Source organism: Mesorhizobium sp. LEGMi-168a, from assembly GCF_058312955.1.
The window spans coordinates 1-84,043 of sequence record NZ_JBZEGV010000027.1; the positions used below are offsets into that span (position 1 = coordinate 1).

80 protein-coding genes, 1 tRNA gene, 3 pseudogenes and 1 riboswitch are annotated in these 84,043 nt (G+C 63.0%); of the genes and pseudogenes, 50 read left to right on the forward strand and 34 right to left on the reverse strand.

Annotated elements, in window-relative coordinates; genetic code table 11:
- Positions 1–72: 72 nt before the first annotated feature.
- From AC4FWB_RS26820 to AC4FWB_RS26905, 18 genes are all read left to right on the forward strand, one after another.
- Positions 73–1,008 carry a carbohydrate ABC transporter permease gene (locus tag AC4FWB_RS26820; protein WP_491029252.1) on the forward strand — a complete coding sequence of 312 codons (936 nt, stop codon included), beginning with the start codon at positions 73–75 and terminating at the stop codon, positions 1,006–1,008.
- The gene (locus AC4FWB_RS26825) at positions 1,001–1,903 is read left to right on the forward strand and encodes a carbohydrate ABC transporter permease (RefSeq protein WP_491029253.1); all 903 of its coding nucleotides are present in this window, start codon (positions 1,001–1,003) and stop codon (positions 1,901–1,903) included. The genes AC4FWB_RS26820 and AC4FWB_RS26825 overlap by 8 nt, the downstream gene beginning before the upstream one ends.
- Positions 1,900–3,021 (forward strand): ABC transporter ATP-binding protein, encoded by a 1,122-nt coding sequence (locus AC4FWB_RS26830; RefSeq protein WP_491029254.1) that lies wholly within the window; start codon positions 1,900–1,902, stop codon positions 3,019–3,021. Before AC4FWB_RS26825 ends, AC4FWB_RS26830 begins: the two co-directional genes overlap by 4 nt.
- Before the next feature lie 11 nt (positions 3,022–3,032).
- Positions 3,033–3,800 (forward strand): SDR family NAD(P)-dependent oxidoreductase, encoded by a 768-nt coding sequence (locus AC4FWB_RS26835; RefSeq protein WP_491029255.1) that lies wholly within the window; start codon positions 3,033–3,035, stop codon positions 3,798–3,800.
- Positions 3,801–3,840: 40 nt separating this feature from the next.
- Positions 3,841–4,842 carry a sugar phosphate isomerase/epimerase family protein gene (locus tag AC4FWB_RS26840; RefSeq protein ID WP_491029256.1) on the forward strand — a complete coding sequence of 334 codons (1,002 nt, stop codon included), beginning with the start codon at positions 3,841–3,843 and terminating at the stop codon, positions 4,840–4,842.
- Positions 4,839–5,651, forward strand: coding sequence for an SDR family NAD(P)-dependent oxidoreductase (locus AC4FWB_RS26845; RefSeq protein WP_491029257.1), 813 nt, complete (start codon positions 4,839–4,841; stop codon positions 5,649–5,651). Before AC4FWB_RS26840 ends, AC4FWB_RS26845 begins: the two co-directional genes overlap by 4 nt.
- An 11-nt stretch (positions 5,652–5,662) precedes the next feature.
- Entirely contained in the window at positions 5,663–6,439 is a 777-nt protein-coding gene (locus tag AC4FWB_RS26850) for an SDR family oxidoreductase (protein ID WP_491029258.1), read from the forward strand.
- Between the two features lie 141 nt (positions 6,440–6,580).
- Entirely contained in the window at positions 6,581–7,399 is an 819-nt protein-coding gene (locus AC4FWB_RS26855; RefSeq protein WP_491029259.1) for a chromate resistance protein ChrB domain-containing protein, read from the forward strand.
- Positions 7,396–8,784: a chromate efflux transporter gene (chrA, locus tag AC4FWB_RS26860; protein ID WP_491029260.1), complete on the forward strand. Its 1,389-nt coding sequence runs from the start codon at positions 7,396–7,398 to the stop codon at positions 8,782–8,784. Before AC4FWB_RS26855 ends, chrA begins: the two co-directional genes overlap by 4 nt.
- A 101-nt stretch (positions 8,785–8,885) precedes the next feature.
- A complete protein-coding gene (locus AC4FWB_RS26865; protein WP_491029261.1) occupies positions 8,886–9,770 on the forward strand; it encodes a dihydrodipicolinate synthase family protein in 885 nt (294 codons plus the stop codon).
- Positions 9,771–9,792: 22 nt separating this feature from the next.
- Positions 9,793–10,452, forward strand: coding sequence for a GntR family transcriptional regulator (locus tag AC4FWB_RS26870; protein ID WP_491029262.1), 660 nt, complete (start codon positions 9,793–9,795; stop codon positions 10,450–10,452).
- Between the two features lie 58 nt (positions 10,453–10,510).
- The gene (locus tag AC4FWB_RS26875; RefSeq protein WP_491029263.1) at positions 10,511–11,848 is read left to right on the forward strand and encodes an ABC transporter substrate-binding protein; all 1,338 of its coding nucleotides are present in this window, start codon (positions 10,511–10,513) and stop codon (positions 11,846–11,848) included.
- On the forward strand, positions 11,848–12,786 hold the full coding sequence (locus tag AC4FWB_RS26880; protein ID WP_491029264.1) for a carbohydrate ABC transporter permease: 939 nt from the start codon (positions 11,848–11,850) through the stop codon (positions 12,784–12,786). The genes AC4FWB_RS26875 and AC4FWB_RS26880 overlap by 1 nt, the downstream gene beginning before the upstream one ends.
- A complete protein-coding gene (locus AC4FWB_RS26885; RefSeq protein ID WP_491029265.1) occupies positions 12,787–13,608 on the forward strand; it encodes a carbohydrate ABC transporter permease in 822 nt (273 codons plus the stop codon). It abuts the gene before it with no gap.
- 36 nt (positions 13,609–13,644) lie between these two features.
- A complete protein-coding gene (locus AC4FWB_RS26890; RefSeq protein WP_491029266.1) occupies positions 13,645–14,703 on the forward strand; it encodes an ABC transporter ATP-binding protein in 1,059 nt (352 codons plus the stop codon).
- A gap of 252 nt (positions 14,704–14,955) precedes the next feature.
- On the forward strand, positions 14,956–15,177 hold the full coding sequence (locus tag AC4FWB_RS26895) for a hypothetical protein (RefSeq protein WP_491029267.1): 222 nt from the start codon (positions 14,956–14,958) through the stop codon (positions 15,175–15,177).
- Positions 15,178–15,223: 46 nt separating this feature from the next.
- Positions 15,224–15,763, forward strand: coding sequence for a sigma-70 family RNA polymerase sigma factor (locus AC4FWB_RS26900; protein WP_491029268.1), 540 nt, complete (start codon positions 15,224–15,226; stop codon positions 15,761–15,763).
- Positions 15,750–16,682 (forward strand): anti-sigma factor family protein, encoded by a 933-nt coding sequence (locus tag AC4FWB_RS26905; RefSeq protein ID WP_491029269.1) that lies wholly within the window; start codon positions 15,750–15,752, stop codon positions 16,680–16,682. Before AC4FWB_RS26900 ends, AC4FWB_RS26905 begins: the two co-directional genes overlap by 14 nt.
- A 15-nt stretch (positions 16,683–16,697) precedes the next feature.
- Here AC4FWB_RS26905 and AC4FWB_RS26910 read toward each other — a convergent pair whose 3' ends face one another.
- From AC4FWB_RS26910 to AC4FWB_RS26935, 6 genes are all read right to left on the reverse strand, one after another.
- Positions 16,698–17,426, reverse strand: coding sequence for an SDR family oxidoreductase (locus AC4FWB_RS26910; RefSeq protein WP_491029270.1), 729 nt, complete (start codon positions 17,424–17,426; stop codon positions 16,698–16,700).
- A gap of 31 nt (positions 17,427–17,457) precedes the next feature.
- Complete coding sequence (locus tag AC4FWB_RS26915) at positions 17,458–18,564, reverse strand: ABC transporter ATP-binding protein (protein WP_491029271.1); 1,107 nt, start codon at positions 18,562–18,564, stop codon at positions 17,458–17,460.
- Between the two features lie 4 nt (positions 18,565–18,568).
- Entirely contained in the window at positions 18,569–19,405 is an 837-nt protein-coding gene (locus AC4FWB_RS26920) for a carbohydrate ABC transporter permease (protein ID WP_491029272.1), read from the reverse strand.
- Positions 19,402–20,343 carry a carbohydrate ABC transporter permease gene (locus AC4FWB_RS26925; RefSeq protein WP_491029273.1) on the reverse strand — a complete coding sequence of 314 codons (942 nt, stop codon included), beginning with the start codon at positions 20,341–20,343 and terminating at the stop codon, positions 19,402–19,404. The genes AC4FWB_RS26920 and AC4FWB_RS26925 overlap by 4 nt, the downstream gene beginning before the upstream one ends.
- Positions 20,344–20,441: 98 nt before the next feature.
- Positions 20,442–21,728 (reverse strand): ABC transporter substrate-binding protein, encoded by a 1,287-nt coding sequence (locus tag AC4FWB_RS26930; protein ID WP_491029274.1) that lies wholly within the window; start codon positions 21,726–21,728, stop codon positions 20,442–20,444.
- Between the two features lie 143 nt (positions 21,729–21,871).
- Positions 21,872–22,888: a hypothetical protein gene (locus AC4FWB_RS26935; RefSeq protein WP_491029275.1), complete on the reverse strand. Its 1,017-nt coding sequence runs from the start codon at positions 22,886–22,888 to the stop codon at positions 21,872–21,874.
- Between the two features lie 411 nt (positions 22,889–23,299).
- Between AC4FWB_RS26935 and AC4FWB_RS26940 the strand changes: the two genes are divergently transcribed.
- From AC4FWB_RS26940 to AC4FWB_RS26950, 3 genes are read left to right on the forward strand one after another with little or no spacing between them, the layout of a single operon-like run.
- Positions 23,300–24,568, forward strand: a complete 1,269-nt coding sequence (locus AC4FWB_RS26940) for an ADP-dependent glucokinase/phosphofructokinase (protein ID WP_491029276.1) — start codon at positions 23,300–23,302, stop codon at positions 24,566–24,568.
- An 11-nt stretch (positions 24,569–24,579) separates the two neighbouring features.
- Complete coding sequence (locus AC4FWB_RS26945; protein WP_491029277.1) at positions 24,580–25,353, forward strand: SDR family NAD(P)-dependent oxidoreductase; 774 nt, start codon at positions 24,580–24,582, stop codon at positions 25,351–25,353.
- A gap of 44 nt (positions 25,354–25,397) precedes the next feature.
- On the forward strand, positions 25,398–26,234 hold the full coding sequence (locus AC4FWB_RS26950; RefSeq protein WP_491029278.1) for a DeoR/GlpR family DNA-binding transcription regulator: 837 nt from the start codon (positions 25,398–25,400) through the stop codon (positions 26,232–26,234).
- Positions 26,235–26,295: 61 nt separating this feature from the next.
- Here the strand turns inward: AC4FWB_RS26950 and AC4FWB_RS26955 are convergent, their stop codons facing one another.
- The 5 genes and pseudogenes from AC4FWB_RS26955 to AC4FWB_RS26975 all read right to left on the reverse strand — a co-directional run bounded on the left by AC4FWB_RS26955 (position 26,296) and on the right by AC4FWB_RS26975 (position 31,417).
- A complete protein-coding gene (locus AC4FWB_RS26955; protein WP_491029279.1) occupies positions 26,296–28,140 on the reverse strand; it encodes a caspase family protein in 1,845 nt (614 codons plus the stop codon).
- A gap of 41 nt (positions 28,141–28,181) precedes the next feature.
- Positions 28,182–28,739: a DUF1353 domain-containing protein gene (locus tag AC4FWB_RS26960; protein ID WP_491029280.1), complete on the reverse strand. Its 558-nt coding sequence runs from the start codon at positions 28,737–28,739 to the stop codon at positions 28,182–28,184.
- Positions 28,736–29,704 carry a hypothetical protein gene (locus tag AC4FWB_RS26965; RefSeq protein WP_491029281.1) on the reverse strand — a complete coding sequence of 323 codons (969 nt, stop codon included), beginning with the start codon at positions 29,702–29,704 and terminating at the stop codon, positions 28,736–28,738. Before AC4FWB_RS26965 ends, AC4FWB_RS26960 begins: the two co-directional genes overlap by 4 nt.
- Positions 29,705–30,090: 386 nt before the next feature.
- Positions 30,091–30,267 (reverse strand): annotated as a pseudogene (locus AC4FWB_RS26970) (transposase); the annotation flags it as partial.
- Between the two features lie 337 nt (positions 30,268–30,604).
- Positions 30,605–31,417: a PP2C family protein-serine/threonine phosphatase gene (locus AC4FWB_RS26975; RefSeq protein WP_491029282.1), complete on the reverse strand. Its 813-nt coding sequence runs from the start codon at positions 31,415–31,417 to the stop codon at positions 30,605–30,607.
- A 351-nt stretch (positions 31,418–31,768) separates the two neighbouring features.
- Here AC4FWB_RS26975 and AC4FWB_RS26980 point away from each other — a divergent pair, with 351 nt between their 5' ends.
- Genes AC4FWB_RS26980 through AC4FWB_RS27010 form a run of 7 tightly spaced genes read left to right on the forward strand, consistent with a single transcriptional unit; the run spans position 31,769 to position 37,567 of the window.
- Positions 31,769–32,287 carry a ubiquinone biosynthesis methyltransferase UbiE gene (locus AC4FWB_RS26980; RefSeq protein WP_491029283.1) on the forward strand — a complete coding sequence of 173 codons (519 nt, stop codon included), beginning with the start codon at positions 31,769–31,771 and terminating at the stop codon, positions 32,285–32,287.
- Entirely contained in the window at positions 32,287–33,462 is a 1,176-nt protein-coding gene (locus tag AC4FWB_RS26985) for a methyltransferase domain-containing protein (protein WP_491029284.1), read from the forward strand. Before AC4FWB_RS26980 ends, AC4FWB_RS26985 begins: the two co-directional genes overlap by 1 nt.
- The gene (locus AC4FWB_RS26990) at positions 33,459–35,822 is read left to right on the forward strand and encodes a SpoIIE family protein phosphatase (RefSeq protein ID WP_491029285.1); all 2,364 of its coding nucleotides are present in this window, start codon (positions 33,459–33,461) and stop codon (positions 35,820–35,822) included. The genes AC4FWB_RS26985 and AC4FWB_RS26990 overlap by 4 nt, the downstream gene beginning before the upstream one ends.
- A gap of 4 nt (positions 35,823–35,826) precedes the next feature.
- Positions 35,827–36,375, forward strand: coding sequence for a slr1658 superfamily regulator (locus AC4FWB_RS26995; protein ID WP_491029286.1), 549 nt, complete (start codon positions 35,827–35,829; stop codon positions 36,373–36,375).
- 27 nt (positions 36,376–36,402) lie between these two features.
- Positions 36,403–36,741, forward strand: a complete 339-nt coding sequence (locus tag AC4FWB_RS27000) for a slr1659 superfamily regulator (RefSeq protein WP_059188002.1) — start codon at positions 36,403–36,405, stop codon at positions 36,739–36,741.
- Between the two features lie 34 nt (positions 36,742–36,775).
- On the forward strand, positions 36,776–37,231 hold the full coding sequence (locus AC4FWB_RS27005) for an ATP-binding protein (protein WP_491029287.1): 456 nt from the start codon (positions 36,776–36,778) through the stop codon (positions 37,229–37,231).
- Between the two features lie 33 nt (positions 37,232–37,264).
- Complete coding sequence (locus tag AC4FWB_RS27010; RefSeq protein WP_059188077.1) at positions 37,265–37,567, forward strand: STAS domain-containing protein; 303 nt, start codon at positions 37,265–37,267, stop codon at positions 37,565–37,567.
- Positions 37,568–37,671: 104 nt separating this feature from the next.
- Here the strand turns inward: AC4FWB_RS27010 and AC4FWB_RS27015 are convergent, their stop codons facing one another.
- The 3 genes from AC4FWB_RS27015 to AC4FWB_RS27025 form a co-directional block, all read right to left on the reverse strand.
- Positions 37,672–39,336 carry an MBL fold metallo-hydrolase gene (locus AC4FWB_RS27015; RefSeq protein ID WP_491029288.1) on the reverse strand — a complete coding sequence of 555 codons (1,665 nt, stop codon included), beginning with the start codon at positions 39,334–39,336 and terminating at the stop codon, positions 37,672–37,674.
- 265 nt (positions 39,337–39,601) lie between these two features.
- A tRNA-Arg gene (locus tag AC4FWB_RS27020) sits at positions 39,602–39,678 on the reverse strand.
- 129 nt (positions 39,679–39,807) lie between these two features.
- On the reverse strand, positions 39,808–40,971 hold the full coding sequence (locus AC4FWB_RS27025) for a M20 aminoacylase family protein (RefSeq protein WP_491029289.1): 1,164 nt from the start codon (positions 40,969–40,971) through the stop codon (positions 39,808–39,810).
- 215 nt (positions 40,972–41,186) lie between these two features.
- On the opposite strand from AC4FWB_RS27025, the gene AC4FWB_RS27030 reads away from it, so the two are divergent.
- Entirely contained in the window at positions 41,187–42,353 is a 1,167-nt protein-coding gene (locus tag AC4FWB_RS27030; protein ID WP_491029290.1) for a D-alanyl-D-alanine carboxypeptidase family protein, read from the forward strand.
- 15 nt (positions 42,354–42,368) lie between these two features.
- Positions 42,369–43,472, forward strand: a complete 1,104-nt coding sequence (locus AC4FWB_RS27035) for a CobW family GTP-binding protein (RefSeq protein ID WP_491029291.1) — start codon at positions 42,369–42,371, stop codon at positions 43,470–43,472.
- A gap of 22 nt (positions 43,473–43,494) precedes the next feature.
- On the opposite strand, the gene AC4FWB_RS27040 is transcribed toward AC4FWB_RS27035, so the two are convergent.
- From AC4FWB_RS27040 to AC4FWB_RS27060, 5 genes are all read right to left on the reverse strand, one after another.
- A complete protein-coding gene (locus tag AC4FWB_RS27040) occupies positions 43,495–43,731 on the reverse strand; it encodes a sulfurtransferase TusA family protein (RefSeq protein ID WP_491029292.1) in 237 nt (78 codons plus the stop codon).
- A gap of 10 nt (positions 43,732–43,741) precedes the next feature.
- Positions 43,742–45,037 carry a L,D-transpeptidase family protein gene (locus AC4FWB_RS27045; RefSeq protein ID WP_491029293.1) on the reverse strand — a complete coding sequence of 432 codons (1,296 nt, stop codon included), beginning with the start codon at positions 45,035–45,037 and terminating at the stop codon, positions 43,742–43,744.
- Positions 45,038–45,246: 209 nt separating this feature from the next.
- Entirely contained in the window at positions 45,247–46,197 is a 951-nt protein-coding gene (locus AC4FWB_RS27050) for an acetyl-CoA carboxylase carboxyltransferase subunit alpha (protein WP_491029294.1), read from the reverse strand.
- A gap of 99 nt (positions 46,198–46,296) precedes the next feature.
- Positions 46,297–47,211, reverse strand: a complete 915-nt coding sequence (locus tag AC4FWB_RS27055) for a site-specific tyrosine recombinase XerD (RefSeq protein ID WP_491029295.1) — start codon at positions 47,209–47,211, stop codon at positions 46,297–46,299.
- A gap of 24 nt (positions 47,212–47,235) precedes the next feature.
- On the reverse strand, positions 47,236–47,388 hold the full coding sequence (locus AC4FWB_RS27060) for a hypothetical protein (protein WP_040989318.1): 153 nt from the start codon (positions 47,386–47,388) through the stop codon (positions 47,236–47,238).
- Positions 47,389–47,582: 194 nt separating this feature from the next.
- Here AC4FWB_RS27060 and AC4FWB_RS27065 point away from each other — a divergent pair, with 194 nt between their 5' ends.
- The 3 genes from AC4FWB_RS27065 to AC4FWB_RS27075 are packed head-to-tail and all read left to right on the forward strand — an operon-like array spanning position 47,583 to position 50,199.
- Entirely contained in the window at positions 47,583–48,194 is a 612-nt protein-coding gene (locus tag AC4FWB_RS27065) for a shikimate kinase (protein ID WP_491029296.1), read from the forward strand.
- On the forward strand, positions 48,191–49,312 hold the full coding sequence (gene aroB, locus AC4FWB_RS27070; RefSeq protein WP_491029297.1) for a 3-dehydroquinate synthase: 1,122 nt from the start codon (positions 48,191–48,193) through the stop codon (positions 49,310–49,312). The genes AC4FWB_RS27065 and aroB overlap by 4 nt, the downstream gene beginning before the upstream one ends.
- On the forward strand, positions 49,309–50,199 hold the full coding sequence (locus AC4FWB_RS27075; protein WP_491029298.1) for an HlyC/CorC family transporter: 891 nt from the start codon (positions 49,309–49,311) through the stop codon (positions 50,197–50,199). The genes aroB and AC4FWB_RS27075 overlap by 4 nt, the downstream gene beginning before the upstream one ends.
- Positions 50,200–50,367: 168 nt before the next feature.
- Here the strand turns inward: AC4FWB_RS27075 and AC4FWB_RS27080 are convergent, their stop codons facing one another.
- From AC4FWB_RS27080 to AC4FWB_RS27095, 4 genes are all read right to left on the reverse strand, one after another.
- Positions 50,368–51,912 (reverse strand): SpoVR family protein, encoded by a 1,545-nt coding sequence (locus tag AC4FWB_RS27080; protein ID WP_491029299.1) that lies wholly within the window; start codon positions 51,910–51,912, stop codon positions 50,368–50,370.
- Between the two features lie 20 nt (positions 51,913–51,932).
- Complete coding sequence (locus AC4FWB_RS27085) at positions 51,933–53,243, reverse strand: YeaH/YhbH family protein (RefSeq protein WP_491029300.1); 1,311 nt, start codon at positions 53,241–53,243, stop codon at positions 51,933–51,935.
- Positions 53,244–53,262: 19 nt separating this feature from the next.
- Complete coding sequence (locus AC4FWB_RS27090; RefSeq protein ID WP_491029301.1) at positions 53,263–55,212, reverse strand: PrkA family serine protein kinase; 1,950 nt, start codon at positions 55,210–55,212, stop codon at positions 53,263–53,265.
- 208 nt (positions 55,213–55,420) lie between these two features.
- Positions 55,421–55,786 carry a hypothetical protein gene (locus AC4FWB_RS27095; protein ID WP_491029302.1) on the reverse strand — a complete coding sequence of 122 codons (366 nt, stop codon included), beginning with the start codon at positions 55,784–55,786 and terminating at the stop codon, positions 55,421–55,423.
- 315 nt (positions 55,787–56,101) lie between these two features.
- Here AC4FWB_RS27095 and AC4FWB_RS27100 point away from each other — a divergent pair, with 315 nt between their 5' ends.
- From AC4FWB_RS27100 to AC4FWB_RS27115, 4 genes and pseudogenes are all read left to right on the forward strand, one after another.
- Complete coding sequence (locus AC4FWB_RS27100) at positions 56,102–56,914, forward strand: alpha/beta hydrolase (protein WP_491029303.1); 813 nt, start codon at positions 56,102–56,104, stop codon at positions 56,912–56,914.
- Between the two features lie 43 nt (positions 56,915–56,957).
- Positions 56,958–57,026, forward strand: a pseudogene (locus AC4FWB_RS27105) (thiamine pyrophosphate-dependent enzyme); the annotation flags it as partial.
- 225 nt (positions 57,027–57,251) lie between these two features.
- Positions 57,252–58,286, forward strand: a complete 1,035-nt coding sequence (locus tag AC4FWB_RS27110; protein ID WP_491029304.1) for an SGNH/GDSL hydrolase family protein — start codon at positions 57,252–57,254, stop codon at positions 58,284–58,286.
- A complete protein-coding gene (locus AC4FWB_RS27115) occupies positions 58,283–59,347 on the forward strand; it encodes an acyltransferase family protein (protein WP_491029305.1) in 1,065 nt (354 codons plus the stop codon). The genes AC4FWB_RS27110 and AC4FWB_RS27115 overlap by 4 nt, the downstream gene beginning before the upstream one ends.
- Before the next feature lie 15 nt (positions 59,348–59,362).
- On the opposite strand, the gene AC4FWB_RS27120 is transcribed toward AC4FWB_RS27115, so the two are convergent.
- On the reverse strand, positions 59,363–59,665 hold the full coding sequence (locus AC4FWB_RS27120; protein ID WP_491029306.1) for a BolA family protein: 303 nt from the start codon (positions 59,663–59,665) through the stop codon (positions 59,363–59,365).
- 135 nt (positions 59,666–59,800) lie between these two features.
- Here AC4FWB_RS27120 and AC4FWB_RS27125 point away from each other — a divergent pair, with 135 nt between their 5' ends.
- The 4 genes from AC4FWB_RS27125 to AC4FWB_RS27140 all read left to right on the forward strand — a co-directional run bounded on the left by AC4FWB_RS27125 (position 59,801) and on the right by AC4FWB_RS27140 (position 64,503).
- Complete coding sequence (locus AC4FWB_RS27125) at positions 59,801–60,424, forward strand: J domain-containing protein (protein ID WP_126097644.1); 624 nt, start codon at positions 59,801–59,803, stop codon at positions 60,422–60,424.
- A 123-nt stretch (positions 60,425–60,547) separates the two neighbouring features.
- Positions 60,548–61,534 (forward strand): cobaltochelatase subunit CobS, encoded by a 987-nt coding sequence (gene cobS / locus AC4FWB_RS27130; RefSeq protein WP_491029307.1) that lies wholly within the window; start codon positions 60,548–60,550, stop codon positions 61,532–61,534.
- A 51-nt stretch (positions 61,535–61,585) separates the two neighbouring features.
- Positions 61,586–63,484 (forward strand): cobaltochelatase subunit CobT, encoded by a 1,899-nt coding sequence (gene cobT, locus AC4FWB_RS27135; protein ID WP_491029308.1) that lies wholly within the window; start codon positions 61,586–61,588, stop codon positions 63,482–63,484.
- Positions 63,481–64,503 carry an esterase-like activity of phytase family protein gene (locus AC4FWB_RS27140; protein WP_491029309.1) on the forward strand — a complete coding sequence of 341 codons (1,023 nt, stop codon included), beginning with the start codon at positions 63,481–63,483 and terminating at the stop codon, positions 64,501–64,503. Before cobT ends, AC4FWB_RS27140 begins: the two co-directional genes overlap by 4 nt.
- A gap of 75 nt (positions 64,504–64,578) precedes the next feature.
- Here the strand turns inward: AC4FWB_RS27140 and AC4FWB_RS27145 are convergent, their stop codons facing one another.
- Positions 64,579–66,450, reverse strand: a complete 1,872-nt coding sequence (locus tag AC4FWB_RS27145) for a GtrA family protein (RefSeq protein WP_491029310.1) — start codon at positions 66,448–66,450, stop codon at positions 64,579–64,581.
- A 189-nt stretch (positions 66,451–66,639) separates the two neighbouring features.
- On the opposite strand from AC4FWB_RS27145, the gene AC4FWB_RS27150 reads away from it, so the two are divergent.
- Positions 66,640–68,697 carry an AAA family ATPase gene (locus AC4FWB_RS27150; protein ID WP_491029311.1) on the forward strand — a complete coding sequence of 686 codons (2,058 nt, stop codon included), beginning with the start codon at positions 66,640–66,642 and terminating at the stop codon, positions 68,695–68,697.
- A gap of 42 nt (positions 68,698–68,739) precedes the next feature.
- Here AC4FWB_RS27150 and AC4FWB_RS27155 read toward each other — a convergent pair whose 3' ends face one another.
- Together AC4FWB_RS27155 and rpmB are read right to left on the reverse strand one after the other, a co-directional pair.
- Positions 68,740–69,426, reverse strand: coding sequence for a queuosine precursor transporter (locus tag AC4FWB_RS27155; protein ID WP_491029312.1), 687 nt, complete (start codon positions 69,424–69,426; stop codon positions 68,740–68,742).
- A gap of 91 nt (positions 69,427–69,517) precedes the next feature.
- A complete protein-coding gene (gene rpmB / locus AC4FWB_RS27160) occupies positions 69,518–69,814 on the reverse strand; it encodes a 50S ribosomal protein L28 (protein ID WP_491029313.1) in 297 nt (98 codons plus the stop codon).
- Positions 69,815–70,069: 255 nt separating this feature from the next.
- On the opposite strand from rpmB, the gene AC4FWB_RS27165 reads away from it, so the two are divergent.
- The 3 genes from AC4FWB_RS27165 (at position 70,070) to AC4FWB_RS27175 (ending at position 72,502) form a co-directional block, all read left to right on the forward strand.
- A complete protein-coding gene (locus tag AC4FWB_RS27165; RefSeq protein ID WP_491029314.1) occupies positions 70,070–70,861 on the forward strand; it encodes a DUF3108 domain-containing protein in 792 nt (263 codons plus the stop codon).
- A gap of 85 nt (positions 70,862–70,946) precedes the next feature.
- On the forward strand, positions 70,947–71,834 hold the full coding sequence (gene yddG, locus AC4FWB_RS27170; protein ID WP_491029315.1) for an aromatic amino acid exporter YddG: 888 nt from the start codon (positions 70,947–70,949) through the stop codon (positions 71,832–71,834).
- The gene (locus AC4FWB_RS27175) at positions 71,831–72,502 is read left to right on the forward strand and encodes a lysoplasmalogenase family protein (protein ID WP_491029316.1); all 672 of its coding nucleotides are present in this window, start codon (positions 71,831–71,833) and stop codon (positions 72,500–72,502) included. Before yddG ends, AC4FWB_RS27175 begins: the two co-directional genes overlap by 4 nt.
- On the opposite strand, the gene AC4FWB_RS27180 is transcribed toward AC4FWB_RS27175, so the two are convergent.
- Together AC4FWB_RS27180 and gloB are read right to left on the reverse strand one after the other, a co-directional pair.
- The gene (locus tag AC4FWB_RS27180; protein WP_491029327.1) at positions 72,499–72,930 is read right to left on the reverse strand and encodes a cupin domain-containing protein; all 432 of its coding nucleotides are present in this window, start codon (positions 72,928–72,930) and stop codon (positions 72,499–72,501) included. The genes AC4FWB_RS27175 and AC4FWB_RS27180 overlap by 4 nt on opposite strands.
- Before the next feature lie 63 nt (positions 72,931–72,993).
- Complete coding sequence (gene gloB, locus AC4FWB_RS27185) at positions 72,994–73,761, reverse strand: hydroxyacylglutathione hydrolase (protein WP_491029317.1); 768 nt, start codon at positions 73,759–73,761, stop codon at positions 72,994–72,996.
- Between the two features lie 99 nt (positions 73,762–73,860).
- Between gloB and AC4FWB_RS27190 the strand changes: the two genes are divergently transcribed.
- From AC4FWB_RS27190 to AC4FWB_RS27200, 3 genes are all read left to right on the forward strand, one after another.
- Positions 73,861–74,643 (forward strand): class I SAM-dependent methyltransferase, encoded by a 783-nt coding sequence (locus AC4FWB_RS27190; RefSeq protein ID WP_491029318.1) that lies wholly within the window; start codon positions 73,861–73,863, stop codon positions 74,641–74,643.
- Between the two features lie 107 nt (positions 74,644–74,750).
- Complete coding sequence (locus AC4FWB_RS27195) at positions 74,751–76,574, forward strand: ABC transporter ATP-binding protein/permease (protein WP_491029319.1); 1,824 nt, start codon at positions 74,751–74,753, stop codon at positions 76,572–76,574.
- 53 nt (positions 76,575–76,627) lie between these two features.
- Complete coding sequence (locus tag AC4FWB_RS27200; RefSeq protein WP_491029320.1) at positions 76,628–77,428, forward strand: DUF1194 domain-containing protein; 801 nt, start codon at positions 76,628–76,630, stop codon at positions 77,426–77,428.
- 40 nt (positions 77,429–77,468) lie between these two features.
- Here the strand turns inward: AC4FWB_RS27200 and AC4FWB_RS27205 are convergent, their stop codons facing one another.
- The 5 genes from AC4FWB_RS27205 to metX form a co-directional block, all read right to left on the reverse strand.
- Positions 77,469–78,404, reverse strand: a complete 936-nt coding sequence (locus AC4FWB_RS27205; RefSeq protein ID WP_491029321.1) for a glycosyltransferase family 2 protein — start codon at positions 78,402–78,404, stop codon at positions 77,469–77,471.
- A 202-nt stretch (positions 78,405–78,606) separates the two neighbouring features.
- Positions 78,607–79,596 (reverse strand): glycosyltransferase, encoded by a 990-nt coding sequence (locus AC4FWB_RS27210; protein ID WP_491029322.1) that lies wholly within the window; start codon positions 79,594–79,596, stop codon positions 78,607–78,609.
- A 119-nt stretch (positions 79,597–79,715) separates the two neighbouring features.
- Positions 79,716–80,540 (reverse strand): Stf0 family sulfotransferase, encoded by an 825-nt coding sequence (locus tag AC4FWB_RS27215; RefSeq protein ID WP_491029323.1) that lies wholly within the window; start codon positions 80,538–80,540, stop codon positions 79,716–79,718.
- Entirely contained in the window at positions 80,489–81,103 is a 615-nt protein-coding gene (gene metW, locus AC4FWB_RS27220) for a methionine biosynthesis protein MetW (protein WP_491029324.1), read from the reverse strand. Before metW ends, AC4FWB_RS27215 begins: the two co-directional genes overlap by 52 nt.
- Before the next feature lie 194 nt (positions 81,104–81,297).
- Entirely contained in the window at positions 81,298–82,467 is a 1,170-nt protein-coding gene (metX, locus tag AC4FWB_RS27225; protein ID WP_491029325.1) for a homoserine O-acetyltransferase MetX, read from the reverse strand.
- Between the two features lie 92 nt (positions 82,468–82,559).
- Positions 82,560–82,637: riboswitch (SAM riboswitch) on the reverse strand.
- A gap of 142 nt (positions 82,638–82,779) precedes the next feature.
- Here metX and hisC point away from each other — a divergent pair.
- Both hisC and AC4FWB_RS27235 read left to right on the forward strand, forming a co-directional pair.
- Positions 82,780–83,883: a histidinol-phosphate transaminase gene (gene hisC, locus AC4FWB_RS27230; RefSeq protein WP_491029326.1), complete on the forward strand. Its 1,104-nt coding sequence runs from the start codon at positions 82,780–82,782 to the stop codon at positions 83,881–83,883.
- A gap of 5 nt (positions 83,884–83,888) precedes the next feature.
- Positions 83,889–84,043 (forward strand): annotated as a pseudogene (locus tag AC4FWB_RS27235) (prephenate/arogenate dehydrogenase family protein); the annotation flags it as partial.

An 84,043-nucleotide genomic window follows, 5' to 3' on the forward strand; every position in this document is an offset into this window, starting at 1 on the left:
CCCCCCCCCCCCCCCCCCCCCCCCCCGCCCCCCCCCCCCCCCCCCCCCCCCCCCCGGCCGACAGGAAGCACAATGTCCATCCACGACCTTTCCGTTCCGATAGCCGCGCGCGCCCGCCCCTGGCGGGATCGTCTGGGATCGATCGTGCCGATCCTCGTGCTCGCCCCTTCGCTGGCGGCGAGCTTCGTCTACGTCTTCGTCTTCACGGCCTGGACGCTCTATCTGTCGTTGTCCGATTCGACGCTGTTGCCGAGCTACGGTTTTGCCGGCCTCGACAACTACATATCGCTCTGGTCCAACCGGCGTTGGAACATCGCCTACACGAACCTTTTCCTGTTCAGCGGTTTCTATATCGTCGGCTCCATGGCGGTCGGGCTGCTGCTGGCCATCCTGATCGACCAGCGCGTGCGCGGCGAGGCGGTGTGGCGGACGATTTTCCTCTACCCGCTGGCGGTTTCCTTCATCGTCACCGGTACCGTCTGGAGCTGGCTCTACAATCCGGCCGACGGCATCCAGGCGCTGGTGCGCGAGTTGGGCTGGAGCGATTTCAGCTTCGCGCTCACCAGCGATCGCAACCACGCCATCTATGCGGTGATTATCACCGGCATCTGGCAGTCTTCCGGTTTCGCCATGGCGCTCTTCCTGGCCGGCCTGCGTTCGGTCGATCCGGATCTCGTCAAGGCGGCGCAGATCGACGGCGCGTCGGTCTTCCGGACCTACAGAAAGGTCATCCTGCCTACCATCGCGCCGATCTTCCTCGCGGTCGCCGTCATCCAGATCCAGTTCGCCATCAAGACCTTCGACCTCGTCGCCGCCCTGACGCGCGGCGGGCCGGGCATCTCGACCACCTTCCCCGCCATCTACGTCTACGATCTGATGTTCCAGCGTGGCGAGATCGGCGAGGGCGCGGCCGCCGCGGTCATGATGCTGGCCGCGCTTGCCGTGGTGCTGGTGCCCTATTCGCTGTGGGTGGTGTGGCGCCGCCGAGCGGAGGCGGGAAATGGCTGAACTGGCCGCCGCTCCCTCCGTCGACCTGGAGGCGGCCGCCGCCAGCCGCAGGCACTTCTGGGGCCGGTTCGCGATCTACGGCCTGCTCACGATCTTTGCCGCGATCTATCTGATCCCGCTGCTCGTGGTCGTCTTCAATTCCTTCCGCGAGCAGGCGGAGATCGCGCGCGACGGGCTCATCTCGCTGCCAAAAACCTTCCGGCTGGAGGCATGGGCGCAGGCCTGGAGCACTTATTGCATCGCCGGCACCTGCCAGGGGATGCAACGGAATTTCCTGAACTCGCTGTGGATGACCATTCCGGCGACGATCATTTCCACGCTGCTCGGCGCCGTAAATGGCTACGTGTTGTCCAAGTGGCGCTTCAAGGGCTCCGAAATCCTGTTCACCTCAATGCTGCTCGGTGTCTTCATGCCGGGGCAGATCGCGCTGATGCCCTGGGCATTCGTGCTTGGAAAGCTCGGCCTGACCAACTCGACCTACGGCCTGATCCTGGTGCATGTCGTCCAGGGCATTTCCTTCACCACCCTGTTCTGCCGCAACTACTATGTCGGCATCCCCGACGACCTGATCAAAGCGGCGCGTATCGACGGTGCCGGCTTCTGGCGGATTTTCTGGAAGATCGTAATACCGCTTTCGCCGCCCATCCTGATCGTGACCGTCATCTGGCAGTTCACCGGCATCTGGAACGAATATCTGTTCGGCGTGGTCTTCACGTCCGGCCAGGCGCAGCCGATCACCGCCGCGCTCGTCGCGCTGACGGCAAGCGGCACGACCGCCCGCAGCTACGACGTGATGAGTGCCGCCGTGCTGATCGGCGCGCTGCCGCCGCTCCTGATCTATCTCTTTGGCGGCAAATACTTCGTTCGCGGTCTGACACAGGGCGCCATCAAATGACGAGCCAATCCCTATCCGCCCTGACCATTCGCAATCTCTACAAGAGCTACGGCGCCGTGGACGTGCTGAAGGGCATCAACCTCGAAGCGCAGCCGGGAGAGTTCATCGCTCTGGTCGGACCTTCCGGTTGCGGCAAGTCCACCCTGCTTGCCATGATCGCCGGGCTTGAAAGCGTGACGTCGGGCGAAATCCGTATCGGCAACCGGCTCGTCAATTCCGTGCCGCCAAAGGACCGCGACATCGCCATGGTGTTCCAGTCCTATGCGCTCTACCCGACCATGACCGTGCGCCAGAACATCACTTTCGGCATGGAGAGCCGCGGCGTGCCGAAGGCCGATCAGGCCGAGGCCGTCAAGCACGTCGCGGCGCTGCTGCAGATCGAGGCGCTGCTTGGCCGCAAGCCCGGGCAACTCTCCGGCGGTCAGCGCCAGCGGGTCGCCATGGGCCGGGCGCTGGTGCGGGACCCGAAGCTTTTCCTGTTCGACGAGCCGCTTTCCAACCTAGATGCCAAGCTGCGCGTCGACATGCGCACCGAGATCAAGAAGTTGCACAACCGTGTCGGCAAGACCACGGTCTATGTCACCCACGACCAGGTGGAGGCGATGACGCTCGCTTCGCGCATTGCCGTCATGCATCAGGGGTCGGTGCAGCAGTTCGACGCCGCGCAGATGATCTACAGCCGCCCCGCCAACATGTTCGTCGCGGGCTTCATGGGCTCGCCGGCGATGAATTTCATTCCCGCCGAGCTCGGCGAAGGGGCGGGCCGGCCTTGCGTTACCGTTCGGACCGCGGATGGCGGCACGGCAGCGTTGGAACTTGCCCAGCCGGTGCCGGCCGGCGCGCCGAGGAACGTGGTGCTTGGCGTGCGGCCGGAACATATCTACCGCTTTTCGGACGACTTGAAGCACCGCAAGCGTGCCATTGCGGCGGTGAAGGCCCCCGTCGAGCTGGTCGAGCCCACGGGCGCCGAGACCCTCGCGGTGCTTCGCTTCGGCGATCTCGAAGTCACCGGCCGTTTCGACCCGGACAGCGCGCCGCGCATGGGCGAGACAATGACCCTCGGCATCGACATGGCGCGGGCTTGCCTCTTCGATCCGACGACCCAATCCCTTCTTTGAAAGCTCAGCCTTTGACATTCGCCACCTATCCAAGCCTCGCAGACCGTGTCGTGCTGATCACCGGAGGAGCCTCCGGGATCGGCGCCGAAATGGTTCGCGCCTTCGCGGCCAACGCGGCGCGTGTGGCCTTTCTCGACATTCAGGAAGCGGCCGGCCGGGAACTGACGGCCGAGCTTGCGGGCACCACGCGCCATGCGCCGCTGTTCCTGCCTTGCGATGTGACCGACATCGAGGCCCTGCGCGCAGCGATCGAGACTGTGCGGGAACAGGCCGGGCCGGTTGCTGTCCTGGTGAACAACGCCGCCAATGATGACCGCCACGCAGTCGCCGAAGTGACGCCGGACTACTGGGATCATGCCCAGAACGTCAATCTGAAGCATCAATTCTTCGCCGCCCAGGCGGTCCATCCGCAGATGAAGTCTCTAGGCTTCGGCTCCATCATCAACCTTTCCTCGACCTCCTGGCGCTTCGGCGCCGACCAGATGACCGCCTATGCCACGGCCAAGGCCGCTATCATCGGCATGACCCGGTCGTTGGCCCGCGCCTTCGGTCCCGACAATATCCGCGTCAACGCCATCGAGCCGGGCGCGGTGATCACCGAGCGGCAGCGCCGCCTTTGGTACACGACGCAGGAGTCCGTCGATCAGATGGTCGGGCGCCAGTTGATCAGGCGGGTTCTGCTGGCCGACGAGATCGCCCGCACGGCGCTTTTTCTCGCCGCCGACGACAGCCGCATGATCACCAAGCAATCCATCACCGTCGATGCGGGCCTGCGCTGATGCAGGTTCCCCATCTCCCCTCGTTCGATCGGCTGGCCTGATGCTGCGCGTTGGTTTGAACCCGTATGGACTTACCTATCATCTTGGGCTGCAGGGCCGTGGCACGCCGCGCGCCAACCCCAAGGGCGCGGGGCTCGGAGGCTTCATTGCGCTCGCCGAAGAGCTCGGCGCACGCACGCTCGAGATCTACGATCCGTGGCTGGCGGAAATGTCCGATTCCGGGCTGGCCGCCCTGAAGGAGCGGCTCGAAGGGCTTGGGATGACGCCTGTCATCAGCGCCGGGCTCAACATGATGGGGCCGCTGGAGAGCGCCTTCCGTTCCGCCCGTGCGCTCGGCGCGAAGACCATCCGGCTCGGCTTGACACCGGTTCTGTGCGGCGATCGCAATGCCTGGGGCGACAAATGGGGCGAGCTCAACGCCTCGATCAGGTCGGCGCTTCAGCATTGGGGACCGCGGGCCGAAGCCGAAGACCGTGTGCTCGCGATCGAGAACCATCAGGATTTCGCCAGCGCCGAGCTGGTGGCGTTCTGCGAGACGGGCGGGCGAGGGGTCGGCATCACGTTCGACACCGGCAATACGTTTCCCGTCGCCGAGGCGCCGCTCGACTTCACCCGCCGCATCGCGCCCTATGTGCGACATGTCCACCTGAAGGACTACCGCGTCCAGTTCACGGGCGAAGGATACCGGCTCGTGCGCTGCGCCATCGGCGACGGCGCCGTGCCCTTGCACGACCTCGCGGCCCTGCTCGGCGATCTGCACGACGAACTCACCGCCGTGCTCGAGCCGGGTGCGCTCGAGGCGCGCCATGTGCGCTTTCTGCTCGACGACTGGTGGAACGGCTATCCGCCGCACACCGCGCGCGAATTCGCCGCATGCCTTGCCGCCGCGCAAAAGAATCGCCTGCCCGACGATGCCGATTTCCGCACTCCCTGGGAGCGGGGGGACGACGGCGCCCTGGTTACCTACGAGCTCGACATGATCCGGCGCAGCGCCGCCAACATGAAAGAGCTCGGCCTCATGACTCTGGAGAACCCCTCATGACAACTCGCGAACTCAGCGGCGTCACCGCCTTCGTCACCGGTTCCGGACGCGGCCTCGGCCACGTCATGGCCGACCGGCTGGCGGAACTCGGGGCGGACGTCGCGATCCACGACCTGGACTGGACCCAACCGGCGAAGTATGGCGAGTTCGCCGACCTCGGTGAATCGGTAAGGCACCTGGGACGACACGGCACTCGGGTGACCGCGGTCACCGGCAATATCGGCGACCGTGCCGCCGTTGCCGAGATGAAGCGCAAGATCGAGGCGGAGCTCGGCGATGTGCATGTGCTCGTCAACTGCGCGGGCGGCGACATCGGCGCCAAGGGAACCAAGCCCAGCCCCAACAATGCCCTCGACATCGATTACGAGGACATAAAGGTGCTTACCGAAAACAATCTGATCGGCACCATGCTGGTTTGCCAAGCTCTCGTGCCGCCGATGGTGAAGCGCGGGTCAGGTTCGGTGATCAATATCGCCTCGGCGGCCGCTCACCTCGGCTGCTCGCCGGAGGTCGTCTATTCGACGCTCAAGGCTGCCGTCGTCCACTATACCCGTTGCCTCGCCAAGGAGTTGATCGACGAGGGCGTGCGGGTCAATGCAGTCAGCCCCGGGGCGACGAAAACCGCCCGGTTCCAGGCGACGCGCGTCGTCGATCCGGCCAGGATGGATTCGTCGAAGCGTTCCCTGAACCGCTATGCCGAGCCCGAAGAGATTGCCGAGGCTGTCGCCTTCCTTGCCGGATCGCGCGCCCGCTTCATCAACGGCCAGGTGATCCGCGTGGACGGCGGCTTCACGATCTTTCCGGGGTGATGCACGTGACGATGAGGGAAACTGCCATCAAGCGCTTCGACCTTTCCGGCCGGCTCGCGCTGATAACCGGATCCTCGAAGGGGATAGGCTTCGCGATCGCCCGCGGTCTGGCGGAAGCCGGCGCGGAGCTGGTGCTCAACGCGCGCAACGAAAGCGTGCTGGAGGAGGCGCGGGCAAGGCTGGCCGCCGAAGGCCATAAGGTTCACGCTCGGGCCTTCGACGTGACCGACGCGGCCGCCGTGGCGGCAGCGGTCGATGCCATCGAGAGCGAGATCGGTCCGATCGAGATCCTCTTCAACAATGCCGGCACGCAGTTTCGCGCGCCGCTCGAGGAATTTCCGCTGGACGCCTGGGAAAGGCTCAAGGCGACCAATATCGACAGCGTGTTCCACGTCGGCCAGGCCGTGGCACGCCGCATGATCCCGCGCCGACACGGCAAAATCGTCAACATCGCCTCTGTGCAGAGCGAGCTGGCACGCACCAGCATCGCGCCCTATACGGCGACCAAGGGTGCGGTGAAGATGCTGACCAAGGGCATGGCGACCGACTGGGCGCGATATGGCCTGCAGGTCAATGCGATCGGCCCAGGCTATTTCAACACCGAACTCAATGCCGCCCTGGTCGCCGACGCCAACTTCACCGCCTGGCTGGAGAAACGCACGCCTGCCGGCCGCTGGGCAGAGGTCGAGGAACTGATCGGGGCGGCGGTCTTCCTGGCATCGGATGCGTCAAGCTTTGTCAACGGCCATGTCCTCTATGTCGACGGCGGCATCACGGCATCGCTGTGACGGTGACGAGCTTGGCAGCTCTTTCCTTGACAATCGGCGGGGATCATTCCAGCATCCTGGCAAGGGGTTCCCCGCGACGACCCCGTGAGGCGTCAGCCCAACGATCGCGTCCAAACTCTCTTCGTTCAGGAGGTGGACGCCATGCCGTCAACTACCGCAATTACCGTTCCGCAACTTATCCGTCTTGTCGGCCTGCCGGATGCGCCGGTTCTCATCGACGTGCGCATCGATGACGACTTTCAAGCCGATCCGCGCCTGCTGCCGGCTTCCCGCCGGCGCGATTTCAGAACCGTCTCGGCCTGGGCGGCCGAATTCGCCGGATCAAAAGTCGTCGTCGTCTGCCAGAGGGGGCAGAAGCTCTCGCAAGGCGTCGCCGCATGGCTGCGCCACGAAGGCATTCCGGCGGAATCGCTCGAAGGCGGCTTCGAGGCATGGGCCGCCGCCGCGGCGCCATTGGTCGCGGCCAGCGCGATTCCGCCCCGCGACGAGAAGGGCCGCACGGTATGGGTCACCCGTTCCCGGCCGAAGGTCGACCGCATCGCCTGCCCATGGCTGATCCGCCGCTTCGTCGATCCCGATGCGGTGTTCCTGTTCGTCGACCCGGCCGAGGTGCCGCTGGTGGCCGATCGCTTCGCCGCGGTTCCCTTCGATATCGAAGGCGTGTTCTGGAGCCATCGCGGCGAGCGCTGCACCTTCGACACGATGATCGAGGAGCTTGGCCTGCGCACCGAATCACTCGATCGCCTGGCGCTGATCGTGCGCGGGGCGGACACGGCGCGGCTCGATCTCGTTCCGCAGGCGGCCGGGTTCCTCGCCGCCTCGCTCGGCCTGTCGCGCATGTTCCGCGACGATCTCGAACAACTCGAAGCCGGCATGCTCCTCTACGACGCCTTCTTCCGCTGGTGCCGCGACGCCACCGAAGAGACGCATAACTGGCCGGTCGGGGGCAAGGCGCCATGACCGTGCTTGCCAAAGACGGCGCCGCGCAGCCGGTTGAGCTCCCGGCCGTGCCGACCTTCCGCGAAGCGACGCGGCTGTGGGCAAAGATCGGCCTGCTCTCCTTCGGCGGGCCGGCCGGGCAGATCGCGCTGATGCACAAGGAGCTGGTCGAGGAGCGCCGCTGGATCGGCGAGGAGCGCTTCCTGCACGCGCTCAACTACTGCATGCTTTTGCCCGGCCCCGAAGCGCAGCAGCTTGCCGTCTATGTCGGCTGGCTGCTGCACCGGACAGCCGGTGGCCTCGTCGCCGGCACATTGTTCGTGCTGCCCGGTGCGCTGGTCATGCTCGCCTTGAGCAGCTTCTACATGCTCTACAACGACGCGCCGGTCATCGAGGCGCTTTTCTTCGGCGTCAAGGCGGCGGTGCTGGCCGTCGTCGTCGAGGCGGTCATCCGCATCGGCAAGCGGGCGCTGAAGAACCGGGCCATGGTGACGATCGCGGTGGCGGCCTTCCTCGCCATCTATGTGCTCAAGCTGCCGTTCCCGCTGATCGTGCTTGCGGCAGGTCTCATCGGCTGGATCGGCAACCGCTACGCGCCGGGGCTGTTTTCGGCCTCAGCGCATGGCAAAGGCGGCGGCGCCGCCGACAGTCGCGGCGTGGTCGACTTGATGTTCGAACGCGGCGAACTCGGCCACACCGTGCCGACCAGATGGCATGCGGCCCGCACCATCGCCATCTGGCTGCCGCTCTGGCTCGGACCGGTGGCGCTGATCGCCGCGCTGGCAGGGCCGGGGAGCGTGTGGGCGCAGATCGGCGGCTTCTTCAGTCTGATGGCGGTGGTCACCTTCGGCGGCGCCTATGCGGTTCTCGCCTATGTCGCGCAAGCTGCGGTGACCTCGTTCGGCTGGCTTTCGCCCGGCCAAATGGTCGATGGGCTCGGGCTTGCCGAAACGACGCCCGGGCCGCTCATCCTGGTGCTGCAATTCGTCGGCTTCGCCGCCGCCTATCGCCATGCCGGTACAATCAGCCCGCTGCTTGCCGGATCGCTCGGGTCAGCGCTGACGCTCTGGGCCACCTTCGTGCCCTGCTTCTTCTGGATATTCCTCGGCGCGCCCTACATCGAGCAACTGCGCCAGAACAAGGCGCTGTCGGCGGCGCTCGGCGCGATTACGGCGGCTGTCGTCGGCGTGGTGATGAACCTTGCGCTGTGGTTCGCGCTGCATGTCGTCTTCGCCCAAGTCGAGAGCGTCGGCTGGGGCGTGGAGGTCCCTGTTTTCTCCTCGCTGGACTGGCGCGCAGCGCTGCTGTCGGCAGCGGCAATGGTCGCCATGCTGCGGCTGAAAGCTGGCATGCTGCCGACGCTCGCCGGATCGGCGCTGGCGGGATTGGCTCTACAGGCATTGTGAATTGTTTCCAGCCGCGGCCAAGCGTGATCCACAGGCCTGTTTACAACTAACATGTCAGCATGATACGACTGCCTGCAGATTGATGAAATGGAGACTTTGCAGTGGCGTCGCGCTTTGGTCTATCGGTTGCCCTCACAACGCCCTTCGACGCATCCGGGCGAATTGCAACCCCACTGATGACCGCGCATGCCCGGGCTTGTCTCGATGCCGGCTGCAGCAGCGTGACGCTGTTCGGCACCACCGGCGAAGGCGCTTCCGTCGGGACGGCGGAACGGCAGCCGGTGATCGACGCCATGCTTGCGGCGGGTATTTCGGCCGACCAGCTCGTCGCCGGCGTTCTGGTCGATGCGGCGGAGGATGCCGCGGAGCAATCCCGCCAGGCCCTGCAGCGGGGCGCGCGCAACATCCTGCTGGCGCCGCCGAGCTACTTCAAGAATGTCGGCGACGATGGGCTGTTCGGCTGGTTTGCGGCCGTGTTTGCGGCGCTCGGTCCGCTCGCCCGCGGCATGCTGCTCTACAACATCCCGTCAGTCACGACGGTGCGGCTGTCGCTCGGCCTGATCGGCCGGTTGCGCAAGGCGTATCCAGGCGCGGTCGCGGGGGTCAAGGATTCCGGCGGAGACTGGGCCTACAGCGAAGCGCTGCTCAAAACGCATGGCGATCTGATCATCCTGATCGGCGACGAACGGCATCTGGCGCCGGCGGTGCGGATCGGCGGCCAGGGCGCGATTTCCGGCATGGCCAATTTCGCTGCTCGTGAGCTTCGCGCCATCGTGGAGACCGGGCGTGACGATTCCCGTGTGGAGGGCTTCGTCCTCGAACTGCTCAGGCGCCCGGTTATTCCGGCGGTTAAGGCCATGGTGGCGCGCCAGGCCGGCGACGAACGCTGGCTGACGGTTCGGCCGCCGCTCGAACCGGTGGCATTGCAGGAGCGGCAGCAGCTTGGCGTCGCTTACGACAGGCTGTTCGCGACGCAAGCGGCCTGAACGGCAAAGGACGCGGATCGACATGGACGACACGAGCGAACCGGCAACCCTGAGGGAAAAGGCCTATGCCAGCTTCACGCGGCATCTGTTGGCCCGCGACCTGAGACCCGGCCAGTTCGTGTCGCAGCGCGAGCTGGTCGCCTTCACCGGCCTGCCGCTCGGCGCTATCCGCGAGATCGTGCCGCGGCTCGAGGCCGAGGGGCTGCTGACCACCATTCCGCAGCGCGGCATGCAGATCGCGCATATCGACATCAGCCTGATCCGCGAAGCTTTCCAGTTCCGCCTGTTCATGGAGCGCGAGGCGGTCGCGTTGTTTGCCGTCAATGCTTCCGACGCCGAGATTGCGCGTCTCAGGCGCGAGCATGAGGAGATGCTCGCCCAGGCGCTGGCGCAGACGGCGACGCCGGAAATGGAAGCCAAGGCGCAGAATATCGACTGGGCGATGCATGACACCTTCATCAGCGCGCTGGACAACGAGATCATCGCCAAGGCCTACCTGGTCAATTCGGTGAAGATCCGGCTCATCCACCAGGAGCGGTTCCGCATCGACGGCCGCGTCGTGCCGGTCATGCGCGAGCATCTGGCGGTGATCGATGCGCTGGAGAAACGCGATCCGCAAAAGGCGGTCGAGGCGATCAGCCAGCACATCGACAATGCGCGCCGCCTGGCGCTGCAGATTTGAGGAAGCGCGCCGCAATCGACGCGGCGCAATGACAACGACAGCAACCCGGGAGGAAGAAATGTCGTCCAATCCGTTCAATCCAACCAGGAGGCAGCTGCTCCAGGGAACCGCCGCACTCGCCGCCGCCGGCCTTGCCGGTCTGCGCCCCAGTTTTGCCGCGGGCGTCGACTGGAAGCGCTTTGCCGGCACGACCCTCGACGTCAATCTGGTCAAGAGCCCGCGCAGCGACACCATCCTGAAGAACCTCGCCGAGTTCGAGGAGCTGACCGGCATCAAGGTCAACGCGGAGGCGACGCCCGAGCAGCAGCAGCGCCAGAAGACGGTGATCGAGCTCAGCTCCGGCAAGCCGAGCTTCGATGTCGTGCATCTGAGCTACCATGTGCAGAAGCGGCAGTTTGAGAAGGGTGGCTGGCTGGCCGACATCTCCGGCTACCTTGCGGATCCTGGCCTGACCGATCCGGGGCTGGTCGAAAGCGACTTCGCCGAGGCCGGCATGCAGTTCGCCAAGGACGGCCAGGGCGTGCTGCGCTCGCTGCCGTTCTCGGTCGACTATTGGATCCTCTACTGGAACAAGGAGCTGTTCGACGCCAAGGGGCTGAAATATCCGGAGAGCTTCGAGCAGCTGGTGGCCGCCGCCGAAGCGCTGACCGACCCGTCGAGCAACACGTACGGCTTCGTCGCCCGCGGCCTGAAGAACGCCAACACGCCGGTGTGGACGTCGCTGATGCTCGGCTATGACATGACGCCGCTCGGCAGCGACGGCAAGCTGCACACCACGTCGCCGGAGGCGATCGAAGCAGCCAGCCTCTATCAGCGGCTGATGACCAAGGCGGCACCTCCCGGCGTCACCGGCTTCAACTGGGCCGAGGCGCAGTCCGCCTTCCTGCAGGGCAAGATCGGCATGTGGTTCGATGGCGTGGGCTTCGCGCCGCCGATGGAAAATCCGGAAAAGTCGCGGGTGGTCGGCAAGGTCGGCTACGGCGTCATGCCGAAAGGCCCCAAGGCGCATGCCGCGGGCACTTTCGGCGACGGCATCGGCGTGACGTCGGCCAGCACCAAGAAGGAAGCGGCTTATCTGTTCTGCCAGTGGGCGGTATCGCCGGCGATGGGCGCGCGCCTGCTGCAGGCCGGCGCCGGCGTGCCGTTCCGCAAGTCGGTGCTGGAAGACCCCAAGGTGCGCGAGGGCGTCACCATGCCGCCGAGCTGGCTCGACGCCGTGGTCGGCTCCGGCAACATCAGCCGGCTGGCCCTGCCGGTCATCATCCCGGTCACCGAGTTCCGCGACATCTATGGCGTGGCGCTGACCAACATGATCGCCGGCGCCGATCCGGCCGACGAGCTGAAGAAGGCGACCGAGCAGTTCCAGCCGGTGCTCGACAGGAGCGAGCAGGGCTGATGTCCGCCATCGCCCCGGAACGCGCAGGGGTGACGACGCAAGCCATCGAAGAGAGCCAGCCGGTGAGGCTGGCTCCCAACTACTGGCCTTTCGTCGTCCCGGCGCTGGTCGTCGTCGGCGCCGTGATCGTCTTCCCGTGGGCGTTCACGCTGTGGATGAGCGTCAACAGCTGGACGCTCGGCCAGTCGCGAAGCTTTGCCGGCATAGAGAATTATCTGCGCCTGGCGACCGATCCGCGTTTCTGGGAATCGCTCTGGCACACCTTGACCTACACCTTCCTGTCGGTGGTCGCGCCGATGTTCTTCGGCACCGTCGCCGCCCTGATCTTCGACGCCAGGTTCCCGTTGCGCGGCCTGCTGCGCGGCCTCTTCGTGATGCCGATGATGGCCACACCCGTTGCCGTAGCACTTGTCTGGACGATGATGTTCCATCCGCAGCTCGGCGTGCTCAACTACCTTCTGTCGCTGGTCGGCATTCCAGCGCAGGAGTGGATCTTCAATCCTCGCACCGTCATCCCCTCCCTGGTCGCGGTCGAGACCTGGCAGTGGACGCCGCTGGTGATGCTGATCGTGCTGGGCGGGCTGGCATCGGTGCCGCGCGAGCCGTTCGAGAGCGCCGAGATCGACGGCGCCAATGCCTGGCAGCAGTTCCGCTACCTCACCTTGCCGATGATCGCGCCGTTCCTGATGATCGCCGTCATCATCCGCACGATCGATGCGCTGAAGAGCTTCGACATCATCTACGCCATGACCCAGGGCGGGCCCGGCACCGCCTCTGAGACGATCAACATCTACCTCTACAACACCGCCTTCTCCTACTACGACATGGGCTATGGCTCGGCCATGGCCGTGGTCTTCTTCATCGTCATCGTGGCCCTGTCCTTCATCCTTCTGATGCTGCGCCAGCGCTCGCAGTGGGTCGACGCGGAGGGCAAATAGATGAGCTCACGGCTGCTCAACAAGCTGGGCCTGTTCTTCGCGGCGCTGGTGCTGGTCTCGCCGGCGATCCTGTTCTTCCTCTGGATGATTTCGCTGTCGCTGAAATTCGAGATCGACAACGGCGCCTATCCGCCGATCCTGATCCCCGAGCGCTTCGCCTGGACGAACTACGCGAAGGTGTTCGAGGAGAACAACTTCCTGCTCTACCTTTGGAACTCGGTGCTGGTGACCGGCACGGCGACGCTGCTGGCGCTGCTGATCGGCGTGCCGGCCGGCTATGGCATCGCCCGGCTCAAGGCGGAGCGTTCGGCGGTCGTCATCATGATCGCCCGCATGACGCCGGGGCTTTCCTATCTCATTCCGCTCTTCCTTCTGTTCCAGTGGCTGGGCATCCTCGGCACGCTTTGGCCGCAGATCATCATCCATCTGGTGGTGACGGTGCCGATCGTGGTCTGGGTGATGATCGGCTATTTCGAGACGACGCCGATGGAATTGGAGGAGGCAGCCAATATCGACGGCGCCTCGTCCTGGCAGGTGTTCCGGCTGGTGGCGCTGCCGATCGCCAAGCCGGGCATCGTCGTCGCCTTCATCCTGTCGGTCATCTTCTCGTGGAACAACTTCGTCTTCGGCGTGGTGCTCGCCAGCCGCGAGACGCGGACATTGCCGGTCGCGGTCTACAACATGCTGTCCTACGAGCAGGTGAGTTGGGGACCGCTCGCCGCAGCGGCACTGGTGGTGACGCTGCCGGTGCTGGTTCTGACCATGTTCGCGCAACGGCAGATCGTCGCCGGGCTGACCGCCGGCGCGGTCAAGGGCGGCTGAGCGCCAGACCCGCCCTCACTCTTTTGGAGACACGCAATGGCATCGGTAACCATCAACAATGTGCAGAAGGCCTTCGGCAACGCCAAGATCATCCATGATGTCAGCGTCGATATCGCCGATGGCGAGTTCGTCATCCTGGTCGGCCCGTCGGGCTGCGGGAAGTCGACGCTGCTGCGCATGATCGCGGGGCTGGAAACGATCTCGGCCGGCAAGATCGCGATCGGCGAGCGCACAGTGAACAATCTCAGGGCGCGCGACCGCAACATCGCCATGGTGTTCCAGAACTACGCGCTCTATCCGCATATGACGGTGGCCGACAATATGGGCTTCGCGCTCAGGATCAAGAAAGCCGATCCAGCCGACACCGCGAGCCGGGTCAAGCGGGCAGCGAGCATCCTTGGTCTGGAAAAGCTGCTCGACCGCTATCCGCGTCAGCTCTCCGGCGGCCAGCGCCAGCGGGTCGCCATGGGCCGCGCCATCGTGCGCGATCCGCAGGTGTTCCTGTTCGACGAGCCGCTTTCCAATCTCGACGCCAAATTGCGCGTGCAGATGCGCGGCGAGATCAAGGCGCTGCATCAGCGGCTCGGCACCACGACCATCTACGTCACGCACGACCAGATCGAGGCCATGACCATGGCGGACAAAATCGTCGTGCTGCATGACGGCCTTGTCGAGCAGATCGGCGCGCCGCTCGATCTCTACGACCGCCCGGCCAATCTGTTCGTTGCCGGCTTCATCGGCTCGCCCGCCATGAACTTCATCCACGGGCACGTCGAGGAAGGCATCTTTCGCAGCGCCGGCGGGCTGACGCTGCCGCTGCCGGAAGGCATCCAGCCGAGCGAGGCCGCCGGAAGGGAACTGGTCTACGGCATTCGTCCCGAACATATCCGGGCGACCGGCCGGGGTCTCTCCGGCCCCGTCACGCTCATGGAGGCGACCGGCTCGGAGATCTTCGCCACGGTCGACTGCGGCGGGGAGGCGATCTCCTGCCTCTTCCGCGAACGGCTTGCGTTGAAGCAAGGCGAGAGCGTGCGGATCGAGATCGACCGCGCCTCGGCGCATCTGTTCGACGCCGAGACCGGCCGGCGCATCTGATCGCTGCTGTCCGCGCTCAATTGGCGACGATCGATCACATCAGCGTGATCGAAAAATGCTGATCATCCGGGAATAAACCATCGGATTCGCCGGTCTTCCTGGCATGCGCCCTCACGGCCTGCTGGAGATCGACATGACCTACCATGACAATGAGAATGCGGAGAGGGAAGGCGAGGGCAGAAGCCGTCGCCGGCCCTTGGAGCGTTCGATCTGGACAGGCGTACTCCAGGAACCGCCGTCCCGCCGCCTGTCATGACCGCACGAACCGCAACCATCGAGATCCACGACAATGACGGCGACATCCCGCATCTCGTCGCGGCCGGCGATGCGCCGTTCCCTTCCGAGGCGCCGTTCCCTTCCGAGGCGCTTGACTCAGGTGACCCCTATGCCTTCACCTCCACCAAAGCAGGCGCCTTCGCCTGCAATCGCGATCTTCACCCGCGCGGGCAGGGACAGATCGGCGCCACCCGTTGAAGGTGGCCGCGGAGCCCTGGCGGGAGCGCCTGACGGTGGAACGGTGTTGAGCGAAAGAATGCTGGCCGCGCGTTTTGCCGAAGTGGTGCTGCCGCATCTTGGCGATGCGCTGTCGCTCGCCCGCTGGCTGACCGGCAACGCGGCGGACGCCGAGGATGTCGTGCAGGAAGCCTGCCTCAAGGCGCATGCCGGCATTGCCGGTTTCGCTGGGGGCAACGCCCGCGCGTGGCTGCTCACCATCGTGCGCAACGCCTCCTACACCTGGATAGCCCGCAACCGTCCCCGCGCAGTGGTCGCCGTCGGCGATCTCGCCGATCTCGACGACGTGTCGCCGCCGCCGGATAGCGACTCCGACAGTCCGGAAGCGGCGCTGATCGCCAAGGCGAACGCGGCGGCGGTGGAAGCGGCGATCGCAAGGCTGCCGGACGTGTTTCGCGAAACGCTGGTGCTGCGCGACATAAACGGCCTCAGCTACCGCGAGATCGCGGCGATGTTAGGGGTGCCGCAGGGCACGGTGATGTCGCGCCTGGCGCGTGCCCGCAGCCTGCTGATGACAGACATTGGAGGGCGCCATGAGTCCGCATGAAAACCGCCCGCATGAGGATGGATTGCCGGAAGACCCGCAGGATATGAAGCTGATGATCCACGCCCTTGTCGACGGTGAGCTCGACGCCGCGGCCGCCCTTGCCATCGAGCGACGCATCGCCGCCGATCCTGACCTTGCCGCCGAGCATGCGCGCATCGTCGCGCTGCGCGGCGCTGTTGCGAACGTGCCGCGGCCTGCCGTCAGCGACGATTTCCTGGCGCGTATCGCGGCCATCGCCGAGGTGAAAGCTTCCGACGAAGCCGAGGCCGCGCGGGCCGAAGCTGCGAAGGCGGAGTCGCAGCAGGCCGCTCAGCCGCAACAGCAGCAGGGCAAAGTCATCGCGATGCGGCAGCGCGCTTCGGCACGCCGCTTCAGCTCCTTCGACTGGCGCCAGATGGCGGCCTCGATCGTGCTGACGGCGTTTCTCGCCAGCGGCGCGACGCAATGGCTGATGGTGGAAAATGCGCCCGACAGCTTCGCGGTCGCCGTCGCCAACGGCCACCGCCGCAGCCTGCTTGCGGCAACACCGGTCGACATCGTCTCTTCCGACCGGCACACGGTGAAGCCGTGGCTCGACGGCAGGATCGGCGTGTCGCCGCCGGCGCCCGACATGGCCAAGGACGGCTATGCGCTGCTCGGCGGACGCGTCGAGGTGATCGGCGACAAGCCGATGCCGGCGCTGGTCTATCGCCATCACGAGCACCTGATCACGCTGGTGGCGGCGCCGCGGCAGAACGACGCCAAATCGGTGCCGGTGGCGGACGATCTCTCGGCGGGCGGCTTCCTCTTGGTCCACTGGACCGACGGCGCCTTCTCCTATTGGGCGATCTCGGATGCCGAGCGGCCGGCGCTCGACGATTTCGTCGCCCGCTTCCGGGCTGCAATCATCGCCAATCCGGCGGCGGGCAGCCCGGGCTGAGGGGTCAATCAGGCATCACCGGCAGGTGTAGCCGCCGTCGATGGGCAGATGGATGCCGGTGATCATCGAGGCGGCGTCGCTGAGCAGGAACACGATCGGACCGGCGACTTCGTCCTCGGTCGCCCAGCGGCCGAGCGGCATCTGCTTCAGGAAGGGCTCGGCGACATGCGGCTGGCTCCAGTGGCCGGACGAGATCGGCGTCATCACCACGGTCGGGTTCACGCTGTTGACGCGGATGTTGTATTTGCCGAGCTCGAGCGCCGAGCAGCGCGTGATGTTTTCCAGCGCCGCCTTGGACGAGCCGTAGGAAATGTGGCCTTCGAGCGCGACCAGCGCCGCCTGGCTGGAGACGTTGACGATGGCGCCGCCCTTGCCGATCGCCACCATCTGCCGCGTCGCATATTTGGTGACCAGCAATGCGCCGCGGGCATTGACGGTGATGACCTTGTCGAAAATGGCGATGTCGGTGTCCATCGGCGTCGCGATCTCGCCGCCGAAGCCGCCGCAATTGACGACACCCCAGAGATCGAGGCCTTCGAGGGCATCGCGGACCTCGTCTTCCGAGGACAGATCGAAGGCGACGGTGCGGCAGCCCGTCTCCCTGGCGATCGCGTCAAGCGCTTCTTGCGAACGTCCGGCGGCGATCACATTGGCGTTGGCGCGCACCAGGTGCCGCACGGTGGCGCCGCCAATGCCACCGCTGCCGCCCGTCACCAGAATATTGCGTCCGTGAAAATCCGTCATGGTTCCCTCTTTTGATATCCTTCAAGCTGCGTCAGGCGGGTTCGGCGATTGCCGCCGCATCGGAAATTCTTTGGCCTGCCTGGTTGAAGAGATGGCAGGCGCGGGGCGGCAGGCTGATGGCGATGCGCTCGCCCGTCCGCACGATGCGGCCGCGGCTGTCGCGGATGACCAGGCTTTCCCCGCGCTGGCTCGCATGGATGAAAGTGTCGCTGCCAAGAAGCTCGACCATCGACGCCTGCACGACATAGGCGCCGGCCTGTCCTTCATCCGCCAACGCGACATGTTCCGGCCGGATGCCGAGGGTGACGCTGTCGCCGGGCTCGACGCGCCGCTCGATCGGAATCCGCAGCGTCGGCCCCATGGCGAGCGCAACCGTGGCGACGGCGCCTTGGGCGGCTTCCACCTTGCCATTCAAAAAATTCATCGCCGGCGAACCAATGAAGCCGGCGACAAATAAATTGGCTGGCCGGTGGTAGAGGTCGAGCGGCGCGCCGACCTGCTCGATGCGGCCGCCATCCATGACGACGATGCGGTCGGCCAGCGTCATCGCCTCGACCTGGTCGTGCGTGACATAGACCATAGTGGAGGCGAGTTCCGCCTTCAGCCGCGCGATCTCCACCCGCATGCCGACGCGAAGTGCTGCATCCAGGTTGGAGAGCGGCTCGTCGAGCAGGAAGAGTTTCGGCTTGCGCGTCATGGCACGGCCGATGGCGACGCGCTGGCGCTGCCCGCCGGAAAGCTCGCGCGGCTTGCGCTTCAGGTAGGAGCCGAGCCGCAGTTTCTCGGCGGCGCGGCCGACGCGCTCGGCGATCTCGGCGGCGGGCGTGCGGGCGATCTTGAGGCCAAAGCCGATGTTGCGGCCGACATCCATATGCGGATAGAGCGCATAGGACTGGAACACCATCGCCACGCCCCTTTCCGGCGGCTCGGCATCGCTCATGTCGACGCCGTCGACCAGGATGCGGCCGGAGCTTATCGGCTCCAGACCGGCGATGATCCTGAGCAGCGTGGACTTGCCGCAGCCGGATGGCCCGACCAGCACGCAGAACTCGCCGTCCTCGATGGTCAGCGACAGTTCGGGGATGACCGTGGTGTGGCCGAAGGCCTTGGTGATCTTATCGATCGAGAGCGTCGCCATCGGCCTAGCCTTTCACCGCGCCGGCGAGCAGGCCGCGCACGAAGGCGCGCTGCACCAGCACATAGAGGAGGATCAAGGGAAGCGCGATCAGCGTCAGGATGGCGAAGAGCGCGCCGGGATTGGCCATATAGAGGCCGGAATACTGCATCGGCACGATGGTGAGCGTCTTCATCTCGCTCTTGGTAAGCACGATGAGGGCGAGGAAGAACTCGTTCCAGGTGACGATGAACTGCCAGATGGTGACGAAGACCAGCGCCGGGCGCACCAGCGGCAGGGCCACGTGCCAGTAGGTCTGCCAGGCGTTGCAGCCGTCGACCCGCGCCGCCTCGAACAGCTCGCGCGGGGCGTCCTCCATGAAGGCTTTCAGGATAACCATCGCGAAAGGCACGCCGAGCGCCGCATAGGGCAGGATGAGACCGATATAGGTGTTCACCCAGCCGAAGGTTTTCAGCAGGATGGCCAAAGGCAGGACCATGGAGGCGAGCGGCACCATCAGCGTGGTGAGCAGGGTCGTGTAGAGCAACATCGAGCCCTTCAGCCTTAAGATCGCGCAGGCGAAGGCAAAGAGCGAAGAGACCGCGACCACGATCGCGACCGTCGCTACGGTGATGATCAGGCTGTTCAAGAAAATGCCGCCCAGCGGATTGTCGCGGATCACGGTGACGAAGTTGTCCAAAGTCACCGGCCAGGTGAACAACGCGGCGTCGAAGGCTTGCGCCGGCGTGCGCAGACCGATCGACAGCATGTAGACCTGCGGAATCATCCAGAAGCCGAGCACGATGAAGAGAACCGCATGGATGACCAAGCCGCGGATGCGGTTGCGGGTGAGCGACGCCATCATGGCTGCTCCTTTCCGGCAGGCGACAGGCGCGCGCCGAGCAGGGCGATCTGAACCAGCGAGAGCACCAGCGCGATGACGAGCACGATGACGGAAAGCGCTGCGCCACTGGCGGTGTCGCCCAGCACGAAGCTCTGCTTGAAGATGAAGGTGCCGAAGACCTCGCTTGCCCGGTTCGGGCCGCCGCCGGTCATCAGGTGGACGATCGGGAAGGTCTGCAGCGTGCCGATGACGCCGAGCAGCAGCAGCGACTTCGTCGCCGGCGAAAGCATCGGCACGATGACATGCACGGCAAGCCGCCAACCTCGCGCGCCGTCGATGCGGGCGGCATCGAGCACTTCGCTCGGCAGGTTGGCGATGCCGGCGATGTACATCAGCATCGAGAAGCCGGTCCACTGCCAGATGTTGACGATAATCAGCGCGTAGATCGCGGTCTTCGGGTCGCCGATCGGGGAGGTCATCATGACGATGCCGACATGCTTCAGATATTCCTGGGCAATGCCGTAATAGGGCGCATAGATCTGCACCCAGACCAGGCTGATGACCGAGACAGAGGTCACCACCGGCAGGAAGAACATGGTGCGGAAGAAGCCGCGCAGGGCATGCGTGTGGCGCTCGATGAAATAGGCGAGCAGCCCGCCGATCAGCATCTGCACGGGAATCGTGATGACGCCCCACAGCATCATGTTGCGCACCACGATCCAGAAGGTCGGATCGCCGAGGATGGTCGTGTAGTTGGCGAAGCCGGCAAAGACCGCCCGGCCGTCCGTCGTGCCGGCGTAAAGGCTTTGGCCCGCGACCCAAAGGATCGGATAGGCGATGAAGACGACGAAGAGCAGCGTCGCCGGCAGGGCAAACAGATAGAGCGTCGAAGCTCTCGATGCCGATCGCCGTTTTGCCGCCGCAATGGCGGCTCCGGCTCGCATGGCCTCTGCGCTCATGATGCTCGCCATCTTATACCGAAAAGGACTGGCACTGAAAAAGGGCCGGCACTGAAAAAGAGCCGGGCGCGTCTCCGCGCCCGGCAGTTGGTCTTGGGCTATTTCGCTGCGAGAGCTTTCTCGCTCGCCGCCTGGACGGCGGCCAAAGCCGCTTCCGGCTCGGTGCTGCCGGCGGCGACACCGGCGAGCGCATTGTCGAGCGCCTCGGCGACCGCGGGCGAGGCGAAGCGCTGGTTTTCCGCCTTGGGCAGGTCGGCCATGAAGCGTGCCGACATCTCCTTCACATGGTCGGTGATGTCGCCCTTGGGCGAATTGCCGTCGAAGGCCGGCAGGTCGTTGAGGTCGTTCAGGGCTTCCTGCAGGCCGACGCCGTTGGTGAGCTCGGCAAGGAAGGTCCAGGCTTCGGGGTTCTTGCCGCCGTTCTTGGTCAGGCCGTAGCCGATGTCGATGCCGCCGACCGGCGGGCTGGCGGAATTGCCGTCCTTGACCGGCGGCAGATAGAAGAAATCGAAGCCGTCCATGTTCTGCACGAATTCGGACAACGGCGGCGGGAACTTGCTTTCCTGCATCCACCAGGAACCCAGCGCCATCATGCCGACCTTGCCCTGCGCGAAGAGCTGCGCGCCGGTCGGATAGGCATGCGCGCCAAGCGCGCCCTGCTGGAAGATGCCGTCGTCGAACAGGCCCTTCCAGGCTTTCATCGCAGCGACGAGCTCCGGCGCCGTCCAAGGCGTCTCGCCGGCCTGGGCCTTGTCGACGATGCCGGCCGAGAACTGGTTGGCCAGCATCAGGAAGACGTTCTCGTTCTGCCAGCCGTCCGCCGCGCCCTGGAACATCGGGATATAGCCGTTGTCGGTCAGCGCCTTGGCCGCCGCCTTCAGCTCGGCATAGGTCTTGGGAACGGAAAGATTGAGCTTTTCGAAGATCTTGCGGTTGTACCAGATGCACAGGACCTGCGATTCCTGCGGGACGATGTAATAGTTCTCGTCGCCCTTCGGGTTGCCCATCAGCATCTGCTTGCGGTTGACCGGAAAGACCTTCTCGGCCCATTTGTCGCCCCACTGCTTGGCGGCCCGTTCGTTCACCGCTTCGAGATTTTCACGATATTGCTGGGTGAGCGAACCCGGCTGCAGGCCGATCACGTCGGGCAGGCTGCCCGAGGCCGCAGCTGCCTTGAGCGCGGTGATGTATTCGGGCGAGTAGTTGTAATAGGTGTATTTGACCTTGATGTCCGGATGAGCCTTCTCGAAGGCCGCGATCGACTTTTCCATTGTGCTCTGGACGAACCAGGACCAGACGGTCACCTCTTTCTGCTCGGCATTGGCGGACGCGGAATAAAGCGCGGCGGCGAGGATCGTCGTCGCAAGAAACAGCATTTTTCTCATCATACTCCTCCCTTTTTAGTTCCCAGATGAAGCGTGCCGCGAGCCTCCATCTCGCGGGCGCCGCGACCCGTTGCCGGGTCGCATTCAAGCGCGGCGGTCCCTACCGTCGTCGCAAGCACGGCGGCTTGCCGCCGTCGTGGGTGTCAGGCCGCCTTGGCGGCGGCGCCCGTCAGCACCTCTTCCGTGATCGCTCGGTCGTCGGCGAGCGGCCGGTTCGGCGTCAGCCCGAGCTTCTGCAATTCGCCGTGATAGGCGCGCACCGCCTCTTCCGGGGCGATCGTGCCGTCGGCCACGGCGCGCATCAGGACGATGAGCTGCAGCGGCGCTTCGGCGAGGTTGATCTTGCGGCCGAACAGCGCGAGGCGCGCGCCATAGCGCTCCGACTGAGCGACGAGTTCGAACGTGTCGCGCGTGGTGCCGGCGCCGCCGCCGAGCACGCCGACGATCAGCTCGGAATCGAAGCTCGCAAGCTCTTCCAGCGCCTTCGGCCCGTTGTAAGCCGTCTTCAGGAACAGCGGACGTTCGGCCTTCGGCACGCTCGCCAGCGACTTGATGATGTTGTCGTTGACGAACTCGCCGGTCTGCTCGCGGTCGAGGCCGATATCGACGCTCGGATTGAAGACCTCGTAGAAATATTTGAAGCCGACCCGAGCGGCTTCGGCGCGGAACTCGGCGAAGGCGTTCAACGTGCGGACATCGAGATCGACATCGTTGCTGAAGGAAACCGAGTAGAGGGCGAGGTCGGTGCCGTGCGTCGGATAGTTGGCGATGGCGCGCGAAAGGTTGGTGTCGCGGAAGGGCACCGACGGCGTCTGCGTGTAGGTGCCGTGGCGCACGGCGCCCCAGCACATCGTTTCCAGATTGCCGCGGATGGCGGGCTTCACCTCGCTGCCGAAGAAGGCGCCGCGCTCGTCGAGGAGATCGAGATTGGACTGCGACACCAGCATGATGTCGACGACGTCCTGTTTGATGATCTCCTCGATCTGGGCGATGAATTCCTGGCGGCTGCGGCGGCGCGGCGGCCTGGCCGAATAGTCGAAGCCCGTGGCGGTCACGCCGGCGCCGACGTCGCTGTCCTTGGCGTCGGCAATGACGAAATCCGCCCGCGTGTAACGGCCGGCGCGGATATTCGCCAGCTTCCTGTCCAGTCTCGTGGCCATAATGTTCCTCAGTGAAACCCTTGTTGTACGGCGCCGCCGCCGCGCTATCCCGTCGCCGCTCAGGGCGTATGATGACTATGCGGATAATTCTCATAATCTGTCAATAGCTATCTAAATCTCTCTAATTTGAACGCCGCGGGTACTCGGTGGCTCTGCGTCTTACTGGGCCGGCGATTGATTGAAGGGCGAGAAGAGAGTCAACTGATTGATATAAAACAGTAAATTTAAAAAATTCGATGAAGATGAGCACGGAACTGTCTGGCGAGGACCCTGCTTCAGAAACCTCGGCATGCAGGCTGAAGCTTGGAATTGCCGGGCAATTCTGATGCGCTAAAGCAAAAATCACATTGACGCTTTGAAAGATAATGATAGCAATTGACAGCGCGGTCAGGCGAGGAGGAAGCCCCGGGCATGAGTGATGTTTTCACCGGATCGTTCGCGGATCGCTATGCCGCGCTGACCGATCCGCGGTCGGGCCCGCTCGGCGCCGAGGCGCTTTCGTCGGCGGGGATCTTCCTGTGCGGCATCAGCGCTTGCATCGATGCGCGCGTCGAGATGCACGATATCCAACCGCTGCTGGATGCGCCGCCCGACACGCCGGCGGGGCGGCTTGCCGCACTGCTTCTTTCACGCGCTGCGCGCGGGATAGGCGGCGAGGTGCGCTTCGACTGGTCCGAGGGGCCGGCATGGCTGCGCGAGCGCCTGCGGCCGCGCTATGCGCTGGGCGGGACCGGTCCGCAGGCGGCCTGGGTGCTCGGCGAGCTTGGCGTCCGCTCGCTCGTCGCTCTCGAGGATCGCTATGCGGCGATGCTGAAGCAGATACCGGCCGGTGTTCTGCTGGCGGAAAGGGGTGCGCTCAAAACCGTGGACGAGGTGCCGGCCTCAGGCCCGCACCTTCCCGAGATCTTCATTTTCGAATTCACCGCCGGCCGCGCCATCGGCGCAATCGTTCCGCCCCGGTCGTCGCGGGTCATCGTCCGCTTCGGCGACCGCGGCATCCAGCGTGACGGGGATTTCGAGAGCCTGTCGCGGCGGTTGGCGCCGTCGGCCGCTGCCGGGCTTCTCGCCGGGCTGAACGACGAGGCGGCGGACAATGTCGGCGCCGCCAGCCGGCACGTCTTCGCGCTCAGCCGGGACTGGAAAGCGGCCGGGCTTTCGACGATCCATTTCGAACTGGCGGGCTATGCCTCGCAACAGGCCGTGAAGGAGCTTCTTGGGCATGCTCGCGGCGCGATCACATCGCTCGGCATGAGCTATTCCGAACTGCTCGACATGAATCCGTCCGCGCATCATCCGATGGAGGCGCTCATCGCGCTCGGCGAACAGCTCGGTCTGCGACGGGTGTGCGTGCATGCCGACGCTTGGGCCGCCGCCGTGACGCTCGACGACCGCCAGGAGGAGGAACTGGCGCTGATGGCGGGCTGCGCAATCGCCAGCGCCAGGGCGGCCAATGGCACGCCCGCGCGGGATATAATGGTCTCGCCCGCGGCGGAATTCCATCCGCTTCCGTTTCAGACGCCCATACGCAAGGGCCGCTGGACATTCGTGGCCTGCGCGTCGCCCTATCTGGACAAGCCCGCGACGACGCTCGGCCTGGGCGACAGTTTTACCGCCGGCTGCCTGCTCATTCTCGGCCGAAACCGTCATGCCGAGACCGGCTCCAACCTCAAACACGCCTGAAGGACATTCCCATGGTTCTCGAACGCTTTCGCCTCGACGGCAAGACGGCCTTCATCACCGGTGGCGGCCGCGGCATCGGCCTGTCGACAGCCGAGGCGCTGGCCGAGGCCGGCGCGAAGGTCATCATCTCGGACATGGACCGCCAAGTGCTCTCGGCCGGACGCGATGAGCTGAAGCAGAAAGGCTACGACGTCGAGGCAGTGCCGCTCGATGTCACCGATTCCAAGGCCGTTGCCGCAGCCGCGCGGGCCGCCAACGAGCGCCACGGCGCGGTCGACATCCTGATCGCCAATGCCGGCATCGCCTGGCCAGACACGGGCGGCGAAGAGATGAGCGACGAGGTATGGCTTAAGGTGGTCGACGTCGACTTGAACGGCGCCTATTGGTCCTGCCGGGAGTTCGCCAGGCCGATGCTGGAACGCGGCCGTGGCTCGATCGTGACCCTCGGGTCAATGTCGGGACTGATCTCCAACAAGCCGCAGCGCCAGGCGCACTACAATGCGGCGAAGGCCGCCGTCCATCACATGACGCGCTCGCTTGCCGGCGAATGGGCCGAACGCGGCGTCAGGGTGAACTGCGTCGCGCCGACCTATGTCGACACGGCGATGTCGCGCGGCGGCTTCGCCGACGAGAAGCTGATGCCGGTGTGGATGGACATGACGCCGATGAGACGCGTCGCGCGCCCGGACGAGATCGCCGCGCCAATCCTCTTCCTTGCCTCCGATGCGGCGAGCGCCATGACCGGGGCGGTGGTGGTTGTGGATTGCGGCTATACGATTTGGTAGGGATTGCCGATTTGGCCCGGGTTCGCGGGCTTGGCGGATGGGACATGGATACTCCGAGCAAACGCGTCGATATGGTTCCTGCCAAGCGGCAGGCGCTCATCCTGGAGCATCTGCGCGTCAACGGCGCGGCCTCGATCCAGGAGCTTGCCGACACGATCGGCGGATCGCAGTCGACGGTGCGGCGCGACCTCGAGCACCTGGTGGAAAAGGGCTATCTCGAACGCACGCATGGCGGCGCGCATCTGTTGCAGCCGATGCGCGCAACCTTCGAGCGCGAGACCACCGTCAACGCCGAACTGCAGCACGCGGAAAAGGTCGCGATCGGCCGCGAGGCCGCCGGGCGGTTGAGCGCGCGCGACAGCGTCATCTTCGACAGCTCCTCGACAGTCATGGAGGCGGTGCGCGCCGCGGCCGAACGGGACCTGCCGCTGACCGTGGTGACGAACAGCCTGGAGATCGCCGATTTCGCCGCCGACATCAAATCCTGGCGTATCATCCTGCCGGGCGGCACCGTGCGGCCAGGTTACCGTCATCTTGCCGGCGAGCCCGGCGAGAGCTTCATCAAGACGCTGCATGCCGATCTTTGCATGACCGGCGCCTCGGCCGTCACCGGCACGCTGCTCACCGAAACCTCGCTGGAAGTGGCCTCGCTCAAGCGCGCCATGATCTCTTCCGCCCGCAAGACGATCCTGCTCGTCGACTCTTCGAAGTTCACCGCACCCGGTTTCTGCACGCTTTCGGACATTTCCGAGATCGATGAAGTGATCACCGACGAGGGCGTGTCGCAGGACGCGCTGTCATCCCTCTACGCCGCAGAGCGGAAAGTGACGGTGGTACGTGTGGGCGGTGTGGCGCCGTTAGGTCGGCATAGACCTTCTTGAGATTTCCCAGGTGTTGAAGTGAAGGCGCTCGATCCAAGCAAGAATCTTGCGGCCGCGAAACTTAGATCACCGGCCGCGCTGACCATCTCTCTGTCAAGGTTATAGCCGCACCGATAACAACACCTAGAATTAATCCGACCGGAAGTCCGTAAGCTGCTGCCCCGCTGATCATCACAACCGGATTGTCGAATTGCTGTTCCAAGTTAAGTATTACAGATTGCACGATGCCGAATGCGTAGAGGGGCCCGAACACGACGACAGTCGCGAGACTGCCGCACACCAACGCTGCGAGTGCCGCTAATGCGCTAGTGCCCATGCGCCTGGCATTGAGCCGTTCAAAATCGAAATTCACGATCGAAAAAATGATGATCGAGGCGCCAATAATCGAACCCGGTAGAAGATACTCAGGTGTTACTTCCGGCCGATTCTTGCTGCCAAAATATGCCATGAGGAACGGCGCCGTGGCCACCCCGGTGAGCATGCCGCCGCAAAGCGTGCCGAGCAAGATCCGCAGTTTGGTGGGGTGCTGCACAAGCCCCAGCCGACCGCCGGACCATTTTATTCGGGTGAGGAAAATACAGGTGATCCCGAGCAAGCAGGATATGAATGCGGCGGCGATTGCGATTTCCAGCGTCAGCACGCCGAGTGATTCCGGTTCGATCCGAGTAGTGCGTCGGTTGTATGCGCTCGACCATGCCAAGAAATAGGGGACGCTGATCCAAAGCGCCGCGAGCTGCGCGCCCAGATAGCCGCCGATTCCTCCTTTCTGGAGACTGAGAAGCAGATGGCTCCGGACGGTCGTTTGCGTGGCATCCGTGTATTTGAAGTTCCCGCGAAGCCGCGAATACACGCTTTGCATGCCGAAGAGCAGAATAGCCAGCGAGATCAGCGGCAGCGCGATGGCGGCCGCAAGCTGTTTCCAGGTGACATCCCACGTGGCCAGAAGCAGCGAATAAGGGATGAACGAAAGCAGGAGCCCGAACAACGCCATGATGTTTCCGAAGAAAAGGAGAAGCGACCCCGGATTGAAGAAAAACGGGTCCGTCAGCGAAGAGTTGTCCCATGTGCGCTGCTTGTCTTTGGTGATCGCCAACACTTCCTGGCGGACGCGCAACGTGAGATTGAAAAGCGGAAGGTCGACCGCGTCCATATTGGCGACCAGCGCCTGGGTGAATGGGCTCATCTGCCCGCTGCCGTCATACGCAAAGCCGCCGGGCGCGGCTGCAAAGGCAATGAAGATATTTTTATTCGGATCTACCTTCATCGCCTTCAGGCCGGAAACGGTGTGCGCATCGTCTTCCGGGTTCTCTGTGCGTCCGCCGACGAGCAAGGCCCTCGCGTCGTCGATATTGGCGAGTCCGCGGGTTCCGATTTCGCGCTGCGCACCAGGGTTGTTCCGGCAGGCGTCGAGCAGGACGAGCGTGACGTCGCTCTTCATTTTTTCAATGAGCGGCTGAACCGCAACCATGTGCGTAGCCAGCGGTCCGCCATGCTTGTCGAAATCGACGGGCACGACATAGTTCTGGTCGTCGATCTGCAGACCGTGGCCGGAAAAATAGAACAGACCGACCGAGGCCCGATCCGCCCTGAGCCGATCGACGAAACGGTCTATGTTCTCATCCATTTCTTTCAGAGTGGCATTTTCCAGCATGGTCACCTGGAATTTCAGCGCCGCAAGAGTGGCGCGCATCTTCTCGGCGTCATTGCAAGGGTTCGCCAGCGCCATGTCCCCACTGTAGGCGGCGTTGCCCACGACCAATGCGTGCTTTCCCCCAGCCATTGCCCCTGCCTCCCAATGCTTCGATCGATGGTCCTCTTGTTCAATCGGATTCCGTCGCGCCTTGAAGCGCGTCGCGTCCAAAACGGATTGGGGCGACGCGCTTCGGGCCTTCAGTTTTTTACGCATGTCGTTTTCCCAAAACCGCTGGTCAGTTCGGGCGGCATGCATCAGGCGAATACATCCGGCTCCATCTTCCATTGCTCCCAACTGATCTTCATGTCCGTCGGAAAGCGTTTCAGGACCCGCTTCTCACCCTTCGCCTTCGCCGCGCCGTTGCCTGTCCAGGAAGCCTCGCCGCCGAGCCGGACCCCTTCGTAGATCGCCACGATCTTCAAGGTCGCCACCTTGAGCTCTTCCATCACGGCTTTCAGGATATTGTCGGCGTCCTCTCTCGAGCACGGCTGCGTCCAATAGAGATAATCATGGATAATGGCCGGATAAGTGTAGCTGGCTGCCTTCGGCAAAATCGTCCAGAACGGCGGCGGAATGCTGGCGAGGTCGGTGACGAAGCCGATGGGCACGCTCACTGCACGGTTCGGATCGGTGTCGGAGCGCCACTCCAGCAGATCCTTTGTGTAATAGTAGTTCCAATCCGAGAACGGCACGACCGCCACCGGAGGAACGAGGAACCTCGGTCTCCCGGCAGGGCTCTTTTTTGGCTTCACGGCCAACGCGGCGCGCATGAAGACCTGCTTGGCGTCCCTTGAAAGCTGCCCGGCCGTCATGACTGGCTCTCATAGTCTTCGATTGTCTTCTTCGCGGCGGCGATTTCAGCCGCGGCGCTCGTCACCGCCGCGGCGGAGTTGGTCATCTCGACCAATGTCGTGGCTTGCGACAGGCGGGCTTTGTCGGCCTGTTCGACTATATCCTGCAGGCTGGACAACCTCGATTTCAGCGTCTGCAATTGATCGCGAGCCGCAGTTTGACCGGCGGCCGTAACCTGGTCGATAAGCTTTTGTGTGCGATCGATCAAATCAGTTATCTTGGGCAAGCCGCCGATCGTTTTCTCGATCTGCACAGCGGCTTGTGCCCGCTTGGGTGCGTCGGAATCGGTCTCCCCTGGGCGGGAACCGAAGTAGAATCCGATCATTGCAGCCAGGATCGTCGACAACATTGTGAGGATTTGCTTGGAGATATCCTCCTTCAGCCGATGGTCGACGTGCGGATAGAAAACCACATCGTAAAATGGCTCGGCTGCCGGACGTGCTACCGATGCGTCGGCAGCCAGCGTTGCCGCAGGCTTGAGCGCGAGCAAGCCATCGGTTTGCTGCGTGGCCTTTATGAAGGCCTGAGCATCGGCCAGCGGCAAATGCATGGCTAACGTCAGCGCATTGCGCTCGTTGAAGGGAGAGTTCTCGTCGCTGTTTGTGATCAGAAAGCTTGCCAGCACCGATACGATCACAATAAAGGCCATCGTCAAGACGGCCCGGATAGAGCCCTCGGGCAAGCCAAAGGCCTGCTTGGGATCGAGAATTCCAATCCAGCTTGAGAGGAGGCTGAAGACTGCTATCAGCCCCAAAAAGCTCGCAAGCCCGAGCAGGATCAGCAGCGCAACCGCGCCAAAGCCCGACGTGTTATTATCGATCAAGACGCTATGGAAGACATAGCCTGTGCCCGCAACCACCGCTATACCGGCCAGTACGCTGCCGCCTGCGTTAATAAGATTTATTGTCGAAGAGTCTGTTGCCACGTTACCTTCCCCCCAAAAGGACAACTAGGATAATTCAAGCATCTATTTTTTACGCTCACATGTCAATTGGCTAAAAAAGTAACATCTAATTAATATATAACCCTCATTGATGGAAAGTCTATTATAGATTTTTTCTGAATAGCGATATATTTCAAACAATACTAAAAAGTATTTTTTCAAATTTATAAAGTCGACTCGAGAATTTTTTTCTTGAAATTAAACCTTTAATATTGGACGAGGATGCAATCTTCGGCTTGCGCTTGGGCGGCGCGGGAGCTTGAAACTGGAGGGGGTGGGCTGGCGGTGCGGCTCGAAAGGGGCGCTCATACAAAGAAGACCGGGTAGAGTGCTGAGAGTTCTGCAAAAAGGGGCGGCCATGAAGGTGGTCATGCGGCTTGGCGCAGCGCGAGCTTCTTGTGCTCGCGCAGATCATCCATGTTGATGTAGCGGTTGGCCTCCATCCAGTTTTCGTTGGTCTCGACGGCGAGCGCCCTGACCAGGCGCAGGCAGCTTTCGGCGTTGGGGAAGATGCGCACGACATAGGTGCGCCGGTGGATTTCCTCAACGCCGGGGACTTCATCACCACCGACGGCTGCGATGGGATCCACTTTACCGCTCAGAACAACCGCGACCTCGGCAAGGCGATAGCCGCGAAGGTCCAGGAGATCTTTGCGCGACAGCCCGACCGCAAGGTTGCCTGAGGGCGGGGTCTTTTGCCGCGCATCGGCCCTCCAGACCGATGTGCTGATTGCGGGACCGGCGCGGCACCGTCGGCCCCGCATTTTTTCGACAGCCTGCCGGAGAAGTAGAGGTCCCTGCAGGAATCTGTGACCTACAGATCAGAAATTGGCCAGTCGGTCTTTCCGGTTGTTTCTCAATGCCGGCCCGAAGCAGATACCCTTAAAACTGTATCCGAAGCAGCGAAAAATCGTCCGGCAACGGTCCGGTCCCATTCATCGACCGCACCCATTCGAGTATATGGGCCGGCTCATCGCTGTGCGCAGCCGCGTAGTGCGCGAGGTCGCTCACACTCAGCATTCCGCCGTCGGCGCCACTCACCTCAAAGGTTCCGTCGCTGAGGATCAGGAGGCGGTCTCCTGGCTCGACAACGAAGCTCTTCAACTCGTAATCCACGCCCGGAAAGGCGCCGATCGCCATCCCGCCGTAGGTGATGAGTTGGCTGGCCCGCACCTCGCCATCGGCGGCAGTGCGCAGGTGGATGGCCGGTGGATGCCCGCCGGTCGAATAGGAAAGCGTGGCGGTGGACCTGCAATGGACGCCGTACCAGATGGTGAAGAACATGTCGTTCTGCTTTTCCATCGGAAATGCTTCGTTGAGCGCGGCAAGAACGCCGTCCGGCTTGCGGAAGTCCACATTGGGCAGCGACGAGGAGCGAAGCACGTTGATCACAGCGGCCGACAACAGGGCGGCGCCAACACCGTGACCACAGACGTCCAGCAAATAGAACGCCATATGGTCGTCATCTATCGCGTGATAGCCGAAGGAATCGCCGCCGAGTTCGGTCGACGGCACCAGCAGCCAGTCGGTGACGGGCGAGGCGGTGCGTGGCGCCGGCAAAAGCGACAGCACATAGCGCCCTGCGTCGGCAAGTTCGGCGTCCAGCCGGGCCTGTGTCTTCTGCAGCGCGAGGTTGCTTTCCGCCAGTTGGTCCTCGACCGCCTCGCCGTGTTCCATCAGCGCGTCGTAGAGCAACTTCAGATCGTCGTACTCGGCGGAGAGTCTGGCAATCTCGGCATTCGCCTCGGCAAGCTCGTGATCGCGATCAAGGTCGAATTCGCTTCGCGCTTCCGCAGAAGCGGCACGGATCGTTTGCCTGTTTGATACTTCATTCATCATCTCAGTGATAATCACTTGTCTGTGCGTCAAGCAAGCTGTTGCTTCAACCTTAGGTATTGATCGGGTAGATAGGCTTTCCGTATCGTTATAATCGGAGACTCAATCTGCCTGTCCGGTCATTTCGCGAGGGTCGGGCATCCCGTCCCTTGATCTCGCGAGCAAGCAGACCCGCAGGCGAAGACGGCGGTTGCGGCAGAAGGGCGAGGCATGGTTCAGTCGGCATCGGATGCCTGCGGCGAGCATTTCGAACGGCTTCTCCAGATCGACATGGACGTCGATGTCTTCTCCTCGAATTGGTCCTATTGCGACCGCGTGTCATCCTATGTCGCACGCATGATCGGCCATAACCGGACCGATTCGCTGCTCTATTCCAACCTGCTTTCGTCCGCCCTCAACGAGCTGCTCGAAACCGTCTTCAGGGTGCACAGGCCGGGAGGCAGCTTTGCCTGCAACGTCTCGCGTCTTGGCAAGAGAGACCGGATCGAACTCATCATCCCTTGCGATGCCGCGAGTGCCCAATTCTACCGGGACGCCATGAACCGGCTCCGGCAGGATGACGTCGAGGCGCAATACAGGAACGCGCTCTTCGCCGACGGTCCTCTCGACCCCGACATAGGCCTTTTCGAACTGGCGGTGGACTATGCCGCGACAATGTCGGTCGAGCAGGTCGGGAAGGATTCCATCCGGCTGATCGCCGACCTGTCGCTTGAAGAAAAGAGACGCTGATGTCCGACACCGCCAGGTCGACATTCGACATACGCTTCGATGAGAACAACCAGGAGTTCGCGATCATAGGCTCCATGCGGCCGCAGCGGGTCGAGGAGCTGAGCGGCTGTGCCCGCATGCTCGAAACCTCGCTGGCAATGGTCAGAGGGACCTTCTACGTCAACGTCAAGCGGCTGGTTCGGCTCAACAACATAGCCTTCCATATGCTGGCCAACCTCTTGGTGAAGGCGTGCGAGGAGCGGCCGGATCTCAGGATTTCGGTGATCACATCGAGCGTCGTCGGCTGGTCGACCCGCAAGTTCCGCGCCTTGCAGCGCGCGCATGCAAGCATCGTCGTCGAGGAGTATGACAACGAATTCTATCCCGGGCAGGCTTTCCTGGAGGAGGGCGGGTTCATCCCGATCCTGCGCACCCAGACAAAGATGACTTGGCGGCATGAGAAGGACATCCTGCCGAGGCACGGCCTGCGCGAAGGATTGACCGTCGCCGACATCTGCTGCGGCATCGGCGACTTCGCCACGCTGGTCCATAAGGAGTTCAAGCCTGCCCGTCTGGTTGCGCTCGATCACTCACGCTCGAGCCTCGACTATGCCCGCAAGGTCGCCGCCGATTTCGGCCTGCAGGGCATCGAGTACATCTATGGCGACGCCTCCGAGATGCTGATCGAGGACGATCAGTTCGATTTCGTCACCTGCCGCCATTCCTTGCAGATATTCGATCGGCCGGAGCTCATCCTTGCGGAGCTCTTTCGCATCTGCAAGCCTGGCGGCCGGGTGTACGTCACCAACGAGAAGATATCGCATTGCCTGGGCGAGCCGCGCGGCGACAGCATCCAGTGGACCTACAATGAACTGTCCAAACTGTTCGCTCACTTTTCGATGGACCTTGAATTGGGCCCCAAGAGCCGACGGGCCATGATCGATGCCGGCTTCGGGGACATCAGGGCTGAAACCTTCATGGTGACCAACACGGACGGCGATCCGCAGGATTTTGCCGATACCGTCAGTGCCTGGAAGGTTCTGTTTGCCCAAGACATGTCCGCGCGGCGCGGCGACAGCAAGGCGTTCATGGAGCGGTTCGCGCGAGGTTTCGACGATCACATTTTTGCGGCGCTGCATCCCAAGGGCTATGCCGGCTGGCCGATCTGGGTCGTCTCCGGACGCAAGCCGCAATGAGCCTCGTCGCCGACAGCGGCCGGCTGCCCCTTGGGCGGCTGGCGCCACGCAGTTTCCGGGCCAAGTTCATCATGGTGGTGGGCGCGGCGGTCGTCTTCGACCTCATCCTCGGCAGCGGCATTGCGATCTGGAACGTGCAACGCCTGTCGCACGATGCCGCCGACGAGGTCGGAGCCGGGCTGGAGAAAGCCACGTCCGAATATCTGCAGAATTACATCACCACGACGGTCGAGCGGACGAACCTTCTGTTCGATCAATACCATTCCGAGGTCAACGCGCTGGCGGGCGCGATGCAGAACACCGTCGACCACCCCGATCTGCAAGCGACGCTCGGCGATATCCTGGCGCGCGACGGCAAAGTCACGACGCCGCTGACCTACAATCCCGGCGGAAACTGGTGGCAGAACGGACAAGGCGAGCAGTCGGCGGTCACCGTCTGGGGCTATCTGCTCGGCGCGGGCAAATCCCCCTTGCCCGAAGCGCTCAAGGAAGTCCGCCAGAGCGCCGCCTTCGACATATTCGGACCGAGCATCATGCAATCCGGTCCCCCGAAGCTGCAGATGTACTATATGGGCCCGAAGCAGGCTCCAATCTTGCGCTCCACCCCCTACAACAACCAGGGAGAGGTCTTCGACAGGGTCTATCCTGGACACAATGGCCAGAATTGGTGGGATTTCTTCTTTCCGGGACTCTATGAGAACTGGCAGTCCTGGATGGCGATGCCATCGAAGCGTCCCGTGGCCTCGCCGATCACGACGCTGGCGCCCTATCTCGACGGCATCACCGGCAAGACCATCGTCAGTTTCTTTCAGCCGCTGGAGACGCCCGACAGGAAGGACATAGCGGGTGTGGTCGGGGTCGACCTGACGCTCGATCAGATGGCCGAGATCGTCCAAAGCGTCAAAATCGCCGAGACCGGATTTGCCTTTCTGTCGATGTCGGACGGCAATGTGCTTGCCGTGACGGAGGCCGGCGAGAGGACGCTTGGTGTCAAGTTCGATACCGGCCAGAGCTTCGACAGGAATCTGTCGAAGAGCGGTCAGGCCGCGATCGCGAAGCTCGTCCTGCCCAAGGACGACGGCATTGTCCTCAACAGGCTGTCGCTATTACAGGACGGAAAGGACGTTCCCTACATCGTGCTGATGAAACAGCTCGAGCCGACCAACATGTACAGCACGGGCAAGCCGGTGCGCCGCGAGGCAATGACGCTCGGCTTCATGGTGCCGGAACGCGAAGTCTATGCATCGCTGATCGACGCGCAGCACAAGATTTCGCGCGCAACGTCGAGCATCCTGTTCTGGCAGATTGCCGCGGTATTGCTGTCGCTGCTGATCGTGCTCGCGGCAGTGTTTGCGATTTCCGGGCGCATAACGGCGGGGCTGAGCGCGCTCGCCGAGGCTGCGCGGCGCCTGCAGAACAAGGACTACTCGGTGCGCGTCGAAATTCCGACCCGCGACGAGGTCGGTGCGGTCGGGGTGGCCTTCAACCGCATGGCTGAGGAGATCAGCTACCACACCGAAAATCTCGAAAGACTGGTCGAAGCCCGGACCACGGAACTGGAGGGCGCCAATCGGGAAATCGGCGCGCTCAACGACCGATTGAAGAGCGAGAATCTCAGGCTCGGCGCGGAGCTCGATGTTGCCCGCCAAATCCAGATGATGGTGCTGCCGAAAGCGCATGAACTGAGTGGCATTCCGAAGATAGAAATCGCCGGCTACATGAAGCCGGCCGACGAGGTCGGCGGCGACTACTATGACGTTCTGCACGACGGGACGCGCATCAAGGTCGGCATCGGCGACGTCACCGGCCACGGGCTGGAGAGCGGCGTGCTGATGCTGATGGTGCAATCGGTCGCGCGCGCCTTGCAGGAAAAGGGCAGCGACGATCCCAAGCATTTCCTCGAAGTGCTCAACAGCGCCATCTACAAGAACATCGCCCGCACCAATTCGGACAAGCACCTGACCCTCGCCTTCATTGACTACGAGGATCGCAAGGTGACGATCTCGGGGCAGCACGAGGAGGTTCTGATCCTGCGCGGCGAAGGCCATACCGAGCGCATCGATACCATCGATCTCGGCTTTCCCGTCGGCCTGGAGGCCGACATCTCGCCTTTCCTGGCGACGCGCGAAACGCGCTTCGACAGCGGCGACATCATCATCCTGCACACTGACGGCGTCACCGAGGCCGAAAGTCCGCATGGCGAGCTGTTCGGCGCCGACCGGCTTTGCGAGAGCGCGCTTCGCTACAGACAGGGCAATGCCGAGCAGATCATAAAGGGCATCATGGACGACGTGATGGCGCATATCGGCACGCAGACGATCCATGACGACATCACGCTTGTCGTGATGAGGCACAGGTAGAAGCATGCGCAAGAGCTTCGGCAGCACCGAGTTTCTGAACGGCAAGGCCGCCTTTCGCAACACGCTCCAGATTGCCGCCGGGCCGATCGATCTTGCTTGGCATCACTGCGCGACGACATCGGATTTCCTTGGCGATTTTTTCGCGCTCCGCCGTATCGCCTTGCAGCACGACTATAACGAGGCGCGCCACGGCATTGGCTATCTCGTCAACGAGTTGCTGGAGAACGCGGTGAAGTTTCGTTCGTCCGGGGACATCCTCGTGGAGAGCTCGCTTGACGACGACCGCTTCGAGGTCAAGATCACCAACATGGTCGATTCCAAGACGGCGGCGCGTTTCCAGAAAATGCTGGTCGAGTTGACGAGCCGCGATCCCGGGGACCTGCTCATCGAGCGCATCGAGGCCAACGCCGCCGCTTCGAATTCGAGCGGGTCCGGACTTGGCCTCCTGACCCTGATGAGTGACTATGGCGCGCGCCTCGGCTGGGCGTTCGACGATACGGCGGTCGTCGATCGGATCAGGCTGGAAACCTTCGCTGCGCTCGATCTTCCCTGAGCCGAAATTTGGAGCTGGTTGCACATCATGGAAATCAAGACCAACGAGTACCGCGTGTGGAGCGAGGGGCCGGAAATCCACTACGAGGGTACGATGCGCCTGTCTGGAACCGAAGCCTATGCGCCGATCCTCGAGCTGATGGACAAGGTTCTGGCCTCGAAGCCGAAAGCCATCGTGCTCGATCTTACCGAGCTCGAATTCCTCAACAGCTCAGGCATCAATCTCCTGGCGAAATTCACCATCGAAGTTCGTAAGCAGGCCGAGATCGGGCTTAGCGTGAAGGGATCGACGCGCATTCCGTGGCAATCGAAATCCCTGCCCAATCTCAAGAAGCTGTACCCGGCGGTTGATCTGGTGATTTCCTGACCTTTCTCAAGCGCGAGGCAGCCAGGAGCGAGACATGGTGGGCCGGGATGGCGGTTTCGGGACAACGGCGGACAGACTGGACCTTGGCGCGGATATCGACGAATTGCCCCGGGCGAACAGCTGGCTGGAGGCGCTTGCCGACCGCGACCGCTGGCCGGAACGCGCCCGTTTCGTCCTGCAGCTCAGTATGGAAGAGGCACTCACCAACGTGATCACGCATGCATTCGCCGACGAGCCATCCAAGGACAACGCCATCTCGCTTTCCTATAGCCGGTCATCCGACATGGTGCGGCTCAGAATCACGGATAACGGCAAATCGTTCGACCCGACGCTCGTCGAGGCGCCGCCGCTGCCGGGCTCTATCGAAAGCGCCGTCATAGGCGGGCATGGGATCAGGCTGATGCGCAGCATGCTTGACGAATTCTCGTACTGCCGGACGGGGAGCGGCAACCAACTGACACTAGGCAGCCGTGTTGCCGGCGAAGGTTGATCGCAAATCGTGATGACCACAGGAAAGAATGCCATGAACATCAGCCATGAAGACCATCCCGACCGCACTGTCGTGCAAGTGAGCGGCAGGCTCGACACCCTGCACGCCAAGACCTTCGAAACCTATGTCGTCGACATCATTCGCGATACGTCGGCACAGATCGTCATCAACATGGCGGGCGTCAGCTATGTTGCCAGTTCCGGCCTGCGCTCGCTGCTGATCGCGGCCAAGCAGATGCGGGCCGCGGGCAGGGACCTCCTGCTGTCAGACCTTCAGCCAGCGGTAAAGGAGGTCTTCGACATCTCCGGCTTCTCGTCGATTTTCAGGATCGTGTGATGATCATTTGCCCAGCCGCGACCCTTGCCGAGCGGGCCTTCTGGGTGCTCGGTCAACTGGCCGATCGGGAGCAGCCCGCCGACGCGTAGCAACGGCTGAGCATCTCAAAGGGCGCCGGCGAGCCGTAATTTGATGACGACGGCACCGTCCTCAATCTCATAGCCGCCGCCCATTTGCTGCATGGTGCGGTGGTAGAGTTCCGTCCTGACCGCCGGCAGGGGAGGGCCAGGCGGGTCGGTTGCAATGCCGATCGCGACCCTGCCGGCCGCTTTCGCGACGACAATGTCGATCCTTTTGTTTGCTTCCGCCGCGGCCATCGCCTCCAGCGTGGAAAGCAGGATGTTCTGTAGCCACGGCACATTTGCCGCCGCTGTTCCGTCCCAGGCTTCGCTTCGGTCGTGCCGAACGACAATGTCGCGCCCGCGCAGGATGGATGCGGACGACAGATTGCCGACCAGCAGGCGACGGAAGGCTTCGTCATCGTCGCTGGCGGCCATGAAGTCGTCGGCGCCGAACGGTGGGGACTGTTCCGCCGCCACAAGCTTGTCGACCATCTCCGCCAGGTTGACCGGTGTGATGGCTTCCTGGAAGCTGAGGCCGCGCATGGCCTGCAGGAAGGCGTCGACAAGGTGTTCGGCACGCGCGGCCGGAGAGAGCGAGCCGGTCTCGGTTTGCCTGTACTCGGCCACGGTGCGGCGCAGCCGCGTCATGGTGGCTGCCGCCTTCATCGCGACCGACAATTCCGGCTGCTCGCCGCGCTCGAAAGCGCGGCAGAATTGCCGGAATTCGCCGAGCTGCGCTTCCACGGCGTCGATGTTGAGAGCGCTTTCAAGGCGCGCTGCCTCGGCGGTTTCCTCCAGCAGCTCAAGGTGATGCGCCACGATCATCAGCCTCGCGCCGATAAGAGTGAAAAGCCGCTCGATCTCGTGCAGCAGCTCCGTCGCGAAGCGGCGCAGCAGGGTGATGCGCTCCTCATCGATGACCGCGATCTCGCCAAACGAAGCCACCTGGCTCGCCACCGTCGCAAGCGTCTTGGTCGCCAGCGCCCCTGGCATGGCGTCGCCATGCCCCGTCCAGCAGGTGCTGATCGCATGATCGTCAATGATCTGGCGGAGCAGCCGGGTGGAATAGGTCAAGCCTTCGCTGCTCCAGCCGATCAGCCCGGCGAGGCCGGGATTTGCGCCGAAGGTGACATCGCCGATGATAAGGTGCCGGCCAATGCGGAACGAGCAGCTGCACGACGAATGACCCGGTGTCGCATAGATTTCCAGATCCACGCCTTGGCCCAGCGGCAGGATCTCGACCGGGATCGGCTGCCCGTCTGGCCCAGGCCGTTGTTCGCGGCGGAGGCCGGGGAATGTCTCGGGTCCAAACAGAGTGGCGTCGATGGCGAGGTCGGGCACCTCGAACTTTCGATAGAGAATGGCCAAGGTGTGACGGCGATCCCTTGCTCGGATGGCCCTGGCGCCTTCGTGATGCACAAGGGTCCGCGGCTTGCCGGCCCCTATTCGCAACCTTTCAACGCCGGCAAAATGATCGAGATGCGCGTGGGTCAGGATGAGAAAGACCTCGCGCGGCGCTTCCGCGAGTACGCCGGCAACAAGCGTGTTCAGCCGATCAATCTGGGCCGGGTCGGCGCCCGGATCGAAGATCACCAGCCGCTGTGGCGTACGCAGCAGATAGGCATTTGAATTGGTGATCGAGGGTTTGTTTATCAGCGCGAGAATTTCCGCGCTCGCAACACCTTCGATTGGATGCCATTCATCCATCGACCTCGTCCTTCACACCGCTCTGTCGGTTCGCTGGGCTCGATCCGCTCCAACCTGGCACTCTATTTCAGATTAGGTTTGCTTTGTGTGAATGGCGACCTACCGAAACACGACCAGAAACATGCCGGCATGCACCTCAACACGCTGGAAAAACGCAAAGTTGCAGAGCTTCGGGCCAGGGGGGCGGCAAGAACGACTGAGGAACGCTTGATGGGAACGCGACGGGAGCAGCACCCGTATCATCACACCAACTCTTTGAATTCATTGGTGATCCCGACAGGAATCGAACCTGTGACCTACAGATTAGGAATCTGCCGCTCTATCCTACTGAGCTACGGGACCACGCGGCCCGACACATAAACGCTTCGGGCCGGTTCGCCAAGAGGTGTTGCTGACGGTCGCCGGCGCCATGCCCGATCGTGCCAGCCGGCAGGCGGCGAGGTGAACTCTCGCCGCCGCTGCAAAAGGCGCTCAGGCGGCCAGCGCGGTCTCCGCCAGCCGCACCCAGTAGCTCATGCCGTGTGGGATGACCTCGTCGTTGAAGTCGTAGGCCGGGTGGTGGAGGCCGGCTGAGTCGCCGTTGCCGATGAAGATGAAGGCGCCGGGGCGCGCTTCCAGCATGTAGGAAAAATCCTCGCCGCCCATCACCGGCTGGATGGCGCGGTGAACATGTGCGTCGCCGGCGACGTCGGCGGCGATATCGCTGGCGAAGACCGTCTCTTCGGCATGGTTGAAGGTGACGGGATAGTTGGCGTCATAGTCGACCTCGATCGTCGCGCCGAAAGCTGACGCAAGGCCGGCGCAGATGGCGCGGATGCGCTCTTCCGCTTTCCTCGCCACTTCCTTCTTCAGCGTGCGCACCGTGCCGGCGATCTCGGCTTGTTCCGGAATGACGTTATAGGCATCGCCGGCGTGGAATTTGGTCACCGACACCACCACCGCCTCGACCGGATCGGTGCTGCGCGAGGCGATGGTCTGCAAGGCGCCGACCAACTGGCTGGTGATGACGATCGGGTCGATCGTGCCGTGCGGCATCGCCGCATGGCCGCCATGCCCCTTGACGGTGATGGTGAATTCGGCGGTCGCCGCCATGATCGGGCCCGGCTTGATGGCGAACTCGCCGACGGGAAGGCCGGGCATGTTGTGCATGCCGAACACCTTCGAGATGCCGAAACGCTCCATCATGCCGTCCTTGACCATCTCGTTGCCGCCGCCGCCGCCTTCCTCGGCCGGCTGGAAGATCACCGCCACGGAGCCGGCGAAATTGCGCGTCTCGGCGAGATATTTGGCGGCGCCGAGCAGCATGGCGGTGTGGCCGTCATGGCCGCAGGCATGCATCTTGCCGGCGACGGTCGACGCATAGGGCTTGTCGGTGATCTCGTTGATCGGCAACGCGTCCATGTCGGCGCGCAGCCCGATGGTCGGACCCTCGCCCTTGCGCCCGCGGATGATGCCGACGACGCCGGTCTTGCCGAGCCCCGTCACAACCTCGTCGCAGCCGAAAGCCTCCAGCTTGTCGATGACGAAGGCGGCGGTCTGGAACACGTCGAAGTTCAGTTCCGGCGTCTGGTGCAGATGGCGTCGCCAGCCGGCGACTTCTTCCTGCATTTCCGCGGCACGGTTGAGAATTGGCATAATCGGTCCATTTCTTTGTTGGGGCAGGCGGTTCAGGTCCGTCGCCCGGCAATTGTGAATGTGTGGCGCTTTGCCATTTTGGCGTCACATAAGCTAAATAGCACCGCATAATGCGGTCCGGGGTCGAGGGTCGGTCCGCACCATGCTGGCCATCGCGTAACGAAATCTTACGGAGCCAGCGGCAATTACGGCAAGAGGCGATTTCGGAATTGATCATGCGGCAAAGGCATTTCCTCAACCTATTGCTTGCGGGCGCGCTGGCGCTAACGGTGCTTTCGGGTGCTGCGCGCGCCAATCCGGTGGTGCTTTTCGACCTGAAGAGCGGCAAGGTGCTCGAGCATCAGGATGCCTTCAAGCGCTGGTACCCGGCCTCGCTCAGCAAGCTGATGACCGCCTATGTGACGTTCCGGGCGATCGCCGCCGGCGAGGTGGCGCTCGATTCGCCGATCAAGGTGACGAAACATTCCGCCGGCGAGCCCCCAAGCAAGATGGGTTTCAAGCCGGGCTCGGTGATGCGGCTCGACAATGCGCTGAAGATGATGCTGGTCAAGTCGGCCAACGACATCGCCATGGCGGTCGGCGAGAACATCGGCGGATCGCAGGCGGCCTTCGCCGACCGCATGAATGCCGAGGCCGCCAGGCTCGGCATGGTCGGAACGCATTTCGTCAACCCGAACGGGCTCTATTCGCCGGACCAGTACACGACCGCGCGCGACCTCGCCGTCCTGGTGACGGCGCTTCGCAACGACTTCCCGCAATATGCGCCGTGGTTCTCCATCGAGGGGCTTGCCGTCGGCAAGAAGGCGCTCCCGAACTACAATCTCCTGATCGGCCGCTACCCGGGCGCCGACGGCATGAAGACCGGCTTCGTCTGCTCGTCTGGCTTCAACATGATCGGCTCGGCGACGCGCAATGGCCGCACGCTGGTTGCCGTGGTGCTCGGCGAAAAATCCGCCATCAGCCGCGCCGAAACGGCGGCGAAGCTGCTCGACCAGGGTTTTGACACGCCGGCCGCCGGCTCGACGACGCTCGCGGCGCTCAAGCCCTATGGCGACACGCTGTCGCCCAACGATCTGCATGACGAGATCTGCAAGAAGAAGACGAAGGAAGAGCAGTCCGAGGCAGCGCCCACCGTTGCCGCCAAGGACAAGCCGAAATCGCCCTATCAGGTGAAACTCGACCACCCGACGCTGATCGCGGTCGGCCTCGGCGGCGCGACCGGACCGGCGCCCAAGGCGTTCGTCGATCAGGCCGATCAGAACTATGCCGACGTGCCGCTGCCGACCTGGCGGCCCGATGTGCCGGCGCCGGCCGGCGCCGCACCCGCCGCCACCGCTTCCGCCTCGGCGCAAGGGGATCAGCCGGCCAAGGCCGCGAATTAGCGGCTGATCTGGCAGATGAGCAGCACCTTTCCCATTCCCGTCTCGGTGCTCACGGGCTTTCTCGGCGCCGGCAAGACGACGCTGCTTAATCGGCTGCTCAAGGATCCGGCGCTCGCCGACACCGCCGTCATCATCAACGAATTCGGCGAGGTGGCGATCGACCATCTGCTGGTCGAGCAGGCTTCGGACGGCATCATCCAGCTTTCCGACGGCTGCCTCTGCTGCACGGTGCGCGGCGATCTCGTCGATACGCTGGCCGACCTCGTCGACCGGCTGCAGACCGGCCGCATCGCCAGGCTTGCGCGCGTCGTGGTCGAAACCACCGGTCTTGCGGACCCCGCACCGGTGCTGCAGTCGATCATGGCGCATCCGGCGCTGGTGCAGGCTTTCCGGCTGGACGGCGTCGTCACGCTGGTCGATGCCGTCAACGGCGAGGCCACGCTCGACGGCCATGTCGAGGCGGTGAAGCAGGCGGCGGTCGCCGACCGCATCGTGCTGACCAAGACCGACCTCGCCGAGGGCAGCGATGTCGAGGCCCTGCGGGCACGACTTCACCAGATAAACCCGGGCGCCCCGCTGCTCGACGTCAACGATCCGGACACGGGCGCCGCGTCCCTGTTCAATTGCGGCCTCTACAACCCCGAGACCAAGAGCGCCGACGTGCGGCGCTGGCTCGGCGAAGAGGCAGCGCACGATCATCACCACCATGATGGTCATGATCACGATCACCATCATCACGACCATCGCCACGACAGCCGCGTACGCTCCCACTCGCTCGTGCACGAGGGACCGGTGCCGTTCTCGGCGATCGAGATGTTCCTCGATCTGCTGCGCTCGACGCATGGCGAGAAGCTGCTGCGCATGAAGGGCGTCATCGAGCTGATGGAGGATCCGTCACGGCCGCTGGTCATCCACGGCGTGCAGAAGATCCTGCATCCGCCGGCGAGGCTGCCGGCCTGGCCGGACGGCGAGCGCGGCACCCGGCTGGTGCTGATCACGCTCGACATGCCGCAAGATTACATCCAGCGGCTGTTCGCCGCCTTCACCAACAAGCCGTCGATCGACACACCAGACCGGACGGCGCTCGAAGCCAATCCGCTGGCGATCGCCGGGCTGTAGCTCCAAGAAATTTCGACTGGCCCTAAGCCAGGTCACCGCGTTCGACCAGGAAACGATGGCCGCCGGCAACCGCCGCCGTCTCGATCAGCTGGTGGCCCGCATCGGCGCAGAAGGCCGGAATGTCGATCACGGCCAGCGGATCGGTGGTCTCCAGCCACAGACGGCTGCCAGGCCGCATCGCCGCGAGGCGTTTTCGCGCCTTGAGCACCGGCAATGGGCAGTTCAGTCCCTTGAGGTCGTAAGTGGTTGGCCTGGGCAAGGCAAAAATCTCAGCCGCCGAACATGCCGAGCAGCTTCTTCTTCAGCTTCGACACCGTGCCTTCGTCGGCGCTTGCCGCCTGGGTCTCGATCGCCGGTTGGGCCGGCGCGGCCTCGACGCCTGCGGTGACCACCGGCTGCTGGGCCGCCTGCTTGGCGGCTTCCTTCTCGGCCAGAGCCTGCGCCTTGGCCTGTTCCTTGGCGGCCTTGGCCGCCTCGATCGCCGCCAGCCGCTGCTCCTCGGCCTTGCGCTTGGCCTCCTTCTCCGCGTCGATCGCCGCCATCTTGCGGCCGAGCGGGGAATCGATGCGGCCCATGCGCGCCGTCTCCGTCACCGAGCCGTCGGAATTCATCGACGGCGGATCGATCGGCACGCGCTCGCCGCGGGCGCGACGCTTCGACCAGTCGGAAACGATGCTGGCTTCCTTGATGCCGGCGATGGTCGGCTTCGGTGCCGGGGTGCTCGACTTCACGGCCGAGTTGAAGGCCGCATCGTAGCTCTTCTCATAGTTGGCGTAGGCCGTCTTCAACGAGTCGGGCTGGGTGCTTGCCGGGCAAGGGCCGGTCGGGTCGAAGGTCGTGCCTTCGGGCGCCACCTGGTTGAAGACATAGCGTTTCTCGCAGACGTCGACCTTCGGCGGCACCTTGGTGATCTCGAAATTGTCGTAGCCGACCTTCAGCATCTTCCAGAACTCGTAGTTCGGGTCGTTGCGGTAGCGCGCCATGTTGGCGGCGGTCATGCGGAACGGGAAGGCCTGGATCTGGAACTCGGTCTGGCCGCCCTGGAAGGCGTCGCGGCCGAAGGCATAGATCTGCTCGATCTGCGCGTCGGTCATCGAATAGCAGCCGGACGAGGAGCAGGCGCCGTGCACCATCAGGTTTGCGCCGGTGCGGCCGTTGGCGCGGTCATAGGCGTTCGGGAAGCCGATGTTGAAAGACAGATGATAGTTCGAGCGCGGATTCATCTGCGACGGACGCACCGTGTAGAAGCCTTCCGGCGCCTGGCGGTCGCCCTCGGTGTATTTGGGGCCGAGCTTGCCCGACCATTTGCAGATGTCGTAGCTGGCGACGAGATCGTAGCGGCCGTTGGTCTTGGCCTTCCAGATCTCCAGCTTGCCTTCTTCCTTGAAGATGCGCGCCATCACCGAGGAGGTGCGCACCATGCCCTTGGCCTTCATATCGGCAAGGATCTTGTCCGGCAGCGGCTTGTTGGCCTCCGGCGCGAAATCCTTCATCGACGAATCGTTGCAGCCGGCGACGCCTATCGCGGCGATCAGGACTCCGGTGCGGGCAAGCTTGGCAAACATCGGTGCGGCTACGTCTTTCTTTCGGGCCAACGGCTTCGGCATGGCCGGCCCGCAGGCTGAACACTGCAGCACCGTAAGCCCGTTAACCTTGAAAATTCCTTACCGCAAGCCTCGGCAAACCCCTCACGGCGATTTCCATTGAACCGAATCCGGCGGCATTTTTGTGGCGAAATTGGTCATCCTCGCCACAGTTGAATGCACGGCAGGGGTCAGAGGCTGCGGCCCATCGCCAGATATTTCTCGCGGCGCTGCTCGCGGAAGTCGACGTTGGCGCCGGCAAAGTCCTTCATCGTCTTGGCGATGAGGTCGCCAGTGGCGGCGATCACCGTTTCCGGCGCGCGCTGGGCGCCGCCCATCGGCTCGGGAACGATGGCGTCGATGATCTTCATCTCGAGCAGGTCCTGGGCGGTGATCTTCATGTTGGTCGCCGCGTCCTTGGATCGGGTGGTGTCGCGCCACAGGATCGAGGCCGCGCCCTCCGGCGAAATGACCGAATAGATGGCATGCTCCAGCATGTAGACGCGGTTGGCGGTAGCGATCGCAATGGCGCCGCCCGAGCCGCCTTCGCCGATGACGACCGAGATCGACGGCACCTTGAGCGCCAAGCAGGCCGAGGTCGAGCGCGCGATGGCCTCGGCCTGGCCGCGTTCCTCCGCGCCGACGCCGGGATAGGCGCCGGCAGTGTCCACCAGCGTCAAAAGCGGGATCTTGAAACGGTCGGCAAGCTCCATCAGGCGCACTGCCTTGCGGTAGCCTTCAGGCCGCACCGAGCCGAAATTATGCTTGATGCGGCTTGCCGTGTCCGAGCCCTTCTCCTGGCCGATCACCGCCACCGGCTCGCCGCGGAAGCGGGCGAAGCCGCCGACGATCGCCTGGTCGTCGCCGAAGTTGCGGTCGCCGGCCAAAGGCGTGAAATCGCTGAACAGGCTCTTGATGTAGTCGACGCAATGCGGCCGGTCGGGATGGCGCGCGACCTGCACCTTCTGCCAGGGGGTGAGCGCCTTATAGAGGTCGCGCAGCGCATCGCGCGAACGCTTTTCCAGCCGGGTGATCTCGTCGGCGACGTCGACCGCCTCGCCGTTTTCGGCAAGCTTCTTCAGCTCGAGGATCTTGAGCTCCAGATCCTGCACCGGCTTTTCGAAATCGAGGTAATTGTACATGCTTGGGCGGACCGATCCGTCGGAAGGCAATGGCAGGCGGAACCTCGGAAATGCTGGCTCCGGGCGGTGGAACGTCGCCCTCACATAGCGATATGAGGCCTAGTCGGCAAGCGGATGATGGTCGTTGACCAGCCGCATCAGCCGCTCCTCAAGCACGTGGGTGTAGATCTGCGTGGTGGAGATATCGGCATGGCCAAGCAGTTGCTGCACGGCCCGCAGATCCGCGCCGTTCTGCAAGAGATGGCTGGCAAAGGCGTGGCGAAGCACATGCGGCGAGATATTGGCCGAGGCAATGCCGGCCCGGGCCGCCAGGCCCTTGAGATCGCGCGCGAAGACCTGCCGGGAGAGGTGGCCGCTGTCGGAGGCGGCGGGAAACAGATAGGGACTGTCGGCAAAGGCAGGCCTGGATGCCCGTTCCGAAAGCCATACCCGCATCGCGGCGCGCGCCTTGGCCGAGAGCGGCACCATGCGCTCCTTGTCGCCCTTGCCGCGCACCATGAAGAAACGGTCGTCGCGCTGCGCCACCATCACCGGCAGGCCGACCAGCTCGGAGACGCGCAGGCCCGTGGCATAAAGCACCTCGACCAACGCGTGCAGGCGCAACGCCGCCAGCCGGTCGCCTTCGAGCGCGGCATCGCCCGCTTCCGCAGCCGCGCGATCGAGCAGGCGGCCGGTCTCGGCTTCGGTCATCGTCTTCGGCAGCGGCCGGCCCTTCCTCGGGCTGTCCAGCGTTCCCGTCGGGTCGTCGCCGCGCAGACCCTCGGCGTAAAGGAATTTGAAGAACTGGCGGATCGCCGACAATTTGCGCGCCTGCGAGGTCGGCGCGAAGCCTCTGGCCGCGATGTCGTCGAGATAGGCGCGGATATCGGCCGCTACCGCTCCCGCCAGTCCGCCGCCGATGGCTTCGGAGGCGTCTTCCAGGTCGCGGCGGTAGGAGGAAAGCGTGTTCTCGGCTGCCCCCCGCTCGGCGCTCATCATCTCCAGGAAGGCTTCGATGCGGGCCGCGCTGTTCATCTGGCCGGGATCAGTTCTTCTCGGTTAGTTCTTCTTCGGATTGAGCTTTTCGGCGGGAATGCGCACGCTCATTTCCGCCTTCTTCGGCTCCACGAACATCGCCAGCGCGAACATCGCGCCATAGGCAATGCCTGCAAGAACCGCCAGCGTCACGACAAAGCGAAACAATGTCGGCATTCAGTCTTCGCCCGTCTTCTTGTTCTGCGATTCCAACCCCTGTGCCCTTATGGGACACCAATCCGGCCAATTCAAGGAGGAAGGGTTTGTCGACGAAGGTTCCGGGTGGAAAGTCGCGCGATCCGGTCCGCTTGCGGCGCCGTGCTTGACGCAAACAGGCTTTTGATGTCGATACGGCGCAAAGAGGGTTCCGCATGAACGCGCTACCAGCAAATCCGCCGGACCAAGGCCGAGCCGCGCTACTCGAGCGGCTCGGCCGCCGCTCGATCGTCTTTGTCGGCCTGATGGGCGCCGGCAAGACGGCTATCGGCCGCAAGGTGGCGACGATGCTTTCGCTGCCCTTCATCGACAGCGACCAGGAGATCGAGAGCGTTTCGCGCATGACCGTGCCGGAGCTGTTCGAGCGTTATGGCGAGCCCGAGTTCCGGGCGCTGGAGCAGCGCGTGATCCTGCGCCTGCTCGAAAACGGTCCGCAGGTGCTGTCGACCGGCGGCGGCGCCTTCATGAACGCGCAGACGCGCGAGGCGATCGCCGGTCATGGCATCTCGGTCTGGCTGAAGGCCGATCTCGATCTCCTGATGGAGCGGGTTTCGAAGAAGCAGAACCGGCCGCTGTTGAAGAATCCCGATCCGCGCGGCGTGCTGGAGCGACTGATGAGTGAGCGCTATCCGGTCTATGCCACGGCCGACATCACGGTTCCGACCCGCGACGACCGCAAGGAAGTCATTGCCGGCGAGGTGGTGTGCGCGCTTTGCACCCATCTTGGTGTCGCCGCGATCACCCCCAGCGACGAGGTGGAGCCGTGAGCCGTACCGAAGCGGTGAAGGTCGAGGTCGGGCTCGGCGACCGTGCCTATGACATTTTGATCGGCCCCGGCCTGCTCTCCGACGCCGGAACGGAAATTGCGGCCCGCCTTCCCGGCACGCGCGCGGCCATCATCACCGACGAGAATGTCGCCACCGCGCATCTTGCAACGCTGAAGGCCGGCCTGGAAAAGGGTGGCATCCCGGCGGCCGTCATCACGCTGCCCGCCGGCGAGAAGACCAAGAGCTTTGCCCACCTCGAAGAGGTGGTCGACGGCGTGCTCGCCGCCAAGCTCGAACGTCGCGACGTGGTGATAGCGCTCGGTGGCGGCGTCATCGGCGATCTTGCCGGCTTTGCCGCCGGCATCGTGCGCCGCGGGATGAACTTCGTGCAGGTGCCGACCTCGCTGCTGGCGCAGGTCGATTCTTCCGTCGGCGGCAAGACCGGCATCAACAGCGCGCGCGGCAAGAACCTGGTCGGCGTCTTCAACCAGCCGAAGCTGGTGCTTGCCGATACCGGCGTACTCGACACGCTGCCGATACGCGAGTTCCGCGCCGGCTATGCCGAACTTGCCAAATACGGCCTGATCGACCGCCCGGGCTTCTTCGCCTGGCTGGAGGAGAACTGGCAAAAAGTGTTCGCCGGCGGCCAGGCGCGGACCGAAGCCATCGCCGAGGCCTGCCGCGCCAAGGCCGATGTCGTGGCCCGCGACGAGTTCGAGACCGGCGACCGCGCGCTGCTCAATCTCGGCCACACTTTCGGCCATGCGCTCGAAGCCGCCACGAATTATGACGGCGCCCGCCTCGTCCATGGCGAGGGCGTCGCCATCGGCATGGCGCTGGCGCACCGTTTTTCTGCGCGCCTCAACCTGGCGAGCCCGGACGATGCCGAGCGTGTGGAAGCGCACCTTCGCGCCGTCGGATTGCCCTGGCGCATGGCCGACATATCAGGCGAATTGCCCGATGCCGAGGCGCTGCTTGGCTTCATCACGCAGGACAAGAAGGTCTCGCGCGGCGCGCTCACCTTTATCCTGACGCGCGGCGTCGGCCAGGCCTTCATCGCCAAGGACGTACCGCCTTCGGAAGTGCTGTCCTTCCTCAAGGCGAGCCATCCGGGATGAATGACGCCGGCTGGATCGTCGCAGCCGTTGTTGCCGCCATCGTCGTGCTGGCGTTTCTGTTCCGCACGCGCCTGCTTGCCGCTTTCGGCTACATGCTCGAGCCGATAAAGCCACAACGTCCCGAGGATGACGAGGCCGATGAGCGGGACGAAGAATCCCGCCGCAACGGGCAGGCGCGCGAGGACCGCAATCGGCTGGGGGCGCTTTTCGAGCTCGAGGAGCTCGAAGTGTCGGATGTGATGGTCCATCGCACCAACATGCGCTCGGTCAATGCCGACGATCCGCCGGAAATGGTGGTGCGCGAGATCCTGCAAAGCCCGCACACCCGCATGCCGCTCTGGAAAGGCTCGCTCGACAACATCGTCGGCGTGCTGCACGCCAAGGATCTGCTCAGGGCCCTCAACGAGGTCGGCAACGACTTTTCCAAGATCGACGTGACAAAAATAGCGTCGAAGCCATGGTTCGTGCCCGACACCACCACCTTGCAGGACCAGCTCAACGCCTTCCTGCGCCGCAAGGCGCATTTCGCCATCGTCGTCGACGAATATGGCGAGATGGAAGGGCTGGTGACGCTGGAGGACATCATCGAGGAGATCGTCGGCGAGATCGCCGACGAGCACGATGTCGATATGCAGGGCGTCAAGCAGGAGGCCGACGGCTCGGTCGTCGTCGACGGCACGGTGCCGATCCGTGATCTCAACCGTGCGCTCGACTGGGACCTGCCGGACGAGGAGGCCACGACGATCGCCGGCCTCGTCATCCATGAGACGCAGACGATCCCCGAGGAGAAGCAGGCCTTCACCTTTCACGGCAAGCGTTTTGTCGTGATGAAGCGCGACAAGAACCGCATCGCGAGATTGAGGATCAGGCCCGCCGACGAAGGCTAGGGCGTGTCTCCCGAAAGTGGGAACCGGTTTCGGGATAAAGACATGCGTAAAATCAAAAACCTAAAGCGCAGGGAGCGAATCTGAAAGATCGCGACGCGCTTTAGGTGTGTCGATATTCAGGTGATGCCGGCCTGCAAATGGCGGCTTCCTGCGCTTCCGGTGCTCGTCTCAAAGTTCCTTTGTCGAGCGCTCGCTGAGCATCGCGCCGGTTTCGCCGTCCTTAGCCGCCAGGCTGACGTCGTAGCCCCACAGCCTTCGGATATGGCGCAAGGTCGCGTCGCGGCTTTCGTCCTCGAGCAGGATGCCGTCCTTGACATTGTGCTGCAGCCGCAGATGCCGGTCGCCCAGGAGGTCCACGTCAACCACCTGGATGTCGGGCCTCTTCGTCCCCACGTCGTAGCTTTGGGCCAGCGCGGACCTTATCTTGTTGTAGCCGCGCTCATTGTGGATCGAGGCAACTTCGTAGTGCGGCTCGTCGGCGCCGTCGGCCAGCACGAAGAGCCGCCATTTCCGGATCAGGGTCGGGCTCAGATACTGGCGGATGAAAGATTCGTCACGGTGGTTGGCCCAGGCATCGAGCAAGGTGTCGCGCCAGTCGCCACGGCCGGCGATGTCGGGAAACCAGTCGCGGTCCTCCGCGGTCGGTGCGGTCGAGATGCGCTGGATGTCCTGCATCATGTCGAGACCCAGCGCATAGGGATTGATGCCGGAAAAACGCGGGTCGTCATAGGCTGGCTGAAAGACCACGTTCGAATGGTTGCGCAGGATCTCGAGCATGGCGCCTTCGCTGATGCGGCCACGGTCGAAAAGCATGTTCATGAGCGTGTAGTGCACGAAGGTGGCGCAGCCCTCGTTCATCACCTGGGTTTGCCGCTGCGGGTAAAAATATTGCGCGATGACCCGCACGATCCTGATGATCTCGCGCTGCCAGGGCTCAAGCACCAGACTGTTCTTCTCGAGGAAGTAGAGCAGATTCTCCTCGGGCAGATTGAGCGATTTCTTCCGCTCGGCAAGGATTTCGTCCCTTGCATCCGGCTTGTTCTTTCCCGGCGAGGGCGGCAACGTCCGCCAGAGATCGTTGAAGGAACGCTCCTCGTATTCGAGGCGCTCGCGCAGTCCTTCGCGCTGCTGCTCCGACGACAGCTTCGGCGGCCGGCGGTAGCGGAACACGCCTTGCTCCATCAGTGCGTGGGCGGAATCGAGGATCGCCTCCACGGCGGCCAAGCCACGCCGTTCCTCGCACCGGGCTATGTAGCTCTTGGCAAAATCCAGATAGCTCAGGATCCCCCCGGCGTCCGTCCATTGCCGGAAAAGATGATTGTTCTTGAAGAAATGGTTGTGGCCCAACGCTGCATGGGCGGTCACCAAGGCCTGCAAGGCCATCGTGTTCTCCTCCATCAGGTAGACGATGCAGGGATTGGAATTGATGACCAGTTCGTAGGCCAAACCGCGAGCACCCTTGCGGTAGAGCAGTTCATCATAGAGGAAACGTTTGCCGAACGACCAATGCCGATACATCAGCGGCATGCCGACCGATGAATAGGCGTCGAGCATCTGCTCGGAGGAAATGACCTCCATCTGCACCGGATAGATATCGAGGCGAAGCTCTTCGGTCCCTATCGCCTCGATCTCGTCATAGACCCGCGACAGTTTTGCAAAATCCCAGTCCGACCCGGAAAATAGCAATTCGGATTTGCGCGCCTGACTGACCATCGGCCTATGTCCCCATGTCCTTACGCGCTTTTGCGCAGGGTAGGCTGCCTGGCGAAGAGCTCGCGAAAGACCGGGTAGATATCGGCCGGGGCAGCGATGCGCCTCATCTGGAAATTCGGCCATTTCCCGTCGACGGCGTTGTAGGCGCGCCACAGCGATGTCCCGTTCTCCGTCGAGCCGAAAATGTGGCTTTCCCGTTCGTCGATGATCTCCACATAGGCGAAATACTGGCAGAGGCGCATGAGCTTGCGGTCGAGCAGTTCTATGCAGCGCTCGGAATCGGTGGCGAAGTTGTCGCCGTCGGAAGCCTGGGCGGCGTAGATGTTCCATTCGGCGACCGGATAGCGCTGCTCGATGATGCGGTGCATTTCCTCGAGCGCCGTGGAGACGACGGTGCCGCCGCTTTGCGTGTGGTAGAAGAAGGTATGCTCGTCCACCTCCTTGGCCTCGTGGGTGTGGCGAATGAAGACGATCTCGGTACGCTTGTAACGTCGTGTCAGGAAAAGGTGCAGCAGCACGAAGAAGCGCTTGGCCAGATCCTTCTCGCGCTCTCCCATCGATCCTGAGACGTCCATCAGACAGAACATCACCGCGCTTGCATTCGGCACCGGCTGGGGGTCGAAGCGATTGAAACGGATATCGACCGGATCGACATAGGCAATTCGCTTGCGCCGGCGCTCGAGCCGGTCAAGCTGCTGGCGTAAAGCCGCGATGCGTTCGGGTATTGCCGGGCTTGCCGGCGTCTGTTCCAGCTCGGCAATCTGCTTGGCGATCGCGTCCAGCTCCGCCTGCTTGGGACGCCTGAGCGCGATGCGGCGACCATGGCTGTTTCGCATCGTGCGTCCGACATTGATGTTGGTCGGCGCCCCGCTTGCCGTGAAGCCTGCCCGTCTTGGCTTGAAGCTGAGTATCTGCTTCAGGCTGAGCTTGACCAGATCGGGCAGTTCGAGATCCTCGAAGAAGAGGTCGAGCACCTCCTCGCGCGACAGCACAAAACGGAAGTCGTCTTCGGATTCCGTGGTCCCCGGCCCCGAAGGGCCCGTGCCCCCGGCGCCAGGTTTGGGGATCAGATCACCGGGGCTGAACGTTTTGTTTCCGGGCAGGATGTGCTGACGCCGTCCGCTGTCCTTGGCGTCACTGAAGGTCGGTTCGCTGGTGCCCTTCCGCGGCATCGGCACGGCGTGCTCGCGGTCCAGCTCGCCGATGCGGCCTGTGCGGACGTGGTCGCGGATGCTCCGCTTGAGCTCCTCCCGGGCGCGCCTCAGGAAGCGCTGACGGTTGCCCAGGCTTTTGTCCTTCGGGTTCAGGCGGCGGTCGATGAAGATCGGCATGGAACCGTCCTGGTTTTGCTCAACCCGCCTTGTTCACGCGCATGTACCAGTCGACCAGCCGGCGCACCTGCCGCTGGGTATAGCCGCGCTCCACCATGCGCTGCACGAATTCATTGTGCCGCTTTTCCGTGACGCTGTCCTGCTTGGAGCCGAAACTGATCACCGGCAAAAGGTCCTCGACCTGGCCGAACATGCGCTTCTCGATGACCTCGCGAAGCTTCTCATAGCTTGTCCAGGATGGGTTGCGGCCATGGTTGCGTGCCCGGGCACGCAAGGTGAATTTGACCACTTCGTTGCGGAAGTCCTTGGGATTGGCGATGCCGGCCGGCTTCTCGACTTGCGACAATTCCTTTTCCAGGACCTCGCGATTGAGGATCTGCCCGGTATCGGGATCCTTGTAATCCTGATCCTCGATCCAGGCATCGGCGTAGGCGATGTAGCGGTCGAAAAGATTCTGACCGTACTCGCTGTAGGATTCCAGATAGGCCTTCTGGATCTCGTGACCGATGAACTCGGCATAGCGGGTTGCAAGTTCCGACTTGATGAATTCGAGATAGGCGGCTTCCGTCTCCTTCGGGAATTGCTCACGCTTAATCGCCTCCTCGAGGATGTACATCAGGTGCACGGGATCGGCGGCGACTTCCTTGGTATCGTAGTTGAATGTCTGCGACAGGATCTTGAAGGCGAAGCGCGTGCTGACGCCGGTCATGCCTTCGTCGACGCCGGCGGCATCGCGATATTCCTGGACCGACTTGGCCTTCGGATCGACTTCCTTGAGGTTTTCGCCGTCATAGGCACGCATCTTGGTGTAGAGCGGGGAGTTCTCGTGCTCCGCAAGGCGAGTCGAGACCGTGAAGCGGCTGAGAATGTCCAGCACTTCAGGCGCGCAGGGACTGTTCGCCAGATCGCTCTCGCGCAGAAGCTTCTCGTAGATTTGCCTTTCTTCGGTGATGCGTAGGCAATACGGAACCTTGACCACGAGGATGCGGTCGAGGAAAGCCTCATTGTTCTTGTTGTTCTTGAAGTGCTGCCATTCCGATTCGTTGGAGTGCGCAACGACGATGCCCTGATAGGGGAAGGCGCCGAAATTCTCGGTGCCGTTGTAGCTGCCTTCCTGGGTTGCCGTCAGCAACGGGTGCAGGACCTTGATGGGCGCCTTGAACATTTCGACGAATTCGAGCAGGCCCTGCGTGGTCCGGTTCAAGCCGCCGCTGTAGGAATAGGCATCCGGATCGGACTGGCTGAAATTTTCCAATTGCCTGATGTCGACCTTGCCGACCAGGGCCGAGACGTCCTGATTGTTCTCGTCGCCAGGCTCGGTCTTGGCGATGGCGATCTGGCGCAGGCGCGACGGCGACAGCTTGACCACGCTGAATTTGGAAATGTCACCGGAGAGTTCGTCGAGCCGCTTGGCCGCCCAGGGCGAGATGAGCCCATTCAGGCGTCGGCGGGCTATCCCGTATTTGTCTTCCAGCAAATCGCCCATCCGGTCGGGATGGAAAAGGCCGAGCGGCGATTCGAAAATAGGGCTGATCTGGTTGCCGACCTTCAGCGTGTAGATCGGGAGCTGCTCCATGAGTTTCTTCAGCCGTTCGGCGAGCGAGGATTTGCCGCCGCCGACCGGACCGAGGAGGTAGAGGATCTGTTTGCGCTCCTCGAGCCCCTGCGAAGCGTAGCGGAAATAGCCGGCGATGCGCTCGATCGTATCCTCCATTCCGTAGAAATCGGAGAAGGAGGGGTACACCTTGACGGTGCGGTTCGAGAAAATGCGCCCGAGCCGCTCGTCCTTGCTCGTGTCGACCAGGTTCGGCTCGCCGATTGCCTCGACCATACGCTCAGGCGCCGAGGCATACATGGATTTGTTCTCGCGGCAGGCTAGCAGATACTGCTGGAGGCTGATCTCTTCCTGGGCCGCGTTCGCGTAAATCTCCGAAAACAGATCGAAGACGTCGGATGGGTTCTCTCGCATGATATTCTGCCCTCAGAGCCGCTCTGGCTTCCAGTCGGCTCACTGTACATTCAACTGCCGGAAAGCATTGTGGTTCCCTTCACATGAAGGAGAGCGCCTGCTATCGGGCATCGACGACTCAAGCACCCGATGCGGACGGAATGCTCCCTTATATCTTTAGGTGGTGATGGCCGGGAGAGCTTCAAGGAGAATCTGATTGGTTTTCCACCTACATATCGTGATCGGGAACGTAGAGGCAGAACGAATGCCGGGAATTCGCGTCGCCGCCGGGCTTGCATTCGTGAAAGAACTCGTCGCCCGAGCGCTTGATCCGACTGTCGGAGTAGGGAATGAGCTCTCCGGTGGAGAGCTGGTAGCCATATTGGGTTTCCTTCACATCGGCCGTGGGCGCCTGGTAGCAGTCCATTCCCGAGCAGCATGAGCTGTCGTATTGCCAGCCCTTGGGCGCCTGATGCGCGGCGGCCGGAGCCGAAAGGGAAGCCGCGAGCGCAATTGCCGGAAACAAGCGCAAAAGCCAAAAGTGGCCTGAGCGCCCGTTGCTATGCGCGGCTGGAACTCGGTACATCTTCGTCATCGGGGTCACCGTTCGAGGGCGCCGGCTGAGGGCACCGGCTGTCCGGTCTGACAAGCAAACGGTTCCGGGATGGACGAGGGCTCTCTCCGGAATCGGCCTTCCCTCAAACTGCCAGACCATGGAAAATGTTCCATGTCTCCTCAGACGGCTGAGTTGCGCCCCGGCGCATTTGATGGGCGCAGGCGGATTCGGGCGACCGTTGACGGTCCCTAACCCCATGCGGTCGATGAACAATCCTTAACTGGACGCCCGCCGCGCTCGCATGTTCTCTTTGCCAAGAGATGGTTAGGGCCGAAGGGCGGTCAGGAGATGACGATGATCGATCGGCGGCATTTTGTCCTTGTGTCCGTTGCCGCGCTGGTGCCGACGGGCGCGCAGACAGCCTGGCGCCTGCGCCAGCCGGCGCCGCGGACGCTCGACTACGGGCCGGCCAAGCTCGACGTCTACGCACGCGACGGCGCCAAGGGCGATCCGGTCGTCTTGTTCATCCATGGCGGCGCCTGGCGGCTCGGCAACCGCAACAATGTCAACGCCAAGCCAGGCTTCCTGCTCGCCAACGGCTTCCTGTTCGTCTCTATCGACTACCGCATGCTGCCCAAGGCCGATGTCGCCACCCAGGCGAGCGACGTCGAGAAGGCCTATGCCTATGTGCGGGCCAATATCGCCAAATATGGCGGCGATCCCGACCGCATCGTGGTGATGGGCCACTCGGCCGGTTGCCATCTCGCGGCGTTGACGGGGTTTCGCGGCGGCTTGCCGGGCGTCGCCGGGCTGGTGCTAGACGATACCGAAGCCTATGACATCGAGGCCCTGGCCAAGGCGCAGGGCGGCACGCTGCGGCCGGTCTACGCGCAAGCCTTTTCGGATCCGGGCCAGTGGCGTGCGCTGTCGCCGGCGACCTATATCGGCAAGGGCAAGCATCCGCCTGTCTTCATCGCCTATTCGAACGCGCCGATCCGCGCGGCCGCGGCGCGTGATTTGGCGGATCGGCTGCGGACCGGAGGCACCAAGGTCACGCTGTTCGATGGCAGCGCCTATTCGCACATGGCGATCAACCGCCGCCTCGGCGAGGATGGCGATGCGCTGACCGCCGCGGTCACGGTTTTCCTGAAGGCGGCGCTCGCCTGATCGCGCCGGCGAAACTGGATCACGTCAAAGTCGTTGACCGGACACGGTGCAGGGGCTGTGGACCCAGGCGCGGGAAAAGAAGCTCGACGTGGTGACGATCGTCTTTTCCAACTGCTCTGAGCGGACCCAGGCAGCATCGATCAAGCTCCGCCGAGAAGTTTGACGGCATGGTTCGGATTCCTGTCGATCCATCTTGATGATTGGCCAGTCACGCCGCGACAAATTGTGGGCGAGGCGGTGCAACCTTTGGCGGGAGCGGGCGTTCGCGTTCTAGTTGAACATCACCCCCTGAAAGGTCCTGCCCGAGATGGTTGATAAACACGCGTCGGTAACCCTGATGGCCGCATTGTTGCTTGTCATCGGGGTCGCTGCCTGGCCAACATATGGCGCCGAGCCAGCCTTGAAGAATGTCCGGCTGATCGGACGGTTTCTCGACGCCGGCGATCAGGCGGTTTTCGAGTGGCCCGGCAGCGCGATCGAGTTCGCGTTCAAGGGCAGTTGGCTGGACGTCGTGCTTGACGATCGCGGCAAGAACAGCCTGGTGCTGGACGTCGACGGCAAACTGTCCCGGATCGATCTGAAGAAGGGCTCCAACACCTACCGGCTCGTCGCGACGCAGGGCGCGGATCGCCACGCCGTCCGGCTCGTGCGCCGTACCGAGGCGTCTTTCGGAACCACCACTCTCAAGGATGTGCGCACCGATGGCACGCTTCTGCGGCCTGAGCCGAAGAAGCGCAGCCTGTTGGTGATCGGCGACTCGATTTCCGCCGGTTACGGCATCGAGGGCAAGGACGCGCAATGCAAGTTCAGCGCCGATACGGAAAATCAGTACCTGACCTATGCCGCGATCGCGGCGCGACGCTACGGTGCGGACGTAGTCACCTTGGCGGCTTCGGGAAAGGGGCTCGTTCGCAACTTTCAGGGAGCCAAGGGGCGCACAATGGCGGATTTGTACGACCGGGTTCTGCCCTCGCGGCGGGATCGCGAAACGCTGCCCAAAACCGACGTCATCATCGTTCATCTCGGGACGAACGATTTCAGCGGCGGTGCCCGGCCCGCCAATTTTGCCGCCAGCTATGCCGAATTGCTGGCGAAACTGCGCGCCAATGCACCTGATGCGATGATCTACGCCGGGTTCGGGCCATTGCTAACGGGGAAGGACTTCGCCGCGGCGGACAAGGCGGTGGACGCCGTGGTCAGGCAGCGGCGTGATGGCGGCGACAGCAAGACGGCGATGATCCGCTTCACCGAACCGCTTGGGGCGTCGTTGCGCGGCTGCGACTGGCATCCCAACGAGGCCGGCCAGCAACGCATGGCCAATCAGCTTGAAGACCGGATCGAGGCGGACCTCGGCTGGACGCAAACCCAATGAAGGCAGCATCCACGGCTGGCTTGCGAGACGCCAGCGCGCCTCCACGCGGGCAGGCCGTCCCTCCTAAACTGCTCGGCCTGCAGGTGCTGCGGTTTGCGGCCGCCTTTTTCGTGGTCCTGTTTCATCTTGGCGTCAGTTTGCAGATCGAATTTGGCAACCGGACCAACGTCTTTCAAAACGGAGCGGTCGGGGTCGACGTCTTCTTTGTCATCAGCGGCTTCATCATCGCCTACACGACCGATCCCAAAAAAGGCGCTCTGTATTTCGTCAGGCGTCGGCTTATGCGCATCGTCCCACTCTATTGGACGCTGACGGCGGGCATTGCGGTGCTGGCGATGCTGAAGCCCAGTCTGCTGAATTCGACCGTGGTCAACGGCGAGACCTTGATCAAGTCCCTGTTCTTCGTCCCGTTCGCAAAAGCGAATGGAGCCGTGCAGCCGATCCTGTTTCTGGGTTGGACGCTCAATTATGAGATGTTCTTCTACGGCATCTATGCCGCGTGCCTGGCGCTCGGCCTGCGCAGCCCGCTCGTGCCGGCCGCAATCATCGTAGCTCTCGTCGCCGCCGTGAGCCTTGTGAAGTTGGATAACGTCCCGTGGCGGTTCTATACCAATCCTTTGATGCTCGAATTCGTGCTCGGCATCGGCCTTTACCTTCTTTACAGGCGCAGTCCCGCGATCTTTCACGGGCGCTCATTGCCGATATTCCTCATGTTCGCAGCGTCTATGGCGTTGCGTGCGCCGCTGCTTGAAATCCATTGGCTGGTGGCCAACGGCATTCCGGCGGTGCTGCTGGTCGCCGCCGTCCTGCCATGGGCGCCGGCCCCGACGCCAATCGTCCTGTTCATGGTTCTGCTGGGGAACGTGTCCTATTCGCTTTATCTGTCGCATCCCTACATGCTTCAACTCGCCGTCAAACTGATGCCGGACCACGCGGGGACCGCCACGCAAGTCCTGCTGGGCGGCGCCGCCTGCGTGCTTTCAATTGCCCTGTCGATCGTGCTGTACTTTACGATCGAACGGCCGGCGCAGCTCGCCGCGCCTGTCCCGAAGCCTCAATGATACGGCTCGCTGCACCTACCAGCGCGTCTTCTCGCCGGGCGCGGCCGGCTCGATCGCCAGCGCGTGCACGCCGGCCTTCAGTTCGTCGGCAAGCAGTTGGTTGACGGCGCGGTGGCGGTCGATGCGGCTCATGCCGGCAAAATCCGGCGAGACGATGCGGACGCGGAAATGCGTCTCGCCGGTGCCGTCGAAGGTGGCCTCGTGGCCGTGCTCGACATGATGATGGCCGGCGTGAAGGTGGCTTTCGTTGATGACGGTGAGCCTTTCCGGCGAAAATGCCGCCTTCAGTTTGTTTTCCATCGTCGACTGTATGGACATCGGGCCCTCCCTTCACCACATCTGCGGCACAGCCGCAAAATCTCAATTTCGACCGCTTTTAAGTCGCGATTCAGCGGTTAGGGCGATCATCGGCGAAATGTCAATTCTTGTTTCGCACCAGCGAACAGCCCATAAATGGGTGAGATGAAACCGTATCCCAAATATTTCGAGAAAATCCGCATCCGGCCGGAAAAGGACGCGGAGCTCAAGTCGCGCGCCCCGATCTGCCAATGGGACGGTTGCAGCGAGGCCGGCACGCATCGCGCGCCGGTCGGACGCCTGAAGGAGGGCGAGTATTTCCGCTTCTGCTTCGAGCATGTGCGCGAATACAACAAGGGTTTCAACTATTTCTCGGGCGTGTCGGACAGCGAGATCGCCCGCTTCCAGAAGGAGGCGCTGACCGGCCACCGGCCGACCTGGCGCATGGGCGCCAATGGCGGCGGGATGCGTTCGGCGCCCGATTTCGCGCAGCAGCGTTCGGGGCGCGCCGGCTACTACAATCGCATGCGCGACCCCTTCAACCTGTTCGGCGGCGGAACGCGGGAGGTGCGCGAGCGCAAGGCAAAGCCGCTTGAGGCCAAGGCGCTGGAAACGCTTGGCCTTGATACAAAGGCGACTGGCAAGGATATCAAGGCGCGCTATAAGGAACTCGTTAAGCGCCACCATCCCGATGCGAATGGCGGCGACAGGGGTTCGGAAGACCGGTTCCGCGATGTGCTGCAGGCCTATCGCGTGCTCAAGCAGGCAGGATTGTGCTGAGCGGCCCTACGGTCCGTGTCGTTTTCCAACTTTCATAAGGTTGGAAAAGGCTCTAAGACCGCCCCCGAACAAAATCGATTGCCGGCGAAACGCGGCGTTTCGCCCGTGGAGACGTTGATAGTGATGAACAAGGTCGATCGCGACATCGCCAACCTGCCCGACACGACGGTGCCGGTGAGGGAGAAATTCGGCTTCGATTCCAGGATGGTGGTTCCCGCCTATTCGGTCTCGACCGAGCATGTGCCCGACATCGACCCGGACTACCTCTTCGACAGGGCGACGACATTGGCGATCCTGGCCGGCTTCGCCTACAACCGCCGCGTCATGGTGTCTGGCTATCACGGCACCGGCAAGTCGACGCATATCGAGCAGGTCGCCGCGCGCCTCAACTGGCCCTGCGTGCGCGTCAACCTCGACAGCCATGTCAGCCGCATCGACCTCGTCGGCAAGGACGCCATCGTCGTCAAGGAAGGACTGCAGATCACCGAATTCCGCGACGGCATCCTGCCCTGGGCCTATCAGCACAATGTGGCGCTCTGCTTTGACGAGTACGACGCCGGCCGCCCGGACGTGATGTTCGTCATCCAGCGCGTGCTGGAATCGTCGGGCCGCCTGACGCTGCTCGACCAGAGCCGGGTCATCCGTCCGCATCCGGCCTTCCGGCTGTTCGCCACCGCCAACACGGTCGGCCTTGGCGACACCACCGGCCTCTATCACGGCACGCAGCAGATCAACCAGGCGCAGATGGACCGCTGGTCGATCGTCACCACGCTCAACTACCTGCCGCACGACAACGAGGTCTCGATCGTGCTGGCCAAGGCCAAGCACTACCGCGACAGCAAGGGCAAGGAGATCGTCAACAAGATGGTGCGCGTCGCCGATATGACGCGCTCGGCCTTCATCAATGGGGACCTGTCGACGGTGATGAGCCCGCGCACCGTCATCACCTGGGCCGAGAACGCCGAGATCTTCGGCGACATCGGCATGGCGTTCCGGCTGACCTTCCTCAACAAATGCGACGAGCTGGAGCGGTCGCTGGTCGCCGAATTCTACCAGCGCGCCTTTGGCGAGGATTTGCCGGAGAGCGCCGCCAACGTTGTGCTGGCGTAGCGCGTGCCGGAAGGCTCAGCCTTTCGGGCCAAATCGCGCAGGGAATGATCAATGGCGGGTCCGGGCGACAACACGCGCAACAAGCCGAAGAACGGGTCTGAAGCGGACAGCTTCAAGCGCGCCGTCACCGTCTGCATGCGCGCGGTTGCCGGCGACAAGGACCTCGAGGTCGGCTTCGCCAAGGACCGGCCGGCGCTGGCGGGAAACCGCGCCCGCCTGCCCGAACTGCCGAAGAAGGCGTCCCGTAACGATATCGCGATCACCCGCGGCATCGGCGATTCCATGGCGCTGAAGCGCGCCTGCCACGATCAGCGCATCCACACCAAGCTGGCGCCGGAAGGCAAGCTCGCGCGCGCCATCTACGACGCGGTCGAACAGGCGCGGGTCGAGGCGATCGGCAGCCGCGCCATGCAGGGCGTGGCCGACAATATCGGCTCGATGCTCGAGGACAAATACGCCAAGGCAAACCTCGTCGACGTCAGGGACAAGGCCGATGCGCCGCTCGAGGAGGCGGTGGCGCTGATGGTGCGCGAGAAGCTCACCGGCCGTGCCGTGCCGAAGAGCGGCGAGCGGCTGGTCGATCTGTGGCGGCCCTGGGTCGAGGAGAAGGCGAGCGCCGATCTCGACGGCCTGTCGTCCAAGCTCGACGACCAGCAGGCTTTCGCCCGCATCGTGCGCGACATGCTCGTCTCCATGGAAATGGCCGAGGAACTCGGCGACGACCAGGAGACCGAGGATACCGAGGACAACGAGGAGAACGAACAGCAGGGCGAGGAACAGAGCGAGGAGGGCGGCGAGGACGATTCCGGCTCCGAGCAGTCGCAGTCGGAGGATGCCGAGGCGTCCGCCGACGAGGAAGACTCGACCGAGACGGAGGCGACGGATGCCACATCCGACGACCTCTCCGACGAGGACGATTCCGACGCCGAGACGCCGGGCGAGGCGCGCCGCAACGACAATCCGTTCCTCAACCTGCCGAAGGAAATCGACTACAAGGTCTTCACCACCGCCTTCGACGAGACGGTCGGCGCAGAGGACCTTTGCGAGGAAGAGGAGCTCGACCGGCTGCGCGCCTTCCTCGACAAGCAGCTCGCCAATCTCTCGGGCGTCGTCGGGCGCCTGGCCAACCGGCTGCAGCGCCGGCTGATGGCGCAGCAGAACCGCTCCTGGGATTTCGACCTGGAAGAGGGGTATCTCGATCCGGCGCGACTGGTGCGCGTCGTCATCGATCCGATGCAGCCGCTGTCCTTCAAGCAGGAGCGCGACACCAAGTTCCGCGACACGGTGGTGTCGCTGGTGCTCGACAATTCGGGCTCGATGCGCGGCCGGCCGATCACCGTCGCCGCGACCTGCGCCGACATTTTGGCGCGCACCCTGGAGCGTTGCGGCGTCTCCGTCGAAATCCTCGGCTTCACCACGCGCGCCTGGAAAGGCGGGCAGGCGCGCGAGAAATGGCTGAAGGACGGCAAGCCGCACAATCCCGGCCGCCTCAACGATCTGCGCCACATCATCTACAAGTCCGCCGACCATCCGTGGCGGCGGGCGCGCCGCAATCTCGGGCTGATGATGCGCGAGGGCCTGCTCAAGGAGAACATCGACGGCGAGGCGCTGCTTTGGGCGCATAACCGGCTGATCGGCCGGCCGGAGCAGCGCAAGATCCTGATGATGATCTCGGACGGCGCGCCGGTCGACGATTCCACCTTGTCGGTCAACCCAGGCAACTATCTGGAGCGTCACCTGCGCGCGGTGATCGATCTCATCGAGACGCGCTCGCCGGTCGAGCTTTTGGCCATCGGCATCGGCCACGACGTGACCCGTTACTATCGCCGCGCCGTCACCATCGTCGACGCCGAGGAACTGGCGGGCGCCATGACCGAGCAATTGGCCTCGCTGTTCGACGAGGAGAGCGCGCGCGACATGCGGCGCGGTGGCCTGCGGCGTACCGGATGAACTTCTCGCGGGGCGGATTCCGGCGGACGGTTTTCGCTTGCGCGCTGATCTTCGCGTCGGGCTCGCCGGCATTCGCCGAGGCGCGCGCCCCGGTCGAGGCGGTCGAGGTTTCGGCGCGGCCGATCACTGAGTTCCAGGTCGGCCGTGACCAAAAGCTGTTCGGACCGCTGGAATTCGTCGGCGGGCTGGAGATGACCTCGCCGTCGCGCGATTTCGGCGCACTGTCGGCCTTTCGCTTTCTAGAGCCCGGCAGCGATTTCATCGGCGTTGCCGACACCGGCTTCTGGTTCTTCGGCACCATCACGCACGATGCCGACAAGCGTCCCTCGGGCGTGTCGAATTTCCGCATGCAGCAGATGGTCGACGCTTCGGGGCGGCCGATCGAAGAGAAGTGGGAGGTCGATGCGGAGGGCCTCGCGGTCAAAGACGGCATCGCCACCGTCGGTTTCGAGCGCGAGCAGCGCGTCGTCCAGTTCAGGATCGACCCGGACGATATGAAGGCGCCCTTCAAGACGCTCGACTATCTGGTTCCGGCCCGGGAGTTGCGCCAGAACCGCGGCTTCGAGACAGTCACGCATGCCAATCCCCATGGCCAGCACGAGGGCGGCCTGGTCGTGGTCTCGGAAAAGAGCCTCGACAAGGCCGGCAACATCTATGCCGCCATCATCGAGGGACCGAGGAAGGGCGTCTTCACCGTCAAGCGCAATGGCGATTTCGACATCACCGACGGCGCCTTCCTGCCGGATGGCGACCTGCTTCTGCTCGAACGCAGCTTCTCGATGGCGCGCGGAGTGAAGATGCGGTTGCGGCGCATCTATGGCGAGAGCGTCGAGAAGGACGCGGTCGCCGACGGTCCGGTGCTGATGGAAGCCGACATGGGGTACCAGATCGACAATATGGAAGGGCTCGACGTCTGGACCCGCGACGACGGCGCGCTGATGGTGTCGCTGGTGTCGGACGACAACCACTCGATCCTGCAGCGCAACCTCTACCTGGAGTTTATTCTCCACCAGGATTGAGCCGCGCTTCGGCGAACCGTTCCAAGTATTGTTTTCCGGACGGGAAAACCGCTACGCATTTTTGCCGGAGTTGTTTTAGCGGACTTTGTAGATCTCAACCGGCTTGTTCGCCGTCGCGCTGTCCAATTCCAGCCAGTCGGGAACGTCTCTGTTCAACAACCGCGCGACCAGGCCTGTGGGAGCTTCGGCGGCGAGCGACATCTCTTCCGAATTGCCGCGGCATATGGCGACCAGCCCGACATGTTCGCGCTCGACGATGGCGTGGGCAGCGTCCGGCGTTCCCATGAAGGCGTCGAGCATGGCGAGGTTGCCGCCGACATTGCGATGATAGGGGCCGGCCAACGCCCTGTGGCCGGTAAACATCACGATTGCCGAGCCGAGATTGGAAGACGCAAGCACCGTCGTCGCCGGCATGGCGGCGAGCTCGCTGAAGTCTGAGGCCTTGCTGCAGGTCAGCGCATGATCCGCATCGGAATTGACCCCTTCAGGCGCCTTGTGGGCCACGGACTGTGCCGCCACCGCGACGCCGGCCCAGGTCACGTTGAGCGACACCAGCCATGCCGCCGCGGCGCGGGAGGAGACGCGCCATGACTGGGCGGCGCTCGCCTGCAGGCGAATCCCGGCGACCCAGGTCGAGAGCGGGATCACCGCGAAGGCGACCGAGAAGGTCGAGCCGCGCACCTGCCAGAGGCTGACGACGAAAGCGGTAATCAGCAGCACTGCGGCAAGGGCTTCCTCGCGACGCAGGCGGCGGCTGCGCAACTGAAGGCCGATCAACAGGATCGCGATGAACGGCGTCACATAGCGCGCCGCCATCAACTTCGGCTGATTCACGGCAACGCTGAGGAAGGGCTGCGCCTCGACGACGTCGTTCAGCCAATAGGTGCGAACGCGCTCGTCGATGCCGGCATAGGGCGATGCCAGGCATTGCGGGAAGAACAGGATCGCGACGGCCGCGACCGCCACGGCCAATGCTGACATCGACACGAGCCGCGCCTTGGCCGTCGATTGCCGGGGCAGGCCGGCTATCGCCGCCAGGCCGAGCCCGGACAGCGCCGCGATGACGAATTGAAAGGCCGAGAAGGCGTCGCACTGGGCTACCCCCCAGGCCGCCGGCGGTATGGTGGCGACAAGGACCAACAAGGCTGTTGCGGCAAATCCAATGCCGAAGCCGCGCGCGGTCAGGCGCTCCTTTTCATCGAGGATGAAAAGCACGGCGGCACAGGCGCCAAGTGCGGCCACATAAGGAGCGGTCTCCATGCCGACGGCCAGCGTGAGGCCCGCGCACAGGCCGGACAAAAGAGCTGCGGGCCGCCAGAAAGGCGCCTCCATCAGAAGCCAGAGACTGGCCGCCGTCAAAAGGAGCTGGACATTGTGATGGTCGAGCGTGCCGGGGTTGAAAACACCGAGAAAGAACAGCGCCGCCGTCGACAGGACCAGCGACGGCATCGCCACGTTCGTGCCGGCAAAGCGCCGCGAGGCGCGCAGGATGACGAACATGGTGAGCCCAAAAAGGAAGAGCGGCCAGATGATCTGCGCGGCTCTTTCAGCGGCGGCGGTGCCGGCGCCCAGCGTCTGGAAGGCGAGGATGATCAGCGCGATCGGCGTGTCGACCAGCCGCGACCAGTGCATGACGAAGCCTCCGGTCAGGCCCATCCGGTATTGGTGAAGATCGAACCAGCTCTGGCCCGCCAGCAGGTCGCGAATCTCGACCAGCCTCAGCATGCTGTCGTTGTCGGTGCCAAGGTCCGCGACCGTCGGGAAGCCCGAGATCGCATTGATCGCCAGCACGAGCAGCGTCGCGCAGAGCGCAAGCAGAAGGTCATGTTTCCAACCGGTGCCCTGGATGGTCATGCTGATGGCGAGGTCCTGGATCGTTTTCGCGATCCTGCACCATTGGCCGTAACAAAGCGTAAAGCCGATGAAGGCGGATAACCGGACCGCCATCGATCCCAGGATCGTCAAGCGATCGCGGGCTGGCTCCAGCGGGCGGCGCCCGTTAGTTGCAATCCAGATGACATAGCGGTCGGGCTATAGCAACGAGTTATAAAAAATTGATGAGACCCTTCTACGTCTAGTGGATTTAGAAAGCCAATTCGCTACACTCTCCAGCGAGACCCAACGCGAGAGGGGTAAATGTTTATAAGTCATCTCTTCATCAAAAATTTCAGAGCAATCGCGGAACTAAGCACAAATCTAAGTCCCCACGTGAATGTTATTGTCGGGCCGAATGGGGTTGGCAAAACGACGATCCTTCAGGCAATCCGTGTTGTTAAAGCGATAGCAGCTCCCAGGACACAGAATGAGGCGCAACAAGTGCTTATCTCGCTTGGTGCGGCGTCACCACACTTCCCGCAAAGGCTATTTCTAAACAGCTTATCTCGCGACGCGTCGATCCCTATCGAGGTGCGTTGCACTTATACCTTAACAAGAGACGAGCTCAATATTCTGCAGTCGTCTCTTTCTGAAATTGTGCAAAACCTAGTAGCCTCAAGGCTTGGGCAGAATTTTTCGAACCCCGCGATGCTTGTTCAATTCATGCAATCACCGCAGGGGCAACAGGCCATCGGTGTCGCAACGACTGAACTGACAGGTATTTTAGGCAGACTCCAAACAGACCCTACAGTGATCTTAGGTATCGCGCTGAATGGCATGACCGGAGAAATATTGGCTGCAGATCCTTTGGCGGGGCCGCTGATCGCCTTTTTGGATCGCCGTTTGCCGCCGTCGCTTTCCATGTTCTCCTATTTTCCCGCAGATCGCGCTTTGCCGATGGGTGAGGCCAATCTCCAATTGGGTGGGCCTGATGCTCAGCAGCAGTTGGAGATGCACAACTCTCAACCTCAAATTAAATACCAGAGACTGAAGAATCTCATAATAAATTCTTTGGTTATCGAGGGTACGGACGGAGATACTGTAAAAAATGAGTTTGAGACAATATTCTCAAAACTTCTTAGAGGAAGGATTATTCGTAATATAAGAGTGAATGATTTGGGTCTTCTTTCAGTTATGACCGAAGAAACTGCAACCGGTAATATGATAGAGCTAGATAGCCTAAGTAGCGGCGAAAAGAATATTGCATTGACATTTCTTATTGTTGCAAAGTCAGTTGCTAGTGGAGGTATTTCTCTTTTTGATGAGCCTGAGCTTCATCTCAATCCAGCGGTTAGCCGAGATATTTTGAGCTTTATTATTGAGCAATACTCGAGACCTAGAACGATACAATTCATTATGTGTACACATTCTCCCGAGATATTGTCCGGGGCATTCGCCAATGACGATTGCGCCCTCCTTCACCTGAAATCATCGAATGAGATATCCAAAATTGGGAAGAGGGCCCTAGATGAATATTCCGATGCGTTGAGCAGATTAGGCACATCCGTGAGTGAGTCACTTCTGTACGAAGGCGTAATATTGGTTGAAGGTGACGAAGACGTCTCGTTCATCGAGACGTCCTATCCGGAATTGTCAAGAAGGTTAAACATCAAAGATCGCGGTGGTCGCCGGGAAGTTGAAAAAACCGTTGTTAAGTTGCAGGAATTGGAAAAGAAAGGCCAAAAAGTTGCCCCAATCTATCTTATTTTCGATAGGGATGAGGAAATTACAAGCCTTAAGAGTTCCAATGCTGTAAGAGTTATGCAGTGGAAGCGTCGTTGCCTTGAAAACTACATGCTCGACTCAGAGGTCTTAGCGGAACTCTTAAAGGATGAATCGATTACTCGACGGCCGGTGAGCAGCGAAGGAGAGGTTCACAAGCTCCTCAGGGACATCGCTTTTCAGCAGGTAGATGCAATCGCTGCGAGAGAAATATATACTTCCTATGGATATAAAAACTCGTCGTTGATGAAGGAAGATGTGGCCGATGGCGATTTAGCTGTCATTGCTACTCGTCTCTTTTCCAGAATGTCTTCCTCGCGAACATCTATGCCAGATGTGACTGAGGAAGATTGGAACGCCGAGTTCTTGGCGAAGGCTGCTAAGAGAAAAGCCGATCTCAGTCTCTTATGGGAAGCGAAGTGGCGAGACCTATGCGATGGAAAAAAGCTTGTCTCTGATCTTCACAAGAAATCTGATATGAAAATTTCTGAATCGGCATTCAAACTCCGCATCGCTCAAAAAATGCGTGAAAATTCGTCGGAAGATTGGCTTCTGATTAAGGGTATGCTCGAAGAACTGGTTTCAAGTCCCGATTAGAACTCCGAGCAATGGATGCTGCCACAAGTTGAATGGACGTGACTATATTGATTGAGCGATCGCGGGCTGGCTCCAGCGGGTGGCGAGCAGCCGGTAGGGGATCAGCGCCACCACCGCGATGATCAGCTTGACCGAGAGATCGCCCAACGCCCAGGATACCCAGCGCATCGTCTCGACAGGCAGCACGCCCATCAGCGGCGCCGTCTCCAGCGCGAAGCCGTCGTTCGGTCCGGCAAAGGCGAAGGCGGCGGAGAAGGCGACGCCGAAGAACACGACCGTGTCGAAGATGGAGCCGACCAGCGTGCCGACGATCGGCGCGCGCCACCAGCTTTGCCGGCGCAGCCGGTTGAACACGGTCACGTCGAGCAGTTGCGCGGTGAGGAAGGCGGCGCCGGAAGCGGCAGCGATGCGCACCAGCCGATCGGCGGCGGTCTCGAATTCGATCAGGCCGTGGCGAAACAGGAAGGGCGGAACGAGAATCGAGCAGATCACCGCCGTCATGAAGCCGACGAACACCACCTTGCGCGCCACGGCCGGGCCGTAGCGGCGATTGGCAAGGTCGGTGACCAGGAAGGAGAAGGGATAGGTGAAGGCGCCCCAGGTGAGCAGGTCGGCCAGCGACAGGCCGCCGATCTGCCCCTGCATCGGGAACTGGACAAGGATGTTCGACGCCACGACGACAAGCGCCATGGCGGCCACGAAGGGCAGGTATCGTGTCAGGAAGTTCATTTTTTTATCCTGGGTAATGGAACCAGCGGAATGTCATGCCGAATCCGCACGACACTCCTTGGAAGGCGGTTCGTCCCGCCTGAACGGCTCTTTAAGCGGCCGGCTGCTCGGCGAGCTTCTTGGCGATCTGCTTCTTGAGCAGGCGCGCGCGCTGCGACAGGTCCCTGGCGTCGGCCTTGGCCAGGAAGGCGTCGAGGCCGCCGCGATGCTCGACCGAACGCAACGCGTTGGCCGAAATGCGCAGGCGCACGTTCTGGTTCAACACTTCGGAAATCAGCGTCACATTGACCAGGTTCGGCAGGAAGCGGCGCTTGGTCTTGTTGTTGGCATGGCTCACATTATTGCCGGTCTGGACTGCCTTGGCAGTGAGCTCGCAGGTACGGGACATCTTGTCTAACCTTCAGTTCTAAACCTGCCAAACCATTCTGCCCGCGCCAGGCGGCGCGCGGTCTCGATCAGGCGGCCTTTGGAAAAGTTGGCGTTCCATAGTTGCATTTCGCCACCACGTCAAGCTCCGGCACGTGGCGAACGATGGAGCACATTCCATATAAAGGCCGGATTTCGCCCTATAAGCCCTTCGCGAAGGGATTGCCAGGCTGGAACCATTGCGTTTCCGGCCAGTATCAAGGATCAGCCGCCCGCCATGCCTCGCTTATCCCATGCATTTGCAACGCTTCTCGCCGTCGCTGTACCGACAACAAGTTTTGCCGCAACCTCGCCGCAGTCCTTCAAGGGCGAATACACGGTGTCGTTCCTTGGCCTTTCGGTCGCCAGGGCAACGTTTTCGAGCCGTTACGACGGCGACACATACGCCATCAACGGCACTGTCTCCGCCGCCGGCATTGCCAAGCTGTTCGACGACACGAAGGGCACGATCTCGTCGCAAGGCACGATTTCGGGCCAGCAGATGCGGCCGCAGGCCTTCCGGGCGGACTATACCTCCGGCAAGAAGGCCTCGGTGGTCGACATACGCTTCGCCAAGGGCGATGTCGCCTCGACGAAGGTCGTTCCGGAGCCCGGCAAGCGCGATCCCAAGAGCTGGGTGCCGGTCGGCGACGGGGACCTGAGGTCGGTGCTCGATCCGATGGCGGCGACCGTCATCCATGCCGACAGTCTGGACAAGGTCTGCGGGCGGACCGTCAAGTTCTATGACGGCGAGATGCGCGCCAACCTGTCGCTGACCTATGCCTCGAAAGGGTCGATCTCGGTGCCCGGCTACAAGGGCGACACCATCACCTGCAGGATGGGCTTCGAGCCGGTCGCGGGCTATCGCAGGGGCCGCAAGGCGCTGGAGTTCCTCAAGAACAAGAGCCGCATGATGGTGACATTTGCGCCGGTCGGCCAATCCGGCGTATATGCGCCGATCCGCGCCACGGTCGGCACCCAGATCGGTCCGCTGACCATAAGCGCGAGACGGTTCGAAGCAGTCGAGTAATTTTAGGCAATTCCGGACGGAAAACCGTTACACACTCTTTCTGGAATTGATTTAGAGGCGCCCCGGCGCGCCGCCGGGGGCTGGTATGGGGCGCGCAACACTGATCGGTTTCTCGGCGGTCGCCATGTGGGCGCTGCTTGCGCTGCTCACCGACGCCTCCGGACAGGTTCCGCCATTCCTGCTGTCGGCCATCACCTTCGCCATCGGCACCTGCGTCGGGCTTACCGCCAGGCTGGTGATGCCTTCTCCCGACAAGAGCAAGAAGGTACCGCCGCAGGTCTGGCTGATCGGGATCGCCGGCCTGTTCGGCTATCACTTCTTCTATTTTACGGCGCTGCGCAACGCGCCGGCGGTCGAGGCGAGCCTGATTGCCTATCTGTGGCCGCTCTTGATCGTGCTGGGATCGGCGCTGATGCCGGGCGAGCGGCTGGCGTGGAACCATGTCGTCGGCGCGCTGCTCGGGCTCGCCGGCACTTTCCTCATCGTCACCAAGGGCGGCGGGCTCGCCTTCGACGCGCGCTATGCCTTCGGCTATGCGATGGCGGCTGTCTGCGCGCTTTTGTGGTCGTCCTATTCGCTCTTGTCGCGGCGCTTCCCGTCGGTCCCGACCTCGATCGTCACATGGTTCTGCGCGGCGACGTCTGTGCTTTCGCTGGTCTGTCACTTGCTGCTCGAGAAAACCGTGCTGCCCGACGGCCCAGGCCAGTGGCTGGCGGTCGTCGGGCTCGGCCTGATGCCGGTGGGGGCCGCCTTTTATGCCTGGGACATCGGCGTCAAGCGCGGCAACATCCAGGTGCTGGGCGCCGCGAGCTACGCCGCGCCGCTTTTGTCGACGCTGGTGCTGATCGCGGCCGGCGTGGCCGAGCCGTCGCTGCGCATCCTCGCGGCCTGCGTGCTGATCACCGGCGGAGCGGCGCTCGCCGCGCAATCGCTCCTGCTGCGCAGGCCCGCGACCGGCGAGGCAGGCGCATGATGCCGTTTCCAGGCGGCATCGAGGCCAACCCCAATGCGACGCTTCTGTTTTCGATCGCCGCTGCCGCGATCTATGCCCTTGCGCTCGAGCTGTCGCCGCGGCTCGCCCGTTCCGCCGCGAAGACGCTGGCCGTTGCCTTGCTGGCGGCGCTCGCCCTCACGGAGGGCGGTCCGCTGCTGCTCGTCGCGGCGCTGGCGCTGAGCGCCGTCGGCGATGCATTCCTCTCGCAGGACGGCGAAAAGGCCTTCCTCGGCGGGCTGGCGAGCTTTCTTGCCGCGCATATCGCCTATCTCGCCCTGTTCCTCGAGGCAGGCGGCGGGATCGGGCTGCTCGCCGCAGAATCCTGGCGTGGTGCGATGGCGCTGGTGATGGCGGCGTTCGTCATCGTGATGCTCGCCGCGTTGTGGCGCCGCGTCGGTCCCTCCCTGCGTATCCCGATCGCCGTCTATGTCGCGGCGATCCTCGCCATGGGCATCTCGGCGCTGACGACGGGCTATCCCTGGGTCATCGCCGGCGCAGTGCTGTTCGTGGCCTCGGACGGCTTGCTGTCGGCGGAGCGCTTCCTGCTTGCGGCGGTCTCGCCGCACCGCGTCTGGATGCGCTACGCGGTCTGGGTGCTGTACTATGCGGCCCAGTTGGCAATCACACTTGGTTTTCTCTTGAGCTAAACGGTTTTCGGCTGCCAGCCCGGCTCGGCCAGCTCGAAGGCGGCGAAGTCGAAGCCCGGCGCCACCGTGCAGCCGACCAGCGTCCATTCGCCGAGGCTGCGCGCCGACTGCCACCAGCCGGCAGGAACGACGATCTGCGGCCGCTCGCCCGCGGCAAGGGCTGCGCCCAGCACCTGTTCGATGACGGTGCCGGAGCCTTCCTCATGCATGGCGAGCGCCAGCGGCGCGCCTGCATAGAAGTGCCAGACCTCCGCGGCGTCCTTCACCCGATGCCAGGCCGAAAGCTGGCCTTCCTCCAAAAGGAAATAGATCGCGGTCGAATGGCCGCGCGCGCCTCCCGAGCCGTCGCGAAAAGTCTCGGCATACCAGCCGCCCTCGGGATGCGGCTTAAGGTCGAGCGTGGCGATGATTTCGGCGGCGCTGGTCATGCCGGTCTTTGTTTGATGCATGTCGTTATCCCAAAACCGCTACGCACTTTTGGGCGACATGCATTAAAAATTGTCCTTGCGCTTGCGGATCTCGGCGAACACCTCGACGTCGGTCGCCCTCTCCATGCCGAGATGCTTGCGGATCGCCGGATCGTGCCAGCGCAAGAACGGATTGGTCGACAGTTCCTCGCCGATCGTCGTCGGCAGGGTAGGCTTGTTGTCGGCGCGCAGAGCCTCAATTCTTGCCGCGCGCTCCTTCAAGGCCGAATTGCTGGGGTCGACGGTCAGCGCGAAGCGCGCGTTGGCCAAAGTGTATTCGTGGCCGCAATGGATGACGGTCTCGGCCGGAAGGGCGGCAAGCTTCCTCAGCGAGTCGTACATCACCGGCGGCTTGCATTCGAACAGCCGGCCGCAGCCCAGCGCAAACAGCGTGTCGGCGGTGAAGGCCACTTTCGAGGCTGGCAGATGGTAGGAAACATGGCCGGCGGTGTGGCCGGGCGTCTCGATGACGTCGATCCTTTCCTCGCCGAGGCGGATGACGGAGCCCTGCCTGACCGTCTCGTCGATGCCGGGGATCTTCGCCTTTTCCGCTTCCGGCCCGATGATGGTGAGCTTGAAGCGCTCTTTCAGGGCCAGGTTGGCCTCGACATGGTCGCCATGGTGATGCGTGGTCAGGATCATCGTCGGCGTCCAGCCGGTGCGCTTGATCGCGGCCAGGATCGGGGCTTCCTCCGGAGCGTCGATGATCGCCGTCTGCCCGCTTTCGGGGTCGTGCACCAGCACGCCGAAATTGTCGGTGCGGCACATGAACTGTTCGATTTCGACCGGCATCTCGTCGCTCTCCGTTATCGCCGCAGACATAGGGCGGCCGGCGGCCGATGTCATCGGCCTTTGTTGAACTCGGCATTTATCGCGGCTACCGTCGCCCGCATGCATTCGGACATCGTCGACCTCCGTTCCTTCTATTCGACCACGCTCGGCCGCCTGGCCGAGCGCGCGATCACCATGGCACTCTCGTCGATATGGGCAAGCGTTCCCAACGAGCGTCTGGTCGGCCTCGGCTACACGCTGCCCTGGCTGGAGCGATTCGGCACCGATGCCGAGCGCGTCTTCGCCTTCATGCCAGCGACGCAAGGGGCGGTGGTCTGGCCGGCGACGGGACCGACGGCGACGGCGCTGGTCTTCGACGAGGAGCTGCCGCTGGTCGATTCCTGCATCGACCGCATGCTGCTCGTGCACTCGCTCGAACATGTCGAGAATCCGCGCGAGACGCTGAACGAGATCTGGCGCGTCCTGTCGCCGGCGGGCAGGGTCGTCATCGTCGTGCCCAACCGGCGCGGCGTCTGGGCGCGCTTCGAGCATACGCCCTTCGGCAATGGCCGGCCGTTCTCGCGCGGCCAGCTCACGGAATTGCTGCGCGAGGCGAATTTCACGCCCGCCGCATGGTCCGACGCGCTGTTCTTCCCGCCATCGCCGCGGCGCTTCATGATGCAGTTCCATAATGTGCTGGAGCGCGCCGGCCGGCGCTTCTGGCCGATCTTTTCCGGCGTCATCGTCGTCGAGGCGCAGAAGCGGCTCTACCAGGGCGTGCCTGCCGCGCAGCGCGCCTCGCGCCGCGTCTTCGTGCCGGTGTTCTCGCCTCAGGGCGCGACGCGGCTTGGGCGAAAGACGACCGAGGCAATGTCCCGGACCGGGCGAGTGACGCGTTCGTGATCGGGGTCAAGCCTTGCGCCGCACGGCAATCATCGCCCTATCTCAGGGACGGGGACACGGCGCGGCATCGGCGTCGATGACCATTCCCGAAAGCAGGGATTTTGCAGATGGATTATCAAACGGATGACAAGCTCGGCACCGGACAGGCCGCGTTCTCGGTCGAGACCAGCAGCCTCTCCGACCAGCTGACGACGATCAGGCAGGCGCTGAAGACATCGCCGGTTCGCAGGCAGCTTTCCTGGGTGTCGATCGGCATTGTCGGCGTTATCGTCGCGACATCGGTCGGGCAGGTCCTGCTCAACCGCTGGAACCAGCCTTTCTTCGATGCCCTGGCGCGGCGCGACCTGCCGGCTTTCCTGCACCAGCTGATGGTTTTTGCCGCAATCGCCGGCAGCCTCCTGGTGCTCAATATCGGCCAGACCTGGCTCAACCAGATGATCCGGCTGAGGCTGCGCCAGGCGCTGACGCTGGATCTCATCGATGAATGGATGCGGCCGGCGCGCGCCTTCCGGCTCACCCATGCGGGAGCCATCGGCGTCAACCCCGACCAGCGCATGCAGCAGGATGCCGGGCACCTCTCTGATCTCTCGACCGATCTCGGCGTCGGCCTCTTGCAATCCTTCATCCTTCTTGTGTCCTTTATCGGCGTGCTGTGGGAGCTCTCTTCCGGCTTCGTCTTCCATGTCGGCGGCCATTCCCTGGCCATACCCGGCTACATGGTCTGGGCGGCGATCCTCTATGCCGGCATCGCCTCGTGGCTGAGCTGGCTGGTGGGCCGGCCGCTGATCCGCTTCAACAGCGATCGCTATACGCGGGAGGCGGAGCTGCGCTCCTCCATGGTCCGCATCAACGAGAACATCGACGCCATCGCGCTTGCCCATGGCGAGGCCGACGCCAGTCGGCGGCTCGACGGCGATCTCGACACCGTGCTTGGCGCCATGCGGCGCATCTATGGCGCCCAGATCAACCTGTCCTGGGTCACCGACGCCTATGGCTGGATCACCGTGGTGGCGCCGATCCTCGTCGCGGCGCCGGTCTATTTCGCCGGCGACATCAGCTTCGGCGGATTGATGATGGCGGTCGGCGCCTTCAACCAGGTGAATTCCTCGCTGCGCTGGTTCATCAACAACATCGGCGCCATCGCCGATTGGCGGGCAACGCTGATGCGCGTCGCCGATTTCCGCATCGCGCTTGGCGAAACGGACATCCTGCATGCCAAGGAAAGGCGCATCGAGTTCGGCGAGAACGCAAATGGCAAGCTGACATTCGACAAGCTCGAAGTCGCATCGCCCGACGGCTGCACCAAGTTTGCCGAGACGAGCGTCGAGATCCGGGCCGGCGAGCGCGTCATGATCACCGGCGATCCGCGCGCCGGCAAGACGCTGTTCTTCCGCGCCATCGCCGGTCTCTGGCCATGGGGAAGCGGCCGCATCGGCATGCCGGCCGGGGAGACGCCATTCTTCGTGCCGCGCACGCCCTATTTCCCACTCGGCACGCTGCGAGACGTGCTCAACCATGCCGAAGGCGCCAAGATAGACGACGCCGAGATTTCCGCGGTGCTCAACGAAGTCGGCCTGGAGCGGCTGTCATCCCAACTCGACCGCTCGGCGCGCTGGGAGCATGAACTGGCCGACGACGAGCAGCGGCTGCTCGCCTTTGCCCGGCTTGCGCTGAGGAAGCCGAAATGGGTGATCATCGACGAAGCGCTGGATACGTTCGACGGCGCCACGTTGCGGCGCGTGCTGGCCATGCTGCAGGCGAGACTGCCGGACGCTACGATCCTCAATATCGGGCGCGGCCTGCACAACAACCTGTTCTTCCCGCGCGCGCTCACCATCGTCAAGGACAGCGGCGGAACGGCGCTCAAGCCGGCCCGACTCCGCGCCGGGGCGATCGACCCCCCACCGGCCGCGGCGCGCGCCAAGAAATAGCTTTATTTCGCCGCGATCGCCGGGAAGAATCCCGGCGTGGTCGGAGCTGTGCCATGCTCAAGGTGCTCAGCCTGCTTGCCTGCCTTGCCTGCGCCGAGGCGGCGCCAATGCCTGCAATCGGCGGCGGTACGCCCGTCGATGTCGAACTCGTGCTGGCTGTCGACATCTCGCAATCGATGGACGAAAGGGAGTTCGCCCTGCAGCGCGCCGGCTATGTCGAGGCGCTGCGCCATCACGACTTCATCAGCGCGGTGCGTTCGGGCCCGAAGGGCCGCATCGCGCTCGCCTATTTCGAATGGGCGGGCGTCGTGCGCGACGACGGCATCATCGCCTGGCAGGTCATCGACGGCGCCGACAGCGCCAACGCCTTTGCCGACAAGATCGCGGGCCGTCCGTTCCGGAGCTTTCGCGGCACCTCGATTTCCGGCGCTCTCGGCTTCGGCGCCGGGCTTCTGGAGAAAAATGGCTTTTCGGCGCCGCGGCGGGTCATCGACATATCGGGAGACGGACCCAACAATGCCGGACTGCCTGTCGCCCTGACCCGCGATGCCGCCCTCGCCAGTGGCATAGTCATCAACGGCCTGCCGATCCTGATCAGCCCGTCGCCGAGCGTCAGCCGTCTAGATCGCTACTATGCCGATTGCGTCACCGGCGGCCCCGGCTCGTTCGTGCTGCCGATCTATGCGGTGTCCGAATTCTCGACCGCGATCCGCCGCAAGCTGATCCAGGAGGTGAGCGGTGTCGGTGATGCTACAAAGATCCGCGTCGATGCGGAGGCGCCGACGGACTGCCTGCTTGGCGAGCGGCTGCGGCAACGGTTTTCCGATCCGTATTTTCCGGAGCTGGATCGGTGAGTTACCCACGCGTTGCTATTTCGGACGCGGCTCCGCGCCCTCAGGCGGCCCGGGCGCCATATTTGGCGCGGAACTCGTCATAGCAATCGCGGCGCCAGCGACGGCCGACAACATAGCCGCGCAGCAATTGCGGCAGCGAATAGCCGAGGGCTTTGGATGATCGGTTGGCCAGATAGCCCGAGAAAGCCTGAGGCAGCCGGCCTTTCAGGGTATCGGCGATGATCTGGCGCGCGATCATATAGGGCGGCACGTCGGGATAACGGTCGGCGATATAAGGGTGCTTGCCGATCAGGTTGGCATAGGCCTCGACATAGCCGTCGCGGCGGCCGGAGATCGAGTTCTCCGAATTGTATTTCTTCCAGTCGATATCCTCGGACAGCAGGGCACCGCTGCGGCGGGCGAAGCGAAGCAATATCTCGCGATCCTGCATGCGCGTGATGTCGCTGTCATAGCCGCCGATCGCCATCAGCGACTCGTGGCGGGCCGTGATCGCCGAGCCGGCAATGAAGATCGTCTGCGAAACCAGGGCGCGCTGCAGCGTGCTCTTGTCGAGAAAGGCCTGGCGATTGATGCATTTGGTGCTGCGGTTGCCCTTCACCGAGACGAAGGAACTGATCAGCACCTCGAGCGACGGGTCCTTGCCGAAGTGCGCCAGCGTCCGCTCCAGACGGTCCGGCAGATAGACATCGTCCGAATCAAGGAAGGTCACGATCGGCGCCCGCGCGCGCTCGATGCCGGCGTTGCGCGCGGCATTGGCGCCTCGCCATTTCGCCCCGACATAAATCAGCCTGGGGTCGTGAATTTCGGCCAGGGCAGCGGCCGTCCCATCGGTCGAGCCATCGTCGACCACAATGTGCTCGAAGCGCGTAAGTGTTTGGGCAAGAACGCTTTCCACCGCACGCACAACCTGGCTGCGCCGGTTGTGCGTCGGCGTGATCACGGTGATCAGCGGAGCTGTGTCGGAAGCAGCCGGCATCTAACTTTCGTTGTGAGGCGGATAAACGATGATCGGATGGATATCGTACCTGCCCTTCCGTGTCCGCCCCCGGATGGATTCGACAAAACGCTACAGAAAAGAGGCGTCTATGTCACCTGAAGCGTCGCGTCAGGGTCAAGTTCGGAGCGTATTTCTTCCAAGCCATGCGGTTTGAAAGCAACACTTTGCGGGCGACTTGTCCTCAACTGTGGCCCACATAGTCAGGCAAGATTTCGATCTCGTCGCGAACGAGGCCTGTCGCCAGGCCGAAATGGCCGAAAAACGCCAGGGTGTAGAAAGCCAGGCCGACAATCAGTGAAAACGGAATCTGCCAGATCGGCATGCCTGTTTGCGGCGCATGACCAATCACGCGTCGTGTCGTGCGCCACGACATCGTCCCCCAGCGTGTGAACGATTTGAGGATACGCTGGGCGCGGGTGGGGGAATGAAGCTCGACGAATTTTCGGTCGGCATCCCTGCCGGTCACCAGCGCGCGCCAATAGAAGAACCGCCAGCCGCGCGGAGAGTAGTGGTAGACGCGCGCATCGACATTGACGATCTCATGGCGCTCGCGCCAAAGCTGGTGCATCAGCAGCGTGCAGGAAACCTTGAAACCGTTGTGTGCCGGGAAGGGATGGCTGGCGATCCAGTCGCGCCGGAAGGCGACGTTGTTGGCGTTGATCGCCCGTTTCGAAGCGAATCTTTCGTCTCCCCGGGCCATCGGGAAAAACCAAATCAAGGCAAAAGTTCTTGAGAAGAAATCATCGTAGGAAAGATAGGTGTGCCCGTTCACGCAGACGGTTTGCGGCTGTCGAAAAGGCAGTAGCAGATTTGACAGCCAACCCTGCTGGGGGACCGTATCGGAATCCAGGAAGACGACGATGTTTCCTTCGGTCAAACGCACGCCATTGTTTTTGAGGTCGTAATACCGACCGCCGGAGCAGGCCGCGATTGCCAGGTCGGCGACCTGCATCAATTGAGGCGATTCAGCTTCGATGCTCGCTTGCAGCAAATCGGCGTCCGAATCAGGCCCGCTATGCGACACGATAACTTTCGGCCTTGCAAAACCAGTCGCGGAAACGGCAGCAATTTCACGCGCCAGGGCCTTCAGGCCCACGCCGATCTCGTCCCAGTCAATGGATTTGGCGTTCTCCATCTCCACGACGATCGAATAGGTTGGATGTTCAGCCATAGAGTTAACCACCACCAGCGTATCGGGATAGTCGCTATAGCCCTGAGCGTATGCTGTCAAACGATCAAAGGCGCCATTCTATTTGCGAGTTTCCGCTTCGTTGGGCGGCTCGCCGATCGCTAGTTCTTCAAGAAGCCGCGGATATAGTTTTTTCCGTGCCGGAAACTCGACGGGTCGGCATATTCAGACAGGAAACGCGTTCTCCATTCGTCGTTGATCGCGTCGCGCTGGATTTCGAGACCTGACTCGAGGTTCTTTCCCCAGACAGGCTCTACACCTGCCAGCTGCGCGATCGTCTTGAGGCTTCCAACCGGATCTTGCTGAATTTGCTCATAGGTCAAGGCAAGAAAAGACAGTCCGTTTTTCGCGAACCAAGCATCCCAAGCCAAATTCTCCATCAAAATCTTCTCAAGCGACTCGGCAATCGCTCCGCTGTCGTAGCGTGGCGGTGCATCGCTGACTTCAGTGGAGCGGAATCTACGGGTTTGCCGCGCGCGTGCCCATGAGATCGCCTGGCCCAGCAGATCGCTACGCGTCAGGCGCACATAGCGCGGGTTCGGAAGACTGGCCGGCAGGTTCACCTTCTTGGCCACTTGAGCGAATTGGCTCGCAAAGAGCTTGATCGCGTAGACTCCAGATGAGGACCGTCCCTCTATCAACGCCCGCAGGAGCTGGGCGCTCGGTTCGCGCGGGTAGCCGGGCAGTTCAAGCAGCCGGCGACCGCCAAACCATTCCAGTGGATTGCCCAACCCGGCCGAAGCCATCAGTCCTGCAAGATGATTGCTGCCGCTGCGCGGTGATGTGCAGACGAGAATTCCCGCTCGTATCTCCGACAGAATGTCCGGAGGGATTTGAACCGCCGGCGGCGGCCGACGAAAAAGCTGCATCCCGATCATCGCTTCAGCAAAAACACCGCTTGCTGGCCGAAGAAATTCCAGAACCACCAGGGCATCGACAGGCCGATCTTCTGGCCGTTGGCGTCGAGCGCGGTCGCCTTCTCGACCGTTGCGCCAAGCTCCTCGCACAGATTGACGAAGTCGCGGATGGTGCAGAAGTGGATGTTCGGCGTGTCGTACCAGGAATAGGGCAGGTCCTTGGTGACCGGCATCCTGCCCTTGATCAGCAGCGAGAAGCGCACGCGCCAATGGCCGAAATTGGGGAACGATACGATGGCGCGGTTGCCGATCCGAAGCAGCTCGTCGAGCACCAGCTTGGGATTGCGGGTTGCCTGCAAGGTCTGCGACAACACCACGAAATCGAAGCCCTTGTCGGGATAGAATTCGAGGTCTTTGTCGGCATCGCCCTGGATGACGGAAAGGCCGCGCGCCACGCATTCGTTGACGCCGCGCTGCGACAGCTCCATCCCGCGGCCGTCGACCTGTTTTGTCTCCTGGAGAAGTTCCAGCAGCAGGCCGTCGCCCGAGCCGACATCGAGGACACGCGAACGGGTCGGGATGAGATCGTTGATAACCTCGAGATCGACACGTTGGGCGCGATTGACGCTCATGGGAACACCTGCGGCCTTAAAGCAGGTCGCGTGAAAAAGGATTCACGCGACCTGCTTTAAATTTTTGATTTTAAGCATGTCTTCGTCCCGAAACCGGACCCACTTTCGGGAGACATGCTTTAGAGCATTCGGAGCCAAAGCGGAATCGCTCGGCGTCGCAGAAATGCGGCTAAAACGAAGAGATCGCGAGCCGCTCATAGGCTGAGTCCCCTGGCGCGGGCGGCCGAGGCGATGAAGCCGTTGATGGCAGCGAACAGTTCCGGTTCGTCGAGCAGGAAGGCGTCATGGCCGCGATCGGTCTCGATCTCGACGAAGGAGACGGAGGCGCCGGCGGCGTTCAGCGCATGAACGATCGAGCGGCTCTCCCCGGTCGGGAACAGCCAGTCGGATGTGAAGGATACCAGGCAAAACCGCGTCTTGGTGCCGGCGAAGGCATCGGCCAGCCGTCCGCCATGGTCGGCGGCGAGGTCGAAATAGTCCATCGCGCGGGTCAGATAGAGATAGGAGTTGGCGTCGAAGCGGTCGACGAAGGTCATGCCCTGGTGGCGCAGGTAGCTTTCGATCTGGAAGTCGGCGTCGAAACCGAAGGTGAGCGCCTCGCGGTCCTGCAGGTTGCGACCGAACTTGCGGTGAAGGGCCGCCTCCGACAGATAGGTGATGTGGGCGGCCATGCGCGCCACGGCGAGCCCTTTTTCCGGACGCCTGCCGAAATCGAGATATTTGCCGCCGTGCCACTCGGGATCGGCCATGACGGCCTGCCGCCCGACCTCATGGAAGGCGATGTTCTGCGAGGAATGGCGGGCGCCGGTGGCGATCGGCAGCACCGAGAAGACGCGCTCCGAATGGCTGGCGGCCCACTCCAGCACCTGCATGCCGCCCATCGAGCCGCCAAGCACGCAAAACAGCTTCTCGATGCCGAAATGATCGACCAGCATCAGCTGCGCGCGCACCATGTCGCGGATGGTGATGATCGGCAGGTCGAGGCCGTAAGGCTTACCTGTCGCCGGATTGATCGAGGCGGGGCCGGTGGAGCCGAGGCAGCCGCCGACGACGTTGGAGCAGATGACGAAAAAGCGGTTGGTGTCGATGATCCTGCCGGGGCCGATCAGCACCTCCCACCAGCCCGGCTTGCCGGTCACCGGATTGGTGTTGGCGACATGCTGGTCACCGGTCAGCGCGTGGCAGACGAGGATGGCGTTGGAGCGGGCGTCGTTGAGGGTGCCGTAGGTCTGGTAAGCGACCTGGAACGGCGACAGCACCGTGCCCGCATCGAGCTTCAGCGGCTTGTCGGGACCGAACTGCAACACCGGGCTCGACGGATGGTCGGCCTCGTTGTTGGTCCTTAGAGCGCGCTGAGCGGCCATCGCATTCCCCATCCAGTCCGCATCGATTTCGCCGATGCGGTATCCGGCCGGCAGCGGACAATAAAAAACCGGCTTGCCTTCGCAAAGCCGGTTACAGGTTGCAAACGGCCCTTTAGCGAATTGTTTAACGTGGCTGCAAGCCGACCGGCCAAATCACCACGGGAGTCCGGCTGCTCTTCTAGGACCAGCGCCGCGCTTCGTCAACGGTTAGCATCTTGGGGCTGCCTGCTGGCGCGCGCCGGCACTCGACATTCGGGGCCACGGCCTGTATTTCCGCTGCGGCCTCGAAGGCCTTCTCGACGGATTTGTGACATGAAGCAGGATCAGCCACGTCCGACGCCCCGCGCGGGCATCATGGACATCGAGGCCTACGTGCCAGGCAAGAGCACGGCACCGGCCGGCGTGACGAAAGTCTATAAACTGTCGTCCAACGAGAACCCGCTCGGGCCGTCGCCGAAGGCGATCGAGGCGGCGCGTGAAGTGGCGGCGAAGCTCGACGTCTATCCCGACGGCTCCGCGAGGCGGCTGCGCGAGGCGATCGGCGACGTGCATGGCCTCAATCCGGCAAACATCGTCTGCTCCAACGGCTCCGACGAGATCCTGGGCCTTTTGGCGCAGACCTATCTCGCGCCGGGCGACGAGGCCGTGTTCACCGAACACGCATTCATGGTCTACAAGATCTACATCCAGGCCGCCGGCGCCAAGCCGGTGGCGGTCAAGGAAACCGACGAGCGCGCGGACATCGACGCGATCCTCACCGCGGTGACGCCGGCGACCCGGATCGTGTTCCTCGCCAATCCCAACAATCCGACCGGCACCTACGTGCCGTTCCAGGAGGTGCGCCGGCTGCATGCCGGGCTGCCGAAGAACGTGCTGCTGGTACTCGACGCGGCCTATGCGGAATATGTGCGGCGCAACGATTATGAAGCCGGCATCGAGCTGGCGGGCAGTTCCGAGAACGTCGTCATGACCCGCACCTTCTCCAAGCTCGGCCTCGGCGGCGCGCGCATCGGCTGGATGTACGGGCCGGCGCATATCGTCGATGCGATCAACCGGGTGCGCGGGCCCTTCAACGTCAACGCGACCGCGATCGAGGCAGGGATCGCGGCAATCCGCGACCGCGCGCATATCGAGCGCAGCGTGGCGCACAACGCGAAATGGCTGGCCTGGGTCAGCGAGCAGGTGACCCTGCTTGGGCTGCGCGTCACGCCCAGTGTCGGCAATTTCGTGCTGATCCACTTCCCAGACGAGAAAAAGCATTCGGCGGCGGCCGCGGACGATTATCTGAGCGCGCGCGGCTATATCCTGCGCCGCGTCACCGGCTACGGCTTCCCCAACGCGCTGCGCATGAGCATCGGCCTCGAAGAGGCTAATCGCGGCGTCGTCGAAGCGCTGACGAGTTTCCTGAAAAGCTAGGCACCATGGCATCACCGATGTTCGAAAAGATAACGCTGATCGGCATCGGCCTGATCGGCTCGTCGCTCGCCCGCGTCATCCGCCGCGAGGGGCTTGCCCGCCATATCGCCATCGCCACGCGCAGCCAAGCGACGCTCAAGCGGGCCGAGGAGCTCGGTCT

Coding starts and splice junctions, on each gene's coding strand:
- AC4FWB_RS26820 (WP_491029252.1), top strand. CDS start 73: ATGTCCATCCACGACCTTTCCGTTCCGATAGCCGCGCGCGCCCGCCCC.
- AC4FWB_RS26825 (WP_491029253.1), top strand. CDS start 1,001: ATGGCTGAACTGGCCGCCGCTCCCTCCGTCGACCTGGAGGCGGCCGCC.
- AC4FWB_RS26830 (WP_491029254.1), top strand. CDS start 1,900: ATGACGAGCCAATCCCTATCCGCCCTGACCATTCGCAATCTCTACAAG.
- AC4FWB_RS26840 (WP_491029256.1), top strand. CDS start 3,841: ATGCTGCGCGTTGGTTTGAACCCGTATGGACTTACCTATCATCTTGGG.
- AC4FWB_RS26845 (WP_491029257.1), top strand. CDS start 4,839: ATGACAACTCGCGAACTCAGCGGCGTCACCGCCTTCGTCACCGGTTCC.
- AC4FWB_RS26850 (WP_491029258.1), top strand. CDS start 5,663: ATGAGGGAAACTGCCATCAAGCGCTTCGACCTTTCCGGCCGGCTCGCG.
- AC4FWB_RS26855 (WP_491029259.1), top strand. CDS start 6,581: ATGCCGTCAACTACCGCAATTACCGTTCCGCAACTTATCCGTCTTGTC.
- chrA (WP_491029260.1), top strand. CDS start 7,396: ATGACCGTGCTTGCCAAAGACGGCGCCGCGCAGCCGGTTGAGCTCCCG.
- AC4FWB_RS26870 (WP_491029262.1), top strand. CDS start 9,793: ATGGACGACACGAGCGAACCGGCAACCCTGAGGGAAAAGGCCTATGCC.
- AC4FWB_RS26875 (WP_491029263.1), top strand. CDS start 10,511: ATGTCGTCCAATCCGTTCAATCCAACCAGGAGGCAGCTGCTCCAGGGA.
- AC4FWB_RS26880 (WP_491029264.1), top strand. CDS start 11,848: ATGTCCGCCATCGCCCCGGAACGCGCAGGGGTGACGACGCAAGCCATC.
- AC4FWB_RS26885 (WP_491029265.1), top strand. CDS start 12,787: ATGAGCTCACGGCTGCTCAACAAGCTGGGCCTGTTCTTCGCGGCGCTG.
- AC4FWB_RS26890 (WP_491029266.1), top strand. CDS start 13,645: ATGGCATCGGTAACCATCAACAATGTGCAGAAGGCCTTCGGCAACGCC.
- AC4FWB_RS26895 (WP_491029267.1), top strand. CDS start 14,956: ATGACCGCACGAACCGCAACCATCGAGATCCACGACAATGACGGCGAC.
- AC4FWB_RS26905 (WP_491029269.1), top strand. CDS start 15,750: ATGAGTCCGCATGAAAACCGCCCGCATGAGGATGGATTGCCGGAAGAC.
- AC4FWB_RS26910 (WP_491029270.1), bottom strand. CDS start 17,426: ATGACGGATTTTCACGGACGCAATATTCTGGTGACGGGCGGCAGCGGT.
- AC4FWB_RS26915 (WP_491029271.1), bottom strand. CDS start 18,564: ATGGCGACGCTCTCGATCGATAAGATCACCAAGGCCTTCGGCCACACC.
- AC4FWB_RS26920 (WP_491029272.1), bottom strand. CDS start 19,405: ATGATGGCGTCGCTCACCCGCAACCGCATCCGCGGCTTGGTCATCCAT.
- AC4FWB_RS26925 (WP_491029273.1), bottom strand. CDS start 20,343: ATGAGCGCAGAGGCCATGCGAGCCGGAGCCGCCATTGCGGCGGCAAAA.
- AC4FWB_RS26930 (WP_491029274.1), bottom strand. CDS start 21,728: ATGAGAAAAATGCTGTTTCTTGCGACGACGATCCTCGCCGCCGCGCTT.
- AC4FWB_RS26935 (WP_491029275.1), bottom strand. CDS start 22,888: ATGGCCACGAGACTGGACAGGAAGCTGGCGAATATCCGCGCCGGCCGT.
- AC4FWB_RS26940 (WP_491029276.1), top strand. CDS start 23,300: ATGAGTGATGTTTTCACCGGATCGTTCGCGGATCGCTATGCCGCGCTG.
- AC4FWB_RS26945 (WP_491029277.1), top strand. CDS start 24,580: ATGGTTCTCGAACGCTTTCGCCTCGACGGCAAGACGGCCTTCATCACC.
- AC4FWB_RS26950 (WP_491029278.1), top strand. CDS start 25,398: ATGGATACTCCGAGCAAACGCGTCGATATGGTTCCTGCCAAGCGGCAG.
- AC4FWB_RS26955 (WP_491029279.1), bottom strand. CDS start 28,140: ATGCGTAAAAAACTGAAGGCCCGAAGCGCGTCGCCCCAATCCGTTTTG.
- AC4FWB_RS26960 (WP_491029280.1), bottom strand. CDS start 28,739: ATGACGGCCGGGCAGCTTTCAAGGGACGCCAAGCAGGTCTTCATGCGC.
- AC4FWB_RS26980 (WP_491029283.1), top strand. CDS start 31,769: ATGGTTCAGTCGGCATCGGATGCCTGCGGCGAGCATTTCGAACGGCTT.
- AC4FWB_RS26985 (WP_491029284.1), top strand. CDS start 32,287: ATGTCCGACACCGCCAGGTCGACATTCGACATACGCTTCGATGAGAAC.
- AC4FWB_RS26990 (WP_491029285.1), top strand. CDS start 33,459: ATGAGCCTCGTCGCCGACAGCGGCCGGCTGCCCCTTGGGCGGCTGGCG.
- AC4FWB_RS26995 (WP_491029286.1), top strand. CDS start 35,827: ATGCGCAAGAGCTTCGGCAGCACCGAGTTTCTGAACGGCAAGGCCGCC.
- AC4FWB_RS27000 (WP_059188002.1), top strand. CDS start 36,403: ATGGAAATCAAGACCAACGAGTACCGCGTGTGGAGCGAGGGGCCGGAA.
- AC4FWB_RS27005 (WP_491029287.1), top strand. CDS start 36,776: ATGGTGGGCCGGGATGGCGGTTTCGGGACAACGGCGGACAGACTGGAC.
- AC4FWB_RS27010 (WP_059188077.1), top strand. CDS start 37,265: ATGAACATCAGCCATGAAGACCATCCCGACCGCACTGTCGTGCAAGTG.
- AC4FWB_RS27015 (WP_491029288.1), bottom strand. CDS start 39,336: ATGGATGAATGGCATCCAATCGAAGGTGTTGCGAGCGCGGAAATTCTC.
- AC4FWB_RS27025 (WP_491029289.1), bottom strand. CDS start 40,971: ATGCCAATTCTCAACCGTGCCGCGGAAATGCAGGAAGAAGTCGCCGGC.
- AC4FWB_RS27030 (WP_491029290.1), top strand. CDS start 41,187: ATGCGGCAAAGGCATTTCCTCAACCTATTGCTTGCGGGCGCGCTGGCG.
- AC4FWB_RS27035 (WP_491029291.1), top strand. CDS start 42,369: ATGAGCAGCACCTTTCCCATTCCCGTCTCGGTGCTCACGGGCTTTCTC.
- AC4FWB_RS27045 (WP_491029293.1), bottom strand. CDS start 45,037: ATGTTTGCCAAGCTTGCCCGCACCGGAGTCCTGATCGCCGCGATAGGC.
- AC4FWB_RS27050 (WP_491029294.1), bottom strand. CDS start 46,197: ATGTACAATTACCTCGATTTCGAAAAGCCGGTGCAGGATCTGGAGCTC.
- AC4FWB_RS27055 (WP_491029295.1), bottom strand. CDS start 47,211: ATGAACAGCGCGGCCCGCATCGAAGCCTTCCTGGAGATGATGAGCGCC.
- AC4FWB_RS27060 (WP_040989318.1), bottom strand. CDS start 47,388: ATGCCGACATTGTTTCGCTTTGTCGTGACGCTGGCGGTTCTTGCAGGC.
- AC4FWB_RS27065 (WP_491029296.1), top strand. CDS start 47,583: ATGAACGCGCTACCAGCAAATCCGCCGGACCAAGGCCGAGCCGCGCTA.
- AC4FWB_RS27075 (WP_491029298.1), top strand. CDS start 49,309: ATGAATGACGCCGGCTGGATCGTCGCAGCCGTTGTTGCCGCCATCGTC.
- AC4FWB_RS27080 (WP_491029299.1), bottom strand. CDS start 51,912: ATGGTCAGTCAGGCGCGCAAATCCGAATTGCTATTTTCCGGGTCGGAC.
- AC4FWB_RS27085 (WP_491029300.1), bottom strand. CDS start 53,243: ATGCCGATCTTCATCGACCGCCGCCTGAACCCGAAGGACAAAAGCCTG.
- AC4FWB_RS27090 (WP_491029301.1), bottom strand. CDS start 55,212: ATGCGAGAGAACCCATCCGACGTCTTCGATCTGTTTTCGGAGATTTAC.
- AC4FWB_RS27095 (WP_491029302.1), bottom strand. CDS start 55,786: ATGACGAAGATGTACCGAGTTCCAGCCGCGCATAGCAACGGGCGCTCA.
- AC4FWB_RS27100 (WP_491029303.1), top strand. CDS start 56,102: ATGATCGATCGGCGGCATTTTGTCCTTGTGTCCGTTGCCGCGCTGGTG.
- AC4FWB_RS27110 (WP_491029304.1), top strand. CDS start 57,252: ATGGCCGCATTGTTGCTTGTCATCGGGGTCGCTGCCTGGCCAACATAT.
- AC4FWB_RS27115 (WP_491029305.1), top strand. CDS start 58,283: ATGAAGGCAGCATCCACGGCTGGCTTGCGAGACGCCAGCGCGCCTCCA.
- AC4FWB_RS27120 (WP_491029306.1), bottom strand. CDS start 59,665: ATGTCCATACAGTCGACGATGGAAAACAAACTGAAGGCGGCATTTTCG.
- AC4FWB_RS27125 (WP_126097644.1), top strand. CDS start 59,801: ATGGGTGAGATGAAACCGTATCCCAAATATTTCGAGAAAATCCGCATC.
- cobS (WP_491029307.1), top strand. CDS start 60,548: ATGAACAAGGTCGATCGCGACATCGCCAACCTGCCCGACACGACGGTG.
- cobT (WP_491029308.1), top strand. CDS start 61,586: ATGGCGGGTCCGGGCGACAACACGCGCAACAAGCCGAAGAACGGGTCT.
- AC4FWB_RS27140 (WP_491029309.1), top strand. CDS start 63,481: ATGAACTTCTCGCGGGGCGGATTCCGGCGGACGGTTTTCGCTTGCGCG.
- AC4FWB_RS27145 (WP_491029310.1), bottom strand. CDS start 66,450: ATGGCGGTCCGGTTATCCGCCTTCATCGGCTTTACGCTTTGTTACGGC.
- AC4FWB_RS27150 (WP_491029311.1), top strand. CDS start 66,640: ATGTTTATAAGTCATCTCTTCATCAAAAATTTCAGAGCAATCGCGGAA.
- AC4FWB_RS27155 (WP_491029312.1), bottom strand. CDS start 69,426: ATGAACTTCCTGACACGATACCTGCCCTTCGTGGCCGCCATGGCGCTT.
- rpmB (WP_491029313.1), bottom strand. CDS start 69,814: ATGTCCCGTACCTGCGAGCTCACTGCCAAGGCAGTCCAGACCGGCAAT.
- AC4FWB_RS27165 (WP_491029314.1), top strand. CDS start 70,070: ATGCCTCGCTTATCCCATGCATTTGCAACGCTTCTCGCCGTCGCTGTA.
- yddG (WP_491029315.1), top strand. CDS start 70,947: ATGGGGCGCGCAACACTGATCGGTTTCTCGGCGGTCGCCATGTGGGCG.
- AC4FWB_RS27175 (WP_491029316.1), top strand. CDS start 71,831: ATGATGCCGTTTCCAGGCGGCATCGAGGCCAACCCCAATGCGACGCTT.
- AC4FWB_RS27180 (WP_491029327.1), bottom strand. CDS start 72,930: ATGACCAGCGCCGCCGAAATCATCGCCACGCTCGACCTTAAGCCGCAT.
- gloB (WP_491029317.1), bottom strand. CDS start 73,761: ATGCCGGTCGAAATCGAACAGTTCATGTGCCGCACCGACAATTTCGGC.
- AC4FWB_RS27190 (WP_491029318.1), top strand. CDS start 73,861: ATGCATTCGGACATCGTCGACCTCCGTTCCTTCTATTCGACCACGCTC.
- AC4FWB_RS27195 (WP_491029319.1), top strand. CDS start 74,751: ATGGATTATCAAACGGATGACAAGCTCGGCACCGGACAGGCCGCGTTC.
- AC4FWB_RS27200 (WP_491029320.1), top strand. CDS start 76,628: ATGCTCAAGGTGCTCAGCCTGCTTGCCTGCCTTGCCTGCGCCGAGGCG.
- AC4FWB_RS27205 (WP_491029321.1), bottom strand. CDS start 78,404: ATGCCGGCTGCTTCCGACACAGCTCCGCTGATCACCGTGATCACGCCG.
- AC4FWB_RS27210 (WP_491029322.1), bottom strand. CDS start 79,596: ATGGCTGAACATCCAACCTATTCGATCGTCGTGGAGATGGAGAACGCC.
- metW (WP_491029324.1), bottom strand. CDS start 81,103: ATGAGCGTCAATCGCGCCCAACGTGTCGATCTCGAGGTTATCAACGAT.
- metX (WP_491029325.1), bottom strand. CDS start 82,467: ATGGCCGCTCAGCGCGCTCTAAGGACCAACAACGAGGCCGACCATCCG.
- hisC (WP_491029326.1), top strand. CDS start 82,780: ATGAAGCAGGATCAGCCACGTCCGACGCCCCGCGCGGGCATCATGGAC.